This is a genomic window from Microbulbifer hainanensis (assembly GCF_014904735.1).
GTDB classification, from domain to species: domain Bacteria; phylum Pseudomonadota; class Gammaproteobacteria; order Pseudomonadales; family Cellvibrionaceae; genus Microbulbifer; species Microbulbifer hainanensis.
In genome coordinates this window covers 114,560-204,817 of record NZ_JACZCR010000026.1, presented here as the reverse complement: position 1 = coordinate 204,817, position 90,258 = coordinate 114,560, and the positions used below count along the sequence as shown (strand labels likewise).

Genomic DNA, 90,258 nt, shown 5'->3' with positions numbered 1-90,258 from the left:
CTCGCATTTCCATTTTACGATTATCGCCCCGGCCAGCGCGCACTGGCGGTGGCCGCCTACCGCTGCCTGCGCGATGGCGGCGAGCTGGTGGTGGAAGCGCCCACCGGCATCGGCAAAACGGTCAGCACCCTCTTCCCGGCAATCAAGGCACTGGGGGAAGAACAGGTGGATCAGCTGGTTTACCTGACCGCAAAGAACTCCGGCCGCGAGGTCGTCCGGGAAACGGCGGCGCGACTCCACTGCAACGGGCTCAAATTGTCGCTGCTGGAAATCCAGGCCCGCGATAAGACCTGCGCCTGCCGCCTGGGACTGTGCAGCCCGGATGCGGATGGCATTTGCCCCCGCACCCGGGGATTTTTCGATCGACTGCCGGCAGCGCGACAGGAACTGCTCGGCGAATCGCTGCTGACACCTGCCGTGGTCGCGCAGGTGGCGGATCGGCTACAGCTGTGCCCGTTTGAACTGTCACTGCAAATGCTGCCCTGGGTCGACCTGGTAGTGTGCGACTTCAATTATGTTTTTGATCCCCTGGTCCACATGAATGCGCTGCAGGACCAGCGCCATCGGCGGGCGCTGCTGGTGGACGAGGCCCACAACCTGAGCGACCGGGCACGCGCAATGTACAGCGCCAGCCTGAATCGCAGCGACAGCCGCCGCGCTGCATCGGCCTGCAAGGGTTCTCACCCGACATTGCGGCGGCATATCCAGTCCCTGGTGCGGGCACTGGACAAGTGGGTGGCGGAGCGGCGCGAGGAACATACGAATCCGGCAGACACAACGAACCGAGATTCTGAAGTCTGGGTGACCGTATTTTCGGAAACGGAAAAGCATCCTGTCGCGGTCACCCGTGCAGCCCACAAGGTCATGACCGCGGTCAACCAATTGTGGGAGCAGTCCCAGTCACCGCCTGAAGAGATCCGCGAATGGCTGAGTGAACTCTACCGTTACCTGACGATTGATGAACTGCTGGGCGAACAACACCGCTGCCTGACCCGGGCGGAAAACCGGGGCACCCGCCGGGAAGAACAGCGGCTGAAATTGCTGTGCCTCAACGCCGCCAATTACCTGCAGCAGTGCTATCGGCAGTTTCACGCAATCATCGCGTTTTCCGCCACTTTACGGCCGGCGAACTATATCTACCAGCAACTGGGCCTGCAGGCGCAGTCGCCCTACCTGATGCTGCCGTCGCCATTCAGTCCCGAACAGCTGGGCGTTTATCTCTGCCCCTATGTGGATACCCGATACCGCGCCCGCGAGCGGTCCACCGACGCCCTGGTGGAGATGGTGGCGCGGGTCTACAACAGCCGTCCGGGCAATTACCTGGTGTTCTTTCCGTCCTACCGTTTCTTGCAGCAGGTGGCAGAGCGCTTTGCCCAGCGGTTTCCGCACATTGAACTGGTGCAGCAGACGCCCGGCAGCAGCGATCAGGACCGCAGCGCATTTCTGCAGCGCTTCAGCGAGGGCCGCGGCAGCCTGGGGTTTGCCATTATGGGGGGCATCTTCGGTGAGGGCGTGGATTATGTGGGCGAGCAGCTGGTGGGCACCATCGTCGTCGGCGTGGGCCTGCCGCAGATGAATGAAGAGCAGGAACTGCTGCGCAACGCCTGCGACGCTGCCGACAGCGACATAGCAGGCAACGGCTTCGATATCGCCTATCGCTATCCGGGTCTGACCCGGGTACTACAGACCGCCGGGCGGGTTATCCGCACCGAGACCGACCGGGGCGTCGTGATCCTGGCCGACGCCCGCTTCGCAGATCCCTTTTACCGGGCACTGTACCCCGAGCACTGGCTACTGAAGATGTGCAGCCATGATGAAGCCCTGTCCGCCGGGCTCAGTCAGTTCTGGGGCCCCGATTGACCCTTTAGGTGTCCTTGTTGTCAGGCCTGAGACTGTATTAATATCCAGCTCTATTCCAGACCGTTGTTTCACCAGTTACTGCATCGCGCAATCCAGCTTATGGCGTCACCCCGACAGTTTTATCGCCGCGGCCCCATTCAGCGGGACCGGCAATCGGTCACTTTCGCCGACGTCAGGAGGAGATTCGGCTTCCGCTCGATCAGTATCGGTCGCTGGGTGACACAGGCGGAAAGAGACAGAGCCGCGGGGCTCTTCTACGATGCGCTGGCCGACCTGATGTCGATCCTGCAGGGCCCGGAAGTCCTGATCTCCCTGCGGGAAACGCTGTCGTTCCAGTACGGCATCGGCGGCCGCCCGGGAATGCTGGCGTTCTACGAACCTGCGGCCAGAAGTTTTTCACTGGCAAAAAATGCCGGACCCGGTTCGATTGCCCACGAATGGTTTCACGCGCTGGACCACTATCTCGCCGACAAGGCGTTCAGCGATGTCTCCGGGCGCATCTACGCCTCGGAAGCCTGGCTGCGCGACGCCACACCGGTGCCCCACCCGCTCAACGACCGTCTCTTTGCCTGCTTCCGGAGCATCATGCTCGATGAACAGGGCGAGAACCCCAGCGAACTGTTCCGGATATCCTGCGCAGCGGACAAGGCCAATGGCAGTGTCTATTACAGCGATCCGGCGGAACTCTGCGCCCGCGCGTTTGAAGCCTTCGTGCAGGATGCCAGTATCAGCAATAATTTCCTCGTCTCCGGCACCAAGGCGACGGACGAGGCGCGCATGGGGCTCTACCCCACCGGCGACCACCGCCAGCGCATCAATGCCGCTTTCCGCGAATATTTTTCCTGCCTCGGCCGTGCGCTGCGGGCCAACCTCAGCCACGCGGCGGAAAGCCGCCAGCCGAAGCTGGCCCCGGGAAAAACAAAAGACCAGTAGTCTGCTCAGGGTTTGAAACCGCGCACCTTTTCCTTGATTGCATCGTGCGCCGCTTCCTGCTCGTGCAGCAATTTGCGGCGCAACATGGCCGCCTCGAAGCGCTGCTTTTCGACGATGGTTTCCGGTTTGAGCGGCGGCACCGGCACGGGCTTCCCATCGTCATCCAGCGCCACCATGGTGAAGTAGCAGCTATTGGTATGCCTGACGACCCGGTTGCGGATATCTTCGGTGATGACCTTGATACCCACCTCCAGCGAGGTATTGCCGGTGTAATTCACCGATGCCAGAAATGTCACCAACTCGCCGACATTGATGGACTGCCGGAACATCACCCGATCTACCGACAGCGTTACGACATAGCAACCGGCATAGCGGCTGGCACAGGCATAGGCCACCTTGTCGAGATATGACAGCAGCTCTCCGCCGTGTACCTTGCCGGTAAAGTTCGCCATATCCGGGGTCATCAGGACGCTCATGCTGAGCTGATGTTCGCGGGCTTGCATACGGGTTGTCCTTAAATTCGAACTGGATTCTGTTTATGCCGAAGTGACGGTAACCGCCTTCGGTTCAATTTGCGTTTTCGCTGGAAGCGCGCTCGAGCTGACGGAACTGTCCCTCGAGAAGTGCTTTGCCCTGCTGGATGGTACGATTCTCATCGGTTAACAGAGCCACTCGCTCCATAGCTACATCCAGCTCTGACTGTGCTTTACCCAGTGATAGGCGCAGCAGCTCAGACTCTTTTTCGAGCGACGCATTGCTGCTGTGCAGCGCGCTAACCTTGTCCTGCAAAATGCGGGCCTCGTCGGCAAGGGCGCGGATCTGGCCGGTCTGCTCGGCACCTGCCTGCCGCAGCAATTCGATTTCCCTGTAATAGACGGAGACCTGCTGCATCAGTTCCTGTTTGTCGGCATTCAGGCCCGCGATATTTTCCCGCAGCTGTTCACCTTCGGTTTCACGATCCGTCAGTTTTCGCCCGGCTTCGGCAAGCTGCCGGGAGAGGCTGGCTGCCTGTGCGCTCAACTGCTCATTGGCGGCCCTGAACTGATCGCGCTCCTGTTGGCGGTCATCCGCAGTCCGCTGCTGGAAGTGTTCGAAATGCGCGCGGATATCGCGGTTTTCCTGCTTCAGCTCTTCAATGGTGGATTTGAACTCGGCAATACGCGCGTCGCTCACTTCCCGCTGGTATTCACTCTTTTCCAGTGACGCCTGCGAAACCTGTAGTTCTTGCTTCAGGGCATCGGCCTGTGCCTGCGCAGCCTCGTGCTTCTGCTCCAGGTTCCTAAGTTCCTGCGTCCGCTGCGCAGCCACTTCCCGTGCCTGCGCCAACTCCTGCTGGAACTCTTCGATGGCGGATTCGCATTCGGCGTTCGCCTGTTCGATTTTCTGGTCGGCTTCGCCCTGTAACCGCTCGTGCAATGCCTTCAGCGCATCGACCAGGTCCTTGGGCAACCCGGCCGTATCCGCAACTGGATTGCCCGTCTCGGATCGCCAGCGCTTGAGTAGCGGCCCGATCGTGCTCTTACTGCCCGTACCGAGTTCCGCCCTCACCCGATCCACGGTCGGTTCCTCGCCGCGATTTTTAACCGCTTCTGCCGCCTGAGCAATATCCAGATAGGTCACACCGGTGCGCGCCATTCCCAATTCCTTTATTTTTAGTAATGTATTACGTGTTACGTAATATAACATTATTTGTTTATTTAACAGCATCGCTTGAATCACATTTTCTAACCCTCGATAATTATTCTTATCGTCGGTTAGCTAATATTTTTGACGCCGACTTCCCATATCGTTCATTACGATATCCACATCGCATGGATGCTGTCCCGATGAATAAGAAAACATCGCCTAGGCGCCCCGCTGCGCAACATATCGAACCGGCGACCCACGGCAATACGCTGCAATCCGCCGCGAACATCCAGCAGTATCTGAGCGCAGCCACATCAGACAGCACGCGCAGGGCCTACCGCTCGGCGATTCGTCAGTTCGAAAAATGGGGCGGAAGGCTGCCCACAGATAGCCGAATGCTGGTCCGCTACCTGCTCAGCCGCGCTGAGATAGTCAACCCGCGCACACTGGACCTGCACCTGACCGCAATCGGGCAATGGCACCACTACCAGGGCATTGCCAACCCGGTGATCGAACCAGTCGTGCAGAAAACGATGCAGGGTATTCGCCGCCTGCACGGCAAACCCAGGCAGAAGGCCAAGGCGCTGCGGCTCGAACATATCGCCGAGATGGCGCGCCACCTGAAGACACTTCCGGACAGCAAGAAGAAATATCGCGACCTCGCCCTGCTGCTCGCCGGCTTTTTCGGCGCCTTCCGCCGCAGCGAACTGGTGGCAATTCAAGTTTCCGACCTGCACTGGGAAGACGAGGGACTCATCATTGTGCTGCCCAGATCCAAGACCGACCAGGACAGAGAGGGATTGATGCGCGCCCTGCCCTTCGGTGATCCGCAAATCTGCGCTGCAACCGCCCTGCGGCAGTGGCTGGATGCCGCCGGCATAACCGAGGGGCCGGTGTTCCGCGCGGTCAACCGCTGGGACCAGGTGCAGGCAAAGTCGCTGAGCCCGGGCGCAGTCAACGAGCTGCTGAAACAGCTGGGCTATGCCTGTGCGTTCGGTTTCGTCGGCAGCCTGAGCAGCCACAGCCTGCGCCGCGGCCTGTCCACGTCGGCAGCGCGGGAGAAGGTGCCATTTGAGCTGATCAAGAAACAGGGCGGCTGGAAAAGCGATGCCACTGTATGGGAGTACATCGAAGAGGGGCGCCAGCTTACCGACAATGCCACCATTCCGTTGATGAAAAAGATGACGGCACTCCTCACTCCCGAAGAATAGATTCTGGCGTCACTCGCATCTTTCTGACTGCAAAAAATGTGATGTTTACGTCGAGACAAAGTGGCGACTCTAAACGTTAAAGGGCTTCGCGAGCGCCACCGGGAGGCGAGTACTGAGTGGTCATTTTGCGACTGGCGCGCCATCAATCCGGCGAGAAAATATTGTCGCCAAACTCATGTTATAGCCCACTGGATCAATAGGTCTTTCCGCTGCTGTCAGCTAATATGCGCGGCTCGATTTTCAGGGGGAACGACCATGACTACTGCACAAAAAATCTATCAGGCGATTGAACTGTTCAGCGGCGAAGATCCGCATTTTGGACGATTCAAAATCAATTTTCGCGAAGCCTTGATTGGCCACGGCACTCCGGCCGCCAATGCGGAAAAGATGGCTGATATTGCCGCGGAATCACTGCGTGACCATTCCGGTCAGGACCACCACCTGGGCATGGCCCAGATCATTGCCTGTCATTGTGAATTTGAACAGGCGATGGACGGCAACATCGAAGCCTTCCAGGCTATGCACCGGTATATGTCTTACTATCTGGATGCAGCGGAAATGCAGGCTATGAAGATCGCCAATTAACTTACTACTGACTTCATCATTTACAGGGATGTAAATTGATGTACAGCTCAAGCTACTAAATAACCCGCCATCCGCAACAGACACACGCAATATTATTTATCCGGGAAAGGAATAAATTCTTTTTCATCCCCTGGCACCTTGGGGAAACGACCGGCCTTCCAGTCTTCCACCGCCTGATCAATCCGCTCCGCGCGACTGGAGACAAAATTCCACACGATACAGTGCTTTGAAAAAGGCTCGCCGCCAATAATCGCAATACGGCTTTCCTCTGCTGCTTCCAGCACTACACCCGGCACCTTGTCGAACACTGCCAGGGCATACTCCGGTATTTCAGTTTCACGGGCCTTGAGCCTACCCGATGCGACATAAACCGCACGTTCATCGGCATCCGGCAGGGTGATCGTCTGCCCCGGTTGCAGGTGCGCCTCCACATAAAGGGTGGTAGCGAAGGTTTTCACCGGCGAGGTAACACCATAGGCAGAGCCCATGATGACACGAATAGGCACGCCGTCGACTTCCAGGGCCGGAAGCTCAGCAGACGGATAGTGGTGAAAGGCCGGCTCTATCTCTTCGAGTGCCTGTGGCAGAGCCAGCCACAGTTGCAGGCCGTGCAGGCGATGATCCGCCGCGCGCCATTCCGGGCGCTCCCGCTCCGAGTGCACAATGCCCCGCCCCGCCACCATCAGGTTGATATCGCCGGGCCGGATCGGCTGATCGCTGCCCAGGGAATCCCGATGCAGAATTTCCCCCTCAAACAAATAGGTCACTGTGGCAATACCAATATGCGGGTGTGGGCGCACATCGATGCCCTGCCCTGCGGGGAAGTCCGCCGGCCCCATATGATCAAAGAAGATCCAGGGGCCGACCATCTGCTGTTCACGACTGGGCAGCGCGCGCCTCACCGAGAAACCGCCGAGTTCCTTCTGCTTTGGTTCGATGATGACCTTGATCGCTCCACAGCCCTCGATGACATCGCATTCCTGCTCAGCGGTTTTGGTGAGATTGCTCAAAGCGGCCTCCTGGAGTTTTGGCGAAAGAGAGTTGGAATTGCAGGCAACTATAAACCAGTTTCATCGTTTACACGCCACGAAGTGATTCGCGCCACTTGCCACTTACAAAATTCGGCGTGAAAAGTTACAGTGTCAGCCGCGCCCGGGGCGCGCAAAGCAACCGCGCTCTGTCCGGAGCGCCCGGGCCACTCGGCTAAGCTAAAGAGAGTTTCTTTCCTGTATCCCGGGTTGGCGCTACGAGTTCTTTATATACGCTGTGCAGGATCGGAGATGCTGGAGCACTATCTCGATAACAAACTGATACAGACCGCCATCGTCGTTGTTGCGGTGATATTCCTGCGTCTGTCCCTGTCATTTATTTTTTCCCGCACCCGCTGGTCAAAGCAGGACAAGCGGCGCCGGATCAATTCCGTACACAATCTGGCCAACCTGCTATTGCTAGTCGGACTGGTTGCCGTATGGGTTTCCGAACTGCGGGATTTTGCCTTCTCCATTGCCGCCTTCTCGGTGGCGATCATTATCGCGCTGCGCGACGTCGTGCAGTGCCTGGTCGGCGGCATCTACGTGGCCAGTTTGCGGGCATTTTCCGTCGGTGACTGGATCAAGTTCGGGGACCAGTTCGGCGAGGTGATCGACAGTGACTGGCTCAGCACCACGCTGCTGGAAATTGATCCCCACGGGTTGGGTAGCGGCTATACCGGTATCACCCTGTACATTCCCAACAATGTATTTTTCACCAAACCGGTGAAAAACCTGAACTTCATGCGGCGCTATATCGAGCATACCTTTTCGATTACCCGCGAGAACAAGGGCGGCAACCCGTTTGCGGCCAAGGACTTCCTGATCGGTCGAATCCGCGAACACAGCGAGGCATTCAGCGAAGTGGCAGCCCGCTATTGCCAGATGATCGAACACCGCACCGGTGTCGAGCTGGTGGGAACGGAGCCGAAAGTCAGCTTCACCACCAATGAACTGGGCCACGATGTGTTGACCATCACCCTGTTCTGCCCGCGCGAGGAAGCGCACGAAATAGAACAGCGGGTTACCGAGGATTTCTACAACTTCTGGTACAGCGGGCCGCAGGAACTGCCGGAACCGGGCAACGCCTGAGCCCGCCGGCGGACCTCAGTCGCTTTCGTCGCACTCCCCCCCTGTACAGGTCAATTCCATCTGGGCGCGGATAATTTCCGCCAGGCGCGTGGCACCGGGGCCCGGTGAGTCCCGGTCGGCGAAGATCAGGTACATCTGCAGGTAGCGTTCGCTGCCGCCACGCAGCGGCAACGGCTTGAGAATCCCGTCGGCCAGCTCCTGGCGGATCTTTTCCTCCGGCAACCAGCCAAATCCGTAGCCGCGACAGGCTGCGCCAATGGACGTGGCCATATTCGTGACCGTCCAGCGCTGGGCCACCTCAACCGTGGTGGTCTGCCTGTCGCGCTGTGAACTGGAATCCCGCACCACCAGGTGCCTGTGCTGGCGCAGGTCGCGGATTGTGAGCTCTCGCCCGATCTGGTGGAGGGGGTGGTCTGGATGTGCCACCGGTATGATGCGCACCTGGCGAGCCAGCGGCTCACCGATAAATCCGGAAGGTATGTGCGGGGAAATGGCGAGCTCTACCCGCCCTTCCCGCAACGCCTCGGGCGCACCGCCGATCACGGTCTCGTAGAGTTCAATTCGGGTATGCGGGCTCTCGAGACCAAACTGGTTCAGGCAGTCCAGTAATAGCCAGGTGGGAAACAGCACTTCCACGGCGATGCCAATCTCCGTTTCCCAGCCTGCGGAGACTTTGCGCGCTGCGCGTTCCAAGCCGGTGGCATCGTCCAGAAGCAGTCGCGCGCGGGAATACAGCATCTGCCCCGCCGAGGTCAGTACCGCCTTGCGCCCCTCAATCAGGAAAGCCTTCATACCGAGCGCCGATTCCAGCTTCTGCACTGCGTAACTGACTGACGACTGGCTCTTGTGCAGCCGTTCTGCCGCCTGCGCATAGCCCCCTGCCTCGACCACGGCAACCAGGCAGCGCCACTGCTCCAGGCTGATCCGGGGCGCTAGTGCGGCCCCTGCTCCCGACTGTTCAGACATAATCGATTATTCCGATAGGTTTACCCGTATTTTTATAATTTTTTATCTAATCCATCAATGCTTAAATGCCACCATCTCGAAACAACCCCTCAACGGAGGTATCGAAATGGGAACCACGAACAAGACACTCCTCAAGATCCAGACCAGCCTGTTCCAGAGCGGCGGACAGTCATCCCAGTTGACCAATCAGATCACTGAAAACTGGGTGGCCGCCAATCCCGGCGCAGAAGTCATTACCCGCGACCTGGCCGCAGAGCTGGTGCCGCACCTGACCCTGGATCGTTTTCAGGCCTTTATCAGCGATCCGGCTGAGCGCAGCAGCGAACAGCAGACCGTGGTCGACTTTTCCGACGCCCTGATCGATGAGATCCGCCGGGCCGACGTACTGGTACTGGGTGTACCGATGTACAACTTCAGCGTGCCGTCGAGCCTGCATGCCTATTTCGATCACGTGGCCCGCGCCGGCGTTACCTTCGAGTACACCCCGGAGGGACCCAAGGGTCTACTGACAGGCAAAAAAGCCTATGTGGTCATTACCCGCGGCGGCGTTTACGGCGAGGACCATGCCCAGACCAATTTCATTCGCCAGTTCCTCGGCTTTATCGGTATCAGCGATGTAGAGTTTATTCACGCTGAAGGGCTCGCAGTCGGCGAAGAGGCCAAGAACGACAGCCTCAATAGCGCCCGCGAGCGCATCGCCGAGCTGGCGTAATCGAATACCCCGATCCTCTACAGGAACCATCCCTTCGGGCGCGAACTTCGCGCCCTTTTTTATTGGCATCCGAAACCCTGACGGCAAACGCGAGTCCAACAAGTCGATGAAAGCACAAACCATGCCCACAGTCTTTATCGGCCATGGCAGTCCTTTGAATGCGCTGGAAGAGAACCGCTATACGCGCGGCTGGCGCCAGCTGGCTGAATCGCTGCCCAGACCCCGAGCTATACTCGCCATTTCGGCGCACTGGTATACGCGCGGGACGCTGATTACCAGTGGCGAACAGCAACGCACCATTCACGATTTCCACGGCTTCCCACCGGCACTGTATGAATGCAACTATCCGGCAGCGGGATCGCCGCAGCTCGCGCGGCAAATCCAGGAACAGTTAAGTCCTCTCGATGTTAAATTAAGCGAAGACTGGGGACTCGATCACGGTACCTGGTCGATATTGTTGAAGATGTATCCGGAGGCAGACATTCCGGTGCTGCAATTGAGCATCGATGCCACCCGCTACGGGGAATTCCACTACCAATTGGGCCAGCAACTGCGCCCCTTGCGGGATCAGGGCGTCCTGATACTGGGCAGCGGTAACGTCGTACATAACCTTGGATTGATGCGCTGGGATCAGGCCACACCACCCTACCCCTGGGCGCAGAACTTCGACCGCTGGATACGCGACGCGCTAGTGCGCGGCGACCACGACAGTCTGATACATTTTGAACACGCCGGCGGCGACGCGCGCCTTTCCGTTCCGACACCCGAGCACTTTCTGCCGCTTCTCTATATCGCCGGTGCCAGTGACAGTGCCGACAAGGTCTCTTTCCCCACCGAGGGCATCGAACTCGGCAGCATCAGTATGCTGTCGGCGCTCTATTCTCAATAACATCACCGCCCCTGCAAAGTTCCAATTCTGTTCGCAAGCTTAAAACCGCCCAGTCAGAGACTGTGCGGTTTAGTGCCTGCCGATCCGCCCGGAATAACTACACTCTTACGAATAGAAATGTGCGCCATCATCAAGATGGAGTAACTCGCCGTGCAGGTCACCGCTTGTGCCACGCGGGTGAATCTCTCGATCTGAACAGGAGCCTGGTTATGAACCGCAAACTCTCCTCAGCTTCGCTCGCGCTTGCCCTGGGCACCGCCGTGGCCATGGCCGCTATTCCCGCCAGCGCCGGAGATAAAGAAAAAGAAAACAAAGAGAAATGCTATGGCGTCGCCCTGAAGGGCAAAAATGATTGCAAGGCCGGTCCCGGCACTACCTGCGCGGGCACTGCCATTAGAGACTTTCAGGGCAATGCCTGGAAGTACGTACCGGCCGGCACCTGCACAAAGACCCGCTCCCTCACATCGTCGACCGGATACGGCCAACTGGAGCCCTTTGAGGAAAACAATACGCCAGCCAACGAAACCCCTTATTAGGAATTGAGCGCTTCCGACAGGGCGCGGTGCGGTCACTAACATAATGCCGCGGCCGTGCCTCTGACAGAAGTCATTACAGGAGCAGCCGGGTTTAATTCTGGAGCGATACGAAAATGTGTTGTGACCTTTCTCGTAGCGCCCCGACGCCCAGGGATATCGGTCAAGGTATCGATCCACCCCGCGAATCCGGAACACTACCCGCTCGCCCCGGCCTTGGCCTCAAACCACAGCACTTTGACGAGATTTTGCAGCGAAAACCAGATATTGGCTTTTTCGAGATCCATGCGGAAAATTATTTCGTCGCCGGCGGTCCATTCCATCGCTTCTTGAGCCAAATTCGCGAACTCTACGCGCTCTCAATACACGGCGTGGGACTATCGATCGGCGGCGCGGCGCCTCCGGACCAAGCGCACCTCCGGGCACTCCGGACCCTCCTGAGACGTTACGAACCGGAGTCGTTTTCTGAGCATCTAGCCTGGTCGAGCCATGGCGGTGTATTCCTGAACGACCTGTTACCACTGCCGTACACCAATGACACGCTCACACGGATATGCGCGCACATCGACCAAGTGCAAACCTACCTCGGGCGACAAATGCTCCTGGAGAATCCGGCGACCTATGTGGAATTTCAGCAGTCGAGCTATTGTGAAGCCGAATTTATTACCGAAGTGGTGGCGCGCAGTGGCTGTGGTCTGCTGCTCGATGTGAACAATGCCTACATTTCCTGCACCAATCACGGCCGCTGCGCCGAACAATATATTGCCGCCCTGCCGCTGCACGCCGTGGCCGAAATGCACTTGGCCGGATTCTCGCGCGATTCTGACAGTGCCGGCGCGCCGTTACTGATTGACAGCCATGGATCGCGGGTGGACCCGGCGGTGTGGGAACTGTACGGCAACACTATCGAGCGAATTGGACCCAGCGCGACACTGATTGAATGGGACAATCACCTGCCGCCACTCTCCACACTGCTCGCAGAAGCCGAGCTGGTGCAGAACTGCCTGACTGAGGCGCGGGGAACGAACGATGGATGACGAACCCCGCTGGGCTTGTGCCCTTCTGTCTGCGGAAGTCCCGGTACCGGCGGGCCTGAAGACCTGGAACAACTCCGACCCGGCAAGCCGCTTTGCGGTCTATCGCAATAATGTCCTCGTGTCGCTGGTCAATGCCCTGGAAGACTCCTTTCCAGTTACCCGGCAACTGGTTGGCGAGGCATTTTTCCGTACCATGGCGATCGAATTTGTCCGCGGTAATCCGCCGCGTGCCGCCGTACTCACAGATTACGGCGATGCATTGCCGGAGTTTGTCGAGGCCTATCCCCATGCCAGAGCATTGCCCTATCTCGCCGACATGACGCGCCTGGAAATGGCCTATCTGCAGGCATACCACGCCGCGGATGCGCAGCCGATCAGCGCAGAGGAAATTACCGCGTTGCTGACCAGCCCCCAAACCACCACCCGTACCCGTTTCCAGTTACACCCCTCGTTACGCACGCTGGTTAGCCGCCATCCGGTTATTTCCCTGTGGGCTGCGCATCAGGACAAAGATGCGATACAAGGTGCCCTACAAACTGCGTTAACCGAGATTGATATGCAGACAGCGGAAAGCTGCTGGCTATTGCGCCGTGAGTTACAGGTGGTCGTTATCCGCATGACTCCCGGCGATTGTCTCTTTGCGGAAAAGCTGCGCCAAGGCAGCTCGCTGGAGATATCGGCGAACTGCGCACTGGATGCGGATCCAGACTTCGATCTGGCGGCCTGTCTGGCGGTAATGCTGCGCGAAGGCGCAATAGTGTCGGTCGCGTAGATTGCCCGGTGAACACGCGGGTCGCGCCGGTATCCAGAGCGGGAATCTGCGCAAGCGGGCGAGCAATAGTTTTCTCGCGGCATTACACGTACACAAGTCTATGTCCCAAACAAAAAACGCCGGCATTTACCGGCGTTTTTTGTGAGCTGCTTACAGCGCTTCCGCTGCTTCCGTTTCTCTTCGAGCCTCCCTGGACTCGTCGGTAGCGGTTGCGGTGACGGACGCTCCTTTTCCGCCGAACAGTTTCTGCACGACGACAAAGAACAGCGGGATAAAGAACAGTCCCAGTGACGTGCCGATGACCATGCCACCCAATACCCCGGTGCCGATGGCGCGCTGCGCACCGGAACCGGCGCCGGTAGCAATGGCCAGTGGCAGTACACCGAGGCCGAACGCCAGCGACGTCATCAGGATCGGGCGCAGGCGATCGCGCACGGCCTGCATGGTGGCCTCAACCAGTTCCATGCCGCTCTCCAGGTACTGCTTGGCGAACTCCACGATCATGATGGCGTTCTTACTGGCCAGCCCCACCGTGGTGAGCATGGCAACCTGGAAATAGATATCGCGCTCCATACCGCGGAAGGTATTGGCCAGCACCGCACCGAGAATACCCAGCGGCGCCATCATCAGTACCGCGGTCGGTACCGTCCAGCTCTCGTAGAGAGCCGCCAGGCACAGGAATACGATCAGCAGTGAAAGGCTGTACAGCAGCGCCGTCTGGCTGCCCGCGGCCCGCTCCTGGTAGGACAGGCCGGACCACTCCATACCGATACCCGCCGGCAGGGTTTTCACCAGGCGCTCCACTTCATCCATGGCCTCACCGGAACTCACACCCGGTGCGGCTGCGCCGTTGATCTGCATCGCCGGTACGCCGTTGTAGCGTTCCAGGCGCGGCGAGCCGTACTTCCAGTGGAAGCTGGCGAAGGCCGACAGCGGCACCATTTCACCCTTGTCATTGCGCACAGACCACAGGCGGAAATCTTCCGGCACCATGCGGAAAGGCGCATCCGACTGCATGTATACGCGCTTGACGCGACCGCGATCGATAAAGTCATCGATATACTGACCGCCCCAGGCCGCACTCAGGGTCGAGTTGATACTGGCGATGGACAGGCCCAGCGCCGCGGCCTTGGCGGTGTCGATATCGACGCTGAATTGCGGCGTATCTTCCTGACCGTTCGGGCGCACGTTGGCCAGCAGCGGATCCTTGCCCGCCTTGCCGAGGAACTCGTTGCGCGCGGCCGTCAGCGCCTCGTGGCCGAGGTTGGCATTGTCCTTCAGGTAAAAGTTGAAACCGTTGGAGGTCCCCAGTTCCGGCAGCGCCGGCGGTGAAAACGCGTAGGCAATGGCATCCTTGATTCTGCTCAGCGCGCCCATACCGCGCATGGCGACCGCAGTGGCCCCTTCGGAATCCTCCGTGCGCTCATCCCAGTCCTTCAGCTTCACAAAAGCGATACCGTTGTTCTGGCCGCTACCGGCAAAGCTGAAGCCCTGCACGGAAAATACCGACTCGACGGTGTCCTTCTCGTTATCGAGGAAGTGGTCCTCCACTTTCTTGATCGATTCCATCGTGCGCTGCTGGGTCGCACCCACCGGCGCCTGGACCATGGAAAAGAGTACGCCCTGATCCTCTTCCGGCAGGAAGGAACTCGGCAGGCGCAGGAACATCACCACCATGACCACGGACAGCGCGGCGAAGATCGCCATAAAGCGGCCACTGCGCGCGATTACGCCGCGCACACCGGACTGGTATTTCTGGGTGCCGCGCTCAAAGTTGCGATTGAACCAGCCAAAGAAGCCGGTGGTACCGTGGTGTTCGCCTTTCTTCAGCGGCTTCAGCAACGTCGCACACAGTGCCGGCGTCAGCACGATGGCCACCAGAACCGACAGTGCCATGGCAGATACGATGGTCGCGGAGAACTGGCGGTAGATCACCCCGGTCGCGCCGCTCATAAACGCCATCGGCACGAATACGGCAGACAGCACCACCCCGATCCCCACCAGCGCGCCGGTGATCTGTCGCATGGATTTCTTCGTCGCTTCCTTCGGTGGCAGGCCCTCTTCGGACATCACCCGCTCGACGTTTTCCACTACCACGATGGCGTCATCCACCAGCAGGCCGATGGCGAGTACCATCGCGAACATGGTGAGCATATTGATGGAGAAACCCAGTGCCGACAGGATGCCGAGGGTACCCAGCAATACCACCGGTACGGCGATCGTCGGAATCAAGGTGGCGCGGAAATTCTGCAGGAACAGGAAGATCACCAGGAATACCAGCACCACCGCCTCGATCAGCGTGTGGATCACGCCATCGATCGATACCTGCACGAACGGCGTGGTATCGAAAGGTACGACGGATTTCAGGCCCGGCGGGAAGAACGGCTCCAGCTCTTTCAGCTTGGCCTTGACCAGCTCGGCCGTCTCCAGCGCGTTGGCGCCGGTGGCCAGGGTGATGGCAATACCGGTGGCCGGCTGACGGTTGTAGCGGGAAATATTTTCATAGCTTTCCGCACCCAGCTCCACGCGGGCAATATCGCCCAGGCGCAGTACTGAACCGTCCGGGTTTGCCCGGATCACGATATCGCGGAACTGCTCCGGGGTCTGCAGGCGATCCTGCGAAGTAATGGCAGCATTGAGCTGCTGGCCCGGTACAGACGGCGCGCCGCCGAGACTGCCCACGGCCACCTGCGCGTTCTGCGCCTTCACCGGCGCGGAGACGTCGCTGGGCGTCAGTTTGTAGGTCTCGAGCTTGTTCGGATCCAGCCAGATGCGCATCGCATATTTGGAACCGAACACCTGCAGGCTGCCCACACCCGGAACCCGGCTGATCGGATCCACCAGGCTCGTGTTGATGTAGTCGGCGATGTCGTTGCGGTCCATGCTGCCGTCCTGCGACACGAAACCCGCCACCATCAGGAAGCCGCTGCGCGACTTGCTCACGTTCACACCCTGGCGCTGCACTTCCTGCGGCAGCAGCGGCATGGCCAACTGCAGCTTGTTCTGCACCTGTACCTGCGCGGTATCCGGATCAGTCCCGTTCGCGAACGTCAGGCTCACAGACGCTCCGCCGGTGGACTGGCTGCTGGCAGACATATACAGCAGGCCATCGAGGCCTTTCATATTCTGCTCGATAATCTGCGTCACCGAGTCCTCCACCACCTTGGCGGATGCCCCCGGGTAGTGGGCGGAAATGGTCACCGCCGGCGGCGCGATATTGGGATAGCGCTCCACCGCCAACTGGGTGTACGCCAGACCGCCGCCGAGCATCACGATGATGGCGATGACACAGGCGAAAATCGGGCGATTGATAAAAAATGCGGCCATTACCGAACTCCTTTACGACTCGTGGGCGGTCGGCGCTTCGATGGTTTCGGATTTGTCGCCGGCTGCGCCGACTTCATTGGCGGCCGGTACCGGCTGCGGCTCGGCTTCGGTGGCCTGGACCGGAACGCCCGGGCGAATCTTCTGCAACCCGGCGACAATGACCTTGTCCCCTGCCTGCAGGCCGCTCTCCACCAGCCAGTTGCTGCCGATAGTCTGGCTGACCTGGACGCTGCGCTGTTCTACCTTGCCTTCGCCATTGACCACCATTGCCGTGGTATTGCCCTTTGGATCGCGGGCGACGCCCTGCTGCGGCACGAGGATGCCGTTTTCACGCACCCCGCGACCGATCGCCGCGCGCACGTACATACCCGGCAGCAGCATATGGTCCGGATTCGGTACCACCACCCGCAGCAACACACTGCCAGTGGAAGGGTCGACGCTGGCCTCGGCAAACTGCAGCTTGCCCGGGTGTTCGTAAGTGCTGCCGTCTTCCAGCTTGATCGAAACCGGCAGGTCGTCCGCGGACTCCACGGTACCGGCGGCCAGCGCCTTGCGCAGGCTCAGCAATTCGGTAGTCGACTGATTCAAATCCACGTAGATCGGATCCAGCTGCTGCACGGTCGCCAGCGCGGCAGACTGATTGGCGGTGACCAGCGCGCCCTGGGTGACACTGGATTTGCCGATTCGACCGGCAATCGGCGCACTGATGCGCGCGTAATCCACTTCGATGCGCTTGCGTTCCATCGCCGCCTTGGCTGCGGCCACCGCCGCCTGGGCCCGCTGCAACGTGGCCTTGGCGTTGTCGTTGTCCTGCTTGCTGACGGCGCCGGTGCCAGCCAGTTCGGCGACGCGGCGCGCGTTCAGGCGGGCCACATTCAGCTCGGCCCGGGCGCTCTGCAGGTTGGCCTTGGCGCTGTCGTAATCGGCACGGTAAGTGGCGTCATCCAGCTGGTACAGCGATTCACCGGCCTTGACCATGCCGCCCTCGCGGAACAGCTGCTCCTTGACGATACCGTTCACCTGCGGGCGCACTTCGGCGACCTTGAACGGACTGGTACGCCCGGGCAGTTCCCGGGTGAGCACCACCGGCTTGGCCTTCAGGGTGACCACAGTCACCGCGGGAGTCATTCCCTGCGGCGCAGCCTGTTTTTCCCCACACGCACTGAGCAATGCTGAAGTGGCAAGTAAGCCCGCGAGCAACTTCTTCTTAAGCATGAAAACCTCGATATGACAGGGCCATCCGGGCACTGTTACATAATGGAAAGACTACCTGACAGGACAGTCACGAACGATTGTATAGAATGGTCACATTTTATGTTCATGCACGAATAATAATCAACTATTTATTCATGAATGAATATGAACTAGGATGCACACCAACCCCGAGCACCAATTGAGCGGACAGGACACGGCGCGGCACAGCGGAAAACGACCTTTCCTGCATAGGCTGCAATTTATGCCGTCATTTCGGTGAAGTTCAATCCGCCCTGCGATCAGTCGCGCGGTATCCGGGGTCGAACGAATACTCGCAGCGCCGCCACAGCAGTACACCCGGAGACCAGCTTTACCAATGGCCAAACGCAGAAAAGAAGACGCCCAGGAAACGCGCGAGCGCATTCTCGACGCAGCGATCAACGTTTTTCACGAACACGGTATCGCCCGCCCTTCCCTGACAGAGGTCGCGGAACTGGCCGGTGTTACCCGCGGCGCCGTTTACGGGCACTTCCGCAACAAGGCCGACCTGGTCAACGCCCTCGCCGAACGGGTGCAATTACCGGGAGAAAAACTGTGCGAAGCCGGCGCTGAGGAACTGCGGCGCGATCCGCTCGGCGTCCTGCGCACACGCTGGCTGTGGCTATTCCAGGAAGTGTCCTGCAACAAACAGACCCAGCTGATTCTGGAAATCATTTTTCATCGCTGTGAACTCGTCACCGAGAGTGGCGAAATCTACCAGCGCCTGATGCAGGGGCGCGCGGAAGGTGTCGAGAAGATGCGCCTGTTGGTCAGTGCCGCCATGGGCAAGGGCCAATTACCGGCGGACCTGGATATCGACGTGGTAGTGCCAATGATGCACGGCGCGCTGATCGGCATGCTCGAAGACTGGCTGCTGGAACCGCGCGGCGATCTCGGGCAGCTAGGCGAACGCTATATCGACTCACTGATCGACATGGTTCGCTTTTCCCCGACACTGCGCCGACAGGGCGCGGTGGTCTCGGTGCACTAAGTAGTTAGCCCCGAAGGCCTTTGCTAGAATTTAGGGGAAACCTCCGCCTCCGGACGAAGATGAAGACTGCGGCCCGCCTCTGCTATTTGCTGATCGCACTGCTGATTACCCAGTCGGCGGCGGCCTTCTATGACAGTCACCAGCAGCGGCAGAACATTGCCGATCACGTGCCCGGCCATCACACCGATGTCGCCGATCACGTGGACAATTCCGATCAGCATCACCTCGGCGAAAACGCCCTCAGCCAGGATTGCCACCACTGCTGCCACTGTCACGGCAGTGCACATTTTTTTGCGCTTGGCCCCGCCATCAACGCCATCTTTCCTGAACAACAGCGACAACTGTCCCGGTTCGTCGCCGTATTTCACTCCCTGAGTTCCCCTCCGGACCTGCACCCTCCTATCGCCTGATTTCTCTTCGACACCCGTGTTTCCGGCGTGTGCGGCCCCACTGCGCCGCCGGACGGATCATCCAATCGAGAGGAATCTATGAAGCGAATGTTACTGAGGCAACTGCTGTGCACCTGCCTCATCGGGTTGTGCCTGCCCGCCGCTGCCGCTATGTCCAGCCGGGATAAGGCCTGGGCCGACTGGCTGCTCGGCCAGATAGAGCGGCACCCGGAAATCGCCGCGGCGCGCGAACACCGGCAGCGGGGGTTTGCCCTGGGCGACGCCCGCGAACAGCCCCTGTACAACCCGGAACTGGCAACGGAAATCGAGCGCGAAGGCGATGACGACAACTACCGCATCGGCATCGCACAAACGCTGGATATCTGGGACAAGCGAGCACTGCGCCGCGACCAGGGCGGCGAAATGCGCTCGGCCGCCCACTGGCAGTATTTGCTGGTGCTGCAACGACGAACCGCCACAATACTGCGCGCGCTGGCTAACTGGCGTGCGGCCCGAGCACGCAATCGGCTCGCCGACGAACAGGAGTCCCAGCTCGAGCAGTTCGCCGCGCTACTGGAAAAGCGGCGCAGAGCCGGTGACCTGGGCAGCGCCGACATCGAGCTGGCACTGCTGTCGCTGTCCCGGCAACTGAACCAGGCCGCCGCAGCGGCGGCGGAATTCCAGAGCGCAGACGCCGCGCTCAACGAGCTGCTGCCGGACTGGTCGCCGGCCCGCGCCCCCATTCCCGACACCATCTGGCAATTGCCAGCACCGCCAGATCCCACACAAAACCTGGACGGACACCCGCGTTGGCAACTCGCCCGCGCGCGCTGGGCGCAGCTGCAGCAGCAGGCCCGATTGCAACAGCTGCAGCGCCGCGCAGACCCCACTATCGGCATCAACGGCGGCCGCAAGGAAGAACACGGTGTCGTCGCCCTCACCTTCAGCATGCCGCTGAATATCCGCAACAACTACAGCGCCGAAGCTCGCGCCGCCGACAGCGCGGCACTGGGCGCCGAAGCCGATTACCTGGCGGAGCGACGCGCGCTCACTTTTGCCTGCAAAAGCGCTGCGGCAATCCTGTCCGGCTATCGCGAACGCTACCAGCGCTGGCGGGAGCTGGCGGCGGGCCGCGGCGAACGCAGCCGAATTCTGCTGGAAAAGCAGTGGCGCAGTGGCGACATGAACACGACCGATTATCTGCAGGCGCTGCAGCAGCGGCGCGAAGGTCTGCTCGCCGGAATCGAACTCGAGCGGAATTACCGGCTGGCGGTCATCGACTGGCTGGAGCAAAGCGGACGCATCGACATTTATCTGCAACGCATCGCGGGGCAGGAAGAAGGTAAATAGCCATGAACACACAATTGACGTTAATGATTGTTATTTTTTCCGCGGCAGTGCTCTCCGGGTGTACGCCACCCAACACGGGGGATGCCGGTTCCAATCACGCCGAGCACAACAATCAACCGGAACACCAGGGGCACGGAAAAAATGCGGATGGTGCGGATGGAAAGCAACCGCATGACGGCGCAGTAGAACTGACGGCGCCCCAGCGCAGGACCGCTCGTATTCGTGTCGAAACGCTGCGGCCGCGCAAGGTGAGTTACCGTCTCTACGCCCCGGGAGAAGTCGTCGCCAACGGCTACCGCAGTTACCTGGTCGCACCGCGGGTCGATTCCGTGGTGCTTAAACGCCACGTGGTACTGGGCGAGCACGTTTCCCTTGGCCAGCCCCTGGTCACCCTGACCAGCGGGGCCGTGGCGAGCGCGCAATCCGCCTACCGCAACAGCGCCGCCGAATGGCAGCGCGTTAGGGAGCTCGGACGGCAGACGGTCGGTGCGCGCCGCTTTGTCCAGGCCGAAAGCGATTACCGCGAAGCCGCCGGCCGGCTGCGCACCTTCGGCCTGTCCGAAGCGGCGATCCGCGCCGCGGCAAGCGACACCGAAAAACCCGGTGAATACACACTGGTCGCGTCCGTAGCCGGCGTCGTGCTTGCGGACAACTTTCACCAGGGCCAGCCGGTGGTCGCCGGCGACCGCTTGCTGACCGTCAGCAGCGAGAAAGACCTGTGGGTTGAAGCGCGATTGCCCGCAGATCGCCTGCTGTCCCTACCCGCCGGCAGCCGCGCAATCGTGCGCGCCGCAGGTATGGAATTTCCCGCGCGCGTCGCGCAGGAAGCCCACGCCATCGATGCACAGACCCGCACCCGCGTCGTGCGCTTGCTGGTGGACAACGGCAGCCACCGGCTGCACCCGGGCATATTTGCCGACGTCTATTTCCTGCGCGAAACCGAACAGGCGGTTATGGCCGTGCCGGAATCCGCGCTGGTGCGCGGTGCCGACGGCGACTGGACCCTGTACGTGGAACGGCAACCGGATCACTTCGCCCCGGTGGAGGTCCGCCGCGGGCGCGCGCTCGGGCAGCTGCGGGAAATCAGCGGCCTGCCCGCCGACAGCCGCGTTGTCACCGATGGTGCCTTCTTTGTCGCCTCCCAGGGTGCCAAGGACGGTTTCGATCCCCACAACCATTAGGCAGGAGTTCAATCGTGTTCAATCGTATTACCGATTGGGCGATGGCCAACCGGTTGCTGGTGGTCATCGCCCTGCTGACGCTCACAGTGTCGGCGTTTTTTATTATTCCGCGACTCAATCTGGACGCCTTCCCCGATGTCACCAATGTGCAGGTGGCCGTCAATACTGAAGCGCCCGGTCTCGCCGCCGAGGAAGTGGAACAGCTGATCACCTACCCCATCGAGGCGGTGATGTATGCCCTGCCCGACGTGCGCGAAGTGCGGTCTGTTTCCAAAACCGGCTTGTCCGGCGTCACCGTGGTATTTCGCGAGGGTACCGATATCTATTTCGCCCGCCAGTTGGTGTTCGAGCGACTGCAGGCGGCGCGAGAACTGATTCCCAGTGGCGTCGGCACGCCGGAAATGGGTCCCAATACTTCGGGGCTGGGCCAGGTTTACCAGTACCTTCTGCGCGCCGATTCCGACTCTGGTATTGGCGCGATGGAATTGCGCAGCCTCAACGACTGGCTGGTAAAACTGCTGCTGATGCCGGTAGATGGTGTGACCGATGTGCTGTCGTTTGGCGGTCAGGTGCGCCAATACCAGGTCAACCTGGATCCATCGCGCCTGCTGGCCTACCAGCTGACCCAGGCCGACGTGCTCGCCGCGCTCAAAGCCAACAACACCAATGTCGGCGGCTGGTATATGAACCGCGGGCAGGAGCAGCTGGTCATTCGCGGTACCGGCTGGCTGGATCACGGTGCGCGCGGACTGGAGGAAATACGCCAGGTACCGCTGAAAACCGTGCAAGGCACCGCGGTAACCATCGGCCAGGTGGCGGAGGTGGCACTCGGCAGCGAGATCCGCCAGGGGGCCGTCACCATGACCCGGCGGGACGCAGATGGTCAGCAAGAGGCGCTGGGCGAAGTGGTCACCGGCATTGTACTGAAGCGCATGGGCGCCAATACCAAGGCAACCATCGACGGCATCAACGCGCGTGCCGACCTGATCCGTCGGGCACTGCCACCGGGGGTGCACTTCGAAACCTTTTACGACCAGGCCGGCCTGATCAGCGATGCGGTGCGCACCGTGGTCAAGGCGCTGCTGCTGGCGTTTGCACTGATTGTCGCAGTGCTGGCGTTGTTCCTGATGAACCTGCGCGCAACCCTGCTGGTGCTGATTTCCATTCCCATATCCATCGGCGTCGCACTGATGGCAATGGCACTGTTCGGTATGTCCGCCAACCTGATGTCCCTCGGCGGCATCGCCGTGGCCATCGGTATGCTGGTGGACGGATCTGTGGTGATGGTGGAAAACATGTTCCGCCACCTGAGCCGCGCACACGGCGATTCGGATCGCGCTGGCATCCCGCTACGGCTGCAGGAAGCGGCGCGGGAAGTGGCTCGCCCGATTTTTTTTGCCGCCGCCATTATCCTGGTGGTGTTCCTGCCACTGTTCAGTTTCCAGGGCGTGGAAGCCCGACTGTTCCAGCCGATGGCGATCAGCATCATGCTGGCGATTGTCGCCGCGGTGTCTGTCGCGCTCATCGCGGTGCCGGCACTGGCGACCTACCTTTTCCGCCGCGGTGTCGTGCCGCGCAGCAGCCCGCTGCTGCAGCCACTGGAGCGAGGCTACCGCCGCGGACTCGACTGGGCGCTGCACCACACCCGCACGGTCATCGTTACCGCTGGCCTCCTGCTGATTGTTGCGCTGGCACTGCTGCCGCGTCTCGGTACCGAATTCGTACCGGAGCTGGAAGAAGGCACCATCAACCTCAGGGTCACCCTGGCACCCTCTGCAAGTCTGGATACCGCGCTGGCGGTAGCACCGAAACTGGAATCCATGTTGCTGGAATTCCCGGAAGTCGACTATGCGCTCTCCCGCATAGGCCGCGCCGAAGTCGGCGGCGATCCTGAGCCCGTCAATAATATCGAGATCTACGTCGGCCTGAAGCCGGCGTCCCAGTGGCAGAGCGCCAACAGTCGCGTCGAGCTACAGCGGCTGATGGAGGAAAAACTGCAGCGCTACCCGGGCCTGCTGTTCAACTTTTCCCAGCCGATCGCCACGCGGGTCGACGAGCTGCTCTCGGGCGTCAAGGCACAGCTCGCGATCAAACTGTTTGGCCCGGATCTGCAGACTCTCGCCTCCAGGGGGCGGGAGATTGAAAGCGCAGTAAAGAGCGTACCCGGAACCCGCGATGTGGCCATGGAACAGATTGCCGGTGAGGCGCAGCTGGTGGTCCATCCCGACCGCCGCCAGTTGTCCCGCTATGGATTGTCGGCCGGCGACCTGATGGCGCTGGTGCGCGATGGTCTCGGCGGCGCCAGTGCCGGGCAGATCATCAACGGCAACGAGCGCTACGATATTTACGTGCGCCTGGCAAAACAGTTCCGGCGCGACCCGGAAACGATTGCCGATTTGCGCCTGCTTTCCCCCTCGGGCGCCTGGGTGCGGCTCGGCGATGTGGCCGATGTCGCCATCGAATCCGGACCGCCGCAGGTGCGCCGCGACGATGTCCAGCGCCGGGTGGTGATCCAGGCCAATGTGCAGGGCCGGGATATGGGCAGTGTGGTGGTGGACATTCGCAGTGCGATTGCCAGCGCGGTGGAACTGCCGGCGGGCTACTCCGTGGAAATTGGCGGGCAGTTCGAAAACCAGCAGCGCGCGCAGAAAAGACTGGCAATGGTGGTGCCGCTGTCGCTGGCACTGATTGCCCTGCTGTTGTACTTCGCATTCAATTCGATCGGGCAGGCGCTGCTGATCCTCGTCAATGTGCCGCTGGCAGTGATCGGCGGGATCGTCGCCCTGTGGCTGTCCGGGCAGTACCTGTCGGTGCCCGGCTCCGTCGGCTTTATCACACTGTTCGGGGTCGCGGTGCTGAATGGCGTGGTCATGGTGGAAAGCATCAACCGGCGCCTGGATAGCGGCCAGTCTTTGCACGACGCGGTGTTTGATGGCGCCGTCTCGCGGCTGCGGCCGGTGCTGATGACGGCGATCACCTCAGCGCTCGGCCTGATACCGATGCTGCTGGCCACCGGAGTCGGTGCCGAGATTCAGAAACCACTGGCGACGGTCATTGTGGGTGGGCTGGTAACGGCTACGTTCCTGACGCTGTTTGTACTGCCGGTACTCTTCGCGCCCTTCTCGCGACAGAAAATGGCGGCGGTAAATCTGCAACTGTCGACACCCTAGCGATACACCGGCGCGGGGCTGCTCGCCCTGCGCCGGTAGCCAGGACTAGGTCGAAACACCCACTAGCTGAAACTGCGCAGCCATTTCACCACCTTGTCGCGGCGCCACAGGAGCAACAGCAGCGCCGCGCCCAGGTAGATGGATGGCTCAATCCAGCCACTTTTCACCGACCACCAGTAGTGCCAGCAGCCCAGCAGCACAACCGGATAGATCAGGCCGTGTAATTTCTTCCAGCGTTTGCCCATGCGCCGCATCAGCGCCGGCAGAGAGGTCACCGCGAGTGCCAGCAGCATCAGCCAGGCCGTAAAGCCCACCAGGATGTAGGTGCGCTTCACCAGCTCCCCGCCGATCAGTGGCCAGTCGAACGCCAGGTCCAGTGCGAGCCAGGCGGTGAAGTGCAAACTCGCCCAGGTGAAACACCAGAGTCCCAGCGGGCGGCGCAGGCGATTGAGCTGCCCGAATGAAAGAAACTGGGCCAACGGGGAAACCAGCAGGGTCAGCAGTAACAGGCGCAGGGTGCCGGTGCCCAGATAGTGGATCAGTTCTTTCACCGGATCGCCGCCGAGCAGGCCAGCGTTGATGGCGTAGAAAAGCCACAGCAGTGGCGCCAGCGCGCCGAGATGTACCAGCACCTGCAGCGTGACGGCTGCGGGTTTGCGCCACTGCAATGGCCGGGACTGTTGTGAAGTTGCTTGGGAAACGGGCACTAGAAATGCTTCCTCAGGTCCATGTTGTTGTAGAGCGACGCCACCTGCTCCCCGTAACCGTTGAACGGCAGGGTTTCCTGGCGCTTGACCGAAAACAGGCCGCCCGGCCCGATAAAGCGCTCGGTCGCCTGCGACCAGCGCGGGTGATCCACTGCCGGGTTCACATTGGCGTAAAAGCCGTATTCCCGCGGTGCCAGCTGGTGCCAGGTGTTGACTGGCATTTTCTCCACCAACTTGATCTTGACGATGGATTTGATTCCCTTGAATCCGTACTTCCACGGTACTACCAGGCGAATCGGAGCGCCGTTCTGCGGCGGCAGGGTTTTGCCGTAAAGCCCAACGGACAGTAGCGTCAGCGGGTGCATGGCCTCGTCGATACGCAATCCCTCGACGTAGGGGTAGTGGATGCCACCACCGATATAGCGGGATTTCTGTCCCGGCATCTGCTCCGGATCGTAGAGGGTTTCAAAGGCAACGTATTTGGCCCTGCTGGTGGGGGCAAAACGCTGGAGGAATTTCCCCAGCTCAAAGCCGACCCAGGGAATGACCATCGACCAGGCTTCGACGCAGCGCATGCGGTAGATGCGCTCCTCCAGATTGGTATCACTCATCAGCTCCCAGACATCGACCTTGCCGGGACGCTCCACCTCGCCCTCGACCGTCAGGGTCCAGGGTTCGACGCGCAGCGACTGGCTGTTCTTGGCTGGATCCGTCTTGTCGGTGCCGAACTCGTAAAAGTTGTTGTGGTTCGTGACCTTGGTTTCCGGTGTCAGGGTCAGCGGCGGTGCCGGTGTCTGCTTGCGGTACTGCAACGGCTTGCGCACTGCCTGGCCGTCGCCTTCCTCCTCCGAGGACAACAGATCCAGGACGCCGGCCCGCGCTGTCCCGGCGGCCAGCAGCCCACCCAGTCCGAGCCCCTTGATCAGGCTGCGGCGGGACAGGTAGGCGTTCTCGGAAGTGATTTCACTCTCGGCCAGTTCTCCCGACTTTTTCGTTTTTATCAGCATGTCCGTATTCCTCAATCGGGCAGATGAACCCTATTTGCTCTGACAGTCTCCGTGGCGAAAAGTTGAGATTTTGCCCGTTGCTGCCACGTTAAACTTCACCGACCGATGCCGCCTCGCGAAGATTTAATCGGCCTATAAAAGAAAAAAGTAATATAAAATCAACTACTTATAACTATTTCTTAAGAGAATCTCGAGAAAGTTACATTATTTCCTCACCCTTTTCGCACACGCTGCGCGATCGGAATTCCCGAGAAAACGATGCAATTGGTACATAATCTCATCTAGGCGTCAAAAGCGAAAACAGCGTCGCATCAGTGCGGTCTGTCACAAACCATCTGCCTCGTATTAGAGGCAATTCATGCCTTTTGGAGCTTTCAGCCTTTATACTTGTCCTAAGCTATAGTTCGCTGGTGCTGTCCATGGCACCTGCGGCCTATGAAGTAGGACGTATAAAGAGACTCCCTATGCTTACCAATCGGATTGCCGCACTTTTTTCCGGCTTCTTGTTCCTCGCCCTTTCCTCCCTGCCCCTGGCCTCCATGGCCGAGGTGGACAAGCTCGCTCCCCTGCAAGACCAGGGCGCGACCGCCCGGGAGATCGTCAACAAGCTGGAAATGCTGCACTACAACAAGCTGAAGCTCAGTGATGAGATATCGGTCGAACTCTGGGATGAATACATCAAGTCCCTGGATCCGACGAGGAGCTATTTCCTCGCGTCGGACATCAGCGAGTTCAAGCAGTGGCGCACCAAGCTCGATGACGAGTTGCGCAACGGTCAGGTCCAGCACGGATTCGATATTTACAATCGCTACCGTCTGCGCGTGACCGACCGGTTGGACAACATTGTTTCGCAGTTCGACAAAGGCCTGCCCAAGTTCGACTTCAACAAGGACGAGAGCCTGCAGCTGGACCGCGAGGAGAGCCAGTGGCCGACCTCCATCAGCGAAGCCGACGAACTCTGGCGCAAGCGACTCAAGTCCAGCGTACTTAACCTGCGCCTGACCGGAAAAACCGACGAAGAGATCCGCGATCTGCTCGAGCGCCGTTACAAGGGCCAGCTGAAGCGGGTCAAGCAGCAGAGCAGCGACGACGTCTTCGAGTTGTACATGAACTCCCTGACCAAGCTTTACGACCCGCACAGCAATTACCTGTCGCCGCGCTCGCTAGAAAACTTCAACATGAGCATGTCACTGTCTCTGGAAGGCATCGGTGCCGTGTTGCAGATGGAAGACGAGTACACCAAGGTGGCGCGACTGGTCGCGGGTGGCCCCGCCGACCGCAGTGGCAAGGTCAAGCCCAATGACAAAATCGTGGCCGTGGGCCAGGACAAGGAAGGCGAGATGATCGACGTGGTCGGTTGGCGCCTGGACGACGTTGTCGAGCTTATTCGCGGCGCTGCCGGCACCTATGTCCGCCTGGAAACCATCCCGACCAGCGGCGATGGCAGCCACAAGACCATCCTGATCAAGCGCAGCAAAGTGAAGCTGGAAGATCAGGCGGCCAAGAAAGCCATCTTCGAATTTACCGACGGCGGCAAGACCTACAAGGTGGGGGTGATCAACCTGCCTACCTTCTATATCGATTTCGAGGCCTATCGCCGCCGCGACCCGAACTACAAGAGCACCACCCGCGACGTGGCCAAACTGCTCCACGAGCTGGAAGAGGCAAAAGTTGATGGCGTGATCCTCGATCTGCGCAACAACGGCGGTGGCTCCCTGCAGGAAGCCACCATGCTCACCGACCTGTTCATCGACCAGGGTCCGGTCGTGCAGATCCGCCATGCAAACGAGCAGATCTCACGGCACAACCGTTCCCGCTCCCGCGCCATGTATCGCGGTCCGTTGATGGTGTTGATCAACCGCCTGTCCGCTTCGGCTTCCGAGATCTTTGCCGGTGCCATCCAGGACTACAACCGCGGCCTGATCGTCGGCTCCCAGTCGTTCGGCAAGGGCACGGTACAGACCATGGCACCGCTGAAGGAAGGCCAGCTGAAAATCACCCAGTCGAAGTTCTACCGCGTCTCCGGTGACAGCACCCAGCATGCCGGCGTCACCCCGGATATCCAGATGCCGCAGCTGATCGACGCCGAGAGTGTTGGCGAGAGCGCCTACGATACCGCCCTGCCCTGGGACCGTATCCACGCGGTGCCGCACGCGAAGTACTTCAACTTCAAGACGCTGCTGCCCGATCTGATCGCCAAGCACAATAAGCGCACCGCGGTTGATCCGGACTTCGTCTACCTGCGCGAGCAATATCAGTTCGAGCAGGAGCGCGCGGACCAGAAGGTGATTTCGCTCAACGAGAAAGCGCGCGAAACGGAGCGTGAAACCCTCAACGACGAGCTGCTGAATATGGAAAACCGCCGCCGCAACGCGAAGGGACTCGAGCCCTACGCGGACATCAAGGCGCTGGAAAAGAGCGAGTCCGAGGATACGCCGACCGTTGGAGGTCCGGTAGAAATCACGCTGAAGAATGATCCGATCCTGAACGAAGCGGGCAATATCATGGCCGATTTTATCGGCGACATGGATAAGGAAACCAAGAAGCCCGCACAGGTCGCCAACTTCTGACGATCGCGCCCGCGCGGAGTGCACAGCTACTCCGCGCAGGCGGCAGCCGGCCCCGATAATGGCCGGCGGACGGTAAAAAATTTAAGTAGTTTCAGGTTGGGTTCGCCCGACCTTTTTATTTTCTGGGGGAGAACATGAAAGTCGTTTCATTTAACGTCAACAGCATTCGCGCGCGCCTGCACCAGCTGGAGACCCTGGTGGAGACCCAGTCTCCGGATATCATCGGCCTGCAGGAAACCAAGTGTACCGATGAGGACTTTCCGGTGGATGCGGTGCGCGACCTCGGCTACGAAGTGATTTACTTCGGGCAGAAAACCCACTACGGCGTCGCGCTGCTCTCGCGCTACCCCTTTATCGATCGCGAATACGGCTTTCCCAACGAAGACAAAAACGCACAGCGCCGCATGGTGGCGGGCAAGTTCGATACCGGCGGCGCGGAGCCACTGACCGTCATCAACGGCTACTTTCCCCAGGGCGAAAACCGCGAGCACCCGGTGAAATTCCCGGCCAAGCGCAAATACTACGCAGACCTGGACGACTACCTGCAGACCACCTGCAAACCGGAAGCCCCGGTACTGGTCATCGGCGACATGAATATTTCCCCCACGGATCTGGATATCGGCATCGGCGAGCCCAACCGCAAGCGCTGGCTGCGCGACGGCAAGTGCAGCTTCCTGCCGGAAGAGCGCGAATGGCTGGAAAAAATCCAGGGCTGGGGACTGGTGGATACCTTCCGCGCGCAGAATCCGGAAACCGATGACATCTTCAGCTGGTTCGACTATCGCAGCCGCGGTTTCGACCGCGAGCCCAAACGCGGCCTGCGCATCGACCTGATCCTCGCCACCCAGTCACTGGCCGACAGCTGTGTCGCCACCGGCGTGGATTACGATATCCGCGGTATGGAGCGCCCGTCGGATCACGCACCGGTGTGGGCGGAGTTCAAGGTCTAACCATTGCCGGACTCCAAGAGCCCACCGGCGCTGCAGGGGAACCTGTTTTTCCTCAGCGGCGACCAGTACGCGTTTACCTCGGCGCAGATCGACCTGTTGCGCGCAATCGAGGAGTGCGGCTCCATCTCGGCGGCCGCAAAGCGGGTGGGCATCAGTTACAAAACCGCGTGGGATCGTGTCGATGCAATGAACAACCTATCGCCGCAACCGCTGGTGACGCGCTCGGCCGGTGGCATTCGCGGTGGCGGTACAGCGGTCACCGACTGGGGCCGCGACGTCGCGCGCGGTTTTGCCGCCCTGCAGGAGGAACACCGGGAATTTGTCGCGCGCCTCGGCGCCCGCCTGCATTCCCTGGGCGACATTGCCGGCTTCATCGGGAGTAGCGGTGTGAAAACCAGTGCACGCAACCAGTTCCGCGGAGAAATCACCGCAATCACGCCGGGATCCGTCAATGCGGAAGTGACTCTAAAGATCGGCGACAACCAGGCGCTGACGGCGACCATCACCAGCGACAGCCTGCAGGGACTCGGCTTTACCGTCGGCTCCAGTGCCGTGGCTCTGGTCAAGGCGTCCTGGGTTCTGCTGAGTAGTGATATCGACTTGCGCTCCAGCGCCCGCAACAAATTGGTTGGCCGGATCGCCCGCATCGCGCGGGGCGCCGTCAACAGCGATGTCACCCTGGACCTCGGCGCGGGCAAAACGATTGCCGCAATCATCACCAATGAAAGCGTGGACGCGCTGGAATTGCGCGAAGGCGACGATGCCTGCGCGCTGTTCAAGGCTTCCAGCGTTATCCTGATGGCCGACTGAACCGCTATTTGACGATAGCCGCGGATTTCACCTGCGCCCAGACAGCACTGCCCGGTGCAAGACCCAGGTGTTCGGCGGAGCGGCGCGTCAGGCGCGCAACCAGTGCGCTGGGGCCGACGCGCAGCCGCACCAGCACCATGGCGCTGTCGGCGTCTGCCGCAATTTCCGCAACCTCCGCCGGCAGCCGGTTCAGGATACTTGTATCTTCGTGACAGGCCAGCGACAGGCTCAGGTCGCGAGCCAGCACCCTCACCCGGATTTCGCGGCCCACGGGATCGCCCCCATCGCGCAGCCACAAGTCGCCGCCGGCAAAGGCGACGCGGGCAAGATGCCAGTGGCTGTCCCGTTCTATGATCCGCCCTTCGAGCACCACGCCGGTGTCTTCCCCCATCGCCACGGGCAGATCAATCCGGGACAGCACCGCGGAGAGATCGCCCTGCGCAACCACCCTGCCCCCTCGCATGACCATCAAGTGATCGGCGAGCCTGGCGACCTCCTCAAAGGCGTGACTGACGTAGACAATGGGCAGATCGAACTCGCTGCGGAGCCGCTCCAGATACGGCAGAATTTCACGCTTGCGCTCCGCGTCCAGGGACGCCAGCGGTTCGTCCATCAGCAGCAGGCGCGGTGCGATCAGCAGCGCCCGCGCTATGGCCACACGCTGCCTTTCACCGCCGGATAACCGCTGCGGCAAGCGGGACAGCAGCGGCCCAATACCCATCAATTCCACCACGCGGTCGTAGAGACCCGGGGACACCGCGCCCGCGCGCTTGAGCGCGTAGGCCAGATTGCCCTCAGCGCTCAGGTGCGGAAACAGGCTCGCCTCCTGAAAGACGTAGCCCAGCGGCCGTTCATGGGTCGGCAGGAAATGCGCCCCATCCTGCCAGATTTCATCGCGCACGCGCAGCAGTCCGCCCGAAGTTTTCTGCAGGCCGGCGAGACAGCGCAGGAAGGTGGTTTTGCCACAGCCGGACGGTCCGAATACCGCGGTAATGCCGCGCCCGGGTAACTGCGTATCGATATCCAGTGAAAAGCCCTCGCCGGCCGGCGACGGCAATGACAGCTGAAAGCGCGCCTGCATCTCATCGGACTGCATTGCCGCTACCCCCCGAAATCAATGGCCGCGCGGGAGCTCCGCTGCCGGAACAGATAGAGGCTCAGGAGCACCGCAAAGGAAAACAGCAACATCGCACCGGCGAGCCAGTGGGCGCGCGCGTAGTCGAGGGTTTCAACGTAATCGTAGATCTGAACGGAAACCACCCGCGTCTCACCGGGAATATTGCCGCCGATCATCAGGATCACGCCGAATTCGCCCACCGTGTGGGCGAACCCCAGTATCGCCGCGGTGACAAAACCGGGCCTGGCGAGCGGCAGCACCACGGTGAAAAAGCGATCCCAGGGGCCCGCGCGCAGAGTGGCCGCCACTTCGATTGGCCTCTCGCCCAGTGCCTCGATGGCGTTCTGGATCGGCTGCACGACAAACGGCATGGAATAGAAAATGGACGCGATGACAAGGCCCCAGAAAGTGAACGGCAAGGTGCCCAGCCCCAGTGCCTCGGTCAGCTGGCCGATGGGACCATTCGGCCCCATCGCGAGCAGTAGATAAAACCCCAGTACCGATGGCGGCAATACCAGTGGCAGCGCCACTATCGCCCCGATCAGTCCCTTCCAGCGCGAACGGCTGCGCGCCAGCCACCAGGCAATGGGCGTCCCGATCAGCAGCAGCAACAGGGTCACCGTGAGCGCGAGTCGCGCCGTCAGGGATATCGCCATCCAGTCCTCGGCGGTAAATCCCATCACGGCGCCCCATGCCCGGTCAGATAACCGTAGGATTCGATGATCGCGCGCGCCTGTTCACCGCGCATAAAGTCGAGCAGTGCGCGGGCGCCGGGACTGTTCTCTCCTCCGGCAAGCAACACCGCATCCTGGCGAATCGGCTGATATAACGCCGCCGGCACTATCCACGCAGAGCCGCGCTCGACGCGCCCCTCGTGCTGGATCTGCGACAGGGCCACAAAACCCAGTTCGGCATTGCCGCTGGCGACATACTGACAGGTTTGCGCAATGTTTTCCCCCTGCACCCAGCGGGGCTTTGTCGCCTGTTCCAGCCCCAGGTTGCGCAGCACTTCCACTGCCGCGGCGCCGTAGGGCGCCAGGCGGGGATTGGCGAGGGCGAGCTTGTGGTAATCGCCGTGCGCCAAAACCGCGCTACTGCCGTCCACGAGATGCTTATCCGCCGACCACAGCGCAAGACGCCCAACCGCATAGGTGAAACGACTACCGGCGACCGCCAGGCCCGCCACTTCCAGCGCCTTGGGCTTGGCGGTGTCCGCAGAGAAAAAGACCTGGAACGGGGCTCCGTGGCGGATCTGCGCATAGAATTTGCCGGACGAACCGAAAGCCAGTCTCAGCCTGTGGCCGGTCCGCTGTTCGAAGGCCGCGGCAATGTCCTTCATTGGCGCAGTGAAGTTGGAGGCAACCGCAACAGTCAGCACTTCGGCCCGGACTTGCAGACAGATACCGGCCAGGACCAGCGACAGCAGCAACCGTTTCATATCCCCTCTCTATCTTATGACCCGGGTCGCGGCGACCGTCCCGGTTACGATTCGACCGCGAGCCGGCTCGCCAGCCACGCGTTATATAGCGCATTACACAACGCTAAGCAACAAGGTGCTGGCATCCGGAATCCGTTGTTCCAACCCATAACATATGGAATTTCATATATATCAAAAATCAGATATGATTCACCTGCCATCGTACTTCCAGCGACGGCCATTACACCAACCACCATCAGGTGCTTATGAATCCGGTGCTCTTTTACAAATGCCTGGCCGACGAAACCCGCCTGCGCTGCCTGTTACTGATCGCACGTGAGGGGGAACTCTGCGTCTGCGAACTGATGGAGGCGCTGCAAGACAGTCAGCCGAAGATATCCCGGCACCTGGCGCAACTGCGTAAATGTGGACTGCTACAGGATCGCCGCCAGGGCCAGTGGGTGTTTTATCGGATAGAACCGGCACTGCCCGAGTGGGCGCGATCGGTTCTGCAGCAGACGCTGGAAGCAGAGCCCGCGTTTATTCGGGACAACCTGCTGAAGCTGGATCGTATGGGCGATAGACCAGCCCGCTGTGCCGATTCCTGCTAAAAAAATTTACGCCAAACTATCTCAATTTCCACATATGAACCCGCTGATGGAGCACAGACAACCACAATGAAACTGCTGTTTATCTGCACCCACAATCGCTGCCGCAGTATTTTGAGCGAGGCCATTACCAATCACCTGGCCGACGGAAAAATTGAGGCCTGCAGTGCCGGCAGCCAGCCGTCCGGGGCGGTGCACCCCCTGTCCATTCAATACCTGCAGGCGCGCGGCGTTCCGGTCGACGGACTCAGCAGCCAGTCCTGGGACGATTTCCAGGACTTCAATCCCGATGCCGTGATCACTGTTTGCGACAGCGCCGCCAATGAGAGCTGCCCGCTCTGGTTCGGCGATAATGTCAAAGTGCATTGGGGGCTGCCCGACCCGTCCAAGCTGAGCGGCACGGACGAAGAAATCCGTGATGCATTCTTCGCGGTCATGGATACGATTGAATCGCGTGTTCACCGACTCCTCGCCCTCGACCTGGATACCTTGCGCGGTGCCGATCTCGAGCGCGCACTGATTGCCATCGCGGAGGATCAGTAAACCATGGGACTGTTTGAACGCTTCCTCTCTGTCTGGGTAGGCCTGTGCATTGTCGCCGGTCTGTTGCTGGGCAGCAGTGTTCCCGGCTTTTTCCACGCGGTCGCGGCGCTGGAAATCTCCCACGTCAACCTACCGGTGGCCATTTTTATCTGGGTGATGATTTTCCCGATGATGGTACAGGTGGACTTCAGCTCCATCCGTGATATCGGCAAAAAGCCAAAGGGATTGGCCCTGACGCTGGTAATCAACTGGCTGGTAAAGCCATTCACGATGGCCGCGCTGGGCTGGCTGTTTTTCCGGGTTATTTTTGCCGACCTGGTGGATCCGCAGACCGCTTCCGAATATATCGCGGGCATGATCCTGCTCGGCGTCGCCCCCTGTACGGCAATGGTGTTTGTCTGGAGCCACCTCACACGCGGCGATGCCAACTACACGCTGGTGCAGGTTTCGGTCAACGACCTCATCATGGTGTTCGCCTTTGCACCGATCGCCGCATTCCTGCTGGGAGTCAGCGATGTCGCCGTGCCCTGGGATACCCTAGTGTTGTCCGTCGCCCTCTATGTCGTAATTCCGCTGGTAGCCGGACTGCTGACACGACGGGCCCTGGACTCCAAAGGGGATCACAGCCGCCTGAACCGCTTTATCCTCGCAATGAAACCCATCTCCATCGCCGGGCTACTGGCGACGGTGGTATTGCTGTTCGGCTTTCAGGCGGAAACCATCCTAGACCAGCCGCTGGCCATTGTGCTGATCGCCATCCCGCTGCTCATACAGACTTACGGCATTTTTGTCATTGCCTACGCCAGCGCCAGGGCAATGCGCCTGCCGCACAATATTGCCGCACCGGCCTGCATGATCGGCACATCCAACTTCTTCGAACTGGCAGTGGCTGTCGCCATCTCCCTGTTTGGCCTGCAATCCGGCGCGGCGCTGGCCACGGTGGTCGGCGTACTGGTAGAAGTGCCGGTCATGCTGACGCTCGTCGCCTTCGCCAACCGCACCCGTCACTGGTTTGAGGAGAACCCGGCATGAATACGCAGGATCTGCCCAATATTGAACCCGCCTGCCTGCAATTGCCGGACAGGGAAAAACTGGCTGCGGAAATTTCCGCGGAAAAACCGAAAATTCTATTGCTGTACGGATCGCTGCGAGAACGCTCATTCAGTCGCCTCGCCGCAGAGGAAGCGCGCCGGCTGCTGGACACTTTCGGTGCGGAAACAAAAATGTACAACCCCGCGGGGCTGCCGCTGCCGGATGATGCCGATCAGACACATCCCAAGGTTGAGGAACTGCGGGAACTGGCCCAGTGGAGCGACGGCATGGTCTGGTGCTCACCGGAGCGTCACGGCGCCATGACCGCTGTCATGAAGGCACAGATCGACTGGATTCCGCTGGCACTGGGCGGTGTGCGCCCGACCCAGGGCAAAACACTTGCCGTTATGCAAGTCTCTGGCGGCTCCCAGTCGTTCAATGCGGTCAATCAGATGCGGATTCTCGGGCGCTGGATGCGTATGGTCACCATCCCCAACCAGTCTTCCGTGCCCAAGGCCTGGCTGGAGTTTGGCGATGACGACCGTATGAAGCCCTCCTCTCTCTACGACCGGATCGTGGATGTCATGGAGGAGTTGATGAAATTTACCCTGTTGCTACGCAACAACCGGGATTACTTCGTCGATCGCTATTCCGAGCGCAAAGAGACGGAAGCCGAATTCCGCCAGCGGATCGACCAGCGGTCGCTCTGAAAAATACGCGGCTGAACTCTTATATCCGGGCGTTGCTATCGCTTGGCGACGCCCGAATCTGCCAGCTGCCGGTCAACGCCGGGTACTATCCTTATCGTGCGCCAGTGCCGACTCGATCATACCTGCCAGGCGCACACCACCCTGACGCAAACGCAGTGCGACGATATCCCGGTTCCGTGTGTAGTAGGTTTCCCCCAATCGCTTTTCCCGCGTGTAGGCATTGCTGTAGGCCAGCGCATGAGACTCCTCCGCCCAATCTACAGCGGCGCTGTGCAGCCACAGTGAACGCTCTGCCGGCGTGATGCCCCGGGTTTCAGCGTCCGCATAGTTTTTCCAGTCACCGATAAATCCCGCCGGCAGATAGGTATCCCATAGCGCGTGCAGATTGGTCTGCGCACCGAAGAAAGTAACAGCGATATCATTGCCTCCGCGATCCGCAGCCCGGCCAGTATGCAGCGGCTGGTGCAGATCCCCGACAAAATGGGCGATAAATAACAGGGCTTCCGCGCGGGCACTCTCGGTCGCCGTGGCATCGCCGAGCACACCGCGGAAATGCTCGATCGCCTTCAGGATACACCCAGCGGGTGGGCAATCCCGCGACGCCTGGTAACCGTCCCAGTGTTCTGGCAGGTTGATATAGTGCAACGGCGCCGCCCAGTTGTAGTCCTCGTTACTGCGAATACGGTCGGCCCAGGTCGCTGCCTCCGCCAGACTTGGCTCGCCGGCGCTCTGTAACAGTTCAGCAACCTGCTTTTGCGCATCTTGCGCGAGGAACTGCCAGGCGATCTCTCCGGTAACCCGGTGTCCGTCTGCCCCCCAGGCAAATGTTTTCGGTGTTAATACGATCAACACCAACAGACAGAGTGTTCTTGTCGCGTGCAATAGTTTATTCACTGTCAATACATCCTTAAATTGAAAATGTCTCTCGATGCTAGAGGCCGATTATGACAATTGCTGCGGCGTCATTTTTCCGTCAACAATTAGAGACATAACTGCAATCCCCCCTTCACTCCCCGGTAAATTTCGGCTGCTAAAAAGGTGTCCCGGCGCGAATGCGCCCGCGTTTTAGCCATTAGGCGCGACAACAAAGATCACCTTTAACGATCACCTTTGCCATTCAGTTGGCCATTTTCAAGACCAGGAGAATCACATGAAACGCTGCGCGTTTCCGCAGGCGGCACTGGCCGCAGCGGTCATTTCGGCGATGGGCACGACGCCCGCGGCATTTGCCCAGGAAACCTCCGCCACCATTCGCGGCATTGTCACCGATGGTAATGGCAAGCCTGTCGACCACGCCCACATCACTGTGGTCCATACCCCATCTAACAGCCGCAGCGAAATCGACAGCAGCGCATCCGGCCGCTTTACCCTGAAGGGCCTGCGTGTCGGCGGCCCCTACTCCGTTCACGTCAATACGGAACAGGACGGGGAAGAAGCGCTCGAAGGTATCTACCTCAGTCTCGGCTCGCCCCTATCCCTGCCGATCGAATTGGGCAATGCGGCACCCGAGGTTAACGATCTGGAAGAAGTGGTCGTAACCGCGGATGCACAGGTTTTTACTAACCGCGGTGCCAGTAGCGTTTTCGGTGAAGACACGATACAGAATTCCGCTGCGTTCAACCGGGATCTCAAGGATATTGTCCGGGCCAATCCCCTGGCGGTCGTCAGCCCGGATGGCAATGAACTCAGCATTGCCGGCACCAACCCGAAATACAACTCCCTGACTGTGGACGGTGTCGGCATCAACGATACCTTCGGCCTCCAGGGCAACGGCTATCCCACCAACCGCCCGCCCATCTCACTGGATGCGGTGGACCAGATTTCCATTGCCTATGCGCCCTTTGACGCCCGCCAAGGCAAGTTTACCGGCGGTACCATCAATACGGTTACCAAGTCCGGCTCTAATGAATTCCACGGCAGTGCCTTCTTCGAGTCGGTGCCCTGGGCCGGTACCGCGGAAGACCGCAAGCTGTCCGGTGACGGATCCGTGACCGAATACGATATCGATAACAGCGAGGAAACCCTCGGAGCCACCTTTGGTGGCGCTCTGGTGCAGGACAAGCTCTTTTTCTTCACCTCCTACGAAAAGTGGGAAGAAGATGTCGAGTTCAACTACGATCTCGACACCCTGGCCAACCACGATGTCACTACCGCTGAAGTCACGCGTGTACTCGACATCATGCAGAACGTCTACGGCGTCAGCGATTCCGTGGGTTCCGCACCGGACCCCGACAGCGATGAAAAGCTGCTGGTAAAACTGGACTGGAACATCAACGAAGATCACCGCGCGGATTTTACCTACAGCGACCAGGAAACCCGTTCGGCACGCAACTACACCGATAGTGACACTACCCTCAACCTGTCCTCCAACCTCTGGACCATGGCGCAGGACACCAGCTTCTACACGGCACATCTCTTTTCCGACTGGAGCGATACATTCAGCACCGAGGTGAACCTGTCCTACAAGGAATACGAACAGGCGTCCCTGACCAACTCCAATTGGGGCGAGGTCAATATCAGAACCGCCGATGGCACCATCCTCGCCGGCGCAGATGAAAACCGCCATGCCAATGTACTGTCAAACGAGGTGTGGAACTTCGGTGTACACGGCGCCTATCTCAGGGGCGACGTCCAGTACCGCTTCGGTGCAGAAATCGAGGATACCTGGAACTACAACCTTTACGGTCGCCATGCCCGGGGCACCTGGAACTTTGACAGTATCGACGACTTCGAAAACCGGCAGCCGGGCGACTTCCAGTACAGCAACGCCTACACCAATGACATTCAGGACATCGCTTACGACGTCAATGGTAGAACCTACTCCCTGTACGGCGATGCCACCCTGGAACCTTTTGCCGGTTTCGAGCTGGTTGCCGGCCTGCGCTACGAAAGGCTCAGCATCGACAGCGCGCCAAACCTCAACAGCCACTTCGAGGAAACCTACGGCTACGCCAATACGGAAAACCTGGATGGCAGTGACATCTGGCTACCGCGCGTCGGCTTCACCTGGAACCTGCGCGACGACCTGACCCTGCGCGGCGGTGTCGGTCGTTTCAGCGGCGGCATGCCACTGGTGTGGGTGTCCAACGCCTACACCAATGACGGCACCACCAAGGATTCCGTCTACCTGACCGACCTGGATCCGAGCGCCGTAGACTTCACCCGCGTACCCCAGGTCGCCAGGGACGCGCTGGCGCCGGGCGCCGGCAGTACCAACTCCATCGACCCGGACTTCGCAATGCCGTCCGACTGGCGCTACCAGCTGGCTGCAGACTACGCCTTCGAGGTGCCCGGCCTGGGCGATGACTTCAACTGGACCAACGAGCTGACTTATGTGGACCGTAAAGATGCGGTCTACTGGCGCGATCTGTCGCGGGTAGACAGCGGCAAGCGGACAGTGGATGGACGCATCATCTGGGACAATGTCTACAACGGCACCGAGTTCGAGGGCAACTACGACCTGGAACTGACCAATATCGATAACGGCGGGCGCAGCATCATCTGGACCACTGCCCTGGACAAGGCCTTCGACAACGGCCTCTCCTTCAACCTCTCCTACACCCACCAGGACATCACCGAGGTGAACCCGGGCACCAGTTCCACCGCGGAATCCAACTTCCAGTACGAGGTGGTTGAAAACCGCAACGAGCCGCTGGAAGGCACCGCCTATTACGAAGTCGAGCATCGCTTTGTGCTGAACCTCGGTTATCGAAGGGAATTTGTGCCGGGCTATGCGACCAACTTCAACCTCTTCTGGGAGCGTCGCTCCGGACGCCCATTCTCCTGGACACTGGACGCTTATCGGGATGGCGATTTCGGCGATCAGCCGAGTTTCGACGACTCAGACGTCTACCTGCCATACATTCCGTCCGGCGCCGACGATCCGGCGGTGGATTTCGCGAATGGCCTGAGTTATGCGCAAATCATGGAGATTGCAAAGGCGGCGGGCGTCTCCGGCTCTGCCGGTGGCTATGTCGACAAGTATTCAGACACCATGCCGTGGATCACCACCATGGATCTGGCAATTACCCAGGAAGTGCCCGGTTTCCTCCCGGACCACCGCGGCCTGCTTACCCTGACGGTGGACAACTTCGCCAACCTGCTGAACGACGACTGGGGCAAGGTCTACGACCTCCAGTATCCGCAGCAGAAGCTGTTTGACTATGACGTGAATGAAAATGGGCAGTATGTCTACAGCGAGCCCTATGGCGGTTTTAATGCCGATAACTACAGTCGCTTCCAGGTCGCGGAGTCTACCTGGAGAGTGAAGCTTGGCTTGAAATACAACTTCTGATCGCTGTATCCAAGGCAATTTGAGGGCCGGCGCCGAGCGCCGGCTTTTTTATTTGCAGGCCATACACCGCCCTTCCCTGGGTGCTCACCCCCGCCAGCCATGTTGCGGCGGAAACGCGGGATCAGTTATCGCCCAGCCAGCGCTCGAGCGTTTCGCTCAGCAGGTCCTTGCTCAGCGGCTTGGTCAGGAAGTCGTCCATGCCGGCAGCGAGGCAGCGGCCCTCGAACTGCTCCTCGGTAGTGCTGGTGAGGGCAATGACGGGCAGGCGGTCGTCCGGGGTATTGTCCGACTCCCAGTGGCGCAGAGTCTCGATGATGCGAGCGCTGTGCTCAGTATTCTGCTGGCAGTCCACCAGCAGCAGGTCGTAGTGACGCTGTGGCAATTGCGCCATGGCTTCCTCCACCGACGAGGCTACATCGACCCGGTAACCGAGCGCCTGCAGCATTTCTTCGGTCACGCCCTGGTGCTGGCGCGACTCTTCGATCAATAGCAGGGAGCGGGGCTTGGGTACGTCGCCGCTGCCGGAGACGATGCGCCGGCTGCCTTTCTTCACGCCGCCGAACAGGCGGGAAATCAGGATATCGTGCAATTCCTTGCGTGTAGCCGGTCTCGGCAGATACTGCGCGGTGGGGAAAGACTGCAGCAGCGGCGTGAATACGGCCTTGTGGCCATAGCCCCCGAGGCAGATCAGCGGGCACTGGCTGACGTCCGCCTCAATCTGCGACCGCACCTCACTGACACCCTCGAACAGGGAATCGTCGCCCATGGCCGGTGCCAGCATTACCAGCTGACCGCGCTCAAACGCGGTCTGCATTGCCCCGCTCACCTCTTCGCGGGAATCCGGCCGCCACTTCATACAGGTCACTTCCATGCCGAAGGAGCGCAGCACCTGTACCAGGCCGGCGACGAAGAGCCCCTTCTGGTGCACGAACAGCACCTCAAAATCCTGCAGGCGCCGGTCAGGGGTCAGGTAAACGCGCTGGTTCGGCTCCATTTTGAATTTAATGACGGCCTGATAGCGGTTGCCCTCGGGCGACGAATTCAGTTGCAGGTAACCACCCATGGCCTCCGCCAGCCCCTTGGCAATGGAAAGACCCAGCCCCGTGGTCACCTGGGTGGTATCGAGGCGGGAAAAGGCCCCGAACAGCTCGCTTTCATCGGGCAATATCTCGCCCTGGCCATCGTCGTTGAGACTAATGGTGAGCTGCCCTTCCGCACTGGTAATCGGCGTGAAGCTCACCTGCCCCCAGACTTCACCGGTCTGGGCGATGGCAGTGGCGGAATCCACCAGGTTGCGGATCAGTTGCGAGGTTTTACGGTTGTCTCCCGTCACCATTACCGGCAGGTTGTCATCGATCTGGAAATTGAACTCCAGACGCTGACGATGGGCGGCGCGCGCGGCGAACTTGAAGGACTTCTCGATCGTCTTGACCAGGTTGAACGGCCCCTGGCGCAGACGGATGTCCTTGCGCGCCACCCGGGTAAACAGGCCGACGTTATCGACCAGCTTGAGCTGCTGGCTGCCAGCCGCCTTGGCCAGCTGTACCCATTCCCGCTGGCGCTCGGTCAAGGGCTCCGCTTCGAGCAGCGCCAGGGCCCCGAGGGAGTCCGACAGCTGACTGCGAAATTCCTGGCCGATATTGGCAACAAATTCGTTGGTCAACTCCACCGCCGCTTCGGAGTGCTTGCGCGCCGCCGCCAGGCTGCTGGCACGCTGCTGCAACTCCTGCATGGCGCCGAGGCGGTCCCAGTAGTTTTCCGACTCACGCCGGGCCTGGTGGGACGACAGCCACACAAAGGCAAATGTCAGGGCGCCATAGATGGTTCCAATAACCTCACCGGACAGGAATGCCTTCAGGGATGCAGGCAGCAGCGATGCGGCAATAAACCAGGTGAGGAAGCGGTAGTAAGGCGCGAAAACCGATGTGATGCTGGAGCAGAAAATAACCGTGTAGAGCCACAGGAACTGGGTTTCCGGGGAAAAGCCCACCAGCCAGACGTGGCACAGCAGAATCACACCCCACCAGGCCGCGCCAATCGTGGATGCGACGAAATAGCGCCGGCGCCAGCGGTGCGGACCCGTCGCATAGAGCGGGCTGAAACGGAAAACGTAGTAGCCGCGCAGCAGAGTCAGCACGACCAGACCGATACCCAGCACCAGCACCAGGTGCGGAGCCTCTACACGCATATCCCCGACGGCGGCCGCCACCAGGAAAGCGGAGAGGGAAAACAGCATGCCCCGCCGACTGTACTTGGCGATGCGCGTGTCAGTTACCCGGCAGACACGGCGATCTTTCTGTACTTTGAGTTCGGGGCGGTCAAATATCGGCATGGAAAAGCTCTTCGCTGGCAGACCGGGGGATAACTGAACGGCGGCGGACCGGACACATTTGCAACGCAGGAACCGTGGAGAGCCCCTGGTAACCAGTACAAGCGGTGACCGTAAGATCACCCGCTGCGAAAACCTGAAGCCAATTACTCAACACGAACCCACGAGGCGCCACAACTGCCGCCGATCAGCCTATTCCCAGTACTTCTACCAGTACAGTTTTTATTAGAAAGCCGAGCAAACCCAGGCCCAGCGCCAAAAACAATATAAATGTACCAAAGCGGCCCGCTTTCGATTCTTTTGCCAGACTCCAGACAATGAAGACCATGAAAAGGATAAGTCCGCCGACTCCCAGCCAGAGGGAGTACTCTTCAAACTGATCAAAAGACATCGGGACCGCCCGCTAAAAAATTGGCGCGCATTGTACAGTTGTTAGAGGTCACAGGTAAGGGATTCGCACCATAAGATCCCATGGTGCCCGGGTACCGCCCCCCTATCACTACCGGCCTCAGGCTCCTTGATAGTAATCCCCGTCCTCGGCAGCGTGAGTACCGCAACGCAGGCGGCGCACCTCGCGATCCCGGTAGCGACTATCGTGCCAGCACCGCGGCAGCGCCTCCCCGGACAGGAAGCACAGGTCGGTCTTGTCAAACACTTCTGGATCCTGCATTTCCTCACCCCAGAGGTAACGCCCCACCACGGTCAACTCGTAGGGGTTGGCGAGAGTGACGATATCTGCCACTTCGACCAGGTGATTCGTCGCGGTATCTTTGAACAACATGTGACTGGCACCCATTTCGTCTTGATTAATCTCAGTATAGGGCCTGTACGCGACGCTTCATGCCTCTTTTGGGATTCGAGCAGAAAGCGGTTCTCCCCTCAAGAGATCGAAAAAACAGAATGCTAGGGAGGAATTCTGCCGATAAACATACGGAAAAATAAAACCGTACGCGCTATTTACGATTAGAAAGAACCGAATACACAGCAAGAACGGTAGAGAAGCCTTGGGCACTCAGCCCTCGAGTGTCAAACGTGCCGAGACCATCCCCTCCTCCTGCAGCGCATCGAGATTGACGGTGCGAATCGTCAGGCGCTGCTCTATCAGGCTATTGAGCCAGGGCTGCAAATCCTCGTAGCGGGCGCGCTCGATCCACAGGCGGATGCGGCCGTCGCCTTCCGGCTCAAAGCGTTTGATCGCTATACGGTGCCGTTCAGCGGCTGCGGTCACACGCTGTAACAGGGTTCCGCCGGCTTGGGTGTCATTCCCGCTGCCCAGGTCGAGCCGCTGCAGGACCGGCCGCTGGGACTCAATCCATTGCACCAGCTCACGAGATTCTTCGGCCCGGTTTTTGGCGTTATCAAAGAAATGCTTGGCTGGCATGAATAGTCCGTAGACGATAAACAGGCCACCGAGAAACAGGCTCAGCAACCCCAGGGCGCGCTGGTCTCCCGGCGGCAATGCCTGCCATTTCTGTTGCCACTGCTGTATTTGTTCTTTCATCGTTCGAAATTCTGATCCGCTTTGTCGGAATATCCGCAATCGTGCGGGGCTAACCGAGACGCCGGTGACTTATCGCAGTCGAATACGCCCCGAAACACCCTCATCCAATTCACTTGCCGCCAATAGTTCGGCGCGATACTGCCCGCCACCGGAGAGGTTCCCCACCACGGTGTCCAGGTCAGTCAGATTCGGCGCCTGCAGCTGCAATACCATCTCGCCGCGATTACCATCGAAGCGGAGTGACTGCAATTTGAGTTTGGTTCCCTTTTGCTGCCCCCAGACGCGGCTCAGCAGCTGCAGCTGGCTGGCGAAACTGCTGTCACTGCCACCGGCTCGGCTCAGGTAGCCATTGATCTGCCGACGCAGATCGGAACTTGGCGTGACGTTGGGCAACAGGTCGCTGAACAGGGCCCGCGCCTCGGCCTCGGCGGCACTCGCCCGCCACTGGTAATAACCCCCTGCCGCGACGAACAACATCAACTGCGCTGCAAAGCAGGCGGCGGCCACCTTTACCGGCCGCACCCACCAGCTGCCCTCCTCAGTGCCGTCGTCCAGCTGGTACTCGTCTACCAGCAGGTTGACCAGACGTGCCGGCTTGTAGCGCGAAAGCAAGGCCTCCTCGGCAGAACCGGATACCGGATGCAGGTGTTCGGCGAAAAGGGACTCGAGTTCTGCCACCGCCAGTCCGTCCTCGTCGCCGGCACCGAGCAGTGCCAGTTCCGGCGGCTGCTCGTCGGCGTCAGCAATCTCATCGCCCGTTGCCGGCTGGGCCAGCAGGGCCAAGAGTGGCTGCAGGTACTGGCGACGCACCGACAAGCCGTGGCCCGCCCGGTGCCAGATATGCGCCTGGCCGCCATCCAGCCACAGCGCGATATCCTGCTCCATCAGATCAAGTAGCTGGTATTCCGGCGCCGCTGTAACAATCGGCCACTGCAGGCGCTCCAGCTGGCCATGCAACGCGGCCATTTTGTCTCGCGCCACTGCGTAGATGCTGCACTCGTCACCACGCCGTGGCCGGCAGACAAAATGCAGGTCCTCCACATCCTCGGCCAGGCGTTCTTCGACCAGGTAACCCACGGCGCGACTCTGCCGCCGGGCCGCCTTCGGCACCCGCTCGACACCGCTCCAGACCCAGTTTCCGGGCAGCAGCAACAGTGCGCGCGCTCCCTCGGGGAAAGCCAGCTGCAGTGCATCCTCGGGTGTCGGCTCCGGCTCGCAGGAAGGATTGAAAGCGCGCACGAATTCCTCGTCCACCGCCACCGGGCGCCAGCCGCGGTCGCTCCAGCAATGCAGGCGAACCGGCTGATCCCACCCGCCCGACTCACTGAGGCGCAGCAGAAGCAAATGGCTGCCGCGACTTTCGGCATTGGTGTCAGAGCTTGAGCTTTTCGTCATAACTACTTGGTTTTATTGGTTTTTTGATCATTATCGCCAGTTTCATAGTTCAGCAATTCGTTCATGAACGTGCCGGAAAACGCGCGCCGCTGGTGCTGCACCAGCTTCGCCTCACCCGTTGTTTCGTCCAGCTGCAGCTCACTTTCCCAATACTGCCGGTATTCGCCGCCCTCGCCCAGCTGTACGGCAATGCGCGCGAGGTAGTACTGGCTGTTGAATACCAGTCCGCTGGCGTTGGCAAAGCCGTAGGCGGTCAGCTGCGAACGCTGGTTGAGCACACCGTTGCTTTCCCGGAAACTCAGCAGTTCGCTCGCATTGCCCTGCGGATCGATCGCCTGGAGCAGCTCCACTGGCGCAAAGTTCACATTGATCGATGTGCCCGATTCCGGCAGTGCACACAGGAACGGGCGCAGGGAATCCCAGTCTTCCGTCTCCATGCCCTGGACCGATGCCAGTTCGGACACATCGCTGATCAGGGTATCCGGCGTGCGGTGCGCGACCTCCAGCCCCAGGTATCCATCGTCTTCCGTACCCGGCGCCAGCGGCGTATCGCCGCTATCGACCCAGTCCAGGATCGCCTGAGCCAGCTCCGCCCGGCCAGTGACGGTACGCACCAGCCGCTCGAAGATCTGGCGCTGGTCGCTGTCGCCGCCTTCGACCAGATTGTTGACATTAAAACATGAATTCAAGTCTTTGATATTAATGCGGATTTTTCCATTATCAGGATTGAATGCGAGCGCCTTTTGCGCCCAGGCTTCCTGTGCGGAGTCCGCGGCCGGCTGCTGCTCACGATCCGCTTCATAATCCTTTTCCAGCGCCACTTTTGCCCAGGCTTCGGCGCCGCCGACAAATTCCGCCAATTGCGTGTTCGCCAGCAGTGCACTGGTCCTCGAAACGGCTATGCGGTTGCGGGTAATTGCATGTGTCGCCACTACGATGGCGATGACCATCACCAGCAGCACCGTAATCAGGGCGACGCCGCGCTGGCGGCGGGGACTGTGCCTATTCACGATCGCGCCCTCCCCGGCTCTCCTCGCCCTGGCCATCTTCAGTGCCTTCGCCGTCGTCAGCGCGCCCTTCGTCGCCGCCCGCGCCGTCTGCCCCATCGCTTTGCCCGCCGGCACTTGCCGATACCCGGGGCAGATTAAACACGCGACGCAGCTCGCCGCCACTGCGGGTGACCAGCACCAGCTCGATGGCACGCGGCAGGCTGCGGTCGGCAGCAGCTGTGGAGGTGCGCGAAGTGACCGGCGGCCACTGGGACAGCCAGGCCTCGGTATCCGGATCGAAATAGCGAAAGTTCAGAGTCTCCACGCCTTCAAGCAGGGGCTCTACCACCGGTTCTGAATCCGGAGCCCGGTCAAGCACCCGCCAGCGGCTCCGCAGCAGCAGCGCACCGGCATCCTCTTCGTCAGTCGCAGAGGTATCCGCGTCTTCGGCGTACCCGGTGCTGTAGGCCAGGCGCTGAAGCTCTCCGCGGGGTTCGCGGGTCAGGTTGGCGGCGCCCAGACGGGTAAACTCGATTTCATCCGTATCCCCGCGCAGTGCGGGCTCGTAGCCGTTGTAGCCGTTCTTCACCGGTCGCACGGTAAGTTGCCGGAAGTCATCGCCGATGCGGTACATCGCCATGGCGTAACGGCGCAGCGCCTCGGCGCGATTTTCCAGCACCTGGTCCGTGCGGTTGAAGTTGTTCAGCAGCGCATAGGAGCCGATACAGATGATCGACACCATCACCAGGACAACCAGTGTCTCGATCAGGGTGAAACCGCGCTGGCGGAGGGGCTCGACGTGCATCATCGTTGCTCCTCTCCACCTTCTCCCCGCGCATCTTCCCGCGCGGCCCAGGCGTCCAGGGTCAGGGTCGGATGGGGCGCATCCGCATACCCCACCTCGACGGTGATATGGCGCATGCGCTCTTCCGAGGTGTCCTCGACGCGGGCGGTGACCTGCCACTCCTGCTGCCCCTGCGGCACCCGCTCAGTCTTCTCGCCAATGGGCGGCCAGGGGCTGCGCAGGCGAATCTCGGCCAGCACCTGCTGGGCGACCAGATTGGCGGCGAGCCGCTGCTCCATGATCGCCTGCTGGCGCACGCTGTTCTGCATCGTGGCAAAGACACTGATGGCGATGACGCCGAATATGGCCAGCGCCACCAGTACTTCAATCAGGGTAAAACCGCGCTGCCGCTTGCGGGAAATATTAGAAATCATCGGCCTGCCACTCGAGTTGGAGGCCGTGCAGGCTGGTATAGGAGATGGTCGCGCCGCGGCTGATGTCGCCGTCGCGCAACATGTAGATTTCGAGCTCGACCGGCAGGATCTCGCCGCTGGACATGGCCACGAACTGCGGCACCGCGCCCTCTTCTTGTTTGGATTTCTCCGCCGCAAACTCTGTCGGCGCGGCGACTGGCAACTCGGCTTCATCGATCACTTCGATACGCGTATCACCGGGCAGCTGGCGGGAGGCGAAACGCGCGGCGGCCCCGGCTTTGCCAGTAGCGCCATCGAGGGGCTGCCATTGCAAGGTGGCGGGGTCGAAACGCACGACACTGTAGCCGTCGGGTTTCAGCACCACACCGTAGTGCGCCTTGTCGATCAGTGCACGATCCGCCACCAGCTGCAACAGGTTGGCGAGGCGCTGTACCTCGCCGGTCCAGGCACGGGCGCCCGAATTGCCCAGGGAAACAACCGCCATGCCCGCCAGTACGGCGATGATCACGATGACAACCAGCAGTTCTATCAGGGTAAAACCGCGGCTGCGGGCCGCTATTCGGGACATGACCGGACGCCCAACGACCAGTTACAGGTCCGCGACAGAGATATCCGCCGCCTCGCCTTCGCCACCGGGCTTGCCGTCGGCACCGAGGCTGAACAGGTCATAGGGACCGGTGGTGCCCGGGGCGATGTACTCGTAGGGATTACCCCAGGGATCCTTGGGCGCCTTTTTCAGGTAGGGCTGGTTCCAGTTCTTCGGCTCGGGAAATCCCGTCGGCTTGCTGACCAGCGCCTGCAACCCCTGATCGGTACTGGGGTAGGAGAAGTTGTCCATGCGGTAGAGATCCAGCGCCGTCTCGATACCCTTCAGGTCCACACGCGCTGCCTTCATCCGCGCTTCACCGGCCTTGCCCATCACATTGGGAACCACCAGCGCCGCGAGTACACCGAGGATCACGATAACCACCATGATCTCGATCAGCGTAAAGCCACTGCTTTTGCGTAAGTTTTTCATTGTCTTCACTCCACATAGCCTGTGTTCAGGCTCTCACACCACAAGTTGATTCATGCTCAAAATCGGCATCATGATCGCCACTACGATAAACAAAACTACGGCAGCCATCAGCAACAACATTACCGGTTCAAACAGGCTGACAAAGGCGGTCACTGCGCCCTGGAGGTCGCGCTCCTGGGATTCCGCCGCCCGGTGCAACATCTGGTCCAGGGTCCCCGAGGACTCGCCGCTCGCAATCATGTAAATCATCATTGGCGGAAAGTACTCCACATCCTCGAGAGCGCGGCGCAGGCTCCCCCCCTCGCGAACCGTCTTCTGTGCGCGCTGCAGCCGCTCCTTGAGAAACTCGTTGTTCATCACGCCGCCGGCGATACCCATCGCCTGTACCAGCGGCACGCTGCTGCCAGTGAGAATGGCCAGCGTGCCGACATAGCGACTACTCTGGGCACCGCGCACCAGCCAACCGATCACCGGCACATCCAGCAGGCGGTGGTGGAAGCGGTAGCGGATTGCCGGGCGGCGCAGCAGCAGAACAATCACAACGGCCAGCGCGATCAGCGCCGGCGGCACCAGCCAGCCCCAGGCGGAAATAAAGTCACTCAACGCCACCAGTATACGAGTCGCCAGCGGCAACACCTGGCCGGTCCCGGTAAAGACCTCGATGACGTCCGGGACGACATAAACCATCAAGCCGGTCACCACGAGAACACAGACGACCACGAGCACCATCGGGTAAATCAGTGCGAGCTGTACCTTCTGCCGGAACTGCTGCTGGTTCTCGGTATAGTCACCGAGGCGCTCCAGCACGGCATCCAGGTGGCCGGAGTGTTCGCCGGCTTCCACGGTAGCGCGATAGAGCTTGGGGAAAGCGCGCGGGAAACTACCCAGGGCCTGGGCAAAGCTGTGCCCCTCGAGGACCTTGCCGCGCACGGCGAGTACAATGCGGCGTATCTTGTGATTGCGGGTCTGGTTGGCAATGGCGCCGAGGGTTTCCTCCAGCGGAATACCGGCGCGCAGCAGGGTAGCAATCTGGCGAGTCAGCAGTGCCAGGTGCTTGACGCTGAGTCCGGGGCTACCGGAAAACAGCTTGGCCCCAACTTCACTGGACTCGGTCGCCGGAGCCACCTCCAGGGGTACCATGCCCCGGGCCCGCAATTGCTGGCGCGCCGCGCGGGCGCTGTCGGCTTCCAGGGTGCCGCGGTTCTTGCGACCGGCGTCGGTCAGGGCTGTATATTCAAACGCCGCCATTACTCAAAACTCCCCGCCCGCGAAAACGCCAAAGATCCCGACACTGGCGACCGGGCGATTGATACTTGCTGTGTATCCACTGCCGACGATCATCATGCGCTATGACTCCTGGGTAACCCGCAGCACTTCCTCCAGTGAAGTGATACCGGCCAGTACCTTGGCCATGCCGTCGTCGCGAATGCTCCGCGAAACTTTGCGCGCCTCGGCCACCAATTTGCTCTCGGAGGCCCGGTCGTGAATCAGCTGGCGCATGGTCTCGCTGACCGGCACCAGTTCATAGATGCCGACGCGGCCGACATAGCCACTGTGGCTGCAGTGATCACAGCCCGCCGGGCGGTAGATAATCGCGGCCTCGCCCTCTTTCACTCCGAGCAGGCGGCGCTCGCTGGCATCAGCACTGTGTGACACCTTGCACTCGGGACACAGCACGCGCACCAGCCGCTGCGCCAGCACGCCGATCAGGCTCGACGACAGCAGGAAGGGTTCAATGCCCATATCCACGAGGCGTGTCACGGCGCCCAGCGCAGTATTGGTGTGCAGCGTGGAGAGCACCAGGTGACCGGTCAAACTGGCCTGAATCGCGATCTGCATCGTCTCCAGGTCGCGGATCTCACCGACCATCACCACATCCGGGTCCTGGCGCAGGATGGCCCGCAATCCACGGGCAAAGGTCATGTCCGCCTTGGTATTGACCTGCGTCTGGCCGACACCCTCGAGGTTGTATTCCACCGGGTCTTCGACCGTGAGGATGTTCTTTTCACGATTGTTGATGCTGCCGAGGCCGGCGTAGAGCGTCGTGGTCTTACCGGAGCCCGTTGGGCCGGTCACCAGCAGAATACCGTGTGGGCGACTCAGCAGTGCGGTCATGACTTCGAGATCACTATCCGCCATCCCCAGCCGAGTCAGATCCATCTTGCCCGCCTGCTTGTCGAGCAGACGCATGACCACACGCTCGCCGGCGGACGAAGGCATGGTGGAAACGCGCACATCCACCTCGCGCCCGGCCATCAACAGGGAAATGCGGCCATCCTGGGGCACGCGCTTCTCTGCAATGTCCAACTTGGCCATCACCTTGATACGCGATACTAACAGGGGCGCCAGAGCGCGCCGCGGTTCCAGCACCTCACGGAGGACACCGTCCACGCGGAAACGTACGACCAGGCGCTTTTCAAAAGTCTCAATATGAATATCCGAAGCGCCCTGCTTCAGCGACTCGGCAAAGATGGCGTTGATCAGTTTGACGATCGGCGCGTCATCTTCCTGCTCCAGCAGGTCCTCGGTCTCCGGCAGGGAATCGACCACCGCCGCCAGATCCAACTCGTCCCCGAGCCCTTCCACATCCGACAGGTTACCACCTTCACGGTTTTCATACAGGCGCTGCAGCGCGGCCTGGAAAGCCTCATCTGCAACCTCGTCGAGGTCCACTGCGCAACCGCACAGACGCTGTACTTCTGCCAGCGCTGACGGATTCAGCGGCGCCACATACTGGCAGCGCGGCTGGCCGTCGACCTCCACCAGCAGCACCCGGTGGCGCTTGGCGAAGGCGTAAGGCAGTCGCCGTGTGGGCGGTGTTACCACTTCAGGCGTCATTTGGAATCAATCACCTCGGAATCCAGCACCTTCATCGGCGAGTCATCGCCGTCGGTAGCTGCATCGTCACTGTAAGTTCCCGTGGGCGGCAACAGGTCGGGTAATACGTCGCCGCGGTGCCAATCCCAGATCAGGCTGGTGTCGCCGCGCATACGCAGCTGCCTCTGCTGCATATCCAGATACCGTTTGCGGGTCTCTTCGTAGCCGGCAACCTGGGTATTCAGGATCTTCGGTCGCAGGAAGACCATCAAATTGGTCTTGGTCACGTCCTTGTTACTGGAACGGAACAGCCGGCCGATACCGGGGATATCCCCCAGCAGCGGCACCTTGGACTTGGTCTCGGTGACCTTGTCCTCGATCAGGCCACCCAGAACCAGGATGGCGCCGTCGTCGATCAACACCTTGGTGCGGATCTCACGCTTACTGGTTACCAGGTCCGACGCCCCTTCCGCCGTTTCCGCAAACGGCAGCACGTTCTCGACCTTCTGCTCGATATCCAGCGTCACCGAGTTGTTGTTGTTCACCCGCGGCGTGACTTTCAGCGTGGTACCGACGTCCTCGCGCTGAATGGTCGTAAACGGATCGTTGTTGCTGCCGGATAGCAATTGCTGGCCGGTTACAAAGGGGACGTTCTGGCCCACCAGAATTTCAGCTTCCTCGTTATCCAGCGCAATCACCGTCGGGGTGGACAGGATATTGGAATTGGACTGAGTCGCCAGAGCCTTCACGGCCACGCGAATGTCGGTTCCGCTCAGGTAGCCGAGGTTGAGACCGGTACCGAGCAGGTTGGTCGGGCTCAGTGAAAAAGGATTGATGTCGGAGATGACATTGCCGTTGTCATCGGTCAGCTCGGTCGGCGCCGCGTCGTTGTTGAAACCCGCCACGGTATTGTCATCGGTGCCGGCGATCCACTTGATACCCAGCTGGTTGCCGGTGCCCTCGCTGACCTCGACGATCACCGCCTCGATCAGGACCTGGGCACGACGCACATCCAGCTTGGCAATCACGCCCTTCATGGTTTCCAACAGGGCCGGTGGCGCCGTCAGAACCAGGGAGTTGAGGGATTCATTGACCTGAATGCTGACCTCCACATCGGCGGCCTGCTGGTCTTTCTCGGTCTTCTGGATACTGCCGCTCATTCCCTCGAGAATCGGCTTCAGGTCGGAGGCATTCGCGTACTGGACATAGACCACCGCCGTATTGCCATCGCCGGATAGCGGCTGGTCGAGGCGGTGAATGACATTTTTCAACTGCTGGCGGGTGACGGGGTCGCCTGTCAGCAGCACGCTGTTGGAACGCTCGTCCACGGCGATACGCAGCGGCTGCACGTCGTTGCCGGCCTGCTTGCCACCGCCGGACTGCAACAGTTCCATCAGAACCTGCTTGATGTCCTTGGCCGACGCGAACTGCAGCGGAACCATCTCGATATCAATAGCGCCGGCACGGTCTAGTTTGTGCACCAGGCGCACAATCTGATCGATATTCGCGGCCCGGTCGGCAATGATCAAGGTATTGGTATCCGCGTAGGCCGCCAGGTGCCCGGTCTGCGGAATCAGCGGGCGCAGCATGGCGATCAGCTGCGCAGCGGAAATATTCTCCACCCGCACCGTGCGCACCACCAGCGATTCCGGCGGCACCTTCCCCTCGCTGTTATCGTCCACTACAGGAATGGCCTGTTGCTTGGCCAGCGCATCGGGAACCACTTTCCAGGTGTCCCCCTGCTCCACCAGGCTGAACCCGTTTACCTGCAGCACCGACATGAAGACGTTGAACGCCTCGTCGTGGGTCATGGGATCCCCGGCGATCACCGTTACCTTGCCCTTGACGTTCGGGTGCACAACGATGTTTTTGCCGGTGAAATCCGCGGCCCAATTGATCAGGTCGCGGATATCCGCGTTGTCCAGCGACAGAGTGACCCTCTCGGGCGCCTGAGCCAGCACAGAAGTCGTCAGCAACAATCCCAGTCCGACGGCTAACAGCCCCCGATAAAACTTCCTCATCATTATTTATCTGGCTCTTTTTTTAATTCAGGTCTGAAATCGATGGTCTTGAAATCGAGTTTTACTGGCGCCGCTCTGCACGGCGTTCCCGGGCCAACTTCCGCAGCTCCTCCAGGCGCTCGCGGATGGACTGATTGTTTCCCCCCGACGCACTGGCGGTTTCTGCCGCCGCAGCAGCCTGGCGCACATATTTGGAATATTTATGTAGTGGGACGGTCGGACGGCCGTCTTCATCCGGATAAGTCAGCTTTTCCATTTTGCCGTTGCGCCGCAGCACAATGTGGTCGACTGCCACCTTGTACAGCTCGGCCCCCCCGGGTAACTTGTCGCCGACGTAAAGGCGCTCCGCGGGCTTACCCTTTTCCGCCACCAGCGCACTTGCCCTGTCCTTATTACTACTGTTAAGGACACCGGACAATATCAGGTTGAGCTGGGTAATGGGGATATTGGCGAGATCGACTTCGGGTTCGGCGGCACTTTTTATCGGGGCACGACCAAAGAATGGGGTATCGGGAAGGGATTCGGCTCGGGCCATCGCCGGACTCGCGCCGCGGCGCTCTACCAGCAGCGACTCCTGACCGTCGCCAGGCACCAGCATGTCACCATAAGCCAGAAGGTTAACAAATAGCCAACCACCGACAACGCCGACCGAAGCTTTGGCGCTTCGCGACAGCTTGCTACGTGTCTCACCCCGTGCAAACAGTGCACCGGCGGACCCTATGGCTCGCGTTACTGCGGACATGAACAACCCTGTTAGCCAACGTCTCCCGTCGGCCGTATTTATCAATTATTGACACCTATTCTCTTTCGTCATCCCGAGAAAGGCAATGATCCCAAGAAGACAACGAGAACGGCGCCAATATTTCCTTATGTGAACAGCGCTGGCGAACTAATTCACGGCAATAGAAAAGGCGGCCGAAGCCGCCCTTTCCATACCGATCATTATATTAATCGATAATTACAACTTTGTTTCAAGCTCCGGTACGGCCTCGAACAGGTCGGCGACCAGACCGTAATCGGCGACGGAGAAGATGGGCGCCTCTTCGTCTTTGTTGATGGCCACGATCACCTTGGAATCCTTCATACCCGCCAGGTGCTGGATGGCACCGGAAATACCGACGGCGATGTACAGGTCCGGCGCGACGATCTTACCGGTCTGCCCGACCTGCATGTCGTTCGGCACAAAGCCAGCATCTACCGCGGCGCGGGACGCGCCCACAGCGGCACCCAGCTTGTCGGCCACCTTGTACAGCATCTCGAAGTTTTCGCCGTTCTGCATGCCGCGACCACCGGAGATGACCACCTTGGCGGAGGTCAGTTCCGGACGATCGGACTTGGCGAGCTCCTCGCCGACAAAAGAAGATACGCCGGCATCATCGGCGATATCGCAGGCCTCGATGGCCGCGGAGCCACCCTCGGCTGTGACCGGGTCGAACCCAGTGGTACGCACGGAGATCACCTTGATGGCGTCGGAGCTCTGTACCGTGGCGATGACGTTACCGGCATAGATCGGGCGCTTGAAGGTATCGGCGCTCTCTACAGCGATGATGTCGGAAATGGGTTGCACGTCCAGCAGCGCAGCGGCGCGCGGCAGCATGTTTTTGCCGGTAGTGGTCGCCGGAGCCAGGATGTGGCTGTAATCCTTGCCCAGGTCAGCGACCAGCTTGGCCACATTTTCCGCGAGCTGGTGCTCGTAGGCAGCGTTATCCGCAACCAGGACCTTTGCGACGCCCTCGGCCTTGGCGGCGGCTTCGCCCACAGTGCCACAGCCAGCGCCGGCAACCAGTACATGAATGTCGCCACCGATAGCCTTGGCCGCAGCGATGGTATAGAGCGTGGCGCCCTTCAGTTCGGCGTTGTCGTGTTCAGCAATAACCAGGATGCTCATCAGATTACCTTCGCCTCGTTCTTCAGTTTCTCTACCAGTTCCGCCACATCGGCAACCTTGACGCCCGCCTGGCGCTCGGCCGGCGGCTCGACTTTCAGGGTCTTGGTGCGGGGGGCGATATCCACGCCCAGCTCATCCGGAGTGGTGGTGTCCAGCGGCTTCTTCTTCGCCTTCATGATATTGGGCAGAGAAGCGTAGCGCGGCTCATTCAGGCGCAGGTCGGTGGTCACGATGGCCGGAAGTTTCAGCTCAACGGTCTGCAGGCCGCCGTCGATTTCACGGGTCACCTTGACGGAGTCGCCGTCAACGGCCACTTCGGAAGCGAAGGTGCCCTGGCCCATGCCGGTCAGCGCGCCCAGCATCTGGCCGGTCTGGTTGTTGTCACCGTCGATGGACTGTTTGCCAAGAATCACCATCTGCGGCTCTTCTTTATCGACAATCGCCTTGAGACACTTGGCCACGGCCAGCGGCTGTAACTCGGCATCGGTCTCCACCAGGATGCCGCGGTCGGCGCCCAGCGCCAGCGCGGTGCGGATCTGCTCCTGGCACTGCTTGGGTCCCATGGAAACGGCGACTATCTCGCTGACAACGCCTTTCTCCTTCAAGCGTACCGCCTCTTCTACCGCTATTTCGCAGAAGGGGTTGATAGACATTTTGACGTTGGCAGTATCGACGTCAGAGCCATCCGCCTTGGGGCGAACCTTGACGTTGTAGTCCACAACGCGTTTCACAGCTACAAGAACTTTCATGGAAATCCCGTCTTAAATAAACTTTTCGGAGTCGCGACTGATGGTTCATCAACGCGAACGAATACGGTCTTCTGGTCAAACAGTTGTTTGAACGGCGTGTATGTTCGCCCTTCTATAGACCAAAATCAATAGCCTAATGGAAGAGGCATCTGCCATTCACCAGATCAATTTCAGAGTATAAAAAGCGTCTATTTAGCGTAGCCAACCCCCTGAAAGACAACACTTTTGCCACGGGAATTGAATACTCCTGCAATTGGTAGGGCTGATTAAAGACCGATATAATCCGCGACCATTATAAAAGCGACCGACATATAGCGGCCGCAGAATCACCGATTGCAACCTGCTGAGGAGAGCGCCGTGGAACGCGAATCAATGGAATACGATGTGGTAATCGTGGGTGCGGGCCCTGCGGGCCTGGCTGCGGCCTGCCGTATTCGCCAGCTGAATGAGAACATCGAAGTCTGTGTCGTCGAGAAAGGCTCCGAAGTCGGTGCCCATATTCTCTCTGGCGCGGTATTCGAGCCGACTGCCCTGAACGAACTCTTCCCCGACTGGAAAGACCGCGGTGCGCCGCTAAACACCGAGGTCAAGGGCGATGACATCTATGTTATTGGCAGCGCCGAAAAGGCCACTAAAGTGCCCAACTTCTTTGTGCCCAGCACTATGCACAACGAAGGCAACTACATCATCAGCCTCGGCAACCTGACCCGCTGGTTGGCCGAACAGGCCGAGAGCCTGGGCGTCGAGATTTTCCCCGGTTTTGCCGCCGCCGAAGTTCTGTACAACGATGACGGATCGGTCAAAGGCATTGCCACCGGTGATATGGGCGTCGCCGCCAACGGCGAGCACAAAGACTCCTACATGCCCGGCATGGAGCTCCACGCCAAGTACACCCTGTTTGCCGAGGGTTGCCGCGGCCACCTGGGCAAACAGCTGATCTCCAAGTTCAAGCTGGACGAAGGCAAGGATCCGCAGCACTACGGCATCGGCATCAAGGAAATCTGGAAGGTCGCTGACGACAAGCACCAGCAGGGTCTGGTTGTGCATACCGCCGGCTGGCCGCTGGACGAGAGCGGCTCCCACGGCGGCGGCTTCCTCTACCACCTGGAAGACAACCAGGTGGTTGTGGGCCTGATTACCGACCTGGCCTACAGCAACCCCCACGTCAGCCCGTTTGACGAGTTCCAGCGCTACAAGCACCACCCGGTGATCAAGCAGTACCTGGAGGGCGGCCAGCGCGTGGCCTACGGTGCGCGCGCCATCACCAAGGGCGGCCTGCAGTCCCAACCGAAGATGACCTTCCCCGGCGGCCTGCTGATCGGCGACGACGCCGGCACCCTGAACTTTGCCAAGATCAAGGGCAATCACACCGCGATGAAGTCCGGCATGATTGCTGCGGAAAGCGTGGTGGAAGCTCTGGGAGCTGAGCGCAGCAATGACGAGCTGACCGACTACACCACCAAATACCGCGACAGCTGGGCCTGGAAAGAACTGCACAAGCAGCGCAACTTCGGCCCCGCACAGCACAAGTGGGGCAATATCATCGGCTCTGCCTACGCGTTTATCGATATCAATATCTTCCAGGGCAAACTGCCGTGGACCCTGTCGGACAACAAGGCGGATCACGCCCAGCTGAAGCCGGCAGCGGACTGCAAGAAAATTGATTATCCGAAACCCGACGGCAAGCTCAGTTTCGACAAGCTTTCTTCTGTGTTCATCTCCAACACGAACCACGAAGAAGACCAGCCGTGCCACCTGAAGCTGAAAGACGACGAGATTCCGCTGAATCACAACCTGCCAATCTACGACGAACCTGCGCAACGCTACTGCCCCGCCGGCGTTTACGAAGTCGTGGAAGAAGCCGGGAGCAAGCGCTTCCAGATCAACGCGCAGAACTGCGTGCACTGCAAAACCTGTGACATCAAGGACCCGACGCAGAATATTGTGTGGGTGACTCCGGAAGGTGGCGGCGGCCCCAACTACCCGAACATGTAACAGAATTGAGGTTGTAACGACTTCGTTTTACGGGCGTCCTTCGAGACGCCCTTTTTTATGGGCGCCCTCACCTCGCAAACCCCTCCCCTGACGCCGGATTGCCAGCCCGCAGCCGCCACCCCATACTGATGGCTCCTCCCGGAGAAATGCGGAACCGACATGGACCTCAAAGGTTTTACCGATCACTATCCCGATGTCCGCGACGGCCTGACACGCACCGAGCGCATTGTGCTTTATCTGCTACAGCAAACCCAACGGGAACTGGGCGGCCGCAATGTGCCCACTGCTATGCTGTATGGCCGCGTGCTGGAAGTGATCGATATGAGTGAAGCGGAATTGCAGAGACACTTGGATCGAATGGGAATAAAGGGATCTAGCTAACCTACTCCGCAACATGTCAGGAGAGACAGCCTCCCCTTCAAGAGCCTACAGCGAGAAACAGCCGGACGCCGGTTAACCAGCCCCACCAATGGGAAGATGAACTTCAGTCTCGCCTATCAGCTGGCTCCAGCCACCGCCAGGCAAAAACCCAATAAAAAAGCCGGGGCTGATTACAGCACCCGGCCCGAATAAATCCCTGTTGTCAGGGTTATTTCCCGCTTGTTCTTAGAATTTGTATTGGGCGCTCAGCGCAAACGATGTGCCGGGCTTCTCTTCGTACACGATCACGCCCGCGCGCTCGATCTCGACTGCTTCATCGAGCAGGTTCTGGGCCTTGGCCTTGATGGTCATTTCCGCGGTCGGATACCAGGAGTAAGTCATATCCAGTGAACGGAAAGGCTGCTCAAAACCATCCGGCGCGCCGTTGCGGCCGGCCAGATAGAGGCGCTCGCCGAAAGCGTTATAGCCGAGAGTGGCTGAGTGGTTGCCGTCGGGGGAATCGAAACCAACCACCATGTTCACCACATAAGGCGCAGCCTCGGTCATGTCCCGCTTCAGGCTGGTGGGGTGGTCCGCCTCGTCTCCGGCGATCAGCTCGGATTCCTGCAGCGTGAGGTTACCCTGCACAAAGAAGGAATCCATGGTGTCACCGAGGAATCCGAGGGACTTCAGGCCTTCGAACTCGATGCCCTGAATAGTGCCCGATTCCGCGTTAACGATTTCGCGAGACTGGTTGGTATCACTGGAAGCCTGCTCAAAGAACTCGATCGGGTCCTGGATATCCTTGTTGAACAGCGACACGGTCAGGTTGTCGCCGCTGCCAAAGAACCACTCGGCGCGCACATCGAGGTTGGTAATTTCGGATGGGCGCACATTCGGGTTTCCACTCACGTTCTCGCCGGTGATCGGATCCAAATAGATGGCCGCGGTGATTTCACGCAGGTCCGGACGTACCGCCGTCTTACTGGCGCCGAAGCGCAACTGGAAGGTATCCGCCCACAGGTTGCCAATGTAAGTCAGAGACAGTGACGGATAGACCTTGTCTTCGCTAAACGAACGGACCGCATCCGAATCACTCATATCAACCTGTGGATTTTCGACCGTATTGCCCCACGGATTCCATTTCAGCGCGACCTGGTTGTAATCTTCCCAGCGGGCGCCGGCAGACAGTCGCCAGGTTTCCGCCAGTGTCCAGTCCACTTTACCAAACACAGCGTCGGTGGCCGTGGCAGCGATATAGCTGCGGTTGTTGCCGGCCATACTGAGGACATAGTTATTGTTCGCATCGGTGATATGGTCGTCGGACAAAACTTCATCCAGCGGCCCCTGCAACACAGAGGTATCGGCATCCTGCTCCAGAGTCAGGTTGGTCTCACTATAGTCGCGCCCCTTTTCGGTGCGCGCAAATCCGCCGCTCAACTCCAGTGATGAGGAACCAAACTCCAACGGCAGCGTACCGGTCCAGCCATAGTTGATGACTTCGTCATTCAGTTTGGTAAAGCGGTAGTTGGCCGCAGATTCCGCCACATAAGACTTCAGCACCCCACCTGTCTGCGGGTCGGTGGCCGTATCCGCATTGATGGTGACTTCGTTGGGAATATCTGTGCGTGCGCGGGCATCGGAGTAGAACCAGTCTACCTTCACGTCTTCCGGAACCCAGGCCAAAAATGGCAGCAGCGCCTTGATCTCGGGGCCGATGGAGTGGCTGCCCTTCACTTGATTGACAACCAGACTACGTTCCTCGTACCTGAGACTGTACTCGCGAAAACCACGGCCACTGCTCTTCTCACCGTTTTCATTGAAGTAGTCACTGATCGCGGTGGAATCGTCAGTGTTCCGCAGATAGAGACTGCTGGCCGTCAGCTTCTGCTCATCGGCGAAGCTCAGGCCGACATTCAGGTTGCCACTCAGGTCTACAGAGGAAATGGACTTGTTTTCAGTATCAGTGCGCTCATCCGGAAAACCGACACTGCGCTTCAGGCGGTTTTCCTCACGCCACTGGTTCTTGTAGGAACCACCGGCGAGGAAGCCCAGCTCCCAATCGTCACCGAAAGTAAAACGATTGCCGACGCTGCCCTTCACATCGTAGTCCGGGTCCGCAGACTCTTCCTTGATAGCGATATCGCGATTCAGCTTTAGCGCCAGGTCGCGGTTCAGCGCAGATGCCGCATCTGCAGCCTCCTGGGCACTTCCATAAGTCTTGCCTTCGGAAGCGAGCACCTTGCCGATGTTGTAGGTACCCAAGTTGCCATGGAAGCGCCAGATGGCATCTTCCAATTCGCTGGACATCGCGCGGGTGCCATCGTCGGTGCCGAACTTGTCGTCGCCGCCACCGTTGTAGCTCAGCACATCGCCCTTGGTTTCGCTGTTCATACCGCTACCCACTTCCAGTGAGTAAGTCAGCTGATCGGGAATGCCCTTGGTGCGGATATCCACGTTACCGCCACCGAATGTGGCCGCCTGATCCGCAGAATAGGTTTTCTGCACAGCCAGGGCCTCAACAACGGAAGTCGGAAAGATATCCAGCGGCAGGACGCTGCGGGTCAGGTCCGGGGATGGCACGGCAGCACCGTTCAGAGTGGTGCTGGAATAGCGCTCACCGAGGCCGCGCACATAGACGAACTTGCCGTCCACCAGCGACAGGCCCGAAACGCGGCGCAGCGCGGCCGCTACCGTAGAATCGCCGATACGGCCGATCATCTCAGCGCCGAGTACGTCGGTCACGACTTCGTCGTCGATGCGCTCGTTAATCAGCATCTCCGCCGAACTCTGCAGGCGCCCCTGCACCATCACTTCTTCAATCTGCTGCGACTGCGGTACAGCCGGCTTTTCCATTTGCACTGGCTCGTCGGCGGAGTAGGCAAATGAGGAGGCCGCGGCCATAGCCAACACCAACGGCGCTCTTTGAAATTTGTCGATCTTAACCATAACCATGGCCTCTTATCGTTTCTGGTTCCCACTGTAGAATCGAAGAGGGCGCCGACTCCCGTTGCGAAAGCGGCGCCCCAAGGCCCGGGTCAGAGCCCCGGGCTAAGCGTAATGCTTATTTTTCGATCCACAGGCTCTCGCCGCGGTTGCCGTCGTGCAGACCGTAGGTCCAGCCCTTGGTCCAGTCAGTGCCCATGTTGCTCAGGGCACCCAGGTAGGTGCTGCTACCTTCCGGAGTCACGGTCGGTGCAACACCGCCGATCATCATGGAGCTGGCCGGATCGATGGAGAACATCGGCAGTGAAGATTCAGCGCCGGCAGACAGCAGCTGCAGACCGGTGTCGGCGTTAGCAGTCGGATCCATGGCTGCGGCCATATCGGCGAAATCGACGAACTGGTTGTTGTGCGCCACTACCCAATCCTGGATAGTCTGGCCACCCGGCAGCGGGCCGCCTTTGCTCTTCTCGGCGCAGGCAAAAACGTTGCCTTCGAGCACCATATCGCCGTCTTCGGCACCCTGCAGGGTTTCGGCGTCATCGATGCGCAGGCAGTAGTTGTTGCCATCATTCGGGGTGGTGTCCGCGCTGTAGGAAGAGATCACCATGGAATTCGTAACGGTCGGCATAATGCCTTCGCGGAAACGCCAGCCGGCGCCGTAGTCGTGGGTACCGGTGCCACCCTTCGACGCAGGTGCATTCGGGGAGAGGATACAGGTCAGACCGTCGATGGTCGGACGGCTGTTGATTCCCTGACTGATAATCTCGGCACGACGATCAGTTTTGCTGCCATCCGCCATGTCACCGTAGCTACCGATACCATCGGATTCGATACAGTTGGCACCATTGTCGGCGCTCTGGATGACCAGCGCATTGGTGATGGTGCCCGCGTAACCTTCATCGATATCGATGGAGTCATCGCGCACATACAGGGCCAGGTAGTTTTCGACGTTTACCGCACCGCCGAAGAACTCCATACCGTCGTCGTAAGTGGAGTAGGCTTCAACATTTTTAACGATGGTGCCGCTACCCACAGCACCCCAGGAAATGCCGTTCAGCTCGTCACCATTGGCAACCTGAGCGCCAGTGTGCTTGACGACAACGTATTCCAGGTCACCGGAATTGTCTGCGTTGTTGGCACCGCCGTAGTTGGACTGGTCCGCGCCTTCGGAACCTTCCGCTTCCACGTGACAGTCGGAGGTGGCCAGGTCACCGCCGGCTACAGAGCCGGTATAGGCACACTTGTTGGTAACACCGAAGCCGTTGATGACGATACCACCCCACAGGGAGACATCTTCGGGGCCCGCAGTACCGTCCACTGCATCAGAAACAGAGGTAAAGGTAATCGGGGCATCTGCGGTACCGCGCGCGATCAGCTGGGAACCGCGGTTGATGACCATAAACTTGGTTTTGTCCGGGAAGGCAATAGTCGCGCCGGCCTGCACGGTCAGTGTGGGGCCGTCGCCACCCTCAGAGATGCCAGCCGCTTGCATGTCTGTATCGTTGTCGTAGTTCTTACCTACGAACAGGCTGCCTTCAAACACGTTCACACCGCCATCCGCCAGTGCGGGAAGGTACAGGTCGGTTGTCAGGTTGTTGCCGGCATCGACAAAGCTCGGGGCGTAGTAGCAGTTCGGGGCCTTAAATTCACCCTGAAGAGTCTGGCCACCTTTTACGATGGAGGCGCAGGGGTTTTCTTCTTCAACCGGAGTCGGTGTGCTAGTAGAGTTATCGACAGAATTGTCGACTGTCTTCGGCTCAACATTGATACCGCCGCTGTCACAACCTGCCAGCAGAGTGGCAATCGCGGCTGCCAGCAGCAGCTTGCTATTTACTTGCTTCATAATTCCCCCTAACGGAAGTTTTTTAAATGCGGGTAGCCAAAAACCCTGTTTTTATTTCAGCTGTGCGTCCTGATTTAAAAGCGGGTTTTCAGATAGCCCTGAAACCGTGATTTTTTTGTTCGCCTGAGCGATTCGGACGCGAAGGAGTGTAGGAAGGGAATATTTCGAAATTGTTACTTGAGGAAAGTTTTGTGGAATAAATTGCAATAACTTTTCTTTTGAGCGCGAAAATTACATTTATATTGCAAACGGGTGACAACCAGCGATTAAAAGGAATACAGAAAGCGCAATATTACATCGCCCCCGAGAAAAGCATTCGAAATCCCCAGCCTCCCAATTGCACCAAGTGCTGCAAAATTTCGAATGCCACCTAGAGAAAAAACAAAACGAAGAAAAAACAATATGAAGGAAAAGAGCAATTTACGATTCACGCACATTGCTCTCGCGCGCTTTCAGGCAACGCGCTTCAGATGGAAAGGGGTATTACGAACCGAAAGAAACTTAGGAATAATTGCCGAGCAGAAAATAGCGGCCATCACTGCGCAGCTGCAGTTGACCGTCGTTGTCCTCCGCCCAGTCCACCAGCTGATAATAGACATCACGGGAGATACGCGCCTGCAGGCCATCGCGCACTTCAATATAGGGTACTGGTTGTGGGGGCTGCCCAAAGGGCTTTAACTCCCAGCTGCAGTCCGCATCCAGCGGAACCACGTCGCCGGTGTTGGTGGTAAATAACAGGGGCTCGTCGCCACCGGCCTCACCCCGCGCCACCTGGCTGGCCAAAAAAGGCACGTCCTCAACTTGGATACGCCATTTTTCCACCGGGGTGACCAGAAAGTAATCATCCCCTTCGCGCTTCAGAATACTGGCAAACAATTTCACCAAGGGCTGCCGGTGGATTTCCGTTCCCTCGTGAATCCAGCGCCCGTCGGCGCGGATTTCCATATCCATGTCGCCGCACAGGTCCGGCTGCCACCGATCTACCGGGGGGTAACCGCGGAACTCACGCTGCAGTGCCTGCAACTGGTCAAACAAGGGTTCAGCCAAAGGAGGGACCCGCAGGCTCGACTGGCTTGTTTTCCTCAGATGGCCGTCGCCCGGAGATATCACCGATGTGTACTCCCACGTCCATGATGAACTCCATCAGCCCTTCCCGATCCTCGATCACATCGGCAAAAGAACGGGAGTGATACAACTCCACAGCGCCCTGCACCAACGCCCAGTATGTCGAGTAATAAAAGTACGGCGGCACTTTTTTCAGGACGCCCTGCTCCATGCGCCGCTCGAAAACCCGGTTGAGGGCGGAGGCGTTGGAGTTGCGCAGGGCGTGGAGCTCGGCAATCATTTCCGGAGCTAGGTTCAGCGCGATGATCTTTTCCTCCAGGCGCTGGAACAGGCGATCCTTGGCCGGATCCGCCATGCGGGACTCAAAGTAGGCCCGCGCCGGGGCGGTGATGTCGCCTTGCTCAGCCGTGGCCACAGCGGACTTCAAGCGCTCGGTGAGGGATTTTTCGTAATCCATCAGCAAACGCATATAAATCTCAGTCTTTGAGATGAAATGCTTGTAGATGGTGCCCTTGCCGATATCCACGCGCTCGGCGATCTGCTCAACCGTCACCTTTTCCTCGCCGTGCTCCAGCAGGAGTTCCAGAGCCGCGTCCAGAATACGCTGCTCCCGGGCGCGAAAACGCTGCACCTTCTCTTTTGCCTTATCCATACTTCCGACCTTAGATGTCCTAGAGTTTGGGGACTGAAATTGACTATCCATTCATGAATGATAGGCAATTCGTCCAACTTGGGAAAGTGAATGAGTGGTCTTTGCGTCCAAAACCACTTTCTGCAACAAGATTTTCCCGCCACGTCGATACAGCCGGCCCTGCGACCCGGCTATGACCGGCCCCAATCGCCGTCTCCAGCGGTTCCCTATATGATGAGGACTTCGGTATTCAGGAATCACCAAGAATGAAAAGAATAACTCCCGTACTCGCGCTCACCCTGGTTGCCCTTCCGCTCTGTGCTGCTGCCGCGCCGCAATCTCCGGCAAAAGTTCGCCCGCCCGCACAGATCATCGCAGAGGCCCCCGCCACGGACTGGCGCCGTGCCGATCCCGACAACACACTCTATATAGATACGCCCCGAGGCCGTGTCATTGTTGAACTCGCCGCAGCCTTCGCCCCCAAGCATGTTGCCAACATCAAGGCACTGGCCCGGGAGCACTTTTACGACGGCCTGAGCTTCTACCGGGTGGTGGACGGCTTTGTAGCCCAGGGCGGCGACGAGAGTGGCGAAAAACCGATCGAACACGGGGCCCGCGCGCTGCCTGCAGAATTCACCCACAAACAGCTGTTCGACGGCACCTTCACCCCGCTGCCCGACCGCGACGGCTACGCGCCGCAAACCGGATTCGTGCACGGCTTTCCCGCCGCGCGCGACCCCAACGCCGGGATAAGCTGGCTGACCCACTGCCCCGCGGCCTTCGCCATGGCCCGCGAGCTGGATGTCGACAGCGGCGGAACCGAGTTCTATATCGTGATCGGCAATGCCCAGCGTTATCTTGATCGCAATACGACGGTATTCGGCCGCGTGCTCGATGGCATGGCTGCGCTGCAGAAATTGCAACGCGGCAATGAAGCCATGGGGATGCTGAAACACCCCGAGGAAAACCAGATTACCCGGATACAGGTCGCCGGCGACCTGCCTGCTGAGGAGCGGACACCACTTGAAGTACTCAAGACGGATTCGGACAGTTTCAAGGAGCTGATCGCCGCGCGCCGACATCGCCCGGAGAGCTGGTTTGTCGCCCGCCCGGATTACATCGATGTCTGCTCCGTAGGCGTTCCCACCCGTCAGATCCCAACGGAATAACTGGTGTTAAGTGGACATCCCGATTGAGCTTTTCGGCAATGGTATAAATTCGGGTACTTGCTAAGCTGGATCGCACTTGTGCAGTGCCGCATACTGGCGCACCTGATTTTCAAGTTAGAAGGACAAGGCAGTAACGCCCATGCTGGAAAAACTGAGCAAACTTCTCGATGTCGAAGAACTGGACAGCAACCTGTTCCGTAGCCGCCACCACGTGGAAAATTACCGCAAGGTACTTTTTGGTGGTCAGGTACTGGGACAGGCGCTGATGGCTGCCACCCGCACCGTGGAAGGCCGCCTCCCGCACTCCCTGCACGCCTATTTTCTGCGGCCGGGCAGCAGCGAAATGCCGGTTATCTACGACGTGGATCCGATCCGCGACGGCGGCAGCTTTACCACCCGGCGCGTAGTGGCGAAGCAGAAGGGGCGCGCCATTTTCAATATGTCCGCGTCCTTCCAGATCCAGGAACCCGGCTTCGACCACCAGGCGGATATGCCCACCGGGGATATTCCCGACCCGGAGACACTCAAGAACACCCAGCAGCTGGCCCAGGAAGCCGGGCTCAACAGTCCGCAGCACGACCAGCGTCGCTACATGATCGACTTTCGCCCGGTGGATCCGCAGAGCTATTTCGGTGCCGAAGTGCGCGAACCCCACTGCATGTTCTGGTTGCGCGCCGAGGGCGAGCTGTCCGACGATCCGGTGGAACACCGCTGTGCGCTGTCCTACGCGTCCGATCTGGCCCTGCTCGGCACAAGCCTGCAGCCCCACCCGATCTCCCTGTTCGACCCGCACATGATGCCGGCCAGCCTGGATCACGCCATGTGGTTTCACCGGGATTTCCGCTTTGACGATTGGCTACTGTATGTCACCGACAGCCCGTCCGCGAGCGGCGCCCGGGGCTTCTGCCGCGGTCAGCTTTTCACCCGCGATGGCGTCCTGGTTGCGTCCACCGCCCAGGAGGGCCTCATCCGGCAAATTAAAAAGTAAATCAATGGTTTACAGCGGGGTTTTGGCTGTTATAATGCGCCCCGCTTCCACAGAGAAGCACTGCAGTCGGTGAGTAGCGCAGCCTGGTAGCGCACTTCCTTCGGGAGGAAGGGGTCGGAGGTTCGAATCCTCTCTCACCGACCATTTTCTAAATTTCCCGCTCCCCTCTCTTACCCTCACGAACTCCCCACTTGTATCCGGGTTTACGGCACCGTTAGTCTTGCACGCTGTCCAACTGTTTCAATCATGTGGATACGGCATTTCCTATGTTGCGATTGTTTTTTACCCTACTGGTCCTGGCGCTACCCCTAAGTGCATTTGCGGAGACGTACGATCTTCTCTATCGGGCTGGACTAGATCCTGATTCCGGCACCGCCCGGGTCGAAATACAACTCAGCGGCAAGGAATTACCGCACGAGCTGTCCCTCAACCTCAGCTCCGGTCGCTACGCTGACCTGAAAAGCGACAGCCCACTGGAGCAGGAAGGAGACAGGGTCATCTGGCACCCCAAAGGACCGGAATCCAAGCTCAGCTATCGCTTTACCATCGACGAAAAGAAAGGCAGCGGCCACTACGATTCCTACATTACCAAGGACTGGGCCATCCTGCGCACCGACAAACTGATCCCACCGATGTCCGTCGTCGCAGCCAAACACCTGCGTTCCCGCGCCGAGCTGGCACTCGATCTCCCACAGGACTGGTCTGCCAACCTCCCCTACGCGGAAGTCGGGAAGTACCGTTTCAAACTGGTCGACCAGGGCCGCCGCTTCATCCGCCCCAAGGGCTGGATGATTGCCGGCCGCATCGGCAGCCGCCAGGACGTGATCGACGGCATCAATACCACTGTGGCCGCCCCCCTGGGTGAGAATATCCACCGTCAGGACATCCTGGCCTTCCTTAGTTACAACCTGCCGGAACTCAAGAAAGTCTTTCCGCATTTCCCCCGCCGCCTGCTGGTGGTCACCGCCGGCAACCCCATGTGGCGCGGCGGCCTCTCCGGCACCCGCTCGCTGTTTATGCACGCGGACCGCCCCATGATCAGCGGCAACCGCACCAGCAGCATCGTCCACGAACTCGTCCACGTGGCCACCGGTATCCGCGGAGACAAGCAGAGCGATTGGATCGTCGAAGGCCTGGCGGAATACTACTCCCTGGAAATCCTGCGCCGCTCCGGCGCCATCAGCCAACGCCGCTTCGACGAGGCTATGGATGGACTCGCCAAATGGGGGCGCGAGGCGCCCAGCCTGCTGCGCAAACGCTCTTCCGGTCCGATCACCGCCCGCGCCGTCGGCGTCATGCGGGAAGTGGATCGAGAAATCCGCGCAGCTAGTGGCGGCAAGGCCAGTATCGACGATGTCGCTCGGGGTCTGGCAGCGGAGCGCGGTGAAGTCACCCTGAAAAAGTTCCGACAACTGGCTGAAAAAGCCGCAGGCGGACCAATCGAGGCCCTGCAGGTTGAGCGGCTGCGCACTCCGGAGAAGTGATCAGCGCACGCAAAAGACAGGCAAAAAAAAGCCCTGACGACGGGGGGGGGAGAGCGTCAGGGCCAAGACCATTAGGAGTGAAACTTGGAGGATTCATCCTTAACTACACAGCGGGCGAGTACCTAGCGGAGCGCCCTACCGGCATTACTAAACACGATTTGGGGGGAGGTTGTGCTAGCCAGTTAAAGAAAGTATTGAACAAGGGCGGGAAATTGCCACCGAATGCGGCCGGGAAATTTAGAACGATTGGGAATAGGCTGATTTCAATAAACACGAAAAGTTATTAAAAATTCCGGCCTTGTATCAAACCCCGACGCGCGCCACATTGCTGGCGCAAAACCCCTCCAGCATCCGATCGACAAAGTCCTCGCGAACAGCGCTTGACTAATCCGGCGCAGTCCCTAGAATAGCGCCTTCTTACACGCCCAGCAGCGCGTAAGTATAAGAAAATGCTGGGATTTTTGGAGCCAATCCGATAGAATCCGCGGCGTTTTCACTTCCGGTCTTTACGGAAGATAAGGCTAGGTGACAGAGAGATCATGCAGGGAACTGCAACTCCCCGTTTCCTGGTAGCAAGAGCCGGTGACATCGAACCGGCGAAGCGAAAGCTTTGAATTTGATGTTAAGGCTAGGTGGCAGAGTGGTCATGCAGCGGACTGCAACTCCGTGTACGCCGGTTCGATTCCGACCCTAGCCTCCATTCTTTTTTCGGTACGCTCCCGTTGCCGAATCCCCTGAAGCCCGAGTGGTGGAATTGGTAGACACAAGGGATTTAAAATCCCTCGACCTTTGGGTCGTGCCGGTTCAAGTCCGGCCTCGGGCACCAGCACTTTGTAGACCAATTGCCTAAACTGCGCTCGCAGTGATCCCGCATCGCCCCCAATCGCTGTATATACAACTCATTCCTTTCTGCCCTCCCAAATGTGACTTTCAATAATTACAGCGAAAGAGCCGGCCTGACAGCCTACGCGCCGACTTCACTGCTCAATTGGCAGACTGTAATTTTTGCGCCCGGGAACTCAAAAGTTTTCAATCCGCTGGCAACATTCCGGACCAATAAAAAAGCCCGCATCCGCGGGCTTTCTTATTGGCGTATTGCTGAATCACATCTACCGATTCAGGAACTCCGTCTCGTTTCATCACTCATCAAGGTGGGCCAGGCGGCGCGCAGATACAAAATCATGGTCCACAGCGTCAGCGCTGCGGCAACGTACAGCAGCACATAACCGATACTCTCCATCACTGGGTATTCCCGTACATCAAACGCCAACAAAACGATGATCGCGGCCATCTGCGCAGTGGTTTTGATCTTGCCGATAAAAGAGACGGCGACGCTACTGCGCTTGCCAAGTTCCGCCATCCACTCACGCAGGGCAGAAACGGCGATTTCGCGACCGATAATGACTGCCGCGGCAATGGTGAACCAGGGATTCTTGTGTAGCCCCACTAGCAACACCAGCGCTGTGGCGACCATCAGCTTGTCCGCCACGGGATCGAGAAAGGCGCCGAAGGCAGTACTCTGGTTAAGCTTCCTGGCCAGGTAGCCATCCAGCCAGTCGGTCGCTGCGGCGGCGGCGAAGATCACCGCGGAGGCCAAATAGCTCCACTTATAGGGAAAATAAAACACCAGCACGAATACCGGTATCAGTGCAACGCGAAGCAGTGTCAGTTGATTGGCAAGAGTCATGCTGTTCCCTATCCTTTCGGTGCGCGTAACTTATCAAGCTGACCGGCAAAATGAAACGCCAGAAAGGCGATAGAAACGTTAAATTTTGTTGATCACAGGTCTGGATCCGGGGATTACTCTCCGGCTATTCGCCGTGCAGTGCGGAGTATATATCCTGTGCGAGCTTGCGGCTTACCCCCTCTACAGCAGACAGCTCCTCCGCTGTTGCACGGCGGATTTCCTGCAGCCCGCCGAAATGGCGCAGCAGCGCACGACGCCGCGCGGGCCCAACCCCCGGAATGCCCTCCAGAGGGGACTCGCGCCGCTTCTTGTCACGGCGCTGGCGATGGCCAGTGATTGCAAACCGGTGCGCCTCGTCACGCACCTGCTGTATCAGGTGGAGGGCCGGCGAATCGGCGGCCAGCACCAGTTCTTTATCACTGGCCACCACGTGCAACACCTCGAACCCGGCCTTGCGGGTAGTGCCCTTGGCAACGCCAATGATCTGCACCCCGACGACGCCGAGCTCATTGAGACATTCCACGGCCTGGCGCACCTGCCCCTTTCCGCCGTCGATCAAGAGGATATTGGGAAACTTGCCCTCCCCGCTCGACAGGCGCGTATAGCGGCGCTTGAGGGCCTGGGCCATAGCCGCATAGTCGTCGCCCGCCTGGATATTCTCAATATTGAAACGGCGATAGTCAGACTTCACCGGTCCGCCGGTATCGAATACCACACACGAAGCGACGGTCGCCTCGCCACTGGAATGACTGATATCAAAACACTCGAGCCGCTCCGGCAACTGTTCCAACTGCAGGGTTTCCTGCAACACCTCAAAGCGGTCCTGGAGTTTCTGCTGCGCCGCAGTACGGCTGCCGAGGTTCTGCTCTGCCGCCTGCTGAGCCATTGCTACCCAGGTCGCCCTGTTGCCGCGCAGGCGGTGGACAATGGCCACGTCCCTGCCCCGCTGCTCACTCAATGCCTGCTGCAGGAGTTCAGCATCGTCGATGGGTTCAGCTGTGAGGATCTCGCGCGGCACCTCACGCTCAGTTCCCAGGTAAAACTGCGGCACGAACGCAGACAGCAACCCTGCACTCGATAGCCCCAGGCGCTCGTCGGGAAAATAGCTGCGACTGCCCAGGATACGCCCCTGGCGGATAAACAGGATATGGACACAGCTGCTGCCGCCCACCGTCGCCACACCCAACACATCCACGTCGCCGCTGGAACGCTCCGCCACCTGGTCAGACTGCAGACGTCGCAACGCGGAAATCTGGTCGCGCAGCCGTGCCGCCTTCTCGAACTCGAGCTCGCGGGAGGCCTGATCCATTTCATCGGCCAGCTCCTGCACGATGCGGTCGCTCTTACCGGTCAGAAACATCTCCGCATGGCGGACGTCCTGGCGGTAGTCGTCCTCACTGATAAAGTCGACACAGGGTGCCGTACAGCGCTGGATCTGGTACTGCAGGCAGGGTCGCGAACGATTGCGAAAAACGCTGTCCTCGCAGGAGCGAATCCGGAAAGTCTTTTGCAGAAAGTTCAGGCTGTCACGCACTGAAGAGGCATTGGGGAATGGCCCGAAGTACTGGCCCTTTTTGCGCTTGGTGCCGCGATGCAGGGCGATGCGCGGGAAGCTGTCTTTACTGGAAAGGAATATATAGGGATAGCCCTTGTCATCCTTGAGCATGACATTGTAGGGCGGCCGCTGGGATTTGATCAGGCTCTGTTCCAGTACCAGGGCCTCGGTCTCACTGCGAGCTACCGTGACCTCGATACTGTTGATGCGCTGTACCAGCGCCATGGTTTTTGTCGTCAGCCCGGACGCGCGGAAATAACTGGAAAGGCGATTGCGGAGGTTCTTGGCCTTACCCACATACAGAATACGACCCTCCGCATCGAACATCTGGTAGACGCCGGGCTTGCGGGTAACCGTTTGCAGGAAGCGCTTGCTGTCGAAGGTTTGCGCCGTAGTGGTGGCGTTACTGTCTGCCATGGAGTTCGCCACCGACTACTAAACCAACTGCGATCAATCCCCGAGCGCGGCGAACGGAAATCAGACCGCGGCTTCAGGGTCCAATAGCTGGTATTTCACTGCGAGAAGCGTGAGCTCCACATCGCTGTGAATATCCAGCTTTTCAAATATTCGGTAGCGGTAACTGTTGACCGTTTTCGGGCTCACCGACAGGTTATCGGCGATTTCCGCCACCTTACAGCCATGAACAATCTTTTCCGCAATTTGCAGTTCCCGCTCGGAGAGGTCATCAAATGGCGAGGCTTTTTCAGCCTTACCATTGACGTTGCGCAGCGCCATTTTGGTAGCGATGCTACTGCTGATGTAGACGTCACCGGAAACCACGGCATGAATAGCCTTGATCATCTCTTCCAGGTCGGCACCCTTTGTCAGGTATCCGAGTGCGCCCGCGCGCATCAGACGCTCAGGGAAGTGATCGTCATCGATTGAACTGACGGCAATAACTTTGGCCTGGGGACAGCGGGACAGAAGCTTGCGAGTGGCCTCAAGGCCACCCATGCCGGGCATTTTCACATCCATCAGGATGACATCAACTTCCGACTGGCGCACGAAAGCGAGCGCCTCTTCGCCGCTGTTTGCCTCACCCACTACCTGTATGCCACCGACGTCACCCAGCATGCGCGAAATACCCATGCGCACCAAGTCGTGATCGTCCACCACTAAGACTTTTATCAAATTAGCCCCAACTACGGATCTTGGAGTAGCTGCGTCACGTGACAATCCACATCACGCGCAAGCAGTTCTTGTTATTGCCCAGCGAGGTCCTCTTTACCTCACGATAATCCATCCACAGAGCCTTTTTGCAACATACCAGACAATGCGGTCACTGCAAAGCTGGACAGCGCGCAGTGGGTCTGCCGGATTGGCATAAGAAACTCTTTTTTAGATATGAATGGTACGAAAGGTCAGGCTTACCCGTTCCTCGAGCTGGCGGGCACTCTTCGCCACACCGTGCAGCCAGTGATGCTGCACCACCCCCGACGTCAGCAAAAGAGAACCGGCGGGCAAATCCAGTGCTACGCGCCCCGCCCCATCCCGTCGCCTAAAGGCAAGTCGCCGCTGCTGTCCGAGACTGACCGTCGCCACCACAGGCCAGGGGCCCAGCTCGCGTTCGTTGTCGGCATGCCAGCCCATGCTGTCGGAGCCGCCACGATAGTGGTTGACCAGAACGCTATTGAAATCAAAGCCCGCGGCCGCAAGGCGCTCACGCACGGCGGTCAGGGCGGGCGTCCAGGGGGCCGGTTGCTGCTCCAGGCCCGACCAGCGGTAGACGACTCCCGGATCCCCGACAAAAGCGTGGCGCCGCGGAATCCGATGCTCCCGACCGAAGACGCGCACACTGGGCCGCTCCCAGGCCAGGCGGTTCAGGCAATCATCGACCAGTTGGCGCGCCTCGGTCTCGCTGAGCCAGTTGCGGATAAACAGTGCGCGTCCGGGAGCAAGGTCGGGCCACTCCGCATCCGGATAGGACTCCGCCAACACTGCGGTACGACTGGCGAATACCTGTTCGTTCACTGTCTCTACCTGGCGAGGTCGATGGTGGAAAGCTCAAGGCGGAAGGTTCGGAAGCGATGGCCGCTCAGGGGTAGTAGCGCGGCTCCGGCTCCAGCTCGACACCGAACTTGTCGCGGATGTCTGTTGCGATGTCGAAAGCCAGCCCCGTCACTTCGGCGCCGCTTCCGCGGCCCGGATTGACGAGAACCAGGGCCTGCCGGTCGTGCACGCCGACCGAATCCCGCCGGTAACCGCGCCAACCGGCTTGATCAATCAGCCAGCCCGCAGCCAGTTTCCAGCGTCCCTCGAACGGGAATGCCACCAGGTCGGGAAAGGCCGCTTTCAGCCGATGGTAGTCTTCGTCGCCCACCACCGGGTTTTTGAAAAAACTCCCCGCATTGGGAATCTGCGCGGGGTCCGGCAGCTTGCTGTTGCGAATGGCTGTGACCGCATGGGCGATCTCCACCGGAGTCAGAGGCCCTGCCCCCTCGTGATGCTCATCGAGGTAATGTTTGAGCGCCGGATACTCGGTATGGGCACTCCACTCTTCCGACAAATGCAGTCGCACCCGGGTGATAATGTACTGATCCCGGGCGCGTCCTTTGAAGACACTGTCGCGATAGCCGAACTGGCAATCGACGGCGGTAAATTCATGCAGTTCCCCGGTAGGAATATGTACTGCCTGCAGATCGTAAAAGGAGTCCCGCAGCTCGACGCCGTAGGCCCCAATATTCTGAATGGGCGCGGCGCCGATACGCCCCGGAATCAGCGCCAGGTTTTCCAGGCCGCCGAGCCCGCGCTCCACCGTATGCATGACCAGGCCGTGCCAGTTTTCCCCAGCGGCGGCCGAAACGCGTGTACCGCCGGCAACCTCTTCCAGCTCGAGACCACGCATATCCAGGTGGATGACGAGACCGGGGAAATTGCCGGTGAGCACAATATTACTGCCGCCGCCGAGCGGAAGAATCGGCAGCTTCCCCGCGCGGGCAAAATGGAGTGCCTCGCGCAGGTCCTCAAGCGTTTCCACCCGTGCAAAGTGTGCCGCGCAGGCGTCAATCGCGAGGGTGTTTAGCGGCTGTAAGTCGACATTGCTCTCTATCACGCCCGGTGGTTACCCCAGCAATTTACACATACGTAGCAGATCCTGTTCGGTGTCCACACCACCGGGTACGTCTTCCGCCGCATCTGCCACATGGATGTTTTCGTCGTGATACAGAAACCGCAGCTGCTCCAGGCATTCAAATTGCTCCAGTGGCGCCATCGGCCAGCCGACAAAGCGGCCCAGCAGTGCCACCCGGTAAGCATAGATTCCAATATGGCGGCGCGGCTCCAACCCCTCTGGCAGGCGACCGGTCTCTGCGGCGAAGGCATCCCGGGGCCAGGGTATTGGCGCGCGGGAAAAATACCGCGCGAGCCCCGACTCCGCCGCCACCACCTTGACGATATTCGGATTGAGGAAATCCTCCAGCGTTTGGATCGGTTCAGCGAGCGTTGCAACGCCTGCAGCCGGATTGGCAGCCAGGTTGCCCGCCACCTGATCGATCACCGCAGGCGGGATCAGGGGCTCGTCGCCCTGCACGTTAACCACAATGCGGTCTTCGCCGAGCCCCAGATTTGCCACGACTTCCTGCAGGCGATCAGTACCGGATGCGTGTTCGGCCGAAGTCATGCAGACCTCGCCACCGAAACTCCGTACCGCTTCCGCGACCCGCATATCGTCGGTTGCCACGATCACACGCTCGGCGCTGCTCTGCATTGCGCGCTCGTACACATGCTGCACCATCGGCTTGCCAGCGATATCGGCCAGCGGCTTGCCCGGCAGGCGGCTGGAAGCAAAACGGGCGGGAATGATCACGTCGAATGGAAGCGTTTTAGTCATGCTCGCGAAACTTCTGAATATGTTGATGAACTCTCTGGTAGAACAGGTCCGGCAGCTCCGCCCGAACTTCCAGTGCCCACCAGTGGCCCTGCCAGAAATCCCGGCACTTGACCGCATCTTTCATGGTCATGATCACCGGGGTCTCGCCGTCGAACTGCAGTTCCTGCAGGCTGAACTGGTGGTGGTCAGCGTAGGCTTGCTCCGTCACACGGTAGCCGAGACGGTGCAGCTCGCGGAAAAATCGCTGCGGATTGCCGATCGCCGCTACGCCGTGTACGGGCCCCGGCTCCGGGCCGGAGGTCAGTTTCACGGTGGAAGTCTGGTCGAGATTGAACTGGTGCCAGGCGGACGGCTCCAGGGTCATGGTGAAATCCAGCCACTCGCCGCACTGCTGCTTGACGGCCTCTTCCGGCTCGCCATTCGCAACCACCACATCGACTGTGCCCAGACGATCTGCCGGCTCCCGTAGCGGCCCGCGCGGTAACATCTTGCCGTTGCCGAGGCCGCGGTGACCATCGACCACGCAGATTTCCATGCTTCGCCACAGCTTGTAGTGCTGCAGGCCATCGTCGGAGAGGATGACGTCACACTGGTGGTAGTCGATCAGAGCCTGTGCCGCTTCGGTTCGATCCGGGGACACCATCACCGGCAGGCCAGTGATCAGGTGCAGCATCAGCGGTTCATCGCCAGATTCGAGCGGATGGGATTGGGCGGTAACCTGGTAGGGATACTCCCGGGCCCTGCCGCCGTATCCGCGACTGACGATACCGGGATTCATGCCGCGCTCGTGCAGCCAGCGCGCCAGTTCCGCCACTAACGGCGTTTTGCCGGCCCCACCCGCAGTAATATTGCCGACGACAATAACCGGTACCGCCAGCGGTTTCGGCGGGCTTTCGTGGCTCTTCGCACGCCGCCGGTTGCTGACAGCGCGAAACGCCGCCGACAATGGCGCTAGCAGCGGCAATGTACTGCGCCGGCCGGACTCCGGGTACCAGCGCTTGTTAAACCAGTCTTCCAATGACATGCGCGGCCTTAATCTGCGGTTTGCTGTTGTAACAGGGTCGCGTAGCGACCACCACTGGCCAGCAGCTCGGCGTGATTGCCGCTTTCGACAATCCGGCCCTGCTCCATCACCAGGATTCGGTCTGCGTTTTCAATCGTGCTCAGCCGATGGGCAATCACAAAGGTTGTGCGATTTTTCATAACCTCGGTGAGCGCGGCCTGAATATGGCGCTCGGATTCATTGTCCAGCGCGGATGTGGCCTCATCGAGAATCAGCAGCGGGGCATCTTTCAACAGCGCCCGGGCAATCGCCAGGCGCTGGCGCTGGCCGCCGGAAAGCATCTGCGCGTTGTCGCCAAGCACGGTATCCAGTCCCCGCGGCAATTCGTCGACAAAATCGGTAGCGTGGGCCAGCTCCACCGCGCGACGCACTTCTTCAGGCGAGGCCCCTTCCAGTTCGCCATAGGCAATGTTGTGATAGACGGTATCGTTAAACAAAACGATGTTCTGCGACACCATGCTGATCTCCTGGCGCAGGTCCGCCAGGGATACGCTGCCGATATCCACGCCGTCGAGCAGAATGCGACCACTGCTCGGCTCGTAGAAACGGGCGAGCAGGCTTACCAGTGTGCTCTTGCCGGATCCGGAAGCGCCGACCAGCGCCACCGTCTGCCCCGGCTCCACGGAAAAACTGATATCCGAAAGTACTGCCGGGGCGGCTTCGTCGTAGCGAAAACTCAACTGGTCGAAAGTCACCGCGCCGCGCACCGGCTCCGGCAACAGTGCCTTGCCCTCATCCGGTTCCTTGGGCGCATCGAATACCTCGAAAATACTTTCCGCCGCGGCAATGCCTTTCTGGATATCGGAAAAGACTTCGGACAGGCTGCGCACCGGTTTTGCCAGGGACGCAGCCGCACCGATATAGGCTGCAAAAACACCGGCCGTCATGGACTCGACCATACCGGGCGCCAGCGCGAGCCAGACGATGGTGGCCGTGGAAAGTCCCACGAGAATCTGGATAACGGAAACGCTGGCATTGTCCGCCACCACCAGTTTCATGAACTGCTGGCGATTTTTGTCGCTGGCGGATTCGAAACGCGCATTTTCGTATTTACGGCCGCCGTACAAGCGCACGACCTGGTAGCCATTGATGGCTTCCTGAGTCACGTGGGTGACATCGCCCATGGTGTTCTGGATACGGTGACTCAGTTTGCGGAAGCGCTTGCCTACGGTGCGCACGATCAGCGCAATCAGTGGTGCAAACAGGAAAAAGGTCAGCGTCAGCTTCCAGTTCACCAGTAACAGGTAAATAAGGAGGCCGATCGTGGTGAAGGATTCGCGGATCAGCACCTTGATCGCCTTGGTGATCGAGTTGGTGACCTGCTCCACATTGTAAGACACCTTCGAAATCAGGTAGGCGCCGGTGTAACGATCGAAATAGGCGCTGGGCAGTTCGCCGATTTTCTCAAATAGCTCGGTGCGCAGGCTGTGAATTACCGAACGCCCCACATAGGCGAGCCCGTAACTGCCGAGGAAATTGCCACAGGCACGCAGAACAATAATCAACAACATTGCCAGTGGGATCATCCAGCGCGCGGTATCCTGCGGCATCACGCCACCAGCAAAATGTCCCGCCACGATCTTGGCAAGGAATCCGCGGCTTTCCTGAATACCCGCTCCGACGGCATCGAGCAGCAGCTCGGTGACGGCAATCAGGCTGACGCCCATACTGGAAAACACCAGGAAGCCGACCACCGCCAGCGCGAAGATCGGCCAGTGCGGCAGTGCGTAGCTAAGGAGACGGCGGTAGGTTGTCGCCCCGTGTTGCGGTTTGCCTGGGGGCGTTGCGGCTCTATCCATACGATATCTTACAGCGCGCCGGGCAATCTGCAGCCCGGCTCCGGGCGTCGCGCCCCCCGTTCAGGGAGAAACCGCACACCCGATCGGTTAGTTTTCTTCCGGCTGCCGCGTGGTGATACTCAGGTGAACGAAACCCAGTTGCCCCGCGGCATCCATAGCGCGTACCACGGCCTGATGCTGGGCAGTGGCGTCGGCCGTTATGACCAGGGGGCGATTGTACTCGCCTGCGGATACTTCCGACAGCGCCGATTTCAGGGTAGTCAGTTTTTTGTTAATCAGCGCGCGACCGTCTACAGAGTAGGATCCGTCGGCATTAATCAGGATCTCGACGGTCTTCGGCTGCTCTTCTACCTGCGTACCTGCTGCTTCGGGCAGGTTCAGCTCAAGGTGACTCTCCTTGGTAAAGGTCGTCGACACCATAAAGAAGATCAGCAGCAGGAATACGACGTCAATCAACGGCGTCAGGTTGACCCCGTCCTGCTCTTTGGCTTGGCGGCGGAACTGCATCTCAGGGCCCTTCGATTCGACGATCGCTGTGCAGGGCGTCCACGAGCTTGACCGCTTCCTGCTCCATGGTGACAACGATGCTGTCCACGCGGCGCTGGAAGTAGCGGTGTGCCATCAGTGCGGGAATGGCCACAGTCAGGCCCGCTGCAGTAGTGATCAGCGCCTGGCTGATACCACCGGCCAGTACGCCGGCGTTACCGGTACCTTCGAGCATGATTGCGGTAAAGACCTGAATCATGCCAACCACGGTACCGAGCAGGCCGATCAGCGGGGCGATGGCGGAAATAGTCCCCAGGGCACCGAGAAAGCGCTCGAGTTCGTGGACCACCTGGCTCGCGGCCTCTTCGATACTGTCTTTCATGACGTCACGGCCGTGGCGCGAATTGGACAGGCCGGCGGCAAAGATACGCCCCAGAGGACTGGAATCGCGCAGTTCTTTGATTTTCTCGCCATCGAGCTGGTTATTCTTTAACCAACTCCAGACTTCCCCCAGTAGGGAGCGCGGCGCGATTCTGCGCGGGTTCAGAGTCCAGAGACGCTCGATACAAATGGCGATAACGGCGACGGAACAAAGCAGGATCGGCAGCATCAGCCAGCCGCCAGATTTTATTATTTCTAACACTCTTCTAGTCCCAGACTGCGGAAAATCGGCCTGTGACTCTACCACAGCTGGCGACGCGGGCTAAGACCCAGTACGACGTCTTTTTCATCCCTGTGACCGACACTACACAATTTCCCGATGACCCTGCGGGCAATAAAAAAGCCGCCGACAATGAATGCGGCGGCTCAACTCAAGCGCTAGCGCGGGCCTGTGGCGGCCCGCCCTTCCAACTTTAGTGCCCGGGGCGTTCCGGACGCGCAGGCTTCTCCGGACGTTCCGGTTTTTCGGGACGCTCCACTTTCTCGGGGCGCTCCGCACGCTCCATCTTCATCGGGTGTTCCGGACGGTCCATTTTGGCGACCTTCTCGGGCTTACCCATTGAGGCGTGATCCGGGCGCATAGACTTGCTGCCACGCTCTTCACTTTTCGCTGACGCCTTGTCCATCTTTTCCGGACGGTTGGAGTGGAGACCACTCATGACTTCACCGAGGTTGAAACCGAGTTCCTTGGCAATCTGCCCCCAGCCCATGCCCTGCTCCTGGCGCATGTACAGGATCTGGTTCAGGGACTCATCCGGGGTCATGCCGGTTTCACCTTCCAGCGCCTCGGCCGCAGAAGACATGGACAACTGCTCCGCCAGGGCCAGGGTGATGTATACGTTACCGTATCCCATACCCTTGCCGGCATCGCCGTCTTCTACACCGGCCTCTTCGACATCAGCCATTTCCTGCTCGGTTCCGGTTTCGTCACCGGCAGCCTGATCGGTTTCGGTCGTATCGGCCGTTTCGTCTACCGGCGGCTGGTAAGTGATGGTGCCGTCCCGCAGCCCATCGACGGTGGTCTGTGAAGTGGTCTCATCACCGAAAAAGTCGGTGAAGACACCGGCGATGTCTTTAGAAGGCATGCTGGATACCGACTCGACAGCCTGGGCGTCGGTCACATCAGTTTCGGGCGCATCGTCCGCCCAAGCAACGGAGCCCACGAGCAGCCCCGCCAGCACTGCTGGCAATACACGAGTCTTGAATGGCAGTTTCATCGCGTCTTTCTCCTGTTTTAATTTCTTAACCCACACCAGGGGATATATTCACGTTACCCGTTACACGCGCAGCCGACCCAAAAGGTTCCGGCAAGGCGCAAATGTTTACCGCCGGGTGGCGGCCGGCCGGGTCAAATTAGTTTGCAGGACGGTAACTCACCTGGAATCCAACCCCCTGATCCGGGCTGCCATCGGCGAGCCCCAGATAACCGTAGAGCATACCGCTCCACTGCTGGCTGAATTTGTGGTTCACATAGCCGAACAATTCCGTGGACGGATCATTGGTGTCCGTCGTTGCCTGCTGGTAATCCAGCGACATGCCGAGACTGTTCTGCTCATCCAGGCGATAGCCGCTGCCGACCGAGGTGTACCAGACATCCTTAATTTCCAGATCCGGCAGGTCACCCTTGAACTTGCGCGCCACGGTAATGAACGGCGAAAAATCACCGATCATCGTGAAGGCTTCCGCCTGCAGGGTGTAATCCGCCTGGCCGGTGCCAAGTCCCTTGTCTTCGTCAGCGGTCGGCACCTTGTACTTGGCCGACAGATCAAAAAACCAGCGATCCGCAACCGGCTCGAGACTGTAGGTACCGGTCAGCCACAAATCACCGAGTCCGGACTCCTTGACGGTTTGCGGCTCGGTAGTGGTAGTGCCGCCATTGCCCGCATTGCCACGGCCGTTACCATTGCCGTTGCCATTACCGACCACAATGCCCCCATCACCGCCGGGAATAACACCGCCCGGACCCTCGATCTGGGTCCACGGCATGGACGCCTTAAAGGTCCATTTATCCGACGGCGAATAACTGATCGTAAACGGACTGCTGACGATGTCAGTATCGGCACTATCACCGTAATCCCCACTGCTGATATCGGTACCCAGCGTATATTTCCACTCCTCGGCGCTCGATACCTGGCTGGCGACGCCACCCACGACCGACAGAATTACGCTGCAAAGTACTTTTTTATTCATCCACTCACCTGAATTTCTTAGTAATGATGAAGTTGTCATGATGGAATTTATTCGACCTTAGCACAGGCCATTTCCCGGTATGCGACCGGCAGCACAATAACTAGTTCCGGCCGGCGACAACTTCATGGAAGTTTGATCGCGTACGCACTTTTACTGTGACTGATCACTTTTTGAACATACCGGTAGACCGTTAGAATTGTGTTTCGACGGAAACCGCTAAGGCAAATCATTCGATGCGCGAATCCAGAAAGGACCGCTGTCCCGCGCAACATTTACCACTGGCGACAACTGTCCCGGGCGCCAGACAATTTTCACTGCGCCACTCGCAGCGGTGTTCAATAAATGTGCACCCGCTGCCCGGTAACGCGCCACGATCTCTGCGTGCGGATGGCCGAAGTGGTGGCGGAAGCCTGCACTGAAAACGACGTAATCCGGGTGCGCCCAACGCACAAACGCCGGCGACGATGAGCTTCTCGAGCCGTGATGTGGCGCAACCAGTAAATCGACTGGGGGCAGATCAGGATAAAGATGAACGATCTGGCGTTCCGCCGCCGCGGAAATATCGCCAGCCAGTAAAATGCGCACCCCGTGCCAGTTCAGCAGCGCCACACAACTGTCATCGTTCTCTGCGCCGGATACCGCCGCGGAACGCGGCCACAACCAGCGCACCTGCAGGGCTCCGTGATTCTCTACGCCACCGCCGATACAGCGCTCCGTTGGCCGCAGGAAGTCATGGCCATAGCGCGCTGCGAGCTCTCCCGGCGCCACGATGCGCTCCACATCCAGCAATGCCATCACTCCGTCGAGACCACCGGCATGATCGAGATCTGCGTGGCTGACGATAACGCTGTCCAGATCCCGGCTGCCCTCGCCGAGCAGATAGGGCGCGACCACCGCGCTGCCGGCACTCCACCCGGTCGCCGACCGCGGCCCGGTGTCATAGGCGAGCTGATACTCCGGCGTCCGCACCACAACCGCAAGCCCCTGGCCAACGTCCAGCGCGGTCACCTGCAATCCCGCCGGTTCCCCGGCGGGACGAATCCATGGCAGCAATACTGCGGCAAAAAACAGCCAGCCCAGCCCCCTGCCCGGCAATCCCCGCGGCATCAGCAACAACAGCGCGCTGCCGGCCGCACACAAGATGCCGGGAATAGCCAAGACCAATCCTTCTGACTGCCAGGCGATGTGCAGTGCCTGGGTTTTGGCCAGCATGTCCATCAGCAAATCGAGCTGCCAGCCAGCGAATGCCAGGCACGGGGGGCCGAGCGGCGTCGTCACCAACAAGGCACCGCACAGCAGCGACGGCAGTATCAGCAAGCCCACCCAGGGAATGGCAATAAGATTGACCAGCGCGCCGCCAGCACTGAAACCGGAAAAAAAGAATAATGACGGCAACAGCAGTGCCAGGAATATGGCCCACTGACTGCGCAGCAGGTCGGCACCGCGCGCACGCGCCCCTGCCAAAACCATCGATGCGGGCGAGTCAGCGCCAGCGCGTATGCGGACACGGTTCGTAAAACTGAGCAGGAGCGCGGCGACAGCAACGAAGGACAACCAGAAGCCGGCGCTGTAGAAGGCCAGCGGCTGCAGCGTCAGCACAATGGCCAGTGCCAGTGCAAAAGCAAAGCCGGGAGCCAGGCGCCACCGCCACGCAAATAGCAGCACACAAACCATCACCAGCGCCCGCTGTGCCGACAATGGAGCTCCGGCGAGAAGCGTATAGACAAAGCAGCCCGGCACAGCCAGGGCCGCGGGCAAATAGGTCGGCGAGCAGCCCCGCCAGATCCCCCACAGCCGCCCCAACACCCCACCGAGCAGCAGCAGGCAGCCGGCCACCAGCCCAACATGTAGACCGGAAATGGCCAAGAGATGGGCCGTGCCCGTCCGTTGCAGCAACTGCCGATCCGCACGCGACAATCCGCTGCGGTCTCCCAGCAGCAATGCACTCAGCAGTTCCGGTCGCCGGGGGTGTTGCGCCCACAGAGTGTCTTTCAGGTGCTGCCGCAGCGCCGCCAGTCCAGGTACCGCACCCAGATTCCGGGGAGGCAGGTCTCGCGGCCGGACATATCCCGTCGCGTAAATCCCGCGCCGCAATAGCCAGCCTTCGTAATCGAATCCATGGGGATTGACGCTGCCGCGGGGGCGCTTCAAACGCAGGGCCAACCGCCAGCGGCTGCCGCAGCGCAACTGCGCCTGAATATCGGCGGGCGCGCGGTACCAGGTCAGGTCCAGCAACTCCCCGGCGAAATCAAGCCCATCGCTCTCCGCGTCCTGCCCTGCAAGTACCTGCGCCGTGAAACGCAGGCTAGCCGAGGTACCCGTGGTCGCCGACCGACCTGGCTCCTCCCGCACCTGAGGCAGGGAAACCACTTCGACATCCAGTGTGAAATCCTGGCCATAGGCCGACATAGGCAGGCGCCGCTCCATCGCCTGATGGTTGTGCCATAGCCCCCAGTTAAATCCCACCACGGCAACCAGCACGGCGGGCAGGAGGCGCCGGCATCCCGGCGCCGCGAGGCAAACCAGGCATATGACAACTCCGGCGATTCCCACTGGCGGCAGTGGAGGCAGGTGTGGGAGGCTACCCGCGAGCACCACCGACAGGGCATAGATCCACAATAGGGGTAGGGGCAAACCCGGCGCGAAGCACACGCGGGCACCCTGCCCGGTGTCCGCATACAAATTCCCCGTCCCTTGCAGTGTGTCCATTGTGTGCCCTGCCCGACTGCTCCCGTGTCAGCTTCCGGCCCCACTCTAAAGCCGCAATTCGACCCCCGCCACCCCAAGGATCCAAGGGATACGACTGCCATTTCTGCCCAATTGAACAAATTTGCACCAAGCGGTCACAAAAAGTTAAAAAAAATGCCACGTTTAACCTTTTTGTAATATTCAAAACGCAGAATTCGCACCAACTCGAGGGACGGCCAGATTCGGACCAATAAACGCCGCCTCTCGACCCACAACCATAAACTGTGCGAGATGACCGATGAAAAAGACTGCTCTCTCTATGGCCCTGGTCGCGATGATTCCGGCACTGGCCAGCGCCGAATCCAATCCTTTTGAGTTTTACGGCAAAGCCAATGTCGACTTCCAGTCTGCGGACGAGGGTGACGGCGCCAACACCGATATCAAGAGCAATGCGTCCCGCCTGGGCGTGAAGGGCGAACTGCCTTTCGACAATGGCATCAAGGGCATCTATAAGATGGAATACCAGGTGGATATCGACGGTGAGTCGGACGAAACCTTCAAGCAGCGTAACATTTACGCTGGCCTGGAAGGCGGTTTCGGCCAGGTCATCGGCGGCAAGTTCGATACCCCGATGAAGGTCTCCCAGAACAAGGTCGACCTGTTCAACGACCTCGAAGGTGATATCGGCAGCATCCTCACCAACAGCGACAATCGCGTCGGTAACGAACTGCAGTACACCACTCCGTCTTTCGGTGGCTTCAAGGTTTCTGCAGCTTACATCAGCAACCGCGACGAAGTGATCGGCGTTAACGATCTGGGCGAAGATATCACCCGCGACAACGGCACTTCCGTAGCCCTGTCTTATGACAAGAACGGTGTTTACCTGGCCTACGCCTACGACCAGGGTGTTGAAGCCAACGACTGGAAAGTGAATCGCCTGGTTGCCCAGTACAACATCGGTCCGGTACAGGTCGGCGGTCTGTACGAAGAGCAAGAGAAGGAAGACGGCACCACCCAGGATGGCTGGATGACTTCCGTGGCCTACAAGATCAACCAGTGGACCGCTAAGGCCCAGTACGGCCAGTCCGACATGAAAAAGCTCGACGGCGAAACTTACAGCCTGGGCCTGGACTACAAACTGACCAGCGCCGCCAAGGTATTCGCGTTCTACACTGACGAAACTGCTGCCGACGATTACGACCGCAGCTACGTGGGTGTCGGTACCGAGTTCAAGTTCTAATCGAACTGCCGACTGCCTAACGCAAAAAGCCCCGGTGTCAAAACCGGGGCTTTTTTTTGTGCCTGTTTTCTGCAAAAGCCTTCACGGCCACCGGCCGCGAGTGGGGTCAGATTACCAGCAGGTCCATAAACGTATTGACCGCTGTATCCAGCAGTGCTTCCTGCTCCTTGCACAGCGCGAAAATTTCTTCGCAGCGCACGGCTGGAAACCGCGTGGCAAGATTGGAGCGGAATTTTTTCTCCAGCAGCGGAATTCCCTCTGCCCGTCGGCGCCTGTGCCCGATCGGGTACTCAACAGCGATTTTGTCCGTCGATGATCCGTCGGCAAAAAATACCTGTACCGCGTTGGCGATGGAGCGTTTGTCCGGTTCGAGGTATTCGGCGGAATAGCGCTTGTCTTCGACCACTTCCATTTTTTTCCGCAATCGGTCGATTTCCGGGTGGGCGGAATGGAAATCATCTTCATAGTGCTCGGCAACGAGATCGCCAAACAGCAGTGGCACCGCCGTCATATATTGCAGGCAGTGATCGCGGTCTGCCGCATTGGCCAGCGGCCCCTCTTTGGAGATGATGCGGATGGCGGACTCGTGCGTGGTGATTACCACCCGTTCGATCTTATCGATGCGGTCTTTTACCTGCGGGTGCAAGATCATTGCTGCCTCACAGGCAGTCTGCGCGTGGAACTCCGCCGGGAAGGAAATCTTGAACAAAACGTGCTCCATCACATAACTGCCGTAAGACCGCGGAAAGCGGAATTGACGCTCGCCCTCCGGTTTCAGCTTCAGGTCGGCATTGGTCACACTGAAACAGACATCGTAGAAGCCCCACTGCTTCGCTGTCAGCGCGCCGGGAATACCCATTTCGCCGCGCATCGCGATATCCGCCAGGCGCACGCCGCGGGAAGTCGCGTCTCCCGCAGCCCAGGACTTGCGCGAGCCGGCATTGGGCGCGTGGCGATAGGTGCGTAGCGCGCTGCCATCCACCCACGCCTGGGAGATTGCCGCCATCACTTGTTCCCGATTGGCCCCTTTCAGCTTTGCAACCACCGCTGTGGACGCCACTCGCACCAGCAGTACATGGTCAAGGCCGACGCGGTTGAAACTGTTTTCCAGCGCCAGCACGCCCTGGATTTCATGGGCGCGGATCATGCCGTCCAGCACATCGCGCATCGTCAGCGGCGCCCTGCCCTCAGCGACATTTTTCTGTGACAGGTAATCCGCCACCGCCAGTATCGCGCCGAGATTATCGGACGGGTGCCCCCACTCCGCCGCCAGCCAAGTGTCGTTGTAATCCAGCCAGCGCACCATGCAACCGATATCCCAGGCCGCCTTGACCGGGTCGAGTCTCAACTGCGTACCCGGCACCCGCGCACCGTGTGGCACTACCGTGCCCTCAACAATCGGCCCCAGATGCTTGGTACATTCGGGAAAACGCAGCGCCAGAAAACCACAGCCCAGGGTATCCATCAGGCAATTGCACGCCGTCTCCCATGCCTCGGCGGAATCGATATCGTAATCCAGCACATAGTCGGCGATATCCTGAATCACCTGGTCATATTCCGGACGGATATTCAGGTCGGCTTTGGTATCCATATCTTCCCTTTGAGTCGGCTATCTATGCTGTGAACATTAACAGCATAGATAGCCGGCAGAGGCGCACAGGCAATTCCGATAGAGGGAAGTCGCGCCGGAGGCGGCACTCCTCCGCCAACTCTAGCCAATGAGACCGATCGGCTCTTTGGATCGACATTTCAGTTCTGGATATCGGGAAAGCACCACAATCAATGGGCCAGGACCTATTGTTCCTCACTTTGACGGCCCAGTCCCTCCAGATTGGGCGCTACGTTGCGCCTCAACCGCAGCTGCCGTGGACGCTCAGCGACATTATTCTTTCTGTGGTCAGACAATCAGCATGATCGAGAAAGGAGTACAGCATGAGGATGCTATTAAATATCAAGATCCCACATCAGCCATTCAACGCCGCGGTCAAGGATGGTTCAGCGGACTCAATATTGAACGCGATTCTGGAGGCGAGTAAACCGGAGGCTGCTTACTTTACCGAACAGCATGGCCGTCGCTCAGCAATACTCATCGTAGATCTTCCCGATCCATCCAAGATCCCTGCGTTGGTTGAACCCTGGTTTTTGGCATTCGAGGCGGATGTCGAAATCCGCACGGTCATGACGCCTGACGACCTCAAGCAAGCCGGGCTGGGTGAACTGGGCAAAAAATGGGCCTGATTCGGCACACCCAACACAGCGCGTAGCGAGCGCTCCCACGGACCAACCTGGCCGCCATGCGGCCGGCCGAGGCTCCGGCATGCGAAGTGTTTGTTCAGGAAATCAAATATGCGGGAGCCGCGAATGGGCTCCCGAACCGTCGATCTGCGGGAAATAAGGAGGCATTACATAGGCGCGCTGCGCGCGCTTGCCTGAGAGCCTGTGCAGTCTTCGCGGAAGGGTTTCCAACTGAATACAATCTCGTCGAGCTACAGTGGCTACCCCACTCTACCCATTTCACGATTTGGCAGCGCGCGCCGCATGCAACTTTTTATAGCTCTCGATCAGGCGCAGGTGCTTGTCCAGTCCCTCCAGCTGCATATTGGTCGGGGTCAGGCCGTGGAAGCGCACACTGCCCTCCACTGATCCAACGACGGCTTTCATCCTCTCTTCACCGAACATGCGCTGCAAGTTAACGATGTAGTCGCCCAGTTCCAGCTCATCGTCGAGGGCAATTTCCAGCACCGCCTGCACCGCCTGGTAGAAGAGTCCGCGCTCGACGGTGTTGTCGTTGTACTGCAGGAACGTCTCCACCAGCTCCAGGGCTTCATCGTGCCGCTGCAGTGCCAGATAGATCAGCAGCTTCAGCTCCAGCACCGTCAGCTGGCCCCACACGGTGTTCTCGTCAAACTCCACACCGATCAGCGTGATGATGGTCTCGTAGTTGTCGATCTGGCTTTCCTCGAGGCGCTCCACCAGGTCCTCCAGCGCGTCGTCACCGAGCCTGTGGAGATTGAGAATGTCTTCCCGGTAGTCCAGGGCCTTGTTGGTGTTATCCCAGATCAGGTCTTCGACCGGGTAAACCTCGGAATACCCCGGCACCAGGATCCGGCACGCCGGCGCGCCCAGTTCTTCGTAGGTCGCCACGTATACCTCTTTGCCCATGTTCTTGAGGACATTGAACAGGTCTGTGGCCTCTTCCGCATTGGTCTCCGAGTGATCGCCGGTGAAGTCCCACTCAACAAATTCGTATTCCGATTTGGCGCTGAAGAAACGCCAGGACACCACGCCGGTGGAATCGACAAAGTGCTCGACAAAGTTGTTGGGCTCGGTCACCGCCAGGCTGTTGAAAGTGGGTGGCGGTACATCGTTCAGGCCCTCAAAACTACGGCCCTGCATCAACTCGGTGAGACTGCGCTCCAGCGCCACATGGAAGCTCGGGTGCGCACCAAAGGACGCGAAAACCCCGCCGGTGCGCGGGTTCATCAGGGTCACACACATCACCGGGAACTGGCCGCCCAGGGAGGCATCCTTCACCAGAACCGGGAAGCCCTGCTTCTCCAGCTCCTCGATGCCTTCGAGGATCTCCGGGTACTTTTGCAGCACTTCGCGCGGCACATCCGGCAACGCAATTTCTTCCTCGATGATCTGCTTTTTCACCGCCCGCTCGAAGATTTCCGACAGGCACTGCACCTCCGCTTCATACAGCGTGTTGCCGGCGCTCATGCCGTTGCTGAGGAACAGGTTCTCGATCAGGTTGGAGGGGAAATACACCTCTTCGCCGTCCGACTGCCGCACAAACGGCAGCGCGCAGATACCGCGATCAACACGACCGGAATTGGTATCAATCAGGTTGGAGCCCGCCAGCTCACCATCCGGGTTGTAGATAGCCAGGGTGTAGTCGTCCAGAATGCCTTCCGGCAGCGCGTCGTCCGGCCCGGGCACAAACCACTGTTCATTCGGGTAATGCACGAATTCGGCATTGGCAATCTCCTCGCCGAAAAACTGGTCGTTGTAGAAGAAATTGCAGTTCAGGCGCTCGATAAACTCACCGAGGGCAGAACACAGCGCGCTCTCCTTGGTGGCGCCCTTGCCATTGGTGAAGCACATGGGCGAAGCGGCATCGCGGATATGCAGCGACCACACATGGGGCACGATATTGCGCCAGGAGGCGATCTCGATCTTCATGCCCAGATCCGCGAGGATCTTCGTCATATTGGCGATGGT

At 59.6% G+C, this 90,258-nt stretch carries 77 protein-coding genes and 3 tRNA genes (1 of these 80 running past the window's edge); 32 read left to right on the top strand and 48 right to left on the bottom strand.

From position 1 onward, the window contains the following. Together IG168_RS09805 and IG168_RS09800 are read left to right on the top strand one after the other, a co-directional pair. Positions 1-1,860 (top strand): ATP-dependent DNA helicase (locus IG168_RS09805; protein ID WP_193164207.1); only part of this gene is annotated, 1,860 nt, incomplete at its 5' end. Between the two features lie 99 nt (positions 1,861-1,959). Then, positions 1,960-2,793, top strand: a complete 834-nt coding sequence (locus tag IG168_RS09800; RefSeq protein WP_193164206.1) for a CLCA_X family protein — start codon at positions 1,960-1,962, stop codon at positions 2,791-2,793. A gap of 5 nt (positions 2,794-2,798) precedes the next feature. Here the strand turns inward: IG168_RS09800 and IG168_RS09795 are convergent, their stop codons facing one another. Together IG168_RS09795 and IG168_RS09790 are read right to left on the bottom strand one after the other, a co-directional pair. Further along, entirely contained in the window at positions 2,799-3,296 is a 498-nt protein-coding gene (locus tag IG168_RS09795; protein ID WP_193164205.1) for an acyl-CoA thioesterase, read from the bottom strand. 64 nt (positions 3,297-3,360) lie between these two features. Then, the gene (locus tag IG168_RS09790; RefSeq protein WP_193164204.1) at positions 3,361-4,428 is read right to left on the bottom strand and encodes a DNA-binding protein; all 1,068 of its coding nucleotides are present in this window, start codon (positions 4,426-4,428) and stop codon (positions 3,361-3,363) included. A gap of 191 nt (positions 4,429-4,619) precedes the next feature. On the opposite strand from IG168_RS09790, the gene IG168_RS09785 reads away from it, so the two are divergent. Continuing rightward, complete coding sequence (locus IG168_RS09785) at positions 4,620-5,630, top strand: site-specific integrase (RefSeq protein WP_193164203.1); 1,011 nt, start codon at positions 4,620-4,622, stop codon at positions 5,628-5,630. Between the two features lie 60 nt (positions 5,631-5,690). Then, a complete protein-coding gene (locus IG168_RS09780; protein ID WP_193164202.1) occupies positions 5,691-6,215 on the top strand; it encodes a hypothetical protein in 525 nt (174 codons plus the stop codon). Positions 6,216-6,307: 92 nt separating this feature from the next. On the opposite strand, the gene IG168_RS09775 is transcribed toward IG168_RS09780, so the two are convergent. Then, positions 6,308-7,225, bottom strand: a complete 918-nt coding sequence (locus tag IG168_RS09775; RefSeq protein ID WP_193164201.1) for a pirin family protein — start codon at positions 7,223-7,225, stop codon at positions 6,308-6,310. A gap of 270 nt (positions 7,226-7,495) precedes the next feature. Between IG168_RS09775 and IG168_RS09770 the strand changes: the two genes are divergently transcribed. Next, positions 7,496-8,335: a mechanosensitive ion channel family protein gene (locus IG168_RS09770; protein ID WP_193164200.1), complete on the top strand. Its 840-nt coding sequence runs from the start codon at positions 7,496-7,498 to the stop codon at positions 8,333-8,335. A gap of 15 nt (positions 8,336-8,350) precedes the next feature. Here the strand turns inward: IG168_RS09770 and IG168_RS09765 are convergent, their stop codons facing one another. Continuing rightward, complete coding sequence (locus tag IG168_RS09765) at positions 8,351-9,301, bottom strand: LysR family transcriptional regulator (protein ID WP_193164199.1); 951 nt, start codon at positions 9,299-9,301, stop codon at positions 8,351-8,353. A 106-nt stretch (positions 9,302-9,407) separates the two neighbouring features. On the opposite strand from IG168_RS09765, the gene IG168_RS09760 reads away from it, so the two are divergent. The 5 genes from IG168_RS09760 to IG168_RS09740 all read left to right on the top strand — a co-directional run bounded on the left by IG168_RS09760 (position 9,408) and on the right by IG168_RS09740 (position 13,244). Next, a complete protein-coding gene (locus IG168_RS09760; protein WP_193164198.1) occupies positions 9,408-10,013 on the top strand; it encodes an FMN-dependent NADH-azoreductase in 606 nt (201 codons plus the stop codon). Between the two features lie 106 nt (positions 10,014-10,119). Then, entirely contained in the window at positions 10,120-10,902 is a 783-nt protein-coding gene (gene ygiD / locus IG168_RS09755; RefSeq protein ID WP_226876744.1) for a 4,5-DOPA-extradiol-dioxygenase, read from the top strand. 209 nt (positions 10,903-11,111) lie between these two features. Continuing rightward, complete coding sequence (locus IG168_RS09750) at positions 11,112-11,438, top strand: BufA1 family periplasmic bufferin-type metallophore (protein WP_193164197.1); 327 nt, start codon at positions 11,112-11,114, stop codon at positions 11,436-11,438. A 113-nt stretch (positions 11,439-11,551) separates the two neighbouring features. Further along, entirely contained in the window at positions 11,552-12,472 is a 921-nt protein-coding gene (gene bufB, locus IG168_RS09745; protein ID WP_193164196.1) for an MNIO family bufferin maturase, read from the top strand. Continuing rightward, the gene (locus IG168_RS09740; RefSeq protein WP_193164195.1) at positions 12,465-13,244 is read left to right on the top strand and encodes an HvfC/BufC N-terminal domain-containing protein; all 780 of its coding nucleotides are present in this window, start codon (positions 12,465-12,467) and stop codon (positions 13,242-13,244) included. The genes bufB and IG168_RS09740 overlap by 8 nt, the downstream gene beginning before the upstream one ends. Positions 13,245-13,394: 150 nt before the next feature. Here IG168_RS09740 and IG168_RS09735 read toward each other — a convergent pair whose 3' ends face one another. Next, positions 13,395-16,571 (bottom strand): efflux RND transporter permease subunit, encoded by a 3,177-nt coding sequence (locus IG168_RS09735; protein WP_193164194.1) that lies wholly within the window; start codon positions 16,569-16,571, stop codon positions 13,395-13,397. Between the two features lie 12 nt (positions 16,572-16,583). Next, complete coding sequence (locus IG168_RS09730; protein WP_193164193.1) at positions 16,584-17,786, bottom strand: efflux RND transporter periplasmic adaptor subunit; 1,203 nt, start codon at positions 17,784-17,786, stop codon at positions 16,584-16,586. A gap of 355 nt (positions 17,787-18,141) precedes the next feature. Between IG168_RS09730 and IG168_RS09725 the strand changes: the two genes are divergently transcribed. Further along, positions 18,142-18,795 (top strand): TetR family transcriptional regulator, encoded by a 654-nt coding sequence (locus IG168_RS09725; protein WP_193164192.1) that lies wholly within the window; start codon positions 18,142-18,144, stop codon positions 18,793-18,795. A gap of 23 nt (positions 18,796-18,818) precedes the next feature. Here the strand turns inward: IG168_RS09725 and IG168_RS09720 are convergent, their stop codons facing one another. Continuing rightward, positions 18,819-19,163: a hypothetical protein gene (locus IG168_RS09720; RefSeq protein WP_193164191.1), complete on the bottom strand. Its 345-nt coding sequence runs from the start codon at positions 19,161-19,163 to the stop codon at positions 18,819-18,821. Positions 19,164-19,283: 120 nt separating this feature from the next. On the opposite strand from IG168_RS09720, the gene IG168_RS09715 reads away from it, so the two are divergent. The 3 genes from IG168_RS09715 to IG168_RS09705 are packed head-to-tail and all read left to right on the top strand — an operon-like array spanning position 19,284 to position 24,885. After that, entirely contained in the window at positions 19,284-20,534 is a 1,251-nt protein-coding gene (locus IG168_RS09715; protein WP_193164190.1) for a TolC family protein, read from the top strand. A gap of 2 nt (positions 20,535-20,536) precedes the next feature. After that, the gene (locus tag IG168_RS09710) at positions 20,537-21,715 is read left to right on the top strand and encodes an efflux RND transporter periplasmic adaptor subunit (protein ID WP_193164189.1); all 1,179 of its coding nucleotides are present in this window, start codon (positions 20,537-20,539) and stop codon (positions 21,713-21,715) included. 14 nt (positions 21,716-21,729) lie between these two features. After that, the gene (locus IG168_RS09705) at positions 21,730-24,885 is read left to right on the top strand and encodes an efflux RND transporter permease subunit (RefSeq protein ID WP_193164188.1); all 3,156 of its coding nucleotides are present in this window, start codon (positions 21,730-21,732) and stop codon (positions 24,883-24,885) included. Positions 24,886-24,947: 62 nt separating this feature from the next. Here the strand turns inward: IG168_RS09705 and IG168_RS09700 are convergent, their stop codons facing one another. Further along, complete coding sequence (locus IG168_RS09700) at positions 24,948-25,592, bottom strand: protein-methionine-sulfoxide reductase heme-binding subunit MsrQ (protein ID WP_319024685.1); 645 nt, start codon at positions 25,590-25,592, stop codon at positions 24,948-24,950. Continuing rightward, positions 25,592-26,599 (bottom strand): protein-methionine-sulfoxide reductase catalytic subunit MsrP, encoded by a 1,008-nt coding sequence (gene msrP / locus IG168_RS09695; RefSeq protein WP_193164187.1) that lies wholly within the window; start codon positions 26,597-26,599, stop codon positions 25,592-25,594. Before msrP ends, IG168_RS09700 begins: the two co-directional genes overlap by 1 nt. Before the next feature lie 464 nt (positions 26,600-27,063). Between msrP and IG168_RS09690 the strand changes: the two genes are divergently transcribed. From IG168_RS09690 to IG168_RS09680, 3 genes are all read left to right on the top strand, one after another. Beyond that, positions 27,064-29,169: a carboxy terminal-processing peptidase gene (locus IG168_RS09690; RefSeq protein WP_193164186.1), complete on the top strand. Its 2,106-nt coding sequence runs from the start codon at positions 27,064-27,066 to the stop codon at positions 29,167-29,169. 134 nt (positions 29,170-29,303) lie between these two features. Further along, entirely contained in the window at positions 29,304-30,119 is an 816-nt protein-coding gene (gene xthA, locus IG168_RS09685; RefSeq protein ID WP_193164185.1) for an exodeoxyribonuclease III, read from the top strand. A 3-nt stretch (positions 30,120-30,122) separates the two neighbouring features. Continuing rightward, positions 30,123-30,929: a TOBE domain-containing protein gene (locus tag IG168_RS09680; protein ID WP_193164184.1), complete on the top strand. Its 807-nt coding sequence runs from the start codon at positions 30,123-30,125 to the stop codon at positions 30,927-30,929. A 4-nt stretch (positions 30,930-30,933) separates the two neighbouring features. On the opposite strand, the gene modC is transcribed toward IG168_RS09680, so the two are convergent. From modC to modA, 3 genes are read right to left on the bottom strand one after another with little or no spacing between them, the layout of a single operon-like run. Beyond that, the gene (gene modC, locus IG168_RS09675) at positions 30,934-32,025 is read right to left on the bottom strand and encodes a molybdenum ABC transporter ATP-binding protein (protein WP_193164183.1); all 1,092 of its coding nucleotides are present in this window, start codon (positions 32,023-32,025) and stop codon (positions 30,934-30,936) included. A 5-nt stretch (positions 32,026-32,030) separates the two neighbouring features. Then, positions 32,031-32,726 carry a molybdate ABC transporter permease subunit gene (gene modB, locus IG168_RS09670; protein WP_193164182.1) on the bottom strand — a complete coding sequence of 232 codons (696 nt, stop codon included), beginning with the start codon at positions 32,724-32,726 and terminating at the stop codon, positions 32,031-32,033. Continuing rightward, the gene (modA, locus tag IG168_RS09665; protein ID WP_193164181.1) at positions 32,726-33,484 is read right to left on the bottom strand and encodes a molybdate ABC transporter substrate-binding protein; all 759 of its coding nucleotides are present in this window, start codon (positions 33,482-33,484) and stop codon (positions 32,726-32,728) included. Before modA ends, modB begins: the two co-directional genes overlap by 1 nt. A 245-nt stretch (positions 33,485-33,729) precedes the next feature. Here modA and IG168_RS09660 point away from each other — a divergent pair, with 245 nt between their 5' ends. The 4 genes from IG168_RS09660 to arsH all read left to right on the top strand — a co-directional run bounded on the left by IG168_RS09660 (position 33,730) and on the right by arsH (position 36,356). Further along, on the top strand, positions 33,730-34,074 hold the full coding sequence (locus IG168_RS09660) for a metalloregulator ArsR/SmtB family transcription factor (protein ID WP_193164180.1): 345 nt from the start codon (positions 33,730-33,732) through the stop codon (positions 34,072-34,074). Between the two features lie 66 nt (positions 34,075-34,140). Further along, positions 34,141-34,614: an arsenate reductase ArsC gene (locus tag IG168_RS09655; protein WP_193164179.1), complete on the top strand. Its 474-nt coding sequence runs from the start codon at positions 34,141-34,143 to the stop codon at positions 34,612-34,614. Positions 34,615-34,617: 3 nt separating this feature from the next. Further along, positions 34,618-35,646 (top strand): ACR3 family arsenite efflux transporter, encoded by a 1,029-nt coding sequence (gene arsB / locus IG168_RS09650; RefSeq protein ID WP_193164178.1) that lies wholly within the window; start codon positions 34,618-34,620, stop codon positions 35,644-35,646. Then, positions 35,643-36,356: an arsenical resistance protein ArsH gene (gene arsH, locus IG168_RS09645; RefSeq protein ID WP_193164177.1), complete on the top strand. Its 714-nt coding sequence runs from the start codon at positions 35,643-35,645 to the stop codon at positions 36,354-36,356. The genes arsB and arsH overlap by 4 nt, the downstream gene beginning before the upstream one ends. Positions 36,357-36,428: 72 nt before the next feature. Here arsH and IG168_RS09640 read toward each other — a convergent pair whose 3' ends face one another. Next, the gene (locus IG168_RS09640; protein ID WP_193164176.1) at positions 36,429-37,250 is read right to left on the bottom strand and encodes a S1/P1 nuclease; all 822 of its coding nucleotides are present in this window, start codon (positions 37,248-37,250) and stop codon (positions 36,429-36,431) included. Between the two features lie 256 nt (positions 37,251-37,506). Between IG168_RS09640 and IG168_RS09635 the strand changes: the two genes are divergently transcribed. After that, positions 37,507-40,650 carry a TonB-dependent receptor gene (locus tag IG168_RS09635; protein ID WP_193164175.1) on the top strand — a complete coding sequence of 1,048 codons (3,144 nt, stop codon included), beginning with the start codon at positions 37,507-37,509 and terminating at the stop codon, positions 40,648-40,650. A 121-nt stretch (positions 40,651-40,771) separates the two neighbouring features. Here IG168_RS09635 and IG168_RS09630 read toward each other — a convergent pair whose 3' ends face one another. From IG168_RS09630 to IG168_RS09555, 16 genes are all read right to left on the bottom strand, one after another. After that, entirely contained in the window at positions 40,772-42,982 is a 2,211-nt protein-coding gene (locus IG168_RS09630) for a response regulator (RefSeq protein ID WP_193164174.1), read from the bottom strand. Between the two features lie 184 nt (positions 42,983-43,166). Next, the gene (locus IG168_RS09625) at positions 43,167-43,370 is read right to left on the bottom strand and encodes a DUF2788 domain-containing protein (RefSeq protein ID WP_193164173.1); all 204 of its coding nucleotides are present in this window, start codon (positions 43,368-43,370) and stop codon (positions 43,167-43,169) included. A gap of 117 nt (positions 43,371-43,487) precedes the next feature. Continuing rightward, the gene (locus IG168_RS09620) at positions 43,488-43,760 is read right to left on the bottom strand and encodes an acetyltransferase (RefSeq protein WP_193164172.1); all 273 of its coding nucleotides are present in this window, start codon (positions 43,758-43,760) and stop codon (positions 43,488-43,490) included. Between the two features lie 231 nt (positions 43,761-43,991). Next, a complete protein-coding gene (gspM, locus tag IG168_RS09615) occupies positions 43,992-44,480 on the bottom strand; it encodes a type II secretion system protein GspM (RefSeq protein WP_193164171.1) in 489 nt (162 codons plus the stop codon). Between the two features lie 69 nt (positions 44,481-44,549). After that, on the bottom strand, positions 44,550-45,875 hold the full coding sequence (gspL, locus tag IG168_RS09610; protein ID WP_193164170.1) for a type II secretion system protein GspL: 1,326 nt from the start codon (positions 45,873-45,875) through the stop codon (positions 44,550-44,552). A 2-nt stretch (positions 45,876-45,877) separates the two neighbouring features. Continuing rightward, positions 45,878-46,885: a type II secretion system minor pseudopilin GspK gene (gene gspK, locus IG168_RS09605; RefSeq protein WP_319024683.1), complete on the bottom strand. Its 1,008-nt coding sequence runs from the start codon at positions 46,883-46,885 to the stop codon at positions 45,878-45,880. After that, complete coding sequence (gene gspJ, locus IG168_RS09600) at positions 46,878-47,672, bottom strand: type II secretion system minor pseudopilin GspJ (protein WP_193164169.1); 795 nt, start codon at positions 47,670-47,672, stop codon at positions 46,878-46,880. Before gspJ ends, gspK begins: the two co-directional genes overlap by 8 nt. Then, positions 47,669-48,082 carry a type II secretion system minor pseudopilin GspI gene (gene gspI, locus IG168_RS09595; RefSeq protein ID WP_193164168.1) on the bottom strand — a complete coding sequence of 138 codons (414 nt, stop codon included), beginning with the start codon at positions 48,080-48,082 and terminating at the stop codon, positions 47,669-47,671. The genes gspJ and gspI overlap by 4 nt, the downstream gene beginning before the upstream one ends. Next, positions 48,072-48,650: a type II secretion system minor pseudopilin GspH gene (gene gspH, locus IG168_RS09590; protein ID WP_193164167.1), complete on the bottom strand. Its 579-nt coding sequence runs from the start codon at positions 48,648-48,650 to the stop codon at positions 48,072-48,074. Before gspH ends, gspI begins: the two co-directional genes overlap by 11 nt. Before the next feature lie 21 nt (positions 48,651-48,671). After that, positions 48,672-49,100 (bottom strand): type II secretion system major pseudopilin GspG, encoded by a 429-nt coding sequence (gene gspG / locus IG168_RS09585; protein WP_193164166.1) that lies wholly within the window; start codon positions 49,098-49,100, stop codon positions 48,672-48,674. Positions 49,101-49,133: 33 nt separating this feature from the next. Then, a complete protein-coding gene (gene gspF / locus IG168_RS09580) occupies positions 49,134-50,348 on the bottom strand; it encodes a type II secretion system inner membrane protein GspF (RefSeq protein WP_193164165.1) in 1,215 nt (404 codons plus the stop codon). A gap of 99 nt (positions 50,349-50,447) precedes the next feature. Continuing rightward, positions 50,448-51,938: a type II secretion system ATPase GspE gene (gene gspE, locus IG168_RS09575; RefSeq protein WP_193164164.1), complete on the bottom strand. Its 1,491-nt coding sequence runs from the start codon at positions 51,936-51,938 to the stop codon at positions 50,448-50,450. Beyond that, the gene (gene gspD / locus IG168_RS09570) at positions 51,935-53,941 is read right to left on the bottom strand and encodes a type II secretion system secretin GspD (protein ID WP_193164163.1); all 2,007 of its coding nucleotides are present in this window, start codon (positions 53,939-53,941) and stop codon (positions 51,935-51,937) included. Before gspD ends, gspE begins: the two co-directional genes overlap by 4 nt. A 58-nt stretch (positions 53,942-53,999) precedes the next feature. After that, on the bottom strand, positions 54,000-54,680 hold the full coding sequence (locus IG168_RS09565; RefSeq protein ID WP_193164162.1) for a type II secretion system protein N: 681 nt from the start codon (positions 54,678-54,680) through the stop codon (positions 54,000-54,002). Positions 54,681-54,896: 216 nt separating this feature from the next. Then, on the bottom strand, positions 54,897-55,826 hold the full coding sequence (locus IG168_RS09560; RefSeq protein WP_193164161.1) for an electron transfer flavoprotein subunit alpha/FixB family protein: 930 nt from the start codon (positions 55,824-55,826) through the stop codon (positions 54,897-54,899). Next, on the bottom strand, positions 55,826-56,575 hold the full coding sequence (locus IG168_RS09555) for an electron transfer flavoprotein subunit beta/FixA family protein (RefSeq protein WP_193164160.1): 750 nt from the start codon (positions 56,573-56,575) through the stop codon (positions 55,826-55,828). The genes IG168_RS09560 and IG168_RS09555 overlap by 1 nt, the downstream gene beginning before the upstream one ends. Positions 56,576-56,947: 372 nt before the next feature. On the opposite strand from IG168_RS09555, the gene IG168_RS09550 reads away from it, so the two are divergent. Together IG168_RS09550 and IG168_RS09545 are read left to right on the top strand one after the other, a co-directional pair. After that, positions 56,948-58,570, top strand: coding sequence for an electron transfer flavoprotein-ubiquinone oxidoreductase (locus IG168_RS09550; RefSeq protein WP_226876758.1), 1,623 nt, complete (start codon positions 56,948-56,950; stop codon positions 58,568-58,570). 159 nt (positions 58,571-58,729) lie between these two features. After that, entirely contained in the window at positions 58,730-58,951 is a 222-nt protein-coding gene (locus IG168_RS09545) for a hypothetical protein (protein ID WP_193164158.1), read from the top strand. Positions 58,952-59,176: 225 nt separating this feature from the next. Here IG168_RS09545 and IG168_RS09540 read toward each other — a convergent pair whose 3' ends face one another. The 4 genes from IG168_RS09540 to IG168_RS09525 form a co-directional block, all read right to left on the bottom strand. Beyond that, positions 59,177-61,879 carry a TonB-dependent receptor domain-containing protein gene (locus IG168_RS09540; protein WP_193164157.1) on the bottom strand — a complete coding sequence of 901 codons (2,703 nt, stop codon included), beginning with the start codon at positions 61,877-61,879 and terminating at the stop codon, positions 59,177-59,179. Between the two features lie 115 nt (positions 61,880-61,994). Beyond that, positions 61,995-63,719 (bottom strand): serine/threonine protein kinase, encoded by a 1,725-nt coding sequence (locus IG168_RS09535; RefSeq protein WP_193164156.1) that lies wholly within the window; start codon positions 63,717-63,719, stop codon positions 61,995-61,997. A gap of 501 nt (positions 63,720-64,220) precedes the next feature. Further along, positions 64,221-64,766: a DUF1285 domain-containing protein gene (locus tag IG168_RS09530; RefSeq protein ID WP_193164155.1), complete on the bottom strand. Its 546-nt coding sequence runs from the start codon at positions 64,764-64,766 to the stop codon at positions 64,221-64,223. After that, the gene (locus IG168_RS09525; RefSeq protein ID WP_193164154.1) at positions 64,759-65,436 is read right to left on the bottom strand and encodes a TetR/AcrR family transcriptional regulator; all 678 of its coding nucleotides are present in this window, start codon (positions 65,434-65,436) and stop codon (positions 64,759-64,761) included. The genes IG168_RS09530 and IG168_RS09525 overlap by 8 nt, the downstream gene beginning before the upstream one ends. Before the next feature lie 245 nt (positions 65,437-65,681). On the opposite strand from IG168_RS09525, the gene IG168_RS09520 reads away from it, so the two are divergent. From IG168_RS09520 to IG168_RS09495, 6 genes are all read left to right on the top strand, one after another. Next, positions 65,682-66,584, top strand: coding sequence for a peptidylprolyl isomerase (locus IG168_RS09520; RefSeq protein WP_193164153.1), 903 nt, complete (start codon positions 65,682-65,684; stop codon positions 66,582-66,584). A 139-nt stretch (positions 66,585-66,723) separates the two neighbouring features. Beyond that, positions 66,724-67,572 (top strand): acyl-CoA thioesterase II, encoded by an 849-nt coding sequence (gene tesB / locus IG168_RS09515; RefSeq protein ID WP_193164152.1) that lies wholly within the window; start codon positions 66,724-66,726, stop codon positions 67,570-67,572. A gap of 67 nt (positions 67,573-67,639) precedes the next feature. Beyond that, positions 67,640-67,716: transfer RNA gene (locus IG168_RS09510), tRNA-Pro, on the top strand. Between the two features lie 122 nt (positions 67,717-67,838). Beyond that, entirely contained in the window at positions 67,839-69,056 is a 1,218-nt protein-coding gene (locus IG168_RS09505) for a hypothetical protein (RefSeq protein WP_226876741.1), read from the top strand. A gap of 626 nt (positions 69,057-69,682) precedes the next feature. Continuing rightward, positions 69,683-69,756 (top strand) — tRNA-Cys (locus tag IG168_RS09500). A 39-nt stretch (positions 69,757-69,795) separates the two neighbouring features. Next, positions 69,796-69,882 (top strand) — tRNA-Leu (locus IG168_RS09495). A 291-nt stretch (positions 69,883-70,173) separates the two neighbouring features. Here IG168_RS09495 and pgsA read toward each other — a convergent pair. The 13 genes from pgsA to IG168_RS09430 form a co-directional block, all read right to left on the bottom strand. Further along, positions 70,174-70,743, bottom strand: a complete 570-nt coding sequence (gene pgsA / locus IG168_RS09490; RefSeq protein WP_193164151.1) for a CDP-diacylglycerol--glycerol-3-phosphate 3-phosphatidyltransferase — start codon at positions 70,741-70,743, stop codon at positions 70,174-70,176. A 124-nt stretch (positions 70,744-70,867) separates the two neighbouring features. Beyond that, positions 70,868-72,715 carry an excinuclease ABC subunit UvrC gene (gene uvrC, locus IG168_RS09485; protein ID WP_193164150.1) on the bottom strand — a complete coding sequence of 616 codons (1,848 nt, stop codon included), beginning with the start codon at positions 72,713-72,715 and terminating at the stop codon, positions 70,868-70,870. A 60-nt stretch (positions 72,716-72,775) separates the two neighbouring features. Next, the gene (gene uvrY, locus IG168_RS09480; protein ID WP_193164149.1) at positions 72,776-73,429 is read right to left on the bottom strand and encodes a UvrY/SirA/GacA family response regulator transcription factor; all 654 of its coding nucleotides are present in this window, start codon (positions 73,427-73,429) and stop codon (positions 72,776-72,778) included. A 207-nt stretch (positions 73,430-73,636) separates the two neighbouring features. Further along, positions 73,637-74,269 (bottom strand): alpha-ketoglutarate-dependent dioxygenase AlkB family protein, encoded by a 633-nt coding sequence (locus IG168_RS09475; protein ID WP_193164148.1) that lies wholly within the window; start codon positions 74,267-74,269, stop codon positions 73,637-73,639. A 64-nt stretch (positions 74,270-74,333) separates the two neighbouring features. Continuing rightward, positions 74,334-75,350 carry a UDP-N-acetylmuramate dehydrogenase gene (gene murB / locus IG168_RS09470; protein ID WP_193164147.1) on the bottom strand — a complete coding sequence of 339 codons (1,017 nt, stop codon included), beginning with the start codon at positions 75,348-75,350 and terminating at the stop codon, positions 74,334-74,336. 9 nt (positions 75,351-75,359) lie between these two features. Next, complete coding sequence (gene kdsB, locus IG168_RS09465) at positions 75,360-76,127, bottom strand: 3-deoxy-manno-octulosonate cytidylyltransferase (RefSeq protein ID WP_193164146.1); 768 nt, start codon at positions 76,125-76,127, stop codon at positions 75,360-75,362. Next, on the bottom strand, positions 76,120-77,151 hold the full coding sequence (gene lpxK, locus IG168_RS09460) for a tetraacyldisaccharide 4'-kinase (protein WP_193164145.1): 1,032 nt from the start codon (positions 77,149-77,151) through the stop codon (positions 76,120-76,122). The genes kdsB and lpxK overlap by 8 nt, the downstream gene beginning before the upstream one ends. Before the next feature lie 8 nt (positions 77,152-77,159). Continuing rightward, positions 77,160-78,989, bottom strand: coding sequence for a lipid A export permease/ATP-binding protein MsbA (gene msbA / locus IG168_RS09455; protein ID WP_193164144.1), 1,830 nt, complete (start codon positions 78,987-78,989; stop codon positions 77,160-77,162). Between the two features lie 87 nt (positions 78,990-79,076). Beyond that, complete coding sequence (locus IG168_RS09450) at positions 79,077-79,496, bottom strand: ExbD/TolR family protein (protein ID WP_193164143.1); 420 nt, start codon at positions 79,494-79,496, stop codon at positions 79,077-79,079. 1 nt (position 79,497) lies between these two features. Then, the gene (locus IG168_RS09445) at positions 79,498-80,118 is read right to left on the bottom strand and encodes a MotA/TolQ/ExbB proton channel family protein (RefSeq protein ID WP_193164142.1); all 621 of its coding nucleotides are present in this window, start codon (positions 80,116-80,118) and stop codon (positions 79,498-79,500) included. Positions 80,119-80,329: 211 nt separating this feature from the next. Further along, a complete protein-coding gene (locus tag IG168_RS09440) occupies positions 80,330-81,133 on the bottom strand; it encodes a hypothetical protein (protein WP_193164141.1) in 804 nt (267 codons plus the stop codon). A 136-nt stretch (positions 81,134-81,269) separates the two neighbouring features. Beyond that, positions 81,270-82,106 carry a hypothetical protein gene (locus IG168_RS09435; protein ID WP_193164140.1) on the bottom strand — a complete coding sequence of 279 codons (837 nt, stop codon included), beginning with the start codon at positions 82,104-82,106 and terminating at the stop codon, positions 81,270-81,272. Between the two features lie 216 nt (positions 82,107-82,322). Then, positions 82,323-84,815, bottom strand: a complete 2,493-nt coding sequence (locus IG168_RS09430) for a DNA internalization-related competence protein ComEC/Rec2 (protein WP_193164139.1) — start codon at positions 84,813-84,815, stop codon at positions 82,323-82,325. A 277-nt stretch (positions 84,816-85,092) separates the two neighbouring features. Here IG168_RS09430 and IG168_RS09425 point away from each other — a divergent pair, with 277 nt between their 5' ends. Next, positions 85,093-86,034, top strand: a complete 942-nt coding sequence (locus IG168_RS09425) for a porin (RefSeq protein WP_193164138.1) — start codon at positions 85,093-85,095, stop codon at positions 86,032-86,034. Between the two features lie 106 nt (positions 86,035-86,140). Here IG168_RS09425 and IG168_RS09420 read toward each other — a convergent pair whose 3' ends face one another. Then, positions 86,141-87,625 carry a bifunctional 2-methylcitrate dehydratase/aconitate hydratase gene (locus IG168_RS09420; protein ID WP_193164137.1) on the bottom strand — a complete coding sequence of 495 codons (1,485 nt, stop codon included), beginning with the start codon at positions 87,623-87,625 and terminating at the stop codon, positions 86,141-86,143. 341 nt (positions 87,626-87,966) lie between these two features. Between IG168_RS09420 and IG168_RS09415 the strand changes: the two genes are divergently transcribed. Next, positions 87,967-88,272, top strand: coding sequence for a panthothenate synthetase (locus tag IG168_RS09415; RefSeq protein WP_193164136.1), 306 nt, complete (start codon positions 87,967-87,969; stop codon positions 88,270-88,272). A 276-nt stretch (positions 88,273-88,548) separates the two neighbouring features. Here IG168_RS09415 and IG168_RS09410 read toward each other — a convergent pair whose 3' ends face one another. Continuing rightward, a protein-coding gene (locus tag IG168_RS09410; RefSeq protein WP_193164135.1) for an OsmC domain/YcaO domain-containing protein crosses the window boundary here: on the bottom strand, positions 88,549-90,258 show its 3' portion. The gene runs 483 nt beyond the window's last position; 1,710 of the gene's 2,193 nt are visible here — the last part of the coding sequence; its start codon lies beyond the right edge, outside the window; its stop codon occupies positions 88,549-88,551.

Excerpts from the sequence above, each read along its gene's own strand:
- IG168_RS09800 (WP_193164206.1), top strand. The coding sequence starts at position 1,960 with ATGGCGTCACCCCGACAGTTTTATCGCCGCGGCCCCATTCAGCGGGAC.
- IG168_RS09795 (WP_193164205.1), bottom strand. The coding sequence starts at position 3,296 with ATGCAAGCCCGCGAACATCAGCTCAGCATGAGCGTCCTGATGACCCCG.
- IG168_RS09790 (WP_193164204.1), bottom strand. The coding sequence starts at position 4,428 with ATGGCGCGCACCGGTGTGACCTATCTGGATATTGCTCAGGCGGCAGAA.
- IG168_RS09785 (WP_193164203.1), top strand. The coding sequence starts at position 4,620 with ATGAATAAGAAAACATCGCCTAGGCGCCCCGCTGCGCAACATATCGAA.
- IG168_RS09770 (WP_193164200.1), top strand. The coding sequence starts at position 7,496 with ATGCTGGAGCACTATCTCGATAACAAACTGATACAGACCGCCATCGTC.
- IG168_RS09765 (WP_193164199.1), bottom strand. The coding sequence starts at position 9,301 with ATGTCTGAACAGTCGGGAGCAGGGGCCGCACTAGCGCCCCGGATCAGC.
- IG168_RS09760 (WP_193164198.1), top strand. The coding sequence starts at position 9,408 with ATGGGAACCACGAACAAGACACTCCTCAAGATCCAGACCAGCCTGTTC.
- ygiD (WP_226876744.1), top strand. The coding sequence starts at position 10,120 with ATGAAAGCACAAACCATGCCCACAGTCTTTATCGGCCATGGCAGTCCT.
- IG168_RS09750 (WP_193164197.1), top strand. The coding sequence starts at position 11,112 with ATGAACCGCAAACTCTCCTCAGCTTCGCTCGCGCTTGCCCTGGGCACC.
- bufB (WP_193164196.1), top strand. The coding sequence starts at position 11,552 with ATGTGTTGTGACCTTTCTCGTAGCGCCCCGACGCCCAGGGATATCGGT.
- IG168_RS09740 (WP_193164195.1), top strand. The coding sequence starts at position 12,465 with ATGGATGACGAACCCCGCTGGGCTTGTGCCCTTCTGTCTGCGGAAGTC.
- IG168_RS09735 (WP_193164194.1), bottom strand. The coding sequence starts at position 16,571 with ATGGCCGCATTTTTTATCAATCGCCCGATTTTCGCCTGTGTCATCGCC.
- IG168_RS09730 (WP_193164193.1), bottom strand. The coding sequence starts at position 17,786 with ATGCTTAAGAAGAAGTTGCTCGCGGGCTTACTTGCCACTTCAGCATTG.
- IG168_RS09725 (WP_193164192.1), top strand. The coding sequence starts at position 18,142 with ATGGCCAAACGCAGAAAAGAAGACGCCCAGGAAACGCGCGAGCGCATT.
- IG168_RS09715 (WP_193164190.1), top strand. The coding sequence starts at position 19,284 with ATGAAGCGAATGTTACTGAGGCAACTGCTGTGCACCTGCCTCATCGGG.
- IG168_RS09710 (WP_193164189.1), top strand. The coding sequence starts at position 20,537 with ATGAACACACAATTGACGTTAATGATTGTTATTTTTTCCGCGGCAGTG.
- msrP (WP_193164187.1), bottom strand. The coding sequence starts at position 26,599 with ATGCTGATAAAAACGAAAAAGTCGGGAGAACTGGCCGAGAGTGAAATC.
- IG168_RS09690 (WP_193164186.1), top strand. The coding sequence starts at position 27,064 with ATGCTTACCAATCGGATTGCCGCACTTTTTTCCGGCTTCTTGTTCCTC.
- xthA (WP_193164185.1), top strand. The coding sequence starts at position 29,304 with ATGAAAGTCGTTTCATTTAACGTCAACAGCATTCGCGCGCGCCTGCAC.
- modC (WP_193164183.1), bottom strand. The coding sequence starts at position 32,025 with ATGCAGTCCGATGAGATGCAGGCGCGCTTTCAGCTGTCATTGCCGTCG.
- modB (WP_193164182.1), bottom strand. The coding sequence starts at position 32,726 with ATGGGATTTACCGCCGAGGACTGGATGGCGATATCCCTGACGGCGCGA.
- modA (WP_193164181.1), bottom strand. The coding sequence starts at position 33,484 with ATGAAACGGTTGCTGCTGTCGCTGGTCCTGGCCGGTATCTGTCTGCAA.
- IG168_RS09660 (WP_193164180.1), top strand. The coding sequence starts at position 33,730 with ATGAATCCGGTGCTCTTTTACAAATGCCTGGCCGACGAAACCCGCCTG.
- IG168_RS09655 (WP_193164179.1), top strand. The coding sequence starts at position 34,141 with ATGAAACTGCTGTTTATCTGCACCCACAATCGCTGCCGCAGTATTTTG.
- arsB (WP_193164178.1), top strand. The coding sequence starts at position 34,618 with ATGGGACTGTTTGAACGCTTCCTCTCTGTCTGGGTAGGCCTGTGCATT.
- arsH (WP_193164177.1), top strand. The coding sequence starts at position 35,643 with ATGAATACGCAGGATCTGCCCAATATTGAACCCGCCTGCCTGCAATTG.
- IG168_RS09635 (WP_193164175.1), top strand. The coding sequence starts at position 37,507 with ATGAAACGCTGCGCGTTTCCGCAGGCGGCACTGGCCGCAGCGGTCATT.
- IG168_RS09630 (WP_193164174.1), bottom strand. The coding sequence starts at position 42,982 with ATGCCGATATTTGACCGCCCCGAACTCAAAGTACAGAAAGATCGCCGT.
- IG168_RS09625 (WP_193164173.1), bottom strand. The coding sequence starts at position 43,370 with ATGTCTTTTGATCAGTTTGAAGAGTACTCCCTCTGGCTGGGAGTCGGC.
- IG168_RS09620 (WP_193164172.1), bottom strand. The coding sequence starts at position 43,760 with ATGTTGTTCAAAGATACCGCGACGAATCACCTGGTCGAAGTGGCAGAT.
- gspM (WP_193164171.1), bottom strand. The coding sequence starts at position 44,480 with ATGAAAGAACAAATACAGCAGTGGCAACAGAAATGGCAGGCATTGCCG.
- gspL (WP_193164170.1), bottom strand. The coding sequence starts at position 45,875 with ATGACGAAAAGCTCAAGCTCTGACACCAATGCCGAAAGTCGCGGCAGC.
- gspJ (WP_193164169.1), bottom strand. The coding sequence starts at position 47,672 with ATGATGCACGTCGAGCCCCTCCGCCAGCGCGGTTTCACCCTGATCGAG.
- gspI (WP_193164168.1), bottom strand. The coding sequence starts at position 48,082 with ATGATTTCTAATATTTCCCGCAAGCGGCAGCGCGGTTTTACCCTGATT.
- gspH (WP_193164167.1), bottom strand. The coding sequence starts at position 48,650 with ATGTCCCGAATAGCGGCCCGCAGCCGCGGTTTTACCCTGATAGAACTG.
- gspG (WP_193164166.1), bottom strand. The coding sequence starts at position 49,100 with ATGAAAAACTTACGCAAAAGCAGTGGCTTTACGCTGATCGAGATCATG.
- gspF (WP_193164165.1), bottom strand. The coding sequence starts at position 50,348 with ATGGCGGCGTTTGAATATACAGCCCTGACCGACGCCGGTCGCAAGAAC.
- gspE (WP_193164164.1), bottom strand. The coding sequence starts at position 51,938 with ATGACGCCTGAAGTGGTAACACCGCCCACACGGCGACTGCCTTACGCC.
- gspD (WP_193164163.1), bottom strand. The coding sequence starts at position 53,941 with ATGATGAGGAAGTTTTATCGGGGGCTGTTAGCCGTCGGACTGGGATTG.
- IG168_RS09565 (WP_193164162.1), bottom strand. The coding sequence starts at position 54,680 with ATGTCCGCAGTAACGCGAGCCATAGGGTCCGCCGGTGCACTGTTTGCA.
- IG168_RS09560 (WP_193164161.1), bottom strand. The coding sequence starts at position 55,826 with ATGAGCATCCTGGTTATTGCTGAACACGACAACGCCGAACTGAAGGGC.
- IG168_RS09555 (WP_193164160.1), bottom strand. The coding sequence starts at position 56,575 with ATGAAAGTTCTTGTAGCTGTGAAACGCGTTGTGGACTACAACGTCAAG.
- IG168_RS09550 (WP_226876758.1), top strand. The coding sequence starts at position 56,948 with ATGGAATACGATGTGGTAATCGTGGGTGCGGGCCCTGCGGGCCTGGCT.
- IG168_RS09545 (WP_193164158.1), top strand. The coding sequence starts at position 58,730 with ATGGACCTCAAAGGTTTTACCGATCACTATCCCGATGTCCGCGACGGC.
- IG168_RS09540 (WP_193164157.1), bottom strand. The coding sequence starts at position 61,879 with ATGGTTAAGATCGACAAATTTCAAAGAGCGCCGTTGGTGTTGGCTATG.
- IG168_RS09535 (WP_193164156.1), bottom strand. The coding sequence starts at position 63,719 with ATGAAGCAAGTAAATAGCAAGCTGCTGCTGGCAGCCGCGATTGCCACT.
- IG168_RS09525 (WP_193164154.1), bottom strand. The coding sequence starts at position 65,436 with ATGGATAAGGCAAAAGAGAAGGTGCAGCGTTTTCGCGCCCGGGAGCAG.
- IG168_RS09520 (WP_193164153.1), top strand. The coding sequence starts at position 65,682 with ATGAAAAGAATAACTCCCGTACTCGCGCTCACCCTGGTTGCCCTTCCG.
- tesB (WP_193164152.1), top strand. The coding sequence starts at position 66,724 with ATGCTGGAAAAACTGAGCAAACTTCTCGATGTCGAAGAACTGGACAGC.
- IG168_RS09505 (WP_226876741.1), top strand. The coding sequence starts at position 67,839 with ATGTTGCGATTGTTTTTTACCCTACTGGTCCTGGCGCTACCCCTAAGT.
- pgsA (WP_193164151.1), bottom strand. The coding sequence starts at position 70,743 with ATGACTCTTGCCAATCAACTGACACTGCTTCGCGTTGCACTGATACCG.
- uvrC (WP_193164150.1), bottom strand. The coding sequence starts at position 72,715 with ATGGCAGACAGTAACGCCACCACTACGGCGCAAACCTTCGACAGCAAG.
- kdsB (WP_193164146.1), bottom strand. The coding sequence starts at position 76,127 with ATGACTAAAACGCTTCCATTCGACGTGATCATTCCCGCCCGTTTTGCT.
- lpxK (WP_193164145.1), bottom strand. The coding sequence starts at position 77,151 with ATGTCATTGGAAGACTGGTTTAACAAGCGCTGGTACCCGGAGTCCGGC.
- msbA (WP_193164144.1), bottom strand. The coding sequence starts at position 78,989 with ATGGATAGAGCCGCAACGCCCCCAGGCAAACCGCAACACGGGGCGACA.
- IG168_RS09450 (WP_193164143.1), bottom strand. The coding sequence starts at position 79,496 with ATGCAGTTCCGCCGCCAAGCCAAAGAGCAGGACGGGGTCAACCTGACG.
- IG168_RS09440 (WP_193164141.1), bottom strand. The coding sequence starts at position 81,133 with ATGAAACTGCCATTCAAGACTCGTGTATTGCCAGCAGTGCTGGCGGGG.
- IG168_RS09435 (WP_193164140.1), bottom strand. The coding sequence starts at position 82,106 with ATGAATAAAAAAGTACTTTGCAGCGTAATTCTGTCGGTCGTGGGTGGC.
- IG168_RS09430 (WP_193164139.1), bottom strand. The coding sequence starts at position 84,815 with ATGGACACACTGCAAGGGACGGGGAATTTGTATGCGGACACCGGGCAG.
- IG168_RS09425 (WP_193164138.1), top strand. The coding sequence starts at position 85,093 with ATGAAAAAGACTGCTCTCTCTATGGCCCTGGTCGCGATGATTCCGGCA.
- IG168_RS09420 (WP_193164137.1), bottom strand. The coding sequence starts at position 87,625 with ATGGATACCAAAGCCGACCTGAATATCCGTCCGGAATATGACCAGGTG.
- IG168_RS09415 (WP_193164136.1), top strand. The coding sequence starts at position 87,967 with ATGAGGATGCTATTAAATATCAAGATCCCACATCAGCCATTCAACGCC.